This window comes from Salinibacterium sp. SWN167 (assembly GCF_015864665.1).
Classification (GTDB): domain Bacteria; phylum Actinomycetota; class Actinomycetes; order Actinomycetales; family Microbacteriaceae; genus Rhodoglobus.
The window spans coordinates 572,849-681,461 of the sequence record NZ_JADYWU010000002.1; the positions used below are offsets into that span (position 1 = coordinate 572,849).

The following is a 108,613-nucleotide window of genomic DNA, read 5'->3' on the forward strand; positions in this document are numbered from 1 at the left end:
GCGCTCAATCTTCAGCATGACGAGTGCGCCGACGATCAACACGGGCCCGACGAGGCGGGCGATCTGAGTGAGAAATTCGACCCCACTGGCAAGGCCGCTCGCGAACTGTGAGGCAAGCGGAAAACCGATCGATTGCGCTGCCCAATAGAGGTTGGGAATCACGAAGTTGCCCAGAACGAATCCCACGATGAGTAGGCCGAGCCCGGTCCAGAACGCGATCTTGGGGCGAAGTAGTTGATCGATCATCCGTGGCTCCTGTGTTTCGTGGGCGTAACAGTTTCAGGGTAACCCGCCGAGAGTCTGCGGCGAGGGATAAGTGAACAATCCTAATGACGGATGCCGGGGTTAGGTTTAAAGCATGACTTCGTTGCAGGCACGCATCATCTCTGATTTGAACACCCAGCCCACGATTGACCCCGCTGGGCAGATTCGTCGGCGCATCGAATTTCTCAAGGAGTACCTGAAGGCATCACACGCCAAGGGGCTCGTATTGGGGATTAGCGGTGGGCAAGACTCCTCGCTCGCGGGGCGCATCTGCCAGCTCGCGGTTGCTGAATTGCGCGCCGATGGCATCGAGGCGCAGTTTGTGGCCGTCCGGCTGCCGCACGGGGTGCAGCACGACGAAGACGATGCGCAATTGGCGCTCGACTTTATTGAGGCCGACCGCGAAGTCACCTTCAACATCCAGCGTGCCGTTGACGGTATTGCCGCCGAGTTCGCGGACGCCGTGGGCGAGCCCATCACTGACTTCAACAAGGGCAACGTGAAGGCACGCGAGCGCATGGTGGCGCAGTACGCCATCGCCGGGCAACTTGGCTACCTCGTGGTTGGAACCGACCATGCGGCCGAAGCCGTCACAGGCTTCTTCACCAAGTTCGGCGACGGTGGTGCCGACGTGCTGCCGCTCACGGGCCTGACGAAGCGCCAAGGTAAGCAACTGCTCAAGCACCTCGATGCTCCCGAGCGTCTGTACGAAAAGGTGCCGACCGCAGACCTGCTCGACCACACACCAGGCCAAGCTGACGAAGCCAACCTCGGTGTCACCTACGAGCACATCGACGACTACCTCGAGGGGCTCGACGTGCCCGCCGAGGCCGCTGCCGATATCGAGCAGAAGTACCTCAATACTCGCCACAAGCGCACCGTTCCCGTCTCTATGTACGACGAGTGGTGGACTGCCTAGAATAGGTTTCATGGGGAATTCTCACGACACGGATGCGGCGCTCGAAGTCGAGCGGCCATCTGGGGTTCGAGTGGATTCCCTCGCTGTCAGCATCGACGGTGCCGCTCTGCTCGAACCTTTCTCGTTCGATATCCCCGCCGGAACCGCGGTCGCAATAACCGGCGCGAACGGTGCGGGCAAGACAACGCTGCTGCGGGTGCTCGCTGGTCTGGTGCCGCCGACTGCGGGCAGTGCGCACGTTGGTGGGCTGCCAGTGGATGAGCGAAACCCGGCTTTTCGACGAATGGTGGCGGGTCATATCGGCCACACTTCGTTCGCCCGCGATCTCACGCTCGATGAGCAACTGACAATGGTCGGCGTCTCGTGGGGTGCCGAGGTTCCTGGCGCTCGCGAGCGGGCTTCTGCGTTGCTCGATGACTTCGGCCTGACCTACCTGCGAACGCGCTTCGCCCACGAACTGTCGTCGGGCCAAACACAAATGTTCTCCTTAGCGCTCGCAATCGCACGGCCCTTCGAGGTGCTTCTGCTCGATGAACCAGAGCAGCGACTCGATAAGGAACGCCGAAGCCAAGTCACTGGCATCTTGAGAGGTCTCGTCGCTCAGGGCACAACGCTGCTATTCGCTTCTCACAATGCGAAACTGATTGACGCCGTGAGCGACCGCACGGTTGCGTTGACGCGCTCGTAATGGCATCCGATCCCACGCTTCGGCGCTTGAGACAACTGCGTCGTGACCAGCGAGCCCAGAGCAAGAGCGACCTTAGATACACGATTTACGTGGCGCTGATGGTGCTGCTGATCGTTGGTGTGCCCGTGATCCGGATGGCGATTCTCGGCCTCGCGTCGCCCGAGATCGTGGCTTTTGTGGTGAGCGCAGCCGCACCCGCCGTCCTTTCGGCCGTGACGGGGCTGCTGATTGCTGCACTCGTCGTGCTCGGGCGCATTCGCGGCCCAGCACTCGTGGATCCGTTTCGGAGTGCCATCGTCGCGAGCAATCATCTGCCTCGTAGCCAGACGCTGCTTCGACCGTTTCTTGTCTCGACAACTCAACTCGTCGGGGTTCTCGTTGCGCTTGCCCTTGTTCTTTCCGCTGCGCTCGCGGTGGCGGGAGCGGCGTCAGCGCTGTCTGTAGTCGTGTTTGTGGCGGCGACGGTGCTCGTGGGCATTCTGGCCGGGATCGCGTGGCTGGGCGGGCAGAGTCTGCCGCCGCGCTCGTCACAGCGGATTGCTGCCGCGCTTGCAGCAGTCTCGCTCACCGGTGCCGTGATCCCGGGCGGGTTGCTCCTGACACCGTGGGGCTGGGTCGCGCTGCTCTACCCGAGTTCCGGGCTTGCGCCGTGGCTGGCGCTCGCCGGGCTTGCGATCGCGGTTTTGGCGGCTTCATTGGTGGTGCCGAAACTCTTGGACGGCATCCGTGGTTCCGAGCTGAACGCTCAAGCGCAGCGCTGGACGAGTGCCGCTACGTTCACTGCATCCGCTGACTTAGCAGGAGCGTTTGAGCAGTTTCGCGCGTTGCCTACGGTGGGGCGCCAATGGCGAGCGGTGCAAGTCGTACCAACGCCCATTCTGATGCTTGCTCGTGACGTCATCGGCTCTCTTCGCACTCCGGAACGTACGATCCTGGCCGCGTTGTCGCTGACTGTTGCAGGATTTTTGCTCGCCAGCATCAGCGCTGTTCCCGCAACGGTAGCGTGGGCGCCAGCGCTCCTCGGCGGTGTCATCGCGTTCCTCGCGCTTGGAGTCTGGAGCGACGGCTTTCGCCATGCCGCTGACGCTGCTGTGGCACTGCCGCTCTATGGCTTTGGCGTTGCGAAAGAAATCGCATTGCACGCAACGCTGCCGGTGGTGGGCGTGCTCGTGTTCGTGGGCGCCGGAGCGCTCACCGCTCTCGCCGTCGGCGCGTCACCGGTAAGCGTCGTCGTGGCACTGGCGTTCGTGCTGTTCATCGTGACCGTTCGCGTCATGGCTGCCACCAAGGGGCAGATGCCGCTGGAGCTTCTCACCCCGATCCCTACCCCGGGCGGCGACTTTTCTGGCGCCCTCGTCATGATGTGGCAGGCGGATGCACTGCTGCTCACGGGCGTGCTGAGCCTAGCCTTGACGACCAGTTGGCTCAGTACTCCGGTGCTGCTCGCGGTGATCCCCGTGGCAGCGGTAATCGTGCTTGCGATTGCGAGACACAATCTTGCGAATGCTCGCTAAGGCGCTGCGTGCACGCCCGCGATCAGTGCGCTGAGGGTCGCGTCACATCCACCATCCAGGCGTAGTTGAAGGCACGCTCGCGCCAGGCGTCATAGCGGCCGGAGACGCCGCCGTGGCCCGCCGCCATCTCGGTCTTGAGCAGAGCATCCGCCCCCACCTCTCGTAGTCGAGCGACCCATTTGGCGGGCTCGACGTACAGCACGCGAGTGTCGTTGAGCGAGGTCACGGCGAGGATGCGCGGGTAGTGGGCGTCGTGCACGTTCTCGAGCGGCGAGTACGACTTCATGTAGTAGTAGACCTCCTCGTTGTGCAGGGGGTCACCCCACTCGTCCCACTCGATGACCGTCAGCGGCAGTGAGGGGTCGAGAATCGACGTGAGCGGGTCAACAAACGGAACGACCGCGAGGATGCCCGAGAACAGTTGCGGGGCAAGGTTCGCGACGGCGCCCATGAGCAGGCCGCCGGCGCTTCCGCCCTCCGCAACGAGGCGATCGCTTGAGGTGACATCGGTGTCGATGAGGTGATGGGCGCACGCGACAAAGTCGGTGAACGTGTTGCGCTTGTGTAGCTTCTTGCCGCCCTCGTACCAGGTGCGGCCCAGTTCGCCACCGCCGCGCACGTGGGCGACAGCGAACACCATGCCGCGGTCGAGCAGGCTCAGGCGGGCAGCGGTAAAGCCCGGGTCAATGCTGATCTCATAGGAGCCGTAGCCGTAGAGCACCGTCGGCGCCGGGGTGCCGGGTACTACGAGGTCGTTGCGGTACACGAGGGAGATCGGCACGCGAGTGCCGTCGGAGGCAGTCGCCCACTCTCGACGCTGGGTGTAGAGCGCTGGATCAAAGCGGCCGAGCACCGGCTGCTGTTTGCGCACGACCAGCTCGTTGTCATCCACGAGGTAGTCGTACACGATCGTCGGGGTCACGAAACTGCCATAGCTGAGACGGATGCTCGGCTGATTCCATTCGGGGTTGGAGCTGAGGCCCACGGTGAAAAGTTCATCGTCGAATTTCAGCTCGTGGGGAGTGTCTTCGTAGCGTCCGCCATGCTTGGGAACGATCGCAACTGCCACTCGCGTGAGTCCCTCGCGGCGGTACTCGATCGCCACGAAATCCTTGAAGGCATCCACGCCCTCGAGGCGCACGGCTTCGTTGTGGGGGAGGATCACGCGGCGCTCGCCGAGGGGATCCGCCGCCGCAACACTCACGAGCTCGAAGTTGATCGCCTCTTTGTTGTGCACAATCAGCAGACGATCTTGCGTGCCCACCACCACGTGCTCGACGTCGTACTCGACGCCGACTTCGCGCGGCCAGACGACCTCAAAGTCACCGGTCGGGTCGCTCGTATCGAGCAGTCGCGTCTCGCTCGTCAGGCGCGAGCCCGCTTCGATTGCCAAATACTTGCCACTGCGCGACCGACCGACGCCCACCCAGAAACTCTCATCGGGCTCATGAAAGACCTGCACCGCGGATGCCGCGGCCGTGCCCAACTCGTAGCGCCAGACGGTATCGGGCCGCCATGCATCATCCACCGTCGTATAGAAGACGTACTTGCCCGTGGCATCCAACAGCGCGCCGCCCGCGGTGCCCGGAATCTCGTCCGGAAGGTCATCGGCGGAGCTGAAGCGGATGACGGTGTCGGTGTCGGAGGGACTGCTCGCGACTGTGCTCGCGGCAGCGCTCGCCGCAGCGGCGTCACCGAGCTGGCGCACGCGCAACGTGTATCGCTCGTCGCCCTCGATGTCGACGCCGTAAAGCAACAGGGTTCCGTCGTCGCTGAGCGAGAACGAACCGAGGCTGAAGAATTCGTGACCCTCTGCTTCGACGTTGTCGTCGAGAAGGATCTGCTCGCCGCGGAGAGTCGTGGGGACAGTGGGCGCATCTGCGCCAGCGTCACCAGCCACAGGCTCGCCAATCGTTGGGGGAGTCCAGTCGTCGTCACTTGCGATCGGTGCGCGGCAGTGGATCGCGTACTGCTTGCCCTCTTCGGTGCGGCTGAAATACCACCACTGGCCGCGACGAACCGGAACACTCAGATCGGTCTCCTGAGTGCGTGCCTTGATCTCTTCAAAGATCTGCTCCTGCAACACGCTGAGGTGGCTCGTGCGCGCCGCAGTGAAAGCATTCTCAGCATGGAGATGCGCGAGGGTGTCGGGGCTCTCTTTGTCACGCATCCACTCGTAATTGTCGACGTAGTGGTCGCCATGCTGGATGCGTTCGGTAGGAACCTTTGCGGCTTCAGGTGGAGTGAGCATGACTTCAGCGTATGCCCGATTTCTGCGAAGCGGGCATGCCAGAGAAGTGAAACCGGTGGGAAAACTGTTACTCGAGGAACCCGCGCAGCAGAAGCGCAGTGCCGGCCAAGTGCTCGCTCATTGCCTGCGCCGCGGCATCCGGACGCCCAGTGAGGATAGCGATCGCAATCTGCTCGTGTTGAGTATTCGAGTGCGCAATGTTGGGCCCGAGCGAGGGGATGCTGTCGAGCAACTCGTTCACGCGCATCCGCACATCGGCGATGAGCGGAGTGAGAGATGCGGAACCGGCGAGCTCGCCCACCATGAGGTGAAAGCGGGAATCGAGTCGACGATATTCTTCATCGCTCGCAGCGTTGGCGTTGCTGAGACTCTCCCAGAGAAGTTCTCGCTCGGTGGGAGTAAGGGCGCGACCGGCGGCGGCGCGCGCACCACCAACCTCGAGGATTTCCCGCAGCGTGAGCGTGTCTTCGATGAGTTCGGGCGTGAGCTGGCGTGCTGCCCCAACCGGGTCGCCCGAGGCGGTTCCGGGAGTGTGTGTGGGGAGCGTTTCGCTGACAAACGTGCCGCCGTAGCGACCGCGACGAGACACCAGATAGCCAGCGTCACTCAGCGAAGCGATAGCGTCCCGAACCGTATCGCGGCTGACAGAGAGCATCGTGGCAAGCTCTCGTTCGGCAGGCAATCGCTCTCCGGGAGCGACTAAGCCGAGGCGCACCGTCTGGAGGAGTCGCTGAACGGTCTCCTCGAAGGAGTTGCCCCCGCGCACGGGGCGCAGCAGCAGCTCTCCGTGGAGACCGGTCGGCTCATCCATTACAGCGGTGTTGTGTAGGCGGAGCTGATTCCGCCATCGACGATGAACGTCGAAGCGGTAATGAATGACGAGTCATCGCTGGCGAGGAAGGCAACGGCAGCGGCGAGTTCGTCGGCTTCCGCGAAGCGTCCCATGGGGATGTGGACGAGGCGGCGAGCGGCACGTTCAGGATCCTTCGCAAAGAGCTCTTGGAGGAGGGGAGTGCTCGTGGGGCCGGGGCAGAGTGCATTGACTCGAATTCCCTCCCGGGCGAACTGCACACCCAACTCACGGCTCATCGCCAGCACGCCACCCTTCGATGCCGTGTATGAAATCTGGCTGGTCGCCGATCCCATGATAGCGACGAAGGATGCCGTATTAATGATCGAGCCCTTGCCCTGGGCGACCATGTGGCGAAGCGCGGCGCGGCAGCAGAGGTACACCGACTTGAGGTTGACGTCTTGCACTTTCTCCCACGCGGGCAATTCGGTGGTGACGATCGAGTCGTCCTCGGGCGGCGAAATTCCGGCGTTGTTGAAGGCGATGTCGACCGAGCCGTAGGTGCTCGCGGTGGTGTCGAAGAGTTCATTGACCTGCGCTTCATCGGTCACATTTACCTTGATGAAGTGGCCGCCCACGAGCTCAGCGGCAGCGAGCCCGGTTGTCTCATCCATGTCACCGATGATGACGGTCGCACCTTCAGCGGCGAAACGACGTGCGGTAGCAAGACCGATACCGCTCGCTCCGCCGGTGATGACGGCGACCTTGCCAGCGAGGCGCTGTGTGAGGTCAATAGGGGTGATGCTCATTCGGTGCTCCTTGAATAGGAAGGGGTGAATTTGTCAGTCGACAGCGATGAAAACATTTTTGGTTTCGGTGAAGTTCAGTGGAGCATCCGGGCCGAGTTCGCGACCGAGACCGGATTGCTTGAAGCCGCCGAAAGGGGTCGAGTACCGCACGGAGGAGTGCGAATTGACCGACAGGTTGCCGGCCTCGACACCACGAGAAACCCGGATAGCGCGGCTGACATCGCGCGTCCAGATGGAGCCCGAGAGCCCATACTCAGAATCGTTGGCCAACTGCAGCGCATCGGACTCGTCATCGAACGGGAGGACCGTCACTACCGGCCCGAAAATCTCGTCGGTCACGCAACGGTCGCTGCGTGACTCTGGAGTCAGCACTGTAGGCGCGAACCAGAAGCCTGGGCCGTCGGGCGCGCTGCCGCGGAACGCGACGGGCGCATCCGCCGGAACGTAGGACTGCACCGAAGCCAAGTGCTTGGCGGAGACCAGCGGACCCATTTCAGTTGCTTCGTCATGGGGGTCGCCAACGCGCACACCAGCAACGGCAGGCTCTAGAAGTTCCATGAAGCGGTCGTAGGCGCTGCGTTCGACGAGGATGCGGCTGCGGGCGCAGCAATCTTGGCCCGCGTTTTCGAAGACTCCGTAGGGTGCCGCAGCGGCCGCCTTTTCTAGGTCGGCATCCGCGAACACGATGTTGGCACTCTTGCCGCCGAGCTCGAGCGTGACGCGCTTCACTTGGTCAGCGCAGCCGGCCATGATCTGCTTGCCCACGGCGGTCGACCCGGTGAAGACAACTTTGCGCACCGTGGGGTTGGTCACGAAGCGCTCGCCGACGACGGAACCCTTGCCGGGGAGCACCTGGAACAGTCCTTCGGGCAGTCCAGCTTCGAGAGCGAGTTCGCCCAGCCGGATGCTCGTGAGTGGCGTCCACTCGGCGGGCTTCAGCACCACGGCATTGCCCGCAGCGAGGGCCGGAGCGAATCCCCACGCCGCAATCGTCATCGGAAAGTTCCACGGCGTAATCACGCCAACGACGCCGAGCGGCTCGTGAAAGGTGAGGTTGATACCGCCAGCGACGGGAATCTGCTGGCCGAACATCCGCTCGGGGGCCGCAGCGTAATAGTTGAGAACGTCGCGCACATGGCCGGCTTCCCACCGAGCCTGAGAGATCGGATGCCCGGAGTTGCTGACTTCCAGCGAGGCAAGATTCTCGAGGTCGCCGTCTACGGTCTGCGCGAAGCGACGCAACAGGAGCGCCTTGTCGGCGGGGGAGACGCGAGCCCACGCCTTCTGGGCGACGGCGGCGCGGGCGATTGCCGCATCCGTCGCTTCGATATCGAGCAGATCGACAGAGCCGATCTCGGCCTCAGTTGCGGGGTTGATGACGGTATAGGTGCTCACGCGAGAGCCTTTCGGTAGTGGCGGGCCGCTTCAACGAGACCCTCGAACAGTCGGATGTCTTCTGGCGCTGCCTCGGGATGCCATTGCACGGCAACCACGAAGGTTGCGGACGGTAGTTCGACAGCTTCAATAACGTCGTCGCTCGTGCGTGCCGTGACGACGAGCCCGTCGGCGAGGCGATCGATTGCTTGGTGGTGGTAGAGGGGCACTACGAGGGGGTCGGTTTGCCCGCCGAGCACCTGATCGATCTGCGAATCGGCCTCGATGGCGACGGGAAGGTGGCTGAAGTTGCCGCCACCTAATTGATAGTTTCCGTGGCCAACAACCTCAGGAAGGTGCTGGTGCAGGGTGCCACCGAGAGCAACATTGAGCACTTGAGCACCCCGACAAATGCCGAGGAATGGCAGGTCGGCATCGAGTGCTTGGTGCATGAGCTCGTCTTCCCACGCATCACGATCGAGTCGAGGTTCGTCGGTTGTCGGGTGGGGTTCTTGGCCATAGCGTGCTGGGTCGAAGTCTTTGCCCCCGGTGATGATGAGGCCGTCGAGCCCCTGAAGCACCCGGCGGGCAATTTCTGGGCTTACCGGCTGCGGCGGAAGAAGCACCGCGATACCGCCAGCGCGAGTGACAGCCTCGAAGTAGGCCTTCGGCAAAAACGCCGCCGGAACATCCCATACGCCCGTCTGCGCTTGTTCGAGGTAGGTGGTCAGGCCGATAAGGGGCCGATCAGAGTCGCTCAAAGCCGCGCACCTTTTCCCAGTCAGTCACTGCCGAGTCAAAGGCAGCCAATTCGATAGCGGCGTAGTTGAGGTAGTGGTCGACTACTTCATCGCCGAACGCTTCGCGGGCGAAAGTGGATGCCGCGAAGAGTTCCGTAGCTTCCCGCAGTGATGCAGGCACCCGTGGAACATCGCTGGTGTACGCATTGCCTTCGAACGCGTCGTCGAGTTCAAGCTCGTTGTCGATGCCGTAGAGGCCCGCAGCGATGAGGGCACTGACGGCCAAATACTGGTTTACGTCGCCGCCAGGAACGCGATTCTCGACCCGCATTCCGTGTCCCTGGCCTACGACGCGAAGCGCGCAGGTGCGGTTGTCGAGGCCCCAGGCCAGCGCCGTCGGGGCAAAGCTCCCCGGAACGTAACGCTTGTAGGAGTTGATGTTGGGAGCGGAGAAGAGCGTCAGCTCCCGCATCACCGCAAGCTGGCCCGCAATGAAGTGGCGGAACATCTTTGACATGCCGTGTTCGGCATCCTTGTCGGCGAAGACTGCCGTGCCATCGGTGCCGCGAAGGCTGATGTGGATGTGGCAGCTATTACCTTCCTTCTCGTTGTATTTCGCCATGAAGGTGAGGCTCTTGCCGTGAGCATCGGCGATTTCCTTCGCACCATTTTTGTAGATCGAGTGGTTGTCGCACGTATCAAGGGCTGACGCGTAGCGGAAGCCGATCTCTTGCTGGCCAGGATTGCACTCGCCTTTCACTCCTTCGCAGTACATGCCGGCGCCATCCATGCCGTTACGGATGTCGCGAAGCAGCGGTTCCATGCGCGTAGAGGCCAGAACGTTGTAGTCGATGTTGTAGTCGGTGGCGGCTGACAGTTCGCGGTAGCCCTTCTTCCAGGCCTCGCGGTAACTGTCGTCAAAGACGATGAATTCGAGTTCAGTGGCAACGAAAGTGTCGAGCCCGCGCTCGGCGAGACGCTCGAGTTGAGCTTTCAGGATCTGGCGAGGGGATGGCGCGACTGGGGTTTCGTCGTGCCACTTCAGGTCAGCGGTGACGAGCGCGGTGGCCACGAGCCACGGGGCGCGGCGCAGGGTTCCCAAATCGGGCACCATGACCATGTCGCCGTAGCCGCGCGACCAGCTCGACATTGCGTAGCCCTCGACGGTGTTCATGTCGACGTCAACGGCTAAGAGGTAGTTGCAGCACTCCGCTCCGTGAGCGGCGGCATCCTCAAGGAAGAGTCTCGCCGAGAGACGCTTGCCCACCAGCCGCCCCTGCATGTCGGTGAAAGCCACGACAACCGTGTCGATTGCGCCGCTTGCGACGTCGTCGGTCAATTCGTCGAGCGTGAGGTTGCCTGAGCTGGGGGACATTAACTTCTCCTCATTAAGCAAGTCAAATGGTGCGCTTTCCGACCATTAGAACACACCCACGCCGGTGCTGCTCGAAAATCTTCCCCATTGCCGCGGGAAATTTCTGTGGATTATGTCTAGTCAACAACCATTGATAACCGTATAGTCATCGCAAGGATTCTCCCAGCATTGTGTGATCGACCCGTCGGTGCACGCAACCAGACTGCAAAGGAAACAGGATGTCCAAAGACACACTGAACGTCTCCGGGGTGAAATACACGACGGCTGCGGCCGGGTATTTCGAGAAACGCACGCTCAAACGCACGGCGGGAATCTGGGGACTGTGGGGTCTCGCGGTCGCCGCGGTCATCTCTGGCGACTTTTCTGGCTGGAACTTTGGAATCGGCTTCGCGGGCTTTGGCGGGATGCTGATTGCCTTCGCCCTGCTGATCTTCATGTATTACGGCATGATCTTTAGCATCGGAGAAATGGCATCCGCTATGCCGCACACGGGCGGCGCCTACTCGTTCGCTCGCGCAGCAATGGGGCCGTGGGGCGGTTTCGTCACGGGGCTCGCTGAGACGATCGAATATGTGGCTACTACGGCCGTCATCGTATATTTCTCGGCTGGCTATGCCGACTTCATTACGAGCGAGCTGTTGGGCTTCTCGCTGCCGGCGCCAGTGTGGTGGCTGATTCTTTACATCGTTTTCATCGGGCTCAACTCGGCCGGCGCCGCGATTTCATTTAAATTTGCGATCATCGTGGCGATTGTTTCGATCACCATCCTGCTCGTCTTTTCGGTCATGGCAGCATTCTCTGGTCTTTTCAGCTGGGACAACTTGTTCAATATCGAGGCAGACCCTGGGCAATCATCCTTCTTGCCTCATGGCATCGTGCCGATCCTCTTTGCCCTTCCCTATGCCATGTGGTTCTTCTTGGGAATCGAAGAGCTGCCGCTTGCGGCGGAAGAAGCACACAACCCAGTCCGCGACATCCCCAAGGCCGGTTTGATCGCCCGCACGACGCTGATCATCACGGGTCTGTTGGTGCTCTTCCTTAACACGGGAATCGTTGGTGCTGCTGAGATTGCTACGTCGGGCGAGCCACTACTCGATGGATTCCGTGCGATCGTCGGAGACCAAGCAGCGGCGGCCCTCGCACTGTTTGCACTCATCGGGCTATTCGCGTCGTTGCAGGGGATCATGTTTGCTTACGGACGCAACATGTACTCGCTGTCTCGCGCAGGCTATTATCCGAAATTCTTGTCGCTCACTGGTAAGCGCCAGACTCCCGCTGTTGCACTCCTAGTGGGTGCGATTATCGGCTACGTCGCGTTGGTTCTCGTTGACAGCCTCGGCGGCGCCGATGGCGTCGCGGGTGCAATCGTCTTGAACATCGCGGTGTGGGGCGCTGTTATCGCTTACGTACTTCAGATGGTGTCGTTCCTGATTCTGCGCAAGAAATACCCGAACGCAAATCGCCCCTACCGCAGCCCCTGGGGTGTTCCCGGAGCTATTATCGGCGGCGTTCTTTCGTTGGCGATCTTCTTCGGCTTCTTCATCAACGAGCCCGCTCGTCCGGCGATCGGCGCCATCGCTGTGGTCTACATCGTAATGCTTGCGATTTTCGGGCTCTACGGTCGCAAGCGCCTCGTGCTCTCTCCAGAAGAGGAGTACGCGATCTCCGGTGGGCTGCACGGGGATCCTCAAAAGGAAGGGTACGGCGGTGCCGTCGAGGAAGAGCTTCTCGCTACTGACGGTCGGGACGAGCCCCGCAGCTAAGACGAGTTCCGCAACAGATTAGCTCCGAGCTTCCCGTCGCCCTCACCCATCCGGTCGGCGGGAAGCTCAGCTAGTGCGTGTGCGCCGACGGCGGTGAATGCGATCATGGAACCACCCCAATGATCGGAGCCTCGGATGCCACACCCCCTCGTTACCGCGAGCGAACTTGCCGCGCTACTCGACAATGCGGCCACGGGTGGCACGCCGGTGAAGGTTTTGGACGTGCGCTGGAGCCTCGGCGGCCCCGCCGGGCTACCTCTCTATAGCGAGGGTCATATTCCGGGCGCGGTGTATGTCGACCTCGATACCGAGCTTGCCGGCCACGGCGAACCGCAGGAGGGGCGTCATCCGTTGCCTGCTGCCGCGCACTTTCAGAGCGCTGCCCGCCGCTGGGGCCTCGATGCTGGCGACACGGTTGTTGTCTACGACAACTGGAACAGTCTTGCCGCCTGCCGCGCGTGGTGGCTGCTGCGCTACATGGGGGCTGCAGACGTGCGGGTGCTCGACGGTGCGCTCCCGGCGTGGACTGCGGCCGGGCATCCGCTCACTGAAGGAACCGACGACATGACGAACGCCACCCCCGGGTCGATCAGCCTCAGCGCAGGGCACGAACCTGTCCTCAACGCCGATGATGCCGCCTCGCTTCCCGAGAGTGGCGTGCTGCTCGATGCGCGCGCGGGGGAGCGCTACCGCGGCGAGACCGAGCCGATCGATCCGCGCGCCGGCCACATCCCCGGGGCGATCAGCGCACCGACCTCCGGCAATTTGGATGAGGCCGGCCACTTCCTCGATTCTGACGCGCTGCGGGAGCGGTACGTGGCGCTCGGTGTCGATGTTGATCGTGCAGTAGGCGTGTATTGCGGCTCTGGTGTCACGGCGGCTCACGACGCTCTCGCGCTGACTGTCGCAGGCTTCCGTCCGGCACTCTTTCCCGGCTCATGGTCGGCGTGGGCAAACCAGCCAGAGCGTCCCGTCGCCACCGGTGCGACGCCGTAGCTGGGGCATCCGCTCGGAGCATCTCGCTTCACTCCTCTTAAATACGAAGGGCCCCAACATCACCACGGTGTTGGGGCCCTTCGATCAGGGGTGTTACGAAATCACATCTTGCAGCAGTTCTTCGTTGAGGTCCTTGCGAACCATCGACACGACGTAGCCGATCACCAGGGCGATGAAGGGCGACAGTACGAGGAACCAGCCGAAGGCATTGAGGCCGAACGCCGTTGCGGTCGGATCGACTCCCTCAGCGAGCGTGAGGTCACCGGCGAGGAGGCCGAAGCGTGACATCAGCAGGTACTCGGCGAGCACGAGACCGATGAATGCCAAGACCGGCGCGATCATCGTCACGAAGATGTTTTCTGTGCCCTTGTTCTTGAGGAAGAAGCTGATGATCGCGACGCAGACGAGCGCTTCGATCAGCACGATCGCCACCACGGCGAGACCACTGAACCAGAAGAACATGTTGCCGACGGGGTCGAGCTGGAACGCGGCGAACAGCACGATCACCACACCGCTAATGATCGACACGATGATGGATGCGCGACCGGGGGCTCCGCGACCGTTCACGGTTCCCACCGAGCTCGCCAGCACGCCACCGCGGCCAAGCGCGAAGAGGTAGCGGCTTGCGGCGTTCTGGAACGCGAGGAGCCCGGCGAACATGCTCGTGAGTACGAGGATGCTCATCAGCGTCGCAAGCCACGGGCCGACGTATTCGCTCGCGAGCGTGAAGAGTACAGCGGCGGGGTCTTCGAGGCCGCCTGAACGTTCGAGCGTCTGGTCAATAACGTTCGAGGCGCCCATTCCGGTAACGAGGGCGAAAGCGGTGAAGGCAAACAGCACAGTGATGAGGCCGACAGCGAGGTAGGTGGCGCGCGGTACGGCACGCTTCGGGTTGACACTTTCTTCGCCGTAGATAGCGGTTGCTTCGAAGCCGATGAAGGAGGCGAACGCGAAGGCGAACGCGATACCGGCGGAACCGGCAAGACCACCGGCAAGGATGAGATCGGGCGAGAACGATGCACCCCAGTTGAGTCCTTCTGGCCCACCGTCGGCAAGGATTGCAACAGCGGCGATCACAAGGACGATGAGTTCGGCGATCATCAGCACACCGAGCACCTTGGCGCCGATGTCGACGCGCAACAGCGAGAGTGCGGTGACGGCGATCCAGGCGAGGAGAGTCCAGGCCCACCAAGGGAGGAGCCCGACTTGCCCGGCCATGACGCCGCCGAAGAATCCGTAGATGGCGAGCTGGATAGTGAGGTACGCGAGGATCGACACGAACGATGAGGCGATTCCGGCGTGGCGGCCGAGCCCACGACCGACGTAAGCGAAGAAGGCGCCGGTGTTGGTGACGCGTTGGCTCATCGCGGCGTAGCCGACGCTGAACAAGAGAAGCACAATGCCGGCGAAGAGGTAGGCGCCGGGGGCGGCGGCTCCGTTACCCAGAACGATAGCGACGGGAACGGCGCCGGTCATTCCGAGAAGTGGCGCGGCCGCAGCCACGACAAAGAAGACGATTCCGATTACGCCGAGTCGCCCTTTGCGCAGGGTTCGATCGGGGCTTTCCTGGGATTTTTGGTCAAGCGCCATAGTGAAACTCCTCGTTGAGTTCTAAATCAAGTCGTCCGTATCCGAACGAGTTGCGTTCAACAATGGCGAAGACAGGGTGTCTTAGTCAAGCGTTTCGAGAAATTCATTCGGATACGAACCGTTTTGGGCTACACTCTGGCGCATGACCGAACTCAATGGATTCCTTCCTCCACTCACTCCGCAAGGGTCAAGTTCGCTCGTGCCGAAGATGCCCTGGTACTACTCGGGAACGCTACTCACTGTCGAGTACTTGACCGATCCAGCCAACGTACGTGCGATCCTTCCTGACGATATTGACCTCGCTCCCGAGCAACCTGGCGCCGTTGCCATTGTCTGGGCCGACTGGCAGTCCTGCAGCACGGGCGGCCTCGAACTGCTCGACCCCGTGCGCGCCCAGTACCTCGAAGCGTTCATGGTGGTGCGCTGCTCCCACAAAGGCATCGTCTATAGCCGCTGCGTCGCCATCTGGGTCAACAAAGACTTCGCTATCGGCCGTGGTTGGTTCCAGGGCTACCCCAAGAAGCTCGGCAACATTGCCGTTACGCGAGTCTTCAACACGGGAAAGGCCACTCCCAAGCTCGAGAACGGCGGCCAGTTCGGCGCCTCCATCGCGGCCTACGACCACCGCCTCGCTTCGGCCGTCGTGACGTTGCGCGAGCCCGCCGAGAGCAACGGCTTCGTCAACGGTCACAAGATGCTGCACAGCCGCTTCATGCCCTCCATCAGCAAGGATGCGGGAATGTCGCTCGACCAGCTCATCACCATGGGCGGCACCGACGTCGAGATTGGCGAGACCTGGAAGGGCGATGCTGAGCTTCACCTCGAAGATTCGCAGTGGGACGAACTGCACTCGATCCTGCCCGTGCAAGAGATTCTCGGCGGTTACTACCGCGAGATCGGAGTCACGTTCAACGGTGGCGAGCTCGTAGAAGACCGCTCACAGGCGATCTAAGCGCCCGACTGCGGCAGCCGGCATCCGCTCGCTGCTGCAGTCGACACCGCCGCTCACAGCGGCACACAGAAAAGCCCCGCCGATGCGTTCGGCGGGGCTTTTCTGTGTCGTAGACCGTTACTGGCTTAGTAGTCGGCGAAGTACTCGTCGATCTCCCACTGGCTGATATCACGCGTCGTCTTGTCGGCGACAGAATCTTCGTAGCGCATCACTTCATCGCGCTTGAGCACGCTGAAGACATCAATCACAGTGCTGCCCATGGTCTCGCGCATCACCGTGTCGGCGTCGAGAGCGTCGAGGGCGGCGCTGAGGGTCATCGGCAAGATCGGTGCCGACTCGTCTTCGTAGGCCCAACCTGCGACTGCTGCGGGCGCCGTGAGCTTGCGCTTGATGCCATCAAGGCCAGCAGCCAGAGTGGATGCGATGAGCAGATACGGGTTCGCTGCCGGGTCGCCGAGGCGGACTTCCAGTCGCGTGCCCGCGCCGCGCTCAGGCGGTACCCGCAGCATTGCGCTGCGGTTGTCGTGGCCCCAGTTGGCGCGGTAGGGAGCGAGGGTGTCGGGGCCCAGGCGCTTGTAGGCGTTGACCGTGGGGTTCGAGAGCGCTGCGAGTGATCCCGCGTGGGCGAGGATGCCGCCGACCATGTGGTTGGCGACCTCTGAGAGCCCAGAGCCGCCATCCGACATGATGTTGTTGCCGTCGTTGTCAACGACCGAGAAATGCAAGTGGAATCCACTGCCGCCCTCGTCGTCCCAGGGCTTGCCCACGAAGAGAGCGTGCTTGCCAGTGCGGGCGACGATGTCACGCACGGCGGTCTTGAAGAGGAAGGTGCGGTCAGCGGCATCGAGCGCTTCGCTGTGCCAGAGATTGATCTCGTATTGCCCCGGGCTGAACTCGTGGTTGCCGGCGAAGACGCCGATATCCATGCCGTCGAGCATGCGCATGAGGTTCAAGAACTGCCCACCGGGGTCGACGTGCTCGCCGGTCGTGTAGACGCGACCGGTGCGGCTGAGGCTGCGGCTCCAGCCGTTCTCCTCGTCGTAGTTGGCGATGTAGAACTCGAGTTCAGGGCCGACGACGGGAGTGAGGCCGAGCGCGGTGTATTCAGCGATGACGTTCTGCAACACTGAGCGTGGCGCGATCTTGCTGACGCTGTGGTCGGGATTGAACGCGTCACCGATCACGAGGGCAACGCCGGGTTCCCACGGCATCATCGTGAGGGTATTCGGATCGATCTGGGTGAGCAGGTCGGGGAGGCCGGATGACATGATGTTGTTTCCGTCGAGCACCCCGCCGCCGGTGGTGGTCACCCAGACGCCTTCGCAGAACAGGGGAGACTTCGCCCGGTGCAATTGGCTGACAAGGAGATCTTTTGAACGGGTGATTCCCAGCACATCCGGGAAAATCAGGCGCAGAACATCGATCCCTTTTGCCTGCAAGTCCGCTTGAAGTGCTGCTATGTCGAGAGTCATTCTTCCTCCGAAAAATAAATCGTTCGGCACTGAACGATTAGTGAGATACTAAGCCACAGAGCGGTGTGGCTGTCCACTCATCGCGAGAATTTACCGGAAAGGTACACAGATGAGAGCCCTCTTGGTGCAACACGATCACGTCACCGCCAGTGGCCCAGTGGGCGACCGCCTGCGGGAACGCGGCTTTGAAATCGACGAGATCATGGTTGTCACCGAAGAGAATTTCGAGAACCCGAACGTTAATTTTGAATTTCCGGATGTCTCGGGCTACGACCTCGTCGTTCCGATGGGAGCCCCGTGGGGCGCGTGGGATGACGGCTGCATTGGCAACTGGTTGACTCCAGAACTGGAGTGGGTGCGCTCCACCATCGAGGCGGACATCCCGGTGCTGGGCATTTGTTTCGGTGGTCAGTTGATCGCACGTGCTCTCGGCGGCACGGTGGCGCGTGGCGCCCAATCAGAAATAGGTTGGAAAACGATCTACAGCGATGACACCTCGCTGGTCTCCAACGGTCCCTGGTTCCAGTTTCACTATGACCAGTGGACGATGCCCGAAGGCGCCGTTGAAATCGCCCGCAACCCGATCGCACCTCAAGCATTCACCTACGGCCGCAGCTTGGCTGTGCAGTTTCATCCCGAACTCAACTCGGCAATTTTGGAAGGCTGGCTCGATCAGGGCGGCATCAACGAAGTGATCGCGAGCGGGCAGAACCCCGAGATCATGATCGCTCAAACCCGCGACGAAGAGGGCCGTGCTGCCGAACGCACGGCAGCCCTCGTGGATGCTTTCTTGGAGCGGGTAGCCAAACTCGGCTAGCCAGCGCTCGCCGGCTGCATTCGCTTGCCGAACATGGCTAGCGAGCGGGCCTACTGCGCTTTCACGACCGTGAGTAAGATCACGGAGTCTTCGAGCGCATCCACGGCATGAATCTCGGTGGGGATGGGGAGCAGGTCGCCTGGCTTGCCCTCCCACGATTCGTCCGAGGATCGCAAAGCGATATGGCCGACGATCACCTGCAGGGTCGCCTCACCGGGGCTGGAATGCTCGGAGAGGCCCTCGCCGGCGCGCAGTGCCATCAACGTCTGCCTCAGCTTCGCGTCCCGGCCACCGCAGATCGTCAGAGCGCTTCGCCCATTGTCCGACGCGACAGCACTCGCTAGTTCTGTTGCCGCCAACTCGGTCAAAGAAACAGCTGTGTTCATCTCGTCACCCCTTTCGTGCACTGGTCGGCTTCATTGCCGTGGCCTAAAACTACCTCAGGCGCACGTTATCGCAGCGTTTCTAGCGCTGCCATCACCTTGCTGGTCTCCGTGTCGGGGTTCACGAAGGCGAGCCGCAGCACACTTTGGCCGCGCCAGCTCGTGGGAACGCACAGGATGACGCCGTCGTGCGCCGCTTGCTTTGACCACGCCGAATACTGTTCGGCGGTCCACCCTGTGCGCACGAACAGCAGCACCGAGAGCTCTGGCTCGCGCACGAGTTCGAGATAGTCGGTCGCCTCTATGGCGCGGGCGACTTCACGGGCGGTTGTCACGGAGGCTTCGATGGCGTCCCGATACTTGTCGGTGCCGTGGGTGGCGAGGCTGAACCAGAGCGGGAGTCCACGCACGCGTCGTGAAAGGTGCAACGCGAGTTCGCTGGGGTTCCACTCGTCGCGGTCGATGGCATCCAGATAACTGGCGTGCTGGGAGTGCACGGCGCGAGCCAACTCGGGCTCGCGATACACGAGCGCACAGCAGTCATAGGGGGCAAAGAGCCACTTGTGCGGGTCGACGATAAAGCTGTCAGCCCGTTCAACACCGTCGAAGATGTGGCGGATGCTCGGGGCGGCAAGACCCGCACCGCCATAGGCGCCATCGACGTGCATCCAGACCCCGAACTCTTCGCAGACGTCAGCGATGTCGGAGAGGTCGTCAACGAGGCCTTCGTTGGTGGTGCCAGCGGATGCCACAACAGCAAACACGTTCGGTGACTGTTCAAGAACAGCCCGCAGCGCTGCCCCGGTCAGGTGCCCACGATCGTCGATGGGAACATCGACCACGTCAACGTCGAGTGCTTTCGCCGCCGACTGGATCGACGAGTGCGCGTTCGTGCTGCACGCGAGTTGCCAACCCCCAGCCGGGCGACCGCCACGACGAGCCTTGGCAGTTTCGCGCGCGGTCATGAGCGCCGAGAGGTTGCCCGAGGTGCCGCCGGAAACAAAGGTGCCGCCGGCGGTCTCTGGCCAACCGAGCAGCCCGATGATCCACTGCAGGGCCTGGTTCTCGGCGAAGATCGCGCCAGCACCCGACTCCCAGAGGCCACCAAAAATATTGGCAGAACTGGTGACGAGGTCAAACGCGACTGCTGCGCGAGTGGGCGCGGCCGCAATGTAAGCGAGGTTCAACGGGTCATCTTGAGCACGAGTTGCCGGCTCAAGAATCTCGTCAAAAATGCGCAGTGCTTCTGCGCCGCCAATGCCTTCGGGACGGATCGCTTCGCCAACCTCTGCCGCCAACTCGGCCGCGGGCCGAGCGGTGGACAGGGGGTCAGTTTTGCGGACCATTCTTTTGGCGGTCCAGTCGAGAGCGAGTTGTACTACTTCAGTCTCGTCGCCCCATACTGCGTGCGGTCTGCCTTGCGGCCGAACTTCGCTCATGTGACTACCTCGCTCATGTGCCTACTTTGCTAGTTCGACGCTTACCGGGAGTCGTTTGATTCCGTTGATGAAGTTGCTGCGCAGACGATCAGGTTCGCCGAGTTTCGTCATCCCGGAGATCCGGGGCAACAGGTCCTCGAACATAATACGGATCTCTAGGCGTGCCAGAGAGTTTCCGAGGCACATGTGCGGGCCACCGCGACCGAACGCCATGTGTTCGTTGGGGTTGCGGGTGACATCCATCGTGTAGGGATTCTCGAACACTTCGGGGTCGCGGTTGCCAGCAGCGAACCACGTGACGACCTTCTGGCCCTCTTTGATGGCTTGACCGTTGATCTCGGTGTCCTTCGTCGCCGTGCGGCGGAAGTGATACACGGGGCTAGCCATGCGCAGGAACTCTTCGACGGCCCACGGGATGAGCTCGGGCTTTTCTTGCAGTAGCTCCAGCTGGTCGGGGTTATCCATGAGGTAGTTCATGGAGTGCGTGATGGTGTGGCGGGTTGTCTCGTTGCCGGCAACCACGAGCAGCAAGAAGTAGCTGTTGAAGTCGCGCTCGCTGAGTGCTTTGCCATCCATTGGCGTCTGATTGACGAGGCGGGACACAAGGTCAGTGCCATCTTTGCCGCGGCGCTCGTTGGCCAGCGCGTTGCCATATTCGAAGACTTCGAGTGCCGCAGGGGAGCGGAAGGGCAAGAGCCGGTACTGCTCGCTCTCGGCGGAGGTGGCCAAAACATCAGCGTGTTCCGGATCGTCGTTGCCGATCATCCGGTTGCCCCAGTCAATGAGCTTGTAAATGTCGGTGTCAGGCACGTCGAGCATTTTCGCGAGCACACGGATGGGGAAGTCGGCTGCGACCTGGTCGACGAACTCGAATTCCTTGTTCGCGAATGCCGCATCAAGGGTGCTGGCGGTGAGACCGCGGAGGAAGGTCTCGTAGCCGGCGACCGCCCGAGGCGTGAATTCGCCCTGCATGAGACGGCGAAGCGCACGATGACGAACACCATCAGTCTCGAGCATCGACTTGCGGGCCTCAATTTGGTCAGCATCGAGTTCTTCGAGGTTGACGGTTCCGCGTTCGCTGGAGAATGTCTCGGTGTCTCGCAGCACGGAAACGATGTCGTGGTAGCGGGTGAGTGACCAGAAGCCGTGGTTGGGTGCTGGTTCTTCCGACCAGTGCACGGGTGCGTCTGCTCGAAGCTTGTCGAACACGTTCCAGGGTGTGCCGTTCTCGAACAGATCTAGGTCTGCCAGGGTGACGTTCGCCATTGAAGTCAACTCAATCCTCCGTGGGTTGTTTGGATACAAACAATATGCCACATCGGTGCGTTTCTGTGAGGGATGTCCCTAAAAACTTTCTGAACGCCGGGGGTTAGATAGAGTAACCGCAGCTAAACGCGAGCAAGGGGACCCTTCGTGGCCGGACCACACACACTCACTGAAACCGAACGTCAAGTACAGGCGAGAGTCGGCGGCCTACCGCTGGACTACTCCGCAATGGCCGTAGCATCGAACCTCTTTCGCGCCGCCAATGCCGTGCGCAATCACTTTGAGCGCACAGTGCTTTCTGAGCACAACCTGTCGTGGACGGCCTTTGTTGTGCTGTGGGTCACCTGGATTTGGGAACCAATCGAGACGCGCCAGATCGCGCTCGAGGGCGGCTTCTCTAAAGCCACTCTCACGGGGGTGCTCACCACCTTGGAGGGTCGCGGTTGGCTCGTTCGGGAGCGGAGCGCCACCGATGGTCGTCTCGTCGTGGTGAATCTCACCGACCGTGGTCGCGAGCTCATGGTTGAGCTCTTTCCTGCCTTCAACCTCCAAGAGCAGGCCGTCACTGGCCCCGTCGATCCCAGCAAGCGCGAAGAGCTGGCCGAGATGCTGCGCGTGATCACCGCGGGCGTGGAGCCCAAAAACTAGCCAACCCAGATTTTTTGGTGGCCGGTTCCCTCTAACGCTTGTTTGGGCTCGCATCACTCGCTAAGGTAAGTCATTAGCATCCGAATGACTTAACGGCGAGCGATTCGAGACGGGAACACTATGACCAACGTTCAAGTAGCAGGAGTGACCGTCGATACGCGGCACTTCATCAACGGAGAGCGCGTCGCTTCAGACGACACCTTCACCAACGTGTCACCGATCGATGCCAGTGCACTCGGTGAAATCTCTCGCGGAGGTCAACGCGAAGTTGACTTGGCCGTCGCCGCCGCCCGCGCAGCATTCCCCGGCTGGGCTGCCACCAGTCCCCAGGATCGTGCAGCAATCATGCACAAGATCGCCGACCTCGTGGAGGAGCGCGTCAGTGACCTCGCCAACGTCGAAACGATGGACAACGGTGCGCTCCTGCGCAGTCACCTGCGCGGTGTCATGCCGCGAGTGGCCCACAACTTTAGGTTCTTCGCTGACTACCTTGTGAACGACCTCGGACATCCGGACTTCGAAACCCGCGGCCACAACAACCACGTCTCGTGGGATCCCTCGGGAGTTGCTGCGCTTATCACGCCGTGGAACGCACCCCTCATGCTCGCCACCTGGAAGATCGCTCCGGCGCTCGCCGCGGGCGACACCGTTGTGTTGAAACCGGCCGAGTGGACGCCGCTCACTGCATCACTTCTCGCGGATATCACCGTTGAAGCTGGCCTTCCCGCCGGAGTCTTCAACGTGGTGCAGGGCTACGGAAAAGAAGCGGGTGCCTCGCTCGTGGAGCACCCCGACCTCAGCCGCATCTCGTTCACCGGTTCAGTGCCGACCGCAAAGTCCATCGCTCGCGCCGCAGCCGACAACCTCACCCCGTGCAGCTTTGAGCTCGGTGGCAAGAGCCCGTGCATTGTTATGGAAGACGCCGACCTCGAACTCGCCGCAACACTCGCCGTTGAGCAGTACGACAACGCCGGTCAGGTCTGTCTCTCGGGTACACGCATCCTCGTTCACGAAAATATTGCGGATGCCTTCGCCGCAGCATTCCAAGCGAAGGTCGAGACCCTGCGTCAGGGTGACCCTCGCGACCTCGAGACCGACATTGGGCCGCAGGTTCACCGCGTGCACTTCGAGCGGATCAAGGGATTCGTCGATCGCGCCAAGGAGGGCGGAGCAGACATCCTCTTCGGCGGTGGGCCAAACGCTGAACTCGGCGGCCTCTACTTCACGCCAACGCTCGTCAAGAACCCTGCGCTTGGAAGCGAAATTGTCACTCAGGAGGTCTTCGGGCCGGTGCTGACAATGCAAACCTTCACGACCGACGAAGAACTCGTCGCGATGGCCAACGGAACCGAATTCGGTCTCGCCGCCATCCTCGTCGCAGGTAACCGCGAGCACGCCGACGTGATCGCCAAGCAGCTTGTTGCCGGCACGATCTGGGTCAACTGCTTCTTCGTGCGCGACTTGCGCGCACCGTTCGGTGGCTCCAAGAAGTCAGGTGTTGGCCGTGAGGGCGGCACCTGGTCGTTCGATTTCTACGCAGATGTTAAGAACACGGTGTTCGCACCTAACGGATGGAAGGAATAGTCATGGGAGAAGTAGTTGGCGCTGGGCTGATTGCCCACGTACCTACGATCATGTTGCCCAAAGAGATCCGCATGGAACTCAATGAGGGCAAAGATTCAACGCTCGTGGAAGGTCTCGAACGGCTCCGCAAGGATTACTTCGAGAATGACGATTACGACACTGTTGTCGTGCTCGACAGCCACTGGGCGACCACGGTTGAATTCGTCGTTACGGCGCACGAGCGCCGCCACGGCAAGTTCACGTCAGAGGAGCTTCCTCGTGGAATGAGCGGTGTGCCGTACGACTTTATCGGCGACCCCGAGCTCGCGAAGCTCATGGGGGAGCAGGCCGAAAAGAACGGCACCTGGATCACCCCGATCGACGACGAGTACTTGCCAATCATGTACGCCACGATCAACCTGTGGGAATACCTCGGCAAGGGCTTGCCCGACAAGAAGTGGGTCAGCGTTTCCATCTGTCAGACCGCGACTGACGAAGACTTCTTGCGCGCGGGGCGTGCGATTGGTGAAGCGATTGCCAAGAGCGACCGCCGCGTCATTCTGCTCGCCTCCGGTGCACTTTCGCACACCTTCTATAAGCTGCGCGATCTACGCAAGCACGAGATGGCCGATCCGGCCCACATTTTCTCGGATGCTGCCCGCGAGGCAGACTACGAACGTCTCGACTGGTTCAAGGCTGGCGACCACGCTCAGGTGTTGGAAACCATGCCCGCGTTCCAGAAGGTTCGCCCCGAGGCCATGTTTGGTCACTGGCTCATGACGGCGGGTGCCATCGGCGAAGAAGCCTGCACCGCCCCCGGCGTGATGTACAGCGAGTATGAAAATTCGATCGGCACCGGTCAGGTGCACGTCTGGTTCCCGAAGCCCGAAGGCGGCTTCCCGGCAGCAAAGGATGTGGTCCTTTCTCGTGACTGAGTTCCGCAGAGTACTTCTTGATGGCTACCCGACGCAGGTAACGCGCCACGGCGATGTTCTCGTCGCCGGCGATGGCCGCGAGGTTGGTGTCGACGAGGCAATTCACTTGCCGCCGACCGAGCCGAGCAAGATCATTGCCGTGCACTTGAACTACGCCAGCCGCACCGAAGAGTTCATGACCAAGCTGCCCGCAGCTCCGACGTACTTTCAGAAGCCGGTCACCGCGCTCAACACTCACAAGGGTGATGTCGTGCGTCCCGAGGGCTGCAAGTGGTTGAACTTCGAAGGCGAAATCGTCATCGTGATCGGCCGCACCTGCCGCAACGTGTCGCCCGACCAGGCCAGCGACTACATCGCCGGCTACTCGATCGGTAACGACTACGGTCTGCACGATTTCCGCGATACGGATGCCGGTTCGATGCTTCGTGTGAAGGGCAGCGACACGCTCGCTCCCGTTGGCCCCGGTCTCGTTACCGACTGGGATTTCCGCGGCAAGCAGTTGCGCACCATTGTGAACGGTGAGGTCAAGCAAGACGACAGCACCGACAACATGGAGTGGGACATGAACTACCTCGTGGCCGATATCGCTCGCACAATTACGTTGAGCCCCGGAGACATGCTGTTCTCGGGAACCCCCGCGTTCTCGCGTCCGGTTCAGCCTGGCGACGTTGTTGAGGTTGAAGTTGAAGGCCTGGGCAAGCTGACGAACCGTATCGTTACGGGCCCGACTGCCATCCGCACCGACGTGGGGGCACAACCCACCGAGAGCGAAGAGGTAATGTCGACAGCAATGGGTGGCGACTGGGAGTTCCGCGNTCGAAGTCGACATGAACCAGTGCCAGCATTATGGCCAGTGCGTGTTTGAGGCTCCCGACAACTTCAAGCTCAACGATGATGACAAGCTCGAGTATGTGGCTGAAGCGCCCGACTCGGAGCGCGACAACATTGAAGCCGCTGTTGATGTGTGCCCGATGCAGGCCATTCGAATCGTCGAATAGTGCCTGAGGCTAACCCCGCCGCACCGGTCGTTATTGTCGGTGCGGCGATGGGTGGGCTGCGCGCGGCGGAGTCCCTCCGTCGTTCGGGCTACACCGGTGCTATCCGCGTGGTTGGCGAAGAACTTCACGCTCCCTATAACCGTCCGCCTCTCTCCAAAGAGGTGTTGGCTACTGATGTGACTCACGAGGCTGTCGCGTTTCCGTCGCGCGCTGAAATGGGCGACGTTGAGTGGATGCTCGGAGTGCGCGCCACCGCGGTCGATCTTGATGCTCACACGCTGACGACGGATGACGGCAACGTGCAGGAGTGGCGTGCTCTGGTTATCGCGACGGGTCTTCGCGCTCGCCGCTTGGATTTTGCCCCGATCGCTGGGCGTCACGTTGTTCGTTCGCTGGATGACGCGATGGCTCTGCGTGCGGAACTCACACCGGGTGCCCGAGTCGTCGTTGTCGGCTCGGGTTTCTTGGGTTGCGAACTGAGCGCCACCGCTCGCAAGCTGGGCTGCGCGGTCACGATTGTCACGCCGAGTGCTGAGCCCATGATGCGTCCTTTGGGTGACCTCGTCGCGAAGGAAATGCGTCGCCGTCTCACCGATGAGGGCGTAGAGATTTTCTCCGGTGTGACTGTCGCGGCGATCAACGGCGAGACTTCGGTCGAGTCTGTTGAGCTGAGCGATGGCCGCGTTATTGAGGCCGATGTCGTGATCGAGTCTGTCGGTTCGCACTGCAACATCGAGTGGCTTGAGGGAACGAACCTCGACGTCTCGGATGGGGTGCTCGCCGACAACGCGATGCGCGCTGTCACCACCGATGGAATCGCTCTTGATGACGTCTATGTGGTGGGCGATATCGCTCGCTTCCCGAACCCCATGTTCGACGACGTCGCGCGTCGCATCGAGCACTGGAACATCCCGACCGACACCGGCAAGCGTGCGGGTGCCGTTCTCGCGGCGCACCTTGCCGATGATGGTTCATTCGCCGATGTGGTGGCTAAGCCTTTCGCTCCGATGCCGTCGTTCTGGTCGAACCAGTTCGAGATCAAGCTGCAGGCCTACGGTCTGTTGGGCTTGGTGTCGGATGACGACATCCGCGTGCTTGAGGGAGACCTCACCGAGCAGGCTGCCGTGGGCTACTACCGCGACGATCGTCTCGTCGGCGTACTCGGAATCGGCATGAAGGCCGCGCTGCTGCCGTATCGCAAGCAGATCGCGGAGGGCGGCGCGTAGTCGTTTTCATACCATCGCCTCTGGGCGCTGGGGGAGTGGGGTCGTAGGCTGGGGTTATGACTTCCGCTTCGACGATTGCTGTTGCCCAGTTCGTTCCTGGCCATGATCGCGATGAGAACATCGCGCAGATCACGGAACTCGCTGAGCGTGCCGTCGAGCGCGGTGCGAGCTTTGTGATTTTTCCGGAGTACTCGTCGTATTTCACCGCCACGATGGGCGAAGACTGGGTCACCGCCGCAGAGCCGCTCGATGGCCCTTTCGTGCAAGCCTTGACGTCGCTCGCCCAGCGGTTGCGCATTCATGTCGCTGCGGGCATGTTGCAGTCGAGCGATGAAGATAACCGTTTCTGGAACACCCTGGTCGCGATCGCTCCCACCGGCGCCATCGTCGCGACCTATAGCAAGCAGCACCTCTACGACGCGTTCGGTCAGCGTGAATCAGACTGGGTCATCCCCGGGTCGATTGCCGCGCCGCAGACGTTCGCTTGGGAGGGCTTCACCGTTGGTTTGCAGACTTGCTACGACATCCGTTTTCCGGAGGTCTCGCGCCGTTTGGTGGATGCCGGAGCGAACCTCATCGTTGTGCCCGCCGAGTGGGTGCGCGGACCGCTCAAGGAATACCACTGGCGCACGCTGCTCACGGCGCGGGCCATCGAGAACACGGTCTTTGTCGCCGCTGCCGATCATGCCCCGCCGATTGGTGTCGGCAACAGCATGGTCGTCGACCCCATGGGCGTCGAGCTTGTGACGATCGGTGAGCGCACGGATGTCGCTGTCGCCCACATCGAACTGGCTCGCCTCGACGAGGTGCGGGCTATCAACCCCGCGCTGTCGTTGCGCCGCTATGGCGTGCACCCGCTCGAGGGCTAGTGCCGCAGCTTCATTCCTGAGAGCTGAGCTGCAGCCCGGTCAAGCACATCCGTTTGCTTGCAGTAAGCGAAGCGGATCAGAGTGTTGTAGTCGCCGTGGTTGGCGGGATGCACGAACGCGGTGACGGGGATTCCGACGACTCCGGCGAGTTCAGGCAGCTGGCGGCAGAACTCGGCAGCGTCGGTGACTCCGAGGGGTGCGGCATCCGCAATGATGAAGTAGCCGGCTTGGGGCGTGCTGACGTCGAAGCCTGCGTTGCGGAGACCAGCGCCGAGAGTGTCGCGTTTGCGGGCGAGGCCGCTGGCGAGCTCGTCGAAGTAGCTATCGGGGAGTCCAAGGCCTGCGGCGATGCCGTGCTGCAGCGGAGCACCGTTGACGTAGGTGAGGTATTGCTTCACCGCCATGATCGCTTGCAGGATCGGCTGGGGTGCGGTGATCCACCCGATTTTCCAGCCGGTGGTGTTGAACGTTTTGCCGCCGCTGGAGATGCTGATGGTGCGGTCGAACGCACCCGGCAGGCTTGCGACGGGGATGTGTTCGTGACCGAAGGTGATGTGTTCGTACACTTCGTCGGTCACGATGAGTGCGTCGTACTTGTGGGCGAGCTCCACGATCAGTTCGAGGGTTTCGCGGTCGAGCACAGCACCGGTGGGGTTGTGTGGGCTGTTCAGGATGATGAGGCGAGTGCGTCCGCTGAAGGCGGCGCGGATGTCGTCGTGGTTGGGCTGAAAGTCGGGGGAGCGCAGCGGCACCGTCACGTGGGTGGCGCGCGCGTAGTTGATCATGGCGCCGTAGGCGTCGTAGAACGGTTCGAGAGTGATGACCTCGTCGCCCTCGTTGGTGAGGGCAAGGATCGTGGCGGCTAGCGCCTCGGTGGCGCCCGCTGTCGCAAGAACTTCAGTGTCAGGGTCCAGTTCAATTCCGTAGAAACGTTCCTGGTGTTCGGCGATCGCGTTGCGCAGCACCGGAAAGCCGTTCCCTGGTGGGTACTGGTTGGCGCCGTCGCTGATTGCTTTGCGGGCGGCATCCAACACTTCGGCCGGGCCGTCTTCGTCTGGAAAACCTTGACCCAGGTTGATGGCGCCGCTGGTGACGGCGAGGGCCGACATTTCGGCAAAAATTGTTTGGCTCAACTGCCCGTCGGCGCCGAGCAGCATGGCGCCATTGGCGGCGCGTTCCCAAGATCCGGTGACTGTCATTGTTCCGCAAGCCTAACCACTTGCGGGGGCTGTTTCTGCTTTTGGCTGTGGAAAGTCGAGTGCCCCGATCGTGGCGGATGCCTAGCGTCGATATATGCGGCTACCGAACCTCGTACGTGCGTCGGTTGGCGTGCTCCTCTTAGTACTGCTGAGTGGATGCACGCCCTCCGATGCCATCACCTCGCCCGACCCCACCGCGACCTTCGTTGCCCCCTACGCGACCGACGAGGAGGCGCTCGCCGCGGCCGAAGCTGCCTATGCGGATTACGTGAGTGTCATCAACACGCATCTCAACGACAGCATTGTCGATGAAGATCTCCTGGCCACGGTAGCGACCGGGGCCGAACTCGCGAGTCTGATTGAGTCGCATACTCGACTTGCGGATGCAGGAACACGAAGCGTAGGGGAAGTGACGTTCGACCAGACCAAACTCCAGCGCTACTCAACTGATGGATCGCTTCGCGAGATCCTTGTTGTGTACGTGTGCGAAGACTTGTCAGATGTTTATCTGGTGAATGAGGACGGTTCGCGCGTGACCGACGAAGCGTTTTCAACTGAACTTGCGCAGGTCACTTTCGACTACTCCGTCGCTTTGGGAGCGCTGCTCGTCTCGGATCGAGACCCGTGGGGCGATAGTTGCTGACCAAATTTGCGTTGCTTCCAGCAGCGTTCCTGCTCGTTGCTGGTGCACTGGCTGGCCCATGGCAAACGTCCGCCCCCGATTGCACGCTTGCTGGAAAGCTCTCGGGTGGCTGTCCACAGGCAGAAGTCGGTGAGAGCACGGTCGAGCTCGGGGCAACGCGAGAGGAACCTGCTTCGGGAGGCTCCGAGGGCGGAACGGGTGACGCCGAGGGGACGTATTACGAGGGCGCAGTCGAACCCATCGTGAACCTTCGCTGCGGCGAAGGGGTGCCGCTAGGTTGCAAAGTCATCGGCAATCCTCCGCCGAAAGCCACGGATGCCACCGGGCCGCTCAGCATCACCGACATCGCTGCTTTTCGCCCACAACCACCCACCGCAGGCATGCAACCCAACCAGTGGATGATCGTCGGCCTCGACACCAACTTCTACGCCAACACATCCGCCCACACTGTTGACGGCACTCTCTTTGGCGACACCGCGCAAGTGCGCTTCACCCCCATCGCCTACGGCTGGGACTACGGCGACGGCACCACCGCCAGCCTCGGCACTCCCGGCAAGACGTGGGCCAAAAACAAGATCGCAGAATTCGATCCAACCCCCACCAGTCATGTGTTCGAAGAATCAGGCAACTACACGATCACGCTCGCCGTCACCTACGCGGCCGAATACCGCGTTGCTGGCAGCAGCTGGCAAAACGTCGTCGGCACCCTCACCATCGTCGCACCGCCCCTGACGGCAACTGCGGGGCACGCCACCACAGTCCTCGTCGACCAAGATTGCATCGCCAATCCCACTGGCATCGGCTGCTAACCCTCTCGAGCACCAACCCAACGCAGAACAAAAACGCCACGAAACCGGCCTACCAACTCGGCGGCTAGGCCAACTCATTTCAACCGCGCAGCCCACCCACAGCAGACCTAAATAGAATGCACAGGTTAGCGATGGAAGCTTGCATCGCTGAAAGGAGCACACCATGACTCAGGTCCCCGAAGAACCCACCCCCGATGTAACACCCGAAGATGTAACACCCGAACAAAACAGCACCCCAGCCAGCACCCCCGAGACAGCACCTCAGGGTGAAGCGTCTCCCGTCGCAGCTAACACTGCGGAAACGGCCGCAGCAGCGAACACCGCGGAAACTCCCGCCGGCGTCGACAGCACGCCCGCCCAGACTTCCTCCGCCGAAGCCGCACCCAGTGCCGCCCCGGTGGAAACCCCGCCCGTTGCAGGCACCGCGATCGCCGCAAACGCTGCGGCTCCAAGCGCACCTGCTGAGCCCGCCACATCATCGGCGCCCACAGTGCCCACCATGCAGGCGGATGCAGCCGCAGCCGCAGCCGCAGCCCCAGCCGCAGCGGTAGCGGCAGACGCCCACTCCGGCGCAAGCTTCGGCCCCGCAGCAGTTCCAGCGGCAGCAGCCGCGGAATCCGCCGCACCCAAAAAGAAGCCCCGCATGACTCTCGGCCTCGTCGCCGGATTCGCCATCGTCGCGCTCCTCGGCGGTGCATCCGGTGCAGGCGTCACGCTGTGGGCTTTGGGAAATCAAGCCACGTCAGCCGTCAGCGGCACCGCGAGCCCCGCATCCATCACCGTCAACGACCCCGGTAATGCAACGCTCGTCACCTCGGTGGTTGCCAAGTCAGCGCCGGCGATCGTCACGATCAACGTAACCGGCCAGAACGCTGGCGGAAGCGGATCCGGCGTGATCATCAGCGAAGACGGCAACGTCATCACCAACGCTCACGTTGTGACCCTTGACGGCGAAGTTGCTGACCCCACCGTAACGGTCACCACAAGCGACGGACGCCTCCTTTCGGCAACGGTCGTCGGCTTCGACGCCATCTCTGACATCGCGGTTATTCACATCGATGATGTCAGCGACATGCCTTTCATCACGATCGCCGACTCGAGTGAACTCAACGTTGGCGACAGCACCGTAGCGATCGGTGCACCGCTCGGACTCTCCGGCACCGTCACCAGCGGAATCGTGAGCGCGCTCAACCGCAGCATCACGATTGCCTCCTCGGCGCTGCCCGAAGACCCTGAAACGAGCCCTGAAGCCCCCGGCGACAGCGGCGACCAAGACCTCTGGAACTTCGACCTCTACGGCGAAAACGGTCAAGGCAACGGCCAAAGCTCTGCCACTCAAGCCAGCGTTGCTCTCGCCGTCATCCAAACTGACGCCGCTATCAACCCCGGCAACTCCGGTGGTGCACTGTTGAACTCCGATGGAGAACTCATCGGCATCAACGTGGCCATCGCATCCTCCGGCGGTAACGAAGGCAGCATCGGTGTTGGCTTCGCGATCCCGTCCAACACGGCTAGCCGCGTCGCTAACGAGATCCTCGAAACCGGAACGGCAACGCACGGCCTCCTCGGAGCATCCGTCGCTGACGTCACCGACGACCCCGCCCAGAGCGACGCTGAAGTAGTCGGCGCGAGCATCGTCGGCATCTCTGACGGTGGAGCAGCAGCGGATGCCGGACTCCAGGTCGGCGACATCGTCACCGGCTTCGACGGACTGCCCATCACCAATAAGACCGACCTCACCGCCCAGGTGCGAGCATACGCGGCCGGTGAAAGCGTTCCCTTGACCTACGTCCGTGACGGTAAGGGATACTCCGTCGACGTCACTCTCGGTGCTCTCCAGTAACACCGAACAACCACGTATGCGGCGTGCACAGGCTTTCAAGCCTGCGTGCGCCGCATACGTGTATAACCACCGCAATTCGCGCCCTTCGCGATAAGCTCTATCGACAACTCGGCCCGACGTATTGGAACCCATGGCAAAGAAGGCTCAAGCCCTCACTGGTGTGTCGTACGTGATGCCCGTGCTCAACGAAGTTGAACATATCGAGGCTGCCGTCGACAGCCTCACCGCGCAAGATTACGAGGGACCCTTCGAGATCGTGCTCGCGCTTGGGCCGAGCGTGGACGGTACCAATGCTGTCATCGACGAAATGGCGCGGGTTGATCCGCGCATCCGTCACATCACCAACGAACTTGGTTCTACTCCGGGCGGGCTCAACGCCGCCATCCGCGCCTCGACCTATCCGATTGTGGTTCGGGTCGATGCGCACTCTGTGTTGCCCACCAACTACACCCGGGTCGCGGTCGATACCCTTGAGCGCACCGGTGCCGACAACGTTGGCGGCATCATGAAAGCTCAAGGCCGCACGCCTTTCGAACGGGCCGTCGCTCACGCCTACGGTTCACCTGAAGGCCTCGGCGGCACCCAACACCACACGGGCGGCAAAGAAGGCCCCGCGGATACCGCCTACCTTGGCGTTTTCCAGCGTGAACGCCTCGTCGAGGTCGGCCTCTTCGATGAAGACATCAAGCGTGGCCAGGACTGGGAGCTGAACCGTCGTCTGCGCGCGACTGGCGGAACAGTCTGGTTCACTCCTGAACTCGAAGTTGTCTACCGGCCGCGGTCGAACCTGCGCACGCTCATCCGTCAGTTCGTGGCCACCGGTATCTGGCGCGGTGAGCTCGCTCGCCGTTTCGGCACGGCAAACTCGCTGCGATACTTCGTGCCACCGTTGGCGGTGCTCGGCACCGTCGTCGGCCTTATCCTCGGAATCGTTGCGAGCATTACGGGCACCGGTTGGTTGGCCGTCGCGTACGCTGCGCCAGCCGTCTATGTGCTGTTCGTTATCGCCGCAGCTGCTGTTGCTGGGGCGAAAGACGGGTTAAGATCAGGTCTTTGGTATCTGATCGTGCTTCCCTGTATCCACTTTGGCTGGGGCAGCGGCTTCATTCTCGGATTCCTGAAACTCACCAAGAACATCACTGCGCATACGGGAAGGTAAGACCGTGTCTCCTCACACATCACCGCAGCCCGCTACGCGCCCCGAAAGCATCGCCCAATTGCGCGAAGTGACGCAACCCCCAGAGGTGCGCCTGCGAGCAAACGCGGAACACTGGACTGCATCGCTCTACCTGCGCGATATTTCCCCGTACCTCACGTGGATGCTCCTCAAAACGTCTATCAGCGCCAACGGCGTCACCGGGCTCATGATCCTCACCGGTTGGCTCACGGCCGCCGCGTTGCTCATCCCCGGCATGACGGGTGCTGCTCTCGCCCTCATCCTGGGGCAACTACAGATGCTCGTTGACTGCAGCGATGGTGAAGTTGCTCGCTGGCGCAATACACGTTCGCCAGCAGGGGTGTTCCTCGACAAGGTTGGGCACTACAGCACAGAAGCGCTCATTCCGATTGCCTTGGGCCTTCGCGCCGCCGGCTGGCCCCTCGATTTTCCGGCCGATTTCGCGTGGACCACTGCCGGTTTCGCCCTTGCCCTCATCATTGTGCTCAACAAGGCGCTCAACGACATGGTGCACGTTGCCCGAGCCAATGCCGGCCTCGACAAGCTCAGCGACCGCAAGGGTGAGGCGGTGCCGAGCCATAGCGTCGTGGCGAAACTTCGTCGCCTTGCTCGCTTCGTTCCGTTCCACCGCTTGTACCACTCGGTTGAGCTCACAATGATCGCGTTCGCAACGGCCATCATTGCGCTCTTCGTACCTGCATTGGCCGCAGAGCGCACCGTGCTGCTCATTCTGCTGCCGCTCGCACTTCTCGCGCTCGGCGGTCATTTTGTGGCCATCATGGCGTCCAAACGCGTTCGCTCATGACTCACCGCATCGGCGTCGTTTCTCTAACTCAAGGAAAGCGCCCCGACGACCTCGCGCGCGGCCTTGCCTCGCTGCAGGCGCAGAAGGGCGTTGAACTCGACATCATCGTGGTGGGCAACGGCTGGAACCCAACGGGGCTTCCGGATGCCGTACGCGGCCTTCACCTCGACGCCAACCTGGGCATTCCCGCGGGCCGCAATCGCGGTGTCGAGCACGTGCAGGGTGACTGGATTTTCTTCCTCGACGACGATGCAAGCATCCCGTCACCGACGTTCCTCAGCGACGCTGTCGAGATCATGCAGGCTGACCCGAGCATTGGGTTGCTGCAGCCGCGCGTAGAGGATGCTGAGGGCAAAGAGAACCCGCGACGCTGGATTCCGCGCATTCGCAAGGGTGACCCGCGGCATCCGAGTGATGTGTTTTCCGTCTGGGAGGGCGCCGTGTTGATGCCGCGTCCACTCTTCGACGAGATCGGTGGGTGGGGCGATCCCTACTTCTATGCCCACGAAGGCATAGAGCTCGCCTGGCGAGTGTGGGGTGCCGGCAAACGCGCTTGGTACGCCGGAAACTTGGTGGCGAATCATCCGGCAATCGATCCGGCGCGCCACAGCTACTACTACCGCCTCAATGCCCGCAACCGGGTCTGGTTGGCCAAGCGCAACCTGCCGGTGCTGTTGGTGCCAATCTATGTTGCCAGCTGGACCGCAATTCAGGTCCTGCGTGCAGCGAAGAACCCGGTGGGCATGCGTGCCTGGTGGGGTGGCTGGTTTGCTGGTTGGCGAGAGAACCCCGGCGGCCGCCGAAGCATAAGCTGGGCGACCGTGGCGCGGATGGCGCGTGCCGGACGCCCTCCAGTGATCTAACCCAACCCGCTCGCGTTAACGCACGAACGGCGTCCTGCTTTCGCAGAACGCCGTTCGTCGGTGTGGATTTAGTACTTGGTACGAGGCTTGCGCGTCGGACGGTCTTCGTAGCGGTTGCCACTGTCGCGCGATGTGTTGTCGCGACCGGCGTCGTTCCGGGGTGCAGAATCGCGGTTGTTGTAGCCGCGTGATTCCTCACGTTCGCGGTTGGCGCGAGCGCCACCCTCGAATGAGCGATCGCGGCTGGGGTACTTGCCGTCTCCGCCTCGCGCGCCGCCGCCGTTTGCCTTGCGGTCGGGAGCGATCTCGATCAGCTTGCCGCTGATGCGGGTGTCGCGCAGTCGTTCCAACACATCTTTCGACATGTCGGCGGGCAACTCGACGAGCGAGAAGTCCGGACGAATCTGAATGTGACCGAAGTCGTCGCGGCTGAGACCACCCTCGTTGGCGAGAGCGCCAACGATCTGGCGGGGCTCAACGCGCTGACGCTTGCCGACCTCAATGCGGTAGGCAGCCATCGGCTTGGTCGAACGGGGGCGACGCTCGGGGCGGTCGCCACGATCTCCGCCGCGTTCTCCGCCACGCTCGGGGCGATCGGTGCGTGCCTTGCGGTCATCACGTTCGATGAAGCGCTGGGCGCGTTCCTCTTCTGCCGACAGCAACAGGGGAGTCTCGCCCTGGGCTACAACGGCAAGAGCGGCTGCAACATCCGCTTCAGGAATATCGTGGTGTTCAACGTAGTGAGCGATGATGTCGCGGAAGGCTGAAATGCGCGGCTGCTGGTTAAGCGCTTCAGTGATGGCGTCGTCAAAGCGTGTGAGTCGCGTGGAGTTGACGTCTTCAACCGAAGGAAGCTGCATCTGAGTGAGCGGCTGGCGCGTGGCCTTCTCGATGGCGGTCAGCAGTCGACGCTCGCGAGGAGTGACGAAGCTGATAGCCGAACCGCTGCGACCGGCGCGGCCCGTGCGACCAATGCGGTGCACGTACGACTCGGTGTCGACGGGGATGTCGAAGTTCACGACGTGGCTGATGCGGTCAACGTCGAGTCCACGAGCTGCAACGTCGGTGGCTACGAGGATGTCGAGCTTGCCGGACTTGAGTTGGTTGACGGTGCGCTCGCGCTGAGCCTGAGCCACGTCACCGCTGATGGCGGCGGCCGAGTAACCACGGGCGCGCAGCTTCTCAGCCAAGTTTTCGGTTTCGCTCTTGGTGCGAACGAAGACGATCATTCCCTCGAAGTTTTCGACCTCGAGGATGCGGGTGAGCGCATCGACCTTTTGCGGGTACGAGACGACGAGGTATCGCTGGCTCGTGTTTGCCGAGGTGGTGGTCTGCGACTTGACCGTAATTTCTTCGGCGTTGTTCAGGTACTTCTTGGAGATGCGGCGGATCTGTGCCGGCATCGTCGCGGAGAAGAGTGCAACCTGCTTGTCGTCAGGGGTATCGGCGAGGATCGTCTCGACGTCTTCGGCGAAGCCCATCTTGAGCATTTCGTCGGCCTCATCGAGAACCAAGTACTTGAGCTCGGAGAGGTCGAGGGTGCCCTTGGCGAGGTGGTCCATGATGCGGCCGGGGGTACCGACTACAACGTGAACGCCGCGGCGCAGGGCCGACAGCTGAACGCCGTAGGCCTGCCCGCCGTAAACGGGGAGCACGTGCACGCCACGCATGTGGGTGGCGTACTTCTCGAACGCCTCACACACCTGCAACGCGAGCTCGCGGGTGGGGGAGAGCACGAGCGCTTGTGGCTTGCTCTGGGATACATCGAGGCGCGAGAGAATCGGCAGCGCGAAGGCTGCGGTCTTTCCCGTGCCGGTCTGGGCCAGGCCGACTACGTCGCGCCCTTCCAGAAGAGTAGGAATAGTGGCTGCTTGGATAGCCGAAGGCGTCTCGTAGCCAATGTCACGAACCGCTTTCAATACCGCATCGCTGAGAGCGAGGTCGGAGAAAGTGATCGCGGTCTCGGTGGTATCAGACGGTGCGGTTGAATCAGAATCGGTCATTCTATCAATCGTACCTCTATAATCCCCAAAATCCTGCGGTTCTCAGCGGTCTCGCCGGGTAGGAGCCTCCGAGGGGAGGGCAGGTACTATCGAAACAGCGGTCCAACCACCTGCCGTTGGATCAGCATCGGCTCGATAACGGTGCGGCAGGTGAGGCGTTGTATCGACCCTCCGATGATTTGATTGTGACCATGGCGCTACTGAAAGACTTCATAACAGCACGCAAGGTGGCGCGCTCAATGTTGCGCTCTCGCCGTAATCGGCGTCGTGTGGCGAACCTCATGGACGAGCATCCGCTGCCCGTTCCTGGTTCAGTGAGCATCGCGGTCTACTTCGCTGATACCAAGGTCAATCTTTACCAAATGCGGCAGTGGTATGCCCCGCTAGCCGAGCTCTCGAAGAGTTTTCCGGTAGCGATCATTTCGCGGTCACCGAGTTCAGTGCTGGCGTTGTGGGATGAAGCGCCGGTTCCCACCGCGTATTTGCGTCGAGTTTCTGAGCTTGAGCAGTTTGTGGCCGAGCAACCGTTGAAGATCATCTTCTACGTCAACCAGAACGCCAAAAACTTCCAGATGTTCCGCTACGGCCACATGTGGCACGTTTTCATCAACCACGGTGAGAGCGACAAGATGTACATGACGACAAACCAGTTCAAAGCCTACGATTTCAGCCTTGTGGCTGGAGATGCCGCACTCGATCGTTTGAGCTACAAGCTCTGGGATTTCGACGTCACCAAGAAGGCAATCCCGATTGGGCGCCCCCAGGCCGACCATTTCGCCGGAGAGCTGCCCTACACGCCAGACGACCGCACCGTCGTGCTCTACGCCCCGACGTGGGAGGGCGATCGCGACGCTGCCGCTTACGGTTCCGTAGCTAGTCATGGAGTTGCCTTGACGAACGCAGTTCTCGCGAGCGACAAGCACCGCCTGATTTATCGCCCGCACCCCCGTAGTGGTGTTGTAGACCCTGAATACAAGCGCGCCAATATCGCGATCATCGCTGCGATTGCCGAGGCTAACGAGACTGACCCATCGGTGCAGCACATTTACGATGACGGCAAAGAAATGGGGTGGCAGCTGGTTGCAGCGGATGTCGCCATCACTGACGTCTCGGCGATGGTCTATGACCGGCTCGCCACCGGCAAACCGCTCATCGTCACGCGTCCGCTCTCCGAGCAGGCTGACATCGATGAGGGCGGCTACCTCGGAGCATGCGAGTGGTTACTCGCCGACCAGTCCGGTGACATCCTCTCGATCGCCGAGCGCGTGCAGTTCGACACTGAGGCGAAGGAACGCCTCGGCTATTGGGCTGAGCGTCACTTCGGTGACACCACTCCTGGTGCCGCGACTGCCCGCTTCCACGAGGCCGTTGAGTCGCTGGTGGCGCTGTGGCACCGGCACGCCCAGTTGCACATTGGCGATCGACCGTCGAGCGAAGCAGATCCTTTTGAGGATGACGACGACGACGAGTCTCCGTCCGTTGAATAGCTGATCTAGGGCTGGTCGTCGCTCTCGAGCTCAACCCATCCTTGGCGTTTGCGTCGCTGTGGCAGTTGCGGCAACTTGGGTAGCGTCGGTAGCTTCTTACGTTCGCCGCGCACCTTCGGCGTCTTGGCTGCCTTAGGGAGCGCAATCACGGGCTCAAGCCACGACGGCAGCGTTGCCGGTGCCGGCCCAAAGCCTTGGCGCGCTGAGCGAATAATCTGGCGGCCCAGAATGTTGTTCCCGCCACCGCCGATCACCGCTCCAATGCCGAAGGGCATGAGGCGACCCACGATGTTGGTTCCTTGGGCGGCTGCATACCGTTTGAGGAAGGTGTGCTTGATTCGGTCCGCTATCGGTCCCATGAGCGTGGTCGGCAGGCCTTTGGCAAGGGTTTCGCCCCAATAGGCGGAGCGTGCAACGCCGGTGCCGCTGGCTTGAGCGGCCAGTTGTTTCACGAGGTCGCTGCCGGCGGTGCCGAGCACCATTGTCATGACGAGCGCGCGTGCGCGGTCGGGGTCATCGACGACGATGCCGTGCACTTCAGTGACCGATTGAGCAAAGAGCGCGCTGGCCTCAAGAAACCCGGCGGTCTCAACACTCGAGAGCGCGAGCGAGGTTCCGGTGCCGACGGCGGGGATGGCGGCACTCGCCCCGACGAGGGCGCCACCGGTGGTGACGGCGGCTAGGTAGCGGCGCTCCAGAACGGCAATAATCTCATCCGGAGTCGCGTGTAGTTTGCTGCGACGGATGCTGCGGATGTGGGCCAATACGACGGGACGCTGCACGGTGAGCACCCGGTCGATTCCGCGCACCACCATGGGGTGGGAGGTGCTCACTTCGCTCTTAGCCATACTTTTAACCGTACCTGAGGAACTCTGGCGGCACCCCGGGAGCTGGGCAGCCGTTGAGCAACCGTGACGTTGACGCCTAGTTGGCTAATGAGGAGCCGTAGTCCTCGTTGTAGCGCGCGAGCACATCGTCGATGGGGCCGTCGAGCACGAGCTCACCTTTGTCGAGGTAGAGGCCTCGCGTGCAGAAGTGGCGAAGGTCACGCTCGTTGTGGGAGACGAAGAAGAGCGTGCGGCCACCCTTCAAGAGTTCCTCGATGCGGCGGTAACACTTCTCGCGAAAGGCCTTGTCGCCAACGGCGAGAACTTCGTCCACCAAAATGATGGGTTCCTCGAGGCGTGAGATCACGGCGAAGGCAATGCGCACGCGCATCCCGCTCGAAAGATGCTTGTAGGGAGTATCGACAAAACGTTCGATTTCGGCGAACTCGATGATCTCCTCGAAGCGTTCGTTGATCTCGCGCTTGGTCATGCCGTGCAGGCCCGCCGTGAGGTACACGTTCTCGCGAACGCTCAAGTCGTCCACGAATCCACCTGTGATCTCGATGAGCGGGGCGACGCCTTCTCCAACATGCACGGTGCCTTCGTCAGCCAGCATTACCTCGGCCACGAGTTTGAGCAGCGTGGACTTGCCTTGACCGTTGCGGCCAACAACACCGATGGCCTCACCGGCGGTGACGTCGAAACTGACGTTACGAAGAGCCCAAAACTCGTCGGCGCGGGCACGACGCTTGCGCCCAGCAAAGAGGTCTTTGAAGCTGCGGCGTGAGCGCCGGTTGAGACGAAAGCGGATGCCGGCGTCGTCAACCCGAATTACGTGGTTGTCGCTCATTAGATCTCCTTCAGTACGGCACGCTCGGTGCGCGTGAAGACAAGGATTCCGACCGCAACAAGGATCAGGCTCATGAGCGTTCCGATGATGACGGCGTACCAGTCGAGTTGCTCAGGGAAGAACGCTGCCCGATAGAGCGAAAAGATTCCCGCAAGCGGGTTGAAGGCGGCGAGGCCATCGAGGCCCAGCTTTTCCAAATCGGGGATGCCGTAAATGATGGGGGAGGCATAGAACAGAAAGCGCAGCGCGAGCTTGGTTGCTCGCTCAAGGTCGCGGAAGAACACCACCAGTGGCGCAACGATCAGGCCAATGCCGATCGTGAGCACCGCCTGAAGTAGCACGCCAAGCGCGAAGTACACTGCTTCCCAGTGCAGCACTGCGCCGGTCGCGATAGCGAAGAATGCGAGTACTGGAAGGCTCGCTATGAACTCAATCCCCTTGGAGAGCACGAGCCGGGCAACCCAGATAGTGCGAGGGATTTTGGTGGATCGGATGAGTTTTGCCTCACGCAGGTACGCACGCGTGGCATCCGAGACGGCGCCGTTGAACCACATCCAGGGCAAGAGCGCACAGAGGAGGAACACGATGTAGGGCTGCTCGCCCACAGCCTTGTCAAAGACTTGGGTGAAAACGAACCAGTAAATGCCCGCCATGACCAGAGGGTCGAGAACGGACCACACATAGCCGAGGGCCGAGGTGGAATACCGCACGCGAAGGTCGCGCATTGTGAGCAACCAGAGAGTACGGCGATATCGGGTGAGAGGAGACCATGTAGGTCGCTCCAGTGCTGTGTTCGCCACGCCCCAATAGTAAACGGGCAATTCGACAATCAGCCGCACTCATTCGCAGCAGCGTGAGCGATTCTTCACTTTAAGCAGCAATGCCCGCCTCGCACTGAGTGCGAAGCGGGCAAATCTGGGGGGCTCAATCGAGCCACCTGTCTAGTTAGACGAAGAGGTTGGCACGCTCGAGGTCTTCAGCGAAGTCCACCTCGATGGCGTACAGGTCAGAAATGTCGACAGGTTCGATGAGCAAGCGATCCTCTTCGATAGCAAGCTCAATGCCGCGCTCGAAGTAGTCCTGGTCGCCAACCTTCTTGAGGTGACGTACCAGCGTTGCTTTGGCGTCGCGCGAAATGTAGTTGATGCCAACGGCCTCGCCCAGTCCGCCCTTGACGGTCTTGGAGAGTTCCTTGATGTAGCCCTCAGCGTCGGTCGTGTACTTGACTTCTTCGTCAGAGACCTTCGCGGTGTTGACGCTAACGAACGACTGGTCGCGAGCAACCATGGCGGCGGCACGCTCAAGAGCGGTCGGGTCGAAGACAACGTCGCCGTTCATCCAGAGAACTCCACCAGGAGCGGATGCCTGCAGCGCACGCATGAGGCTCTTCGAAGTGTTGGTCTGGTCGTACTGCTCGTTGTAGACGAACGATGCCTCAGGGAATGCTTCGATGATGTGCTCAAGCTTGTAGCCAACAACGATCGTGACCTTGGCGTTGTTGCCGAAAGCGTGACGAATGTTGTCGAACTGCTGCTGCATGATGGTGCGGCCATCGCTGAGCTCAGTAAGCGGCTTCGGCAACGAGCGGCCCAAACGGCTGCCCATTCCGGCAGCTAAAATTACGACCTGTGTAGTCATGGTGGTCTCCTCAGTAGTTCTGGGGCTCGGGTTCAAGGTTCATGATTTACCTACTGTTAACCCGAGATTGGAAAAAACGACACACCGTTGTGCGATAGTCAGGCTAACTGTGTCGGCCGAGAACTCCATAGATTTTGGAGGGTTGTTGCCTATTTGTGATGCAGGCTCATTCTCTGCGCATCTGATTGGTAGGTTTGGACAGTGGAAAACGCCCAAACACCCGACGAGGGCACGAAGTCTGTTGAAACGCCGGTAACGAAGCCCGCGAGCAGCACCCGGAAGCCGGCAACGGCCCGTGGTTCTCAAGCAAAATCGTCTACCGCCAAGCCAGCAACTCCTGCTACTCGTAAACCTGCCGCCAAGAAGCCCGCTGCTCGCAAGACGCCTGCCCGCACTACAAGTGCTGCCACAAACGTTGATGCGTCTACCGGTCAGTCGCCGGTCGCACCGAAACCGTCGCCGACGACCGTAAAGAGTGCCGCAGGCAAGTCGACTTCCGATAAGCCGACACCGGCCGCACCGAAACGTGCTGCTGCGAAGCCGAGTGCCGCGAAGACCACTGCGTCGAAAACCAGTGCTGCGAAGTCGAGTGCCGCTAAGGCTCCCGCGACGAAGAGCCAAGCGACTCGAAGCTCGACGGCGCCGAAGCCGACCGCGCCAAAACCCACCGCACCCAAGCCAACTGCGCCGATGCCCGCTGCGTCGGAGACGATTGCGCCCGAGACGACTGCGCCCGACTCTGATGCTGTCGAAGTGGTCAACGTCGAGGCGCTCGTTGACGATCTTGTGATCGCCGAGACCGTCGAAGCCACGCCCGAGGCGGAAAAAGCTGTCGATGCCGTGTCGACCGATGAATCCGATACTGCTGAGGCTGCAGTCGCTGGTATTGGCGCTGTTGAGGCTGTTGCGGACGCCGCTATCGACGGCGACGCTGCTGAGAATGACGCCGCTGCGGGCGCTGCTGTAATCGGAGCCGATGCTGTAATCGACACCGCTGATGCTGATGCTGATGCTGATGCTGATGCTGATGCAGATGCGGATGCGGACGCCGAACCTGCCGCAGCAGTTTCTGCAGAGAAGCCGGATGCCGTACTTGCCGGGCTCGCACGCCTGCGTGCCCTTGCCTCACAGTTCGCTGCGCCCGCGGCAGAAGCAGCAGAGAAAAAGGCTCTGGCAGAGAAGGCTGCTGCCGAAAAGGCTGCGGCTGAGAAAGCCGAAGAAGACGAACGCGAAGCGGAACGTGCAGAGGTTGAGCGTGCTGAGTCTGAGCGCCTAGAAGCCGAGCGCGCGGAAGCCGAAAAGGCTGAAGCCGAAAACGCGGAAGCCGAGAAGGCTGAAGCGGGGCGTCTGGAAGCGGAGCAGATCGCTGCTGACAAGGCGGAAGTCGAGGAAGCCGAAGCGGTCACGACCGCGCTTGACGAGACTGACGCTGCGGCGAGCGACGCTGAGACGGACGACGCTGAGACGGACGACGCTGAGACGGACGACGCTGAGACGGACGACGCTGAGGACGCTGAAGCAGGGAAGTCCGTTGAGGCTGATGTCGAGCCTGAGGCCCAAATCACGGACGCGAATCGCGCTGACGCTGACGCTGAGCAAGCCAAAGCCAAAGCCGAAGCCGAAGCCAAAGCCGAAGACGAAGACGAAGCCGAAGTCGACGCTGACTCCGACACCGATGAGACGGCAACCACGAGCGCCACGGGCGCCAACGCAGAACCTGAGTCCGAAACCGCGGTGGCGGCACCGATGGCTCCCGCGCCGGAACGCGCGGCAGCCGCCGAGGCGGAACCCACCGACGAAAGCACAACAGAGTCTGAGCTAGAACCTGTGGCTGCGAGCGACGCCCTGGTTGCGGTCGACGCCACTGTGGGTCACGGGCTCGAGGCGACATCCACGGACGTCGTTTTGGAAGTCAGCGGATTGTCGAAGGGCTTCGGTGACACCGTCGCTGTCGATGACATTCGCTTGAGCGTGCGCGCGGGAGTGTTCTACGGAATTGTTGGCCCCAACGGCGCCGGTAAAACCACAACGCTCTCTATGATCACCGGACTGCTGCGCCCCGACTCGGGAAGCGCCACCGTCAACGGAGTCGACGTCTGGGCATCACCAGAAGTCGCCAAACGCTCCATCGGTGTACTGCCCGACCGCTTGCGCATCTTCGACCGCCTCACGGGGTCGCAACTGCTCTACTACTCGGGAGTGCTGCGCGGACTCGACGCCACCGAAGTGCGCAAGCGTTCCGCTGACCTCGCCACAGCCTTCGGCCTTGATGACGTCATGGGCCGCCTCGTAAGCGACTACTCGTCCGGGATGCTCAAGAAAGTCGCTCTCGCCGCAGCAATGATTCACTCGCCGCGCCTGCTCGTGCTCGACGAACCCTTCGAATCGGTTGACCCTGTTTCGGCGGCAACGGTCACCCGCATCCTCAAGCAGTACGTCGATGCCGGCGGCACCGTACTGCTCTCCAGCCACCGCATGGAACTCGTTCAACGCGTTTGCAGCCATGTTGCCGTCATCGTCGAAGGACGACTGCTCGCCGACGGCACCATCGACGAAGTGCGCAATGGAATGTCGCTCGAAGACCGCTTCGTGCAGTTGACCGGCAAGAATTCCAGTGGGGGAGGGCTCGAGTGGTTGAGCAGTTTCTCCGACTGAGACTAACCATCCTGGCGAACGCGTTTCGCCGAGGACCGCTCGTAGCATCCGCAATGGGGTTGGTGCTGATCTACAGCGCCGTCCTGTTCGTAATGGCCATCCTCGCCGTTGCCGACCTGCGCAACACCACCCCCGAAGTTGCGGGCGCCACACTCGTCGTGTTCGGCTCCGCAGCGCTGCTCGGCTTTCTCGTGATGCCCCTCGGGTGGAATGCGGATGACGCACTCGACCCGCGCAGATTCTCCTACCTGCCCGTCACTCGCATCCGCCTCGCGCTGCTGCTGTTGCTCGCCGGAGCCGCAAGCATCCCCACGGTGATGCTTGCCGGGCTCGCCGTCGCTCAAGTAATCGCGTGGTCGGCGCATCCAGCATCCGCCCTTATCGCTGTGCTCTCCGGAATCATCGTTCTCGTCACGGCCATCGTCGGAGCCCGCCTAGCCAGCCTCATCGCGGCCCGCTACTTGAGCACCAGACGCTTGCGCGAAGGGTTCGGCATCGTCGCGATCGCGCTCGTGGTTGCCTCGCTGCCGATCGCCGTCATGCTCGCTCTCGCCGACTACCAATCCCAAGTCCTGCCGGCCATCCGCCGCGTTGCCGCAGTAATGGAATGGACACCCCTCGGTGTTGCCTTCAGCGCGCCGGCTTCCGCAGCAGCGGGAGACAGCAGCGACGTTCTGGGCAAGCTCGCCATTGCGGTCGGCTTTTTGATCGTTCTCGCTGCCTGCTGGTACTTCCTGCTGGGCTACGTTCTCTCTCGCCCTGAGCGCAGTGCCGTCGCAACATATCGTTCGGGCCTCGGCTGGTTCCGTCTCATGCCCTCGACCCCATTGGGCGCCATCGCGGCACGAAGCCTCAGCTACTGGGCTCGGGATGCACGCTACTTCGTTGCACTCGCCGCCATCCCCATCATTCCTATCGGCATGGTTGCCGCTCTTCTCGTCGGCGGCATCGGAGCCGACGTGATCGCGTGGATTCCCGTGCCCGTCATGTGCCTCTTCCTCGGCTGGAGTGCCCACAACGACGTCGCTCACGACAACACCGCACTCTGGACCCACGTCTCGGCCCACACGCGTGGCTCCGACGACCGCTGGGGGCGCATCGTTCCCAACCTGCTCGTGGGCATCCCGCTCGCCGTCGTCGGCAGTATCCTCACGGTACTTATCGTTGGTAATGGTGAAGCACTACCCGGCCTCATCGGGCTCAGCCTCTGCCTACTCTTTGCGGGTCTTGGCGTTTCCAGCGTCAGCTCAGCCGCCTTCCCTTATGCGGCGCCACTTCCAGGGCACGGTGCGTTCATCCAACCTCAAGCGCTCGTCTCGAACGCCGCCACGGTGCAATCGTTCACGTTCGCATTCACGGTGCTATTCGGCCTGCCGGTCTTGGGAGTCGTATTCTTCAACCCCTTCACCGATCTGCAACCACAGTGGGCAGCCTTCATCGTCGGCTTGGCCGTCGGTCTTGTCGTGCTCGTCATCGGCGTCTACTGGGGCGGACGAATCATGGTGCGCCGCGGCCCCGAACTGCTCGCACTCTCCTCACAGAACTGATCCAGCACATCCCAAGCCACCTTTGCGGAAGCAAAGACACCGGCTTGCAGCGACGGAAGTAGAATCGACTCATGGCTGACACCGATATCACTGGCGGCGGAACCGACACTCTCGACCGCGAACTCGAAGAACTGCTCAACCAAGAGCAGGTCGAAGAGGGCGACCACGAGCGCTTCTCTCACTACGCACCCAAAAACAAGATCATGGAATCGGCGCTCTCGGGCAAGCCGATTCGTGCGCTGTGTGGAAAGCTCTGGACTCCGGGTCGCGACCCCGAAAAGTTCCCCATCTGCCCAACCTGCAAAGAGGTCTACGAAAAGATGAAGGGCTAACGCTCCCGCTTTTCTTCGCGATCGAGCGCCAATTGCTCAGCGCTCAGCGCTCAGATCTCAGGACTAACCGATCGCCGGCGGCCGCAATTAGCGGTAAATCGTGGGAACTACAGGTTCGCCGCGCGACAAGCGGAACGCGGTCTGCGGCAACTCCGCCATCGCCGTTTCACAGTGATCGCGCGCGGCAAGCGTGCCGCCATCGCCGATCCACTGCTGATCGGCTGTGCCGCCCGTCATGAGCGCAACGTTGAGATCTCGGCCCTCAACATCCGGTCGGCCTTCAGACTCTTGATAAATCAGTTCCATGGCTGCGACGCCATTGTCGAGCGCGCGCACCGCCGCCTTGTGGCCGCCAATGGTGGCTTTCGCCGCCGACTTCTTGGCGACAGAAATCCACTCGCCCGCATCGTTCTGATGGGCTACCAACTTGTACACCATCCCTGCGGCGGGGAAACCTGAACCGGTGACCACGGAGGTGCCGACACCGAATGAATCGACCGGGGCGGCACGCAGCGCAGCAATCGCGTGCTCGTCGAGGTCGTTGGTGACCGTGATGCGGGTTTTCGTTGCCCCGAGTGAATCCAACTGGGCTCGAACGGCCGCGACCTGAATCGCAAGGTCACCAGAGTCGATGCGCACAGCGCCCAACCCGGTGCCGGCGACCTTCACGGCCAGCTCGACCGCATTCTCGACATCGTAGGTGTCAACAAGCAGCGTGGTCGAGGGGCCAAGCGCGTCAACCTGTGCCTGGAATGCTTCTTCTTCAGAATCGTGCAGCAGCGTGAACGAGTGCGCTGCGGTTCCCATCGTGGGCACACCCCAGCTTCGGCCCGCTTCCAGATTGCTCGTGGCGCTGAATCCCGCAATGTAGGCGGCGCGAGCGGATGCCACGGCAGAGCGTTCGCCGGTGCGGCGTGATCCCATCTCCGCAATGGGTCGCCCGTCGGCGGCAGACACCATGCGCGCAGCAGCGGACGCGACAGCGGAGTCGTAATTCAACACGCTCAGCGCGAGTGTCTCCAGCAGCACAGCTTCGGCGAAGGAGCCCTCAACGGTGAGCACGGGGGAGCCGGGGAAGTACGCGTCGCCCTCGCGGTACCCACTGATACCGCCAGTGAAGCGATAGTTGGCGAGCCAGTCGATGGTCGTGGGGCTCACGATGGCATTGCGCGCTAGGAACCCGAGCTCGTCGTCGCCAAAGCGGAATTCTTCGATGAGTTCGAGCAGGCGTCCGGTTCCCGCAACAACGCCATAGCGGCGGCTGTCGGGAAGGCGGCGGGCAAACACTTCGAACACGCACTGGCGTTCGTGGCGGCCACTGCCGATCGCGGCGTCGAGCATCGTCAGCTCGTATTGGTCTGTTAGCAGAGCGGTACTCACCCGACCAGCGTACGCGACAGACCATCACCGTTGTCGGGGAGGGTTCGAGCATCCACCACTACGATTGAAGACGTGACTGATGCACCTATTGGCGTTTTCGACTCCGGAGTCGGTGGCCTCACCGTAGCCCGAGCGATTATCGACCAGTTGCCGCACGAATCGATTCTGTATGTGGGCGACACTCTGCACTCGCCCTATGGCCCGAAGCCGATTGCCGATGTGCGCCGCTATTCCCTCGAAATCATGGATCGCCTCGTCGACGATGGCGTGAAGTTGCTCGTGATCGCCTGCAACACGGCCTCGGCTGCGATGCTGCGGGATGCCCGTGAGCGCTACACCGAGGCGCGCGGCATCGAAGTGGTCGAAGTGATCCAGCCTGCCACGAGGGCGGCAGTGCGTCAGACCCGCAATGGTCGCGTCGGAGTGATTGGCACCGAGGGCACCATCAAGTCGCGTGCTTACGAAGATGCGTTCGCTGCGGCATCCGGCATCGAATTGTTCACGCAGTCCTGCCCCCGTTTTGTGGAGTTCGTGGAAGCCGGCATCACAACCGGGCCCGAAGTTCTTGCTGTCGCCGAAGAATATTTGGCGCCGCTGAAGGCCGCCGAAATCGACACGCTCGTGCTCGGCTGCACCCACTACCCGCACATTTCTGCCGCGATTCAGTACGTGATGGGGCGGGATGTCACGCTCGTCTCGAGTGCAGAAGAAACTGCCTACGACGTCTACAACACTCTGGTTGCGCATAATCTGCTGCGCGATTCCACGGAACCCGCGCGCCACGCCTTCGAGGCGACCGGCCCAGACAAGCAGGGCTTCACTAGTCTGGCTTCCCGCTTCATGGGGCCGAACATCGTGCGCGTCGAGACCTTCGAAACCGGCGCGATTAACTTGCCGCAGCTCCCGTAGCGAGCGCCCCCTCACGAACACCAGATTTCACCGATAGACCGATAGACCGATAGACCGATAGAGAGTAGAGACATGACCCGTCACGATGGCCGCGAAAACAACGAACTGCGCGAAGTAACAATTGAGCGCGGATGGAGCGACCAGGCTGAGGGTTCGGCGCTTATTTCCTTCGGTAAGACCAAGGTGCTGTGCACGGCATCCTTCACCAATGGTGTTCCGCGCTGGATGGCGGGCAAGGGCAAAGGCTGGGTTACTGCCGAGTACTCGATGCTTCCGCGCAGCACGAACAGCCGTATGGACCGCGAAGCAGTCAAGGGCAAGGTCGGCGGACGAACCCACGAAATCTCGCGCCTGATTGGTCGCAGCCTGCGCGCTGTTGTCGACATGAAGGCCCTCGGCGAAAACACGATCGTGATCGACTGTGACGTGCTTCAGGCCGATGGCGGAACCCGCACGGCAGCGATCACTGGTGCCTACATTGCGCTTGCTGACGCCATCGAGTGGGGCCGTGAGAAGAAGTTCATCGGAAAGAACTCGAAGGCACTCTTCGATTCGCTCGCTGCCGTGAGCGTCGGAATCATCGATGGCGAGCCCATGCTCGACCTCGCCTATGTTGAAGACGTGCGCGCCGAGACCGACATGAACGTCGTTGTTACCGGTCGCGGATTGTTCGTTGAGGTTCAGGGCACCGCCGAAGGCGCACCCTTCGACCGCCGCGAACTTGACTCGCTGCTCGACCTTGCTCTCGCGGGTGGCACAGAGCTCACGGCGATCCAAGCCGCAACCCTCGGCCGCACCACCGCCACCACCCACACCGGCGCGTAGCAATGCGGATCGTTCTCGCCACCCACAACGCCCACAAAGTTGCTGAGCTGCGGCGCATCTTGGGGCCAGCACTCGACGGCCTCGAACTCGTCGCCTACGACGGGCCCGAACCGGTTGAAGACGGCGACACGTTCCAGGCCAACGCGCTGATCAAAGCGCGGGCCGCCGCTGCCCACACTGGGCTGCCGGCGTTGGCCGACGATTCCGGAGTCTGTGTTGACGCGCTGGGTGGTGCCCCCGGCATCCACTCGGCTCGGTATGCGGGAACGCGCAACGACGTCGACAACCTTGAACTGCTGTTGGCAAACATGGTCGGCAGGGATGACCGCGCCGCCCAGTTTGCCTGTGCGGCAGCGTTTGTGGTTCCCACCGGTGTTGCTGGCACAGCCGTCGCTGCTGGTGCCTCCGAAGCCGAATCTCATGAGTTCGTGGAGCTTGCACTCTGGCCGGGCACCGTGGCAACCGAGCGGAGCGGAACTGAGGGCTTCGGCTACGACCCGATTTTCTGTCCGGATGGGCAGCCGGGAACATCCGCAGACCTTACTTCTGACCAGAAGGATGCGCTCAGTCACCGCGCCCAAGCATTCGCCGCGATCATGCCAATCGTTCGCCGTCAACTGCTGGGCGACTAGTAGCAGCCTGCCGATCAGCGGCGAGTATTTGCACCGCGGTCTCGGTGTGGAGCGCAACAACGTAGGGTTGAGGCGTGTCTGAACATGATGATCCCCACGCAGTAGATCTTGAACTCCCCATCGCAGCCCGCATTACGGCCGCGAGCGAACGCCATGGCGAAGCCGTCATTGTCGAACGTGCCGTCTCTCTCATTGAGGGCAACAACGAGGGCAAAGAGTTCCTGCTGATTGTTGGCGGTGAGCATGCTCAGGGCATCCTCGACGGCGCTCCGGTGCTCTACTGGCCTGAGCTGTGGGGAACGCGCGCGCTACTGCACGCCTGGAATGACAGTGCTGCGGATGCCGTACGCGCTGCTCTCAGTAACCAAGCGTGGCGGGTGCGTGAGATGGCAACGCGTGTTGTTGCTACTCGACGACTCGACGCTCGCGAGCAGCTTCTGGCGCTCCTGACAGACGACACTGCCCGCGTTCGCGCGTCGGCAGCTCGCGCCCTCGGAACGGTCGGTTCGCTCGATGTCGTCGAGGCGATCTCCGAGCTCGTGAAAGACGAAGACATTGAGGTCCGCCGCGCTGCTCAGCAGGCCGTGACCGCCATCCGCAAGCGTTCGCCTCAGGAATAGCGACTGCTGGCCTAGTCGTCGAAGTCTTGGTTGAAGTCTTTGGGGTGCAGGGCTAGCTTTTCTGCTTCGGCATCGTCGAGAGCCTCGGCGCGGCCCGTTTCGCGCGCCTTTTTCGCTTTGTAGGACGAGCGGAAGTAGTGGTACGCCGTCGGTAGCACCGTGAGGGTCACAGCGGCGAGCAGGATCAGGTCGATGTACTCGACGATGAAATCGCTGAGCCACGGAATGTAGCCGAGCAAGTAGCCGCCGAAGGTGAGCCCGGAGCCCCAGATGAGAGCGCCGATCGCGTTGTAGAGCGAGTACTTGCGGTAGTCCATGTGGCCAACGCCCGCCGCGACCGGTGCGAAGGTGCGCACGATCGGCACGAAGCGCGCCATGATGACGGCGAGGCCGCCGAAGCGGGTGAAGAAAGCGTTGGTGCGTTTGACGTTTTCGACGCTAAAGAGACCTGTTTCTTTTCGTTCAAAGATCTTGGGGCCCACTTTGTGCCCAATGAGATAACCGACCTCACCGCCGAGGAAGGCGGCAAGGCTCACCGCCAAACAGACCCACCAGATGTCGTATTCGATGACGCCGGCAAAGGTGAGAACACCGGTGATGAGAAGCAGCGTGTCGCCAGGAAGAAAGAATCCAACGAGCAGCCCGGTCTCGGCGAAGACAATGAATGCCACGCCCAGCAGCGCGAATGCCCCAAACCCGGTAATCAGGTTTTGGGGATCGAGCCAAGGGATGATGGCGGTGCCTACCAAGGGGTTTTCTCCAGAATCGTCGGCTAGGTGCGCGTAGTCGGCGACGTTAGCGATGTACGTCACAGAGTAACGCGTGCTGGAGAGGGTTCGCTGTGGGGGATACCCCCGCTTCTGCGGAAACCCGCGAGCTGCTGCTATCCTTAAGAAAGCAACTATCGAAGGGTCGCCATGAGTCTCGAACACAGCACCGATCACGATCATCTCCACGTGGGCAATGTTTTTTCGGCCACGTGTCCGTGCCGTGATTTGTTGGATGTCGTCGCCAGCAAGTGGTCAGCCCTCGTGATCGGGGCCCTGTTAGGCGGACGGATGCGCTTTGGCGAGCTTCAGCGACACCTCGACGGAATTTCGCCGAAGGTGCTCACGAGCACGCTGCGCAAACTCGAAGATTACGGAATCGTTGAGCGCGAAGTGTTCGCGGAGGTTCCTCTTCGCGTGGAATACACCCTGACCCCACTCGGCCAGGATGCAGGAGTGCCGCTCGAAGCCTTGCGGGTCTGGGCCGAGTCACAACTCGAGCACGCCCAGCGCACTGAGGCAGCACGCGCACTCGTCTAGACACTTACCTCGGGGTAACTTGCCTCCCTTGCGGGTCACCACTATGAGCGGTTTAGCGTGGTGGCACACGCCAGCGATCACGCAAAGGACCCCATGAACACGTCCGCTTTCTCCCCCTTCAGCATCGGCTCAGTAGCCCCAGCCGTCATCACTCGCACCGGCGGACCGATTGAGAGCGAGGGAAGCCTGGTCGACTCAGAGCTGACCGTTGACGCACCAACCGGCCACGACATCCTCGTGGAAGTTGCTGCAGTTTCGGTCAACCCCGTTGATGTCAAAGTGCGGGCTGGCGGAGAAGTAGCCGATCGTGTGCTCGGATGGGATGCCTCCGGTGTTGTTTCCGCTGTCGGACCCGACGTGACACTGTTCCAGCCGGGCGATGAGGTTTGGTACGCGGGAGACATCACTCGCCCCGGAACCTATTCGCGGATGCACCTGGTCGATGAGCGCATCGTCGGCCGCAAGCCGTCGAGCCTGAGCCACGCTGAAGCGGCAGCAATGCCACTGACGACCATCACCGCCTACGAGGCGCTCTTTCACAAGCTCAAGCTCACGCGCGCCAGCACGGGCACTTTGCTCGTTCTGGGAGCCGCTGGGGGAGTGGGGTCGATCCTCATTCAACTCGCCAAGGAATTGACCGGCGTGCGCGTAATCGCAACAGCATCGCGCGACGAAACCCGGGCATGGGTGACCGAGATGGGGGCGGATGCCGTCGTCGACCACCGCGGCGACCTCGCAGCGAACGTTGCTGCGGTTGCCCCCGAGGGCGTGGACTGGGTGTTCACCTCGCAGACCGGCACGAACCTGCCCGCGATCGTCGAGCTCATCAAGCCGTTCGGCGAGATCGTCGCCATCGATGACGAGGCTGGTCTCGACTTGCTCTCGCTCAAGGGCAAGGCCCTCAGCTGGCACTGGGAACTCATGTTCACCCGCTCCGCTCAGCACACCGCCGACATGGTGCTGCAGCACGAGTTGCTCACTGAGGTTGCAGCTCTGATGGATGCCGGACGCATCCGCACTACGCTCACGCGCACCTTCAGCCCGCTCAACGCGGAACAGCTGCGGGCCGCCCATGCGCTCGTCGAGACCGGCGGAGCCATCGGCAAGACGGTAGTCGCTGTTTGAGTGAGCACTACACGGAGTGCTCTATTTGGTGCGGAAGGCGGGACTTGAACCCGCACGCTCGAAAGCACAGGAACCTAAATCCTGCGTGTATACCAATTTCACCACTCCCGCTGGCCGGATAATCTTATCGCGACTCGGACGACTGTGTTTGCGCCTATGGGATTGCTTCAACTTTGCTGTGCACGGCCCCGTCGGCCCCGCCATCCTCGTGTTAATGGAGGTGGAGGGTGTAATTTATGAAGTGTCTTCCCTATGGAGACGACGTCCGCGATTGCGCCTTCCAAGAGCCCTGTGAGCCACAGCTAGCGCATCGCACGAAGCAAGGAGAGCGACATTACCGTTCACGAGCTCCAATCGAGCCTGTTCACCCTCGACTCGGCCACTGCCGAAGCGATCCGTACCGCTGCCGAGCGCATTACTGCGCACCCTAATGAGAACCCGGATGACTTCGGTCGCCAGGCTCTCGCTGCAGCGTTCAGTTTGCCTGAAGAGGTCCGTGCGGCTGTTTTGAATTTTGCTGAAGTCGGTTCTGAAGCCGGCATCATGGTTGTGCGTGGTCTGTACGTCGACGAAGACCTCACGGACACCCCGCTCGACAACAAGAGCGGCCTGGGCGCCGGCACCATCTTCGCTAAGGAAATGGGCATGCTTGCTCACCTCCTCGGCAGCATGGTTGCCTACGAGGCTGAGGGCAATGGTCACCTTATCCAAGACATGGTCCCCAACCCGAAGCTTGCTGTAACTCAGCAGTCGCAGGGCTCGAAGGTGGAGCTCGAAGCTCACACCGAGCAGTGCTTCTCTGACTTCAAGCCTGACTACGTGATCCTCGGTGCCCTTCGCGGTGACGAGAACGCGAAGACGTATGCGTTCTCGGGTCGCAAGCTTGTTGCGCAGATGACTCCTGAAGAGGTTGCCAAGCTGCGCCAGCCACTGTGGGCAACCACGATCGACGAGTCGTTCCAGCCATACATTCCTCGCCCGGATGCCGTTCGTGGCCCGTTCCCAATCATCACCGGTCCAGAGGACGACCCGTACATCCTCGTTGACCAAGACCTCATGCACGGCATCACCGCTGAAGCTCAGCGTCTGCTCGGCAAGGTCGTCGAGACCTACATTGAGCACCGCGACGCTCACGTGCTGCAGCCGGGCGACCTGTTGATGCTCGACAACCTGCGCGCCATGCACGGTCGTTCGATGTACGCCCCGCGCTTCGATGGCAAAGACCGCTTCATTGCGCGTGGCTTCGTCGTGCGCGACCGCCGCAAGCTCTGGCCACAGCTGCTCGAAGACCGCCGCACCCTCGCTGCGGTTCACAGCTAAGACGCTCAGCGAAAGCTAGCTAGTTCGTAACGACGCGGGTCGTCTGCTCCGGCAGGCGGCCCGCGTTTGTGCGTTTCGGGGTGATGGCGAGGAAGAGCGCGGCGACGATGCAGAGTTGGCCGAAGATGCCCAGAAGCATGCCGGGGCTTGACGCATCCCCACCTCCGATCGCAAAGGTGTCGGCCAGCCCCATTCCCATGGAGAAGCCAGCGAACCACTGGAAGAAGATCGCGGCGCTCAGGAGCGCGAGGCTCGCAGCGAGCATCCCGCGCAGAGTAACAATGTTGGCAAATATTCGTGACGTCGTGATGGCGGTGAACACCACTGCCGCGAGGGGCCAGAAGATGGCCCAAATCCACGAAAAGACGTCGGCTTGGAGTTCCCCCGCGGCATCCATGGCTGCATAAATTTCATCAAGTGAGAGTTCCGGAACTTTCGCGAGCGGGTTCCACACGTAAATATTTACGATGCCGATAGCAACGATGGTAATCATCGCCACAACCGTAGCTACGCCGATCAACAGTCGGGTTCGGAAGTCCAGCGTGGTGTTTCCGAGCACCTCATGAGTGGTTGTCTCGTCGACGTGGGCTGCTGTTTCGTGCGGTGGCTCAGCGGGCTGGGCAGTGGCGGCTCGCGCACGAATAGAAAACCACGTCATGACGATCCCGAAGATGAGCAGCGCGATCGCGAATGCGCCGACCGCTGCACCGATCACGGTAACCGCGACCGGGAAATCGAGCACGGCGGGAGCCCCGAGGCCGTAAAAGCCCCAGAGAAGCTGATTAGCGCCCAGAAGTCCAGCGCTGAGATAGGCGGCGGCAGCCCACCGCGCGAAACGTGACGAGGGCGACGAAAACGAAGTCATGCCGACACTCTAAGCCAGCGGCATCCGAAATCAAGGATTATTCAGCCGAGGGGTGAGCCGGGCAATATGCCCACCCTCTCGGCTGAAGTTCTTAGCGCTTGTGGCGTCCGCGGAGGCGGGCGAAGAGGCCCTGAGGTGCCGGTTTTGGTGCCGGAGTGTCAGTTTCGTCTTCGCTGGCACCGGGCAGGATGCGCAGGATGTTCATGAGGCTCAGCGCTGCCAGGAGCGAGTGTGCCTCATGGGGCAGAGTTTCAGCAATTGCTGAAAGTTCTTTAGCCGAGAGCGGTGCGTGGCTCAGGATTGAGGTCATGCGCAGCTGGTCGGCATCGTGCGGAAGATTCGTGATGTTCGGCCAGCGACGCAGGCGGTAGCGCGCGCCATCGGTGAGCCACGGCGCGGGGGTGTGAGCGTAGCCGGTGGTGCCGATCATCCACAACAGCGGGTTGAGGTCGAAACCGGCACCCGTTGGCATGATCACTTCTTCACGAATGTGACTACGCACGTTGATGCTCACGGGATGTGTCGGGAAGTCGGTGATTTCAGCTTTCCACCAGTAGGCGCGCTCGTTCACATCGATCACGAGCATCGGGAAGCTGGATGAGGTGATTGACAAAACAGTCGGCTGCGCGCTGCTGGACGCAATCTTGATTGCTTCCGCAACCTGCGCCCACTCAGAAGCGAGAATTGACTGGTCGAAGTCATCTTCGGCTGTTTCTCCGACGAACCCGACGGTGGGGTCGCCGGCGATTGCGGAGTCAACTGCTTGCTCGGGCAGTGGCGCCTCAAGCTGACGGAGCGTGCTGGCCAACGTCGGCTCAGGTGTCGTTTCGCGCGTGATCGGCGTCGTTGCGGTGGCGGGCTGAACGGAATCTTCGCGCTCGTCGTCGGTGGGGTCGGCAAAGTCGACATCGACCAGCTGGTGCACCAGCGGTGCGCGTGCTCCAGAGATCTGGTCAGTCCACGTGTGGTTGTCCCACCAGCGCAGCTGGGGGAGGCCAAGCGGGTCGGGGTACCAGCCGGCGGGGATGTTGGTTGTGTATGTAGTCATCTTCACGCCTCCTGCGTGAATTGGTGTGCGGTGCCGAGGGTGCATCGCGGTCGTGCTTGGGGTAAAAATCCTCGAGTCAGAATGTGATCTGCGGGTTAGACGAGTGATCGCATTCTGTTCGTAGTTCCTGGTCCTACTGCGGGTGTTTCGGGTAGTGCTTGCTCAGGTACTGCGTGTGCGGGTTGTGCGAGTAGTTCGGGTTCTGCAGGTAGTTCGGGGCCTTCGGGTTTTCGGTTTGTTCTTAGTTCGCCATCAATAAGGTGTTGAGCCTTCGCGCGGTTCGGCGCGCGGCGGTCAACGATATGCCGATGGTTTCTTTGTCGGTGAAGAGGGCTGCGAGTACCAGCGGGTGGTCGTCGACTCGCACTTGCACGACGTGGCCATGAGCGGCCGCGACGATCACAAACTCGTTATCTCCGAGTTGCAATTCTCTAGCGACAGCATCGGCGAGGGCCTGAGTGGAACTGGCCATGCTCGCGAATCGATCGCTGTCAAATTCTTTACCGGCTACCGAAACAACGCTGAATCCGTCTTCTGTTAGAAGGGATGCGTAGCGAAGTGACGGTGCTAGATCACGAAGTCCGCCTAAGGCAAGTTCGCCTCGGACGATGTACTTGGAGTCGAGGTGGGGAGCGAGAGTCATCGTGCCCTCCGTCCACCGGAACCGACGCCGACACCGATACTGTCGGCGACGGCTTGCTTGAGCTCGATGTTGGCGATGAGCGTCATGAGGAGCGTCATCATCTCTTCCTGAGAGCGAGCATCCACGGTTAGTACCGGGATCATCACGTCAGGCATTTCATCGGCAAGAGCGTTGGCGTATTCCTCGATCAGCGCGCGGGGCACGAGGTCGGCCCGCGTGAGACCGATCACAATTCCGCCGCGCTCGTAGAGGGCGAAGAATTCTTTGACGTATTCGATCGCGGTCTCGACAGGGTTGTCGGCATCCGCATTCACCAGCAGCAGTACGCCCTCGGCGCGTTCGGCGAGAATCGTCCACATGAAGTCGAATCGACGTTGACCGGGAACGCCATACAAGCGAACTTTCTCGGCCTCGTTGATGCCGATTTCGCCGTAGTCGAGAGCCACCGTGGTGGTGGGCTTGTCGGCAACGGTTCGGTCGCTATTTGCGGCCTCCGTGCTGACGACATCGATCTCGCTGAGGGCGCGAATAGCGGAGGTCTTGCCGGCGCCCATTGGCCCGGCAAACAGGATTACGTGCTCTGCCATCTGATCCCTCCCCCAGGAGTTCGTTCTGCGGTTCTTTCTCACTGAAGCATGCAAGCCCCCGAAGCGGGGTAGTAGACCCCCGTTTGGGTGTCGTTAACAATTGCCCCCATAAATGCTGACCAGAACGTTCTGTCTGTCCCCTCAAGACGTGCCGTGTTTTCTGGGAAGTCAGACAATTATCTAGACCAATTCGGTACTGGTCTCGACGGCCCCGGGGGTCAGCGAGAGGGGATGGAGGCGGGTGCGCGAGCGGGAATTTGTGCCCCGACAATTGCCGCAAGAGCCAGCCCAAACCCGAGCAATTGGAGTGCGCTAAAACGTTCGCCAAGGAGAAGCGCGCCGAGCGCAGCCGCTGTGAGGGGGGAGAGCAAACCGAGCACAGCGAGTGATGAAATCGGCACGATTCGAACTCCCCGAAACCAGAGCGTGTATGCGACGATGCCGCCGGCGATTCCTAGCCACGCATAGCCAGCGACAGCGGGCCCGCTGAGCGTCGCCGGAATGCCCTCTGCCAGCAATGTGATGGGGAGGAGAAAGAGCCCGCCAGCGGTGAGAAGCCAGCCGGCATAGCTGAGCGCCGACACCTCGGGCGGTTTTCCCCAGTGCTTCGAGAGAAGCACTCCGAGCGCCATGGATGCCGTGCCGCCGAGTCCGGCGATGAGGCCGAGGGTGTCGAGTTGGGCGCTCGCCCGCAACACAACGAGGGCAACGCCGAGCGCGCCAATGATGCCCCAGATCACGAGTCGCCAGGGAGCGCTTTGGCGAAAGACGGCGACGATGAGCACGGCGACGATGAGGGGTTGCGCGGCACCCAGGGTGGCGGCGACTCCGCCGGGGAGGCGGTAAGCGGCGATGAACAGTAGGGGGAAGAAGGCGCCGATATTGAGAACGCCGAGCACGAGGGATTTCCACCACCAGGCGCCGCGGGGCAGCTGGCGGGCGATGGCGATGGCGATCAGGCCGGCAGGCAGAGCGCGCACGAGGGAGGCGAAGAGGGGGTGCCCGGTCGGCAGCAGCTCGGTGGTGACGATGTAGGTCGTGCCCCACGCGATGGGGGCAATGGCGGTGATGAGGGTGTCGCGCAGCCGCATGCGAACTCCTTAGCGTTGAATAGTTGAACATTAAAGAATCTAGCCGGGTTATGCTGGATTCGTCAAACAATTCAACGTTGAGAGATCCTGAGGCACCATGACAGACAGCGTCGATCGCATCCTCGCCCAATGGGCCGCGGTGCGCCCCGACCTCAACGTCTCGGCCATGGGCGTGCTCGGGCGACTGTCCCGCCTCACGCGACTCCTCGAGCGCGCGCAAAGCGATGTCTTCGAGACGCACGGTCTGCAACCAGGGGAGTTCGACATCCTTGCGACCCTGCTGCGAACGGATGCCGGACCACGCGGCCTCACCGCGGGTGCGCTTTCGGCCAGCGCCATGGTCACCTCGGGAGCGATCACCAATCGGCTTGATCGACTCGTCGCCAAAGGGCTCATCTCGCGCGATATCGATCCCGACAACCGTCGCACCATCCGCGTTGCGCTCACCGAGCAAGGAACGCGCACCATCGAAGCAGCGCTCGCCGACCACCTTGAGAACGAAGAACGCCTATTGGAATCGCTCAGCGCAAGGGAGCGATCCCAGTTTGAAAGCCTGTTACGTGGGCTGCTGACCGTGCACGAAGGCGAGCCGAATCATACCGCGTAGCGGGCGTACTGCTCCCGAATAACCGGGTGGAAGTCGGATGTCGGCTCCGCCACAGTAGCGATAGCCCAATCGGGGCGTGTGCCGTCGAGCACCCACGCCGCTTGGGCTGCGGCACCCAGCGCGACATACTCTGCGGGCTCGGGAACCACGACCGGTACCGCAAACACCTGGGACGCGATGGTCGACACGGCAGGGTTCTGGGCGGCGCCACCGATGAGGAGGATGCGCTCGGCGGAAACTCCTTGGCGGCCGAGAGCGTCGAGGCCATCCGCGAGCCCACACAGTAGTCCCTCGATGGCGGCGCGCGCGAGTGACGGCCGGGTCGTGGAGGCCAGTGTCATTCCGAAGAGGGTTGCGGTGGCATCCGGAAGGTTGGGGGTTCGTTCGCCTTCGAAGTAGGGCTGCAGCACGAGTCCGCTAGCGCCGGGGGCCGCTTCGAGCGCGAGAATGCCGAGCTCATCGTGGGTGACGCCCAGCAGCGTGGCGGTGCTGTCGAGCACGCGGGCGGCATTCATGGTGGCGACGAGGGGCAGGAAGATGCCGCTCGCATCGGCGAAGCCCGCCACGGTGCCGGTGGCGTCAGGAACCTGAATTTCGGTAACAGCGAAGACGGTCCCGCTGGTGCCGATCGAGACGACGACATCGCCGGCTCGGGCGCCGAGGCCCAGCGCAGCTCCGGCGTTATCACCAGCGCCGCACGCCACCGAGATCGCCGCGCTCGCCGTCACCGAGGCGGCAAGGGTAGAGACAGCAACCGTTCCCGCAGATTCGCCGGGCGCGACAATGCGGGGGAGTGTGATCGCCGAGGCATCACGACCCAGCGCCGCACTCAGAACGTCGAGGTCGTACTCATTGGTCACCGAGTTGAAGTAGCCGGTGCCGCTCGCGTCCGAGCGGTCGGTGGTCAGCTCGCTCAGCGCAGGATTCTCGGGGCCGAAGCCGCGCAAACGCCACGTCAGCCAATCGTGCGGCAAGCACACGGCGGCAACCAGCGCAGCGTTCTCGGGCTCAACGTCGCGCAGCCAGCGCAGCTTCGTTGAGGTGAACGAGGCGACCGGCTTCGAGCCAGTGCGCTCCGCGAGGTCAGGAAACTCTGCGCTGAGGGCGTCGGCCGCGGCCGCAGAGCGGGTGTCATTCCACAGCAGGGCTGGGCGAATGACCCGGCCGGCGGCATCCAACACGACCATGCCGTGTTGTTGGCCGCCGACCGAGATCGCGGAGACGTCATCCAATCCGCCTGCCTCGGTGATGGCCTCGTTGAGGGCCACCCACCAGGCGTTCGGATCAACCTCGGTGCCGGTCGGATGGGAGGCGCGGCCGGTGCGCACGAGCGCACCGGTTGCGGCATCCACAATCACGATCTTGCAGGACTGGGTTGAGGAGTCGATTCCCGCGACGAGGGTCATTTAGCGGGCGCCCATGAGGTGCTCGCCAGCAAGCTGCTGGAGGCGAACGAAGCCGAAGCCCTTGCCGTTGAAGTAGGCCTCGTGATCGAAGTCTTCGTAGGAGGCACGGTCAGCCAGCAGGTCGTCATAGCTTTCATTCTCGCCGAGAGTGTTCTCAGAGAGTTCGAGGACGCGCGCTTCGACGAGAGCTTCTTGCACCTCAGGGTCGGCGCGGAAGGCAGCAGCGCGCTCCTTGAGCAGCAGGTAGTTGCGCATGTTGGCGGCAGCAGAAACCCACACGCCGTTTTCGTCTTCGGTGCGGCTGGGCTTGTAGTCGAAGTGACGCGGGCCCGTGTAGGTCTGGCCTCCATCGGGGCCACCGTTTTCCAGCAGGTCGACGAGCGAGAACGCATTGTGCAGGTCACCGTGACCGAAGACGAGGTCTTGGTCGTACTTGATTCCACGCTGGCCGTTGAGGTCAATGTGGAACAGCTTGTCCTGGTACAGCGCCTGGGCAATGCCCGAGGTGAAGTTGAGCCCGGCCATCTGTTCGTGACCTGTCTCGGGGTTTACACCGAACAGCTCGGGGCGTTCGAGGGTCTCGATAAATGCCATGGCGTGACCGACGGTTGGCAGCAAGATGTCACCACGGGGCTCGTTGGGCTTGGGCTCAATAGCGAAGCGGATGTCGTAGCCCTTTTCGGTGACATAGTCACCAAACAGGTTGAGCGATTCGCGGTAGCGCTCGAGTGCTGCGCGCACATTTTTGGCGGAGTCGTACTCGGCACCTTCACGGCCGCCCCACATGACGAAGGTCTTGGCGCCAAGCTCTACGCCGAGTTCGAGCTGACGCATTGCTTTGCGCATGGCGAAGCGACGAACGCTGCGGTCGTTCGACGTGAATCCACCGTCCTTGAAGACGGGGGCGCTGAAGAGGTTGGTGGTGACCATCGGCACGATGAGGCCGGTGTCGCTGAGTACTTGCTTCAGGCGGTCGATCTGTTTCTGGCGTTCGGCATCCGTCGATCCGAAGGCGAAGAGGTCGTCGTCGTGGAACGTGATGCCGTAGGCGCCAAGCTCGGCGAGCTTTTCAACGCCGTGAACGATGTCGAGGGGGGCGCGGGTTGCTCCGCCGAACGGGTCAACTCCCTCCCAGCCGATTGTCCACAGGCCGAAGGAAAATTTGTCGGCGGGGGTGGGTTGTAAAGACATTGTGGTTCTCCGTTGGCAGCAGTGGCAATAAGTAATTGAGAACAACATACTCTGGCAACTGACACACGTCAATCTCGAACCGTGGGTCAAATTCCTTATATTTATTGACTTTCAGTATCGATTTGGCGAAAGTTTTCGAAAGTTGTTGCATTCAACGTATAAAGCAATATAAGTTCGCTCTATCAACAAAACGGGGCGCTTACCGCTGCCCCTCGCGATACAACGAAGTAGCGCTCCACGGCGCTGGTAATCCGGCCCGTGCTCTTCGTCTCTCTCGTGAGGACCGCAGCCAAGCCCCGGCCGGTCATACCCCCGTGCGGCTGGCTTTTGCCCGGCAATCACATTTGAAAGGGACAACACGATGTCAATGAAGAAGATAATCGCGGTCGCAGCAGCGACTGTGATGACTATCGGACTCGCCGCCTGCAGCAGCGACGCAGCAGGAACTGGCGGCGGCAGTGAAGGCAGTGTCGGAATCTCGATGCCCACCCGCAGCCTAGAACGCTGGATCAACGACGGCGAAGGCCTCAAGGCTCAGCTCGAAGATGCCGGCTACTCAGCAGACTTGCAGTACGCAGACGACAAGGCCGACACCCAGATCAGTCAAATCCAGAACCAGATTGCATCCGGCGTCGACGTTCTGGTTATCGCAGCAATCGACGGAGAGCTTCTTGCACCGGTGCTCGCCGACGCGAAGGCTCAAGACATCGCGGTTATTTCTTACGACCGTCTGATCAACGGCACTCCCGACGTCGACTACTACGCCACGTTCGACAACTACAAGGTTGGTCAGCTTCAGGGTGAGTTCATCGAAGAACAACTCGGACTTGCCGATGGTGCCGGCCCGTTCAACCTCGAGCCGTTCGCCGGCAGCCCCGACGATAACAACGCCAAGTTCTTCTTCTCCGGCGCCTGGGATGTCCTTCTTCCTTATGTAGAGAATGGCCAGTTGGTTGTTCCCTCGGGTAAGGCTCCGGCGAGCAACGATGACTGGGCAAGCATCGGAATCCTCGGCTGGAAGTCTGACTCGGCTCAGTCCGAACTCGACAACCGCCTCGGATCGTTCTACACCGGTGGCGAGAAGATCGACGTCGTTCTTTCTCCCAACGACAGCCTTGCGCAGGGTATTGCCGCTTCGCTTCGCAGCGCTGGTTACACCGCCGGAACCGACTGGCCTCTCTTGACCGGTCAGGATGCCGACAAGGCGAGCGTCGTCAACATCCTCGCTGGCGAACAGTCGATGACGGTCTGGAAGGACACCCGCGAGCTGGGCAACGTCGTCTTCGGCTTCATTGAGGCGATCATGGCCGGTGAAGAGCCCGAGATCAACGACACCGAGACGTACGACAACGGTGAAAAGGTTGTCCCCGCGTTCCTCATTGCGCCCGAGGTTGTTGTGAAAGATGACGTGCAGTCGAAGCTCATCGACTCCGGCTTCATCCAGGCCTCAGACGTAGGTCTCTAGCCCCGGCTAGATCCCAGTAATACGATTCGACTTCGGGGGACGGCACAGTAGCCGCCCCCCGAAAGTCACTGCGAGCGGAGCACACTCATGACTGCCATCCTCAGCATGAACCAGATCACCAAAGACTTTAGCGGCGGCGTTCGCGCCCTCGACGGCGTAAGCCTCGAGGTGGAACGCGGCCACGTCCACGCTATTTGCGGCGAAAACGGCGCCGGCAAATCGACCCTCATGAAGGTGCTGAGCGGGGTCTATCCCGTCGGCAGCTATGGCGGCAGCATTAACTTCGAAAATCACGAGACTGCCTACAAGTCGATAAACGACTCTGAGGCCGATGGCATCGTGATTATTCACCAGGAGCTCGCGTTGAGCCCCTACCTCTCTATTGCCGAGAACATCTTCCTCGGAAACGAGATCGCCACGCGCGGTGTCGTCGACTGGCCCAAGACCAATCGCGAGGCCACCATGTTGCTCGCGCGCGTCGGCCTCGACGAACTGCCCAGCACTCCCGTGCTCGAACTCGGTGTCGGCAAGCAACAGCTTGTAGAGATCGCCAAGGCTCTCTCTAAGCAAGTGAAGTTGTTGATTCTGGATGAGCCAACCGCGGCCCTCAACGATGAAGACTCGGCACACTTGCTCGACCTCATCAATAGCCTTCGCGGCCAGGGCATCACGTGCATCATCATCTCGCACAAGCTCAAAGAGATTCGCCGGATTGCGGATACCGTCACCATCATCCGCGATGGCCAGACCATCGAGACCTTCGAGATGAAGGAAGCGGATGCCACTGAAGCACGCATCATCCGCGCGATGGTCGGTCGCGACCTCGACAGCATGTTCCCGCCGCACACGCCAGACATTGGCGATGAGCTGTTCCGGGTAGAGAACTGGACAGTGCATCATCCGGTCGACACCACGCGCAAGGTCGTCGATGATGCCTCGTTCTCAGTGCGGGCGGGCGAGATTGTCGGTTTCGCCGGACTCATGGGTGCTGGCCGCACCGAGCTCGCGATGAGCATCTTCGGTCGCTCCTATGGCAGTCACATCAGCGGCACGGCCTTCAAAGAGGGCAAGGAAATTTCGGTCAAGAGCGTGAGCGAGGCGATCGGCCACGGCATCGCCTACGCCACCGAAGACCGTAAACACTTCGGCCTCAACCTGATCGGCAGCATCGCGGTCAATATCTCAGCGGCAGCGCTCTCGAAGCTCTCGCGCTTCGGCATCGTTGACCGCTTTGCGGAGAACAAGGTCGCCGAGGACTACCGCGGCCAAATGAACATCAAAACTCCGAACGTGTCGGTGCTCGCCGGCAACCTCTCGGGAGGCAACCAGCAAAAGGTCGTCTTGAGCAAATGGATGTTCTCCGGCCCCGACATCCTGATTCTCGACGAACCCACCCGCGGCATCGATGTCGGTGCCAAATACGAAATCTACGGAATCATCAACGACCTCGCCCGCCAGGGCAAAGCGGTCGTCGTGATTTCCTCAGAACTACCGGAGCTTCTCGGACTCTGCGACCGCATTTATGCGATCTCCGAAGGCACCATCACCGGCGAGATTGATCGCGCCGACGCTACCCAAGAACGACTCATGCACTTGATGACCGCGGGAAAGGACTAACCCGATGAGCACCACCACCCCCACTCGTAAACCGCCCAAGATGCGGGTCGACCTGCGTCAGTACGGCATCCTCGCCGCGCTCGCAGTCATCGTCATCCTGTTCCAAGTCTTGACGGATGGCCGGCTCCTGCTGCCCGGAAACCTCAACAACCTCATCCAGCAGAACGCCTACGTGCTGATTCTCGCCGTGGGCATGGTCATCGTGATTATTGCGGGACACATCGACCTCTCGGTCGGTTCCGTCGTGGCGATGGTCGGTGCCGTTGCTGCGATCTCAATGAGCCAGTGGGGGATGCCCTGGTGGGCCGCCGTCATCATCTCGCTTTTGCTCGGCGCAGCGGTCGGAGCGTGGCAGGGGTTCTGGGTTGCCTTCGTGGGTATCCCGGCCTTCATCGTCACGCTCGCGGGCATGCTGTTGTTCCGCGGTCTTACGCTCGTGTTCCTCACGGGCGGCACGATCAACGCGCTTCCCGGTGAGTTCAACGCGATCGGCGGCGGGTGGCTGCCCGAGTTGTTCGGCACGATTGGTGAAGGTCGCGGCAGTCGCGACATCCTCACAATTGTCTTGGGTGTTCTGGCGGTAGCAATGCTGATCACTCAGCAGGTGCGCAGCCGCGCCAAGCAACGCAGTCTTGAACTTCCCGTGGAGCGCAGCGTTTCGTTCTGGATCAAGAACGGTGTCGCTGCGGTAGTCATTCTCGCTCTGACGTTCCAGCTTTCTGCGTACCGCGGAACCCCGATCATCCTGATCATTCTGGCCGTGCTGATTCTGCTGTTCACGTTCGTGTTGAACCAGACCGTCTTCGGCCGCCACGTGTACGCGATCGGTGGCAACCTTTTCGCCGCACAGATGAGTGGGGTGAAGACCTCGTGGATCAACTTCTTCGTCTTCGTGAACATGGGTGTGCTCGCAGGCCTCGCCGGTGTCGTCACGACGGCGCGCGCTGGTGGTGCCGTGGCATCCGCCGGTCAGAGCTTTGAACTCGATGCCATTGCTGCCGTCTTCATCGGTGGCGCGGCTGTCACCGGTGGTGTCGGCACGGTGATCGGTGCTGTGATCGGTGCGCTCATCATGGGCGTGCTCAACATGGGCCTGTCGATCCTCTCGGTGGATGCTGCCTGGCAGCAAACCATCAAGGGGCTCGTGCTGCTTCTTGCCGTGGCGTTCGACGTCATGAGCAAGCGGCGCGCCGGACGTCGCTAGTCTTAGCATCACCGTTTTATTGCCAATCGAGTGGAACCGCCCGTGAACCAGAACACCCCGCCATCGTCGCCGCTGCCGTCGTCGCTGACGTCGCCGACTGGCGCAGGCAGCACGGGTGGTCGCGGCGATCGCACTCGGCGGCACAATCTGTCGCGCGTGCTGACCCTGCTTCACCGTGGGGCTCAGCGCCGCTCGCAGCTGACCGCACAGACGGGCCTTAACCGCTCAACGATCGCGGCGCTCGTAGCCGAGCTCACCGAACTGGGTTTGGCCTACGAAAGTGAGCCTGATCCCACTCGGCAAGTAGGTCGCCCGTCACCGATGGTGAACGCGGATGCTCGCACCGTTGCCATTGCGGTCAACCCCGAGATCGACGCCATCACCGTCGGGGTCGTGGGGCTCGACGGTTCGCTCTTGAAGCGCATCCGCTATGAAACAGAGACGCCCCCGACAGTTTCCGAGTTCGTGAAGATCTCGAGCCTGATCATCGAGAGCGTGCGCGGCGAGTACGAATCGACGGGCCGCATCGTCGGTATCGGCATTGCCGCGCCCGGTCTCGTGCGCGTCGAAGACGGCCTCGTGCGCTGGGCGCCTCACCTCCATTGGCGAGATGAACCAATCACGGAGCTGCTCGCCGAGGCGACCGGCTACCCCGTCTCTACCTCCAATGACGCGAGCGTGGGCGCGCTCGGCGAGCACATCTACGGTGCTGGGCGCGACATCGATGACCTCATTTATCTCAACGGTGGTGCCAGTGGTATCGGTGGCGGCATCATCGCAGGCGGGCGGCCGCTGACCGGACGTGCCGGCTATGCGGGAGAGTTCGGCCACGTTCGCGTGGAAAACGGTGCGGCAGAGAAGGGTACGCGTGAAGAGGGCAGCCTCGAGACCGAAGTGAATCGTGCTGACCTGCTGCAGGCGCTCGGCCTCACCAACGTTGATTCCGAAACTCTGGATGCTGCACTGCGCGAATCCACGGATCCTGCGGTGAGCGAGCTGGTACATCGACAGTTGCTCTCCCTCGGCACCTCGCTGCGCAACGCAGTGAATGTGTTGAATCCTGAAGTGATTGTGCTGGGTGGTTTTTTGGCATCCATCTTCGCGTTCGATCCCGAATTCTTGATCGAGCGGGTGCGCAGCCAGTCTCTCGAAGCCTCCTTCGAGGGCGTGCAGATCGTGCCCGCTCAGCTCGGTGCAGACCTGCTCATGATCGGGGCGGCTGAGCTCGCTTTTGCGGCGTTGTTGGAAGACCCAGCGGCGCTCTAGCCGCACGGTTGATTGACCGGCTAACTGCCTGTCGCCGTAACCTCGGGATAGTTTCGGCCAAACCGAAGCTCCCGGTCTTAGGGTTGTGAGATGAACTCCGATTACCGCGATTCTGGTCTCGTATTTCCGCCGAACTTCATCGTTGGTTCTGCGACGGCGGCCTATCAAATTGAGGGAGCGGCTCGCGATGGCGGCCGCACCGAATCCATCTGGGACACTTTCAGTCACACCCCGGGCAAGACCTGGAACGGCGACACCGGTGACGTTGCCGACGACCACTACTACCGGCTCGAATCCGACCTCGATCTCATGGCCGAGCTGGGTCTCGACGCCTACCGCTTCTCCATCTCGTGGCCGCGATTTCAGCCGGGTGGGCAGGGTCCGATCAACCCCGAGGGAGTGTCGTTCTACTCGCGTCTGGTCGACGGGCTGCTGAGCCGCGGCATCCGCCCCATCGCCACTCTGTATCACTGGGATTTGCCGCAAGAACTCGAGGACGAGGGCGGTTGGCCTGAGCGCGATACCGCTCTGTGGTTCGCCGAATACGCCGAGCTCGCGGCCACGGCCCTGGGCGATCGCGTGCACACGTGGACGACCCTCAACGAGCCGTGGTGTTCGGCATACTTGGGCTATGGCTCGGCATCTCATGCGCCCGGTCGCGCTCGGGATGTTGATGCACTCGCCGCCGTTCACCACCTCAATTTGGCTCACGGAATGGCCGTGCCGCGCATCCGTGCCGCTGCCACGAATTCGCCCGAGGTGTCGGCGACGCTGAACTTCCACGTGATTCGGGGCGAGGATGCCGAAGCCAAGCGTCGCATCGATGCGCTCGCCAACCGCGCGTTCACGAGTCCGATGCTGCTCGGTCGCTACGACGATGACTTCATCGCCGACACGAGCGAGGTCACCGACTGGTCATTCGTTCACGCGGGCGATCTGGCGACCATCCACCAGCCCATCGATTTCTTGGGCGTCAACTATTACTCCACCGTCACGGTGAAGATGTGGGATGGCGTGAGCGAGCGCGTGATGAACGACGGTCACAAAGACATGGGCGGCTCCGCGTGGCCGGGCAGCCGCACTGTCGAGTTCTTGCCGCAAGACGGCCCGTACACGGCCATGAACTGGAACATCGCGCCCGATGGCCTCGAAGAACTGCTGGTCGATTTGGGCGAGCGATTCCCCGCTCTGCCATTGATGATCACCGAGAACGGTGCCGCGTTCGACGACGAGGCCACGGATGGTCGCGTGCATGATGCGGACCGGGTCGACTATCTCAACCGGCACTTCACGGCCGCGCACCGTGCGATGCAGCGCGGGGTGAACCTGCAGGGGTACCTCGTGTGGTCGTTGCTCGACAACTTCGAGTGGGGCTACGGCTATTCGAAGCGCTTCGGCATCGTGCGGGTCGACTACGACACTCAAGAACGCATCGTGAAAGACAGCGGGCTATGGGTTTCTGAGGTTGCCAAGAACAAGGTGACGCCGCCGCTGAGCTAGACGTCGCTCGCTGCCTCGTTCGCGACCATCGTGCGGCGAATGTGCGAGCGAGCGTGTTCGATCGCGGGCTCGAGTTCGGCGAACAGGTGGTTGGGGTGCCGCAGCGAGCGGATAACTCCGAGGCGTTTCAACACATCCAGATGTTCGGGGCGGATGCCCTTGATGATTACGGTCACGCCGCGTCGTTCGAGCGCGGTGATGAGCTCGGTGAGGGTGTGGGCGCCGGTGGCATCGATGAGGTGCAGTTGCGACAGCCGCACGATCACGACTTCGAGACCTTCGTGTTCGTTGATGCGGTCGATGAGGCGCTCGGCTGCTCCGAAGAAGAGTGAGCCATCGATGCGGAAGAGCGCGATGCGTTCGTCGCCGGGTTCGGGGGAGCCGGGGAGTTCTTCGCGGTGAACGCCGCTGGCTTTGCTCATCGTGCGCAGGGCGAAGAAGGCGGCGGCAGCGATGCCGATCCCTACGGCGATGATGAGGTCGAAGCTCACCGTGATGATGCCGGTGATGACGAACACGGCAGCTTCAGATTTGCCGGTGTGCAGCATCGTCTTGATCAGGGTGGGGGACATCATGCGGGCGGCGGTGGCCATGAGAACGCCCGAGAGCGCTGCCAGCGGGATGACCGCGACGACCTGTGCTGCGAGGTACACGACGGTGAGCAGTGCGAGAGCATGTACGACCGCCGAGACGCGGGTGCGACCGCCCGACCGCACGTTTACCGCGGTGCGGGCGATGGCGCCGGTGGCCGGCATCCCGCCAAAGAAGCTGGAAGCGACGGATGCCAACCCCTGGCCGACAAGTTCGCGGTCGGCGTTGTAGGGGCCGGTGTCTGCCATGCCGGCGGCGACGCGGGCAGAAAGCAGGGATTCGATCGCGGCGAGGGCGGCGACGGCGAAGGCCGGACCGATGAGTGTGGTCAGGTCGAAGTCGAATGACGGCACGGTCGGTGAGGGCAAGGATGCGGGAAGCTCGCCGATGGTGGCCAGTGGGAGATCCAGTGCTTGGGCAACGATGGTGACAACCGCGATCGCGATGAAGGATGCCGGAAGGCGCCCGCTGATGCGCGACAGTAACAACATGATGGCAATCACGGCGGCAACAACGGCAAGGGGGAGTAGCGCGGCGGGCCACTGGGCGGCAGTGACGAAGGCGATGGCGGCGAGCACGGCGTTGGTGGGGTGTTCGGTGCCTTCGGTGCCGAGCGCCGAGGGCACTTGCTGCAGGAAGATGATGATGCCGATGCCGACGGTGAAGCCTTCGATCACGGGCCACGGAATGTAACTGACGGTGCGGCCGAGGCGTAGCACGCCGGCGACGACCACGATGATGCCTGCGAGCAGGGTGACGATGGCGACGGCTTCAACACCGTGGCTGACGACGATGGGGGCGAGCACCACGACCATGGCGCCGGTGGGGCCCGAAACCTGCACGTTCGAGCCACCGAAGACGGCAGCGACGATGCCGGCGACGATCGCGGTGATGAGTCCCGCTTCAGCGCCCACTCCTGAGCTCACGCCAAAAGCGAGGGCGAGGGGGAGGGCGACGATTCCGACGGTGATTCCCGCGATCAGATCGCCCCGCCAGCTGGTGCGCAGTAGGCGGTAGTCTTTCGCGCTCGGCAGGAGCTCTTTCCAGGAACGTTTCATCGGGCATCCGGAATCGTGGGTAGTCCGGCAACGAGATCGCGTTGGCTGTCGGTGTCGGCAAGGATTTCGCCGAGCAGCACGCGCGCGACACGGAGGAGTTCAGAAATTTGGGGGTGAGCGAGGCGGTAGTAGACGACGCTGGCGCGACGTTCGGAGACGACGAGCCCGTAGCGGCGCAGCACGGCGAGGTGTTGCGAGAGGTGGGAGGCTTCGAGGCCGGTCGCGGTCAGCATCTCTGCGACAGAGGCTTCGTCGGCGGCCGACAAGATTTCGAGCACCCGGATGCGGTATGGATGCGCGAGCCCTTTGAAGAGGTTCGCCTTGATTTCGTAGAGCGGCCTGCGCTCATCGAGAACGGCCATTCATGTGCTCCTGATCGGTGCGGTTGCAGCGATGCACATTTGCCCGCTTGCTGAATTGATGGAATCATCATATCAGCTGGCGACTAGGGACCGTTTAAGCTCCGCATGCTCGAGCGGGTGAGTCACGGCGCGGTCGGGCGTCCGCTGCCACTTCATCCAATGGTGACCGAGTGTTCCTGCAGAAGCCTCGTGATAAGAGTGGTCCGTCGAGAGCCGGCTGCAATCATCATGATCGGCGCGCAATCAGGCGCCAACTATTGTCGATGCTATGGCAGGCTTCCATCGCGCCCTCCCCGCAAAATCTTGAGGCTAAAGCGATGGCCTGACTCGCTCCAGAGGGAACAACACTACCGAGCTGCGATGAGAGCCCGGGTCTATGATCGGGCTATGGAGCGCCGATGCGGAACCGGAATTGTATTGGGGGCCTTGAGGTGTTCACGCCCTTGGCCCAGGTGCTCACACCCGTGGCCTCGCGACTCTGCGAAGGGGAATGCTCCGTTGGGCGACGGCAAAGTGCTATCGCGCGATGCCGCGCTTTAGCAGTGTGAGGAGGAGGAATGATGGATCCATGGGCTAAAGACCGATTCTGGAAGGACCAGTTGCTTACTCGGGACGAGAAAGCGACGTATTACGGACTTCAGGGGAAAGGCAAAGGCCCGCTGCCCAAGAGAATTCAATACCGGGCGGAACTGCCTGCCTATATTCTCGCGGTGGCTTGCTTCGGATTGACCGTTGGCGGGGGCTTCCTGATACAAGTGACACCCCTCGCGGATAGGCGCCCGATCGTTTTTCTCGTGATGGCGGTTTGTCTTTTGGGCGCGGTGGGTGTTCTGGTGGTCGCTGTGCGACGAAACGCAATCGCCCGGGAAAAATACAAGGAGACATGCTTTTCTGAGGCGGAGAACTACTTGGCTAGCAGAGGGTATCGTTCTCGCCTCGGCGAGGCAGAGCGATTGTCCGCAGAGAGCAGCGATGATGTCGCCGAGCCAGCACGGCGATGGGGGAAAAGCCGCAAGGAGCGCCATGGATGGAACCCCCGTGATCATCGCTATCGCTGATAGGCCGACTGGGGTGTAACGTCAACTCTCAATAGGCTTGGAGCATCAGCGTTCTCTGTTCAGCGCCTTGGAACTCGACGGGGCTTGGTATCGATTCGTAAGATTGAGCAACCGTGCGCGTTTAAACGAGCTAGGGGCACTGATGGTGCAGTCCTCGGTAGACTCTCTGGGTGCCATTATTGACGAAGATCCATAAGGTAGCCTTCAAGACTTTTGAAGACCAAGTAGTGACTTATCAGACGATCGACCCAAGCTGGCGCCGCGGGCCGCTAAAGCTCTTGACGAACACTAGGGGTGGTGACACCGACAAGAACTTGACTCTTGAATTCAAGGTCAAAGGCTATGCCACTCGAAAAGCTTACACCGCGCGGCGTACTCGCGACGGCAAGGGGACTTGGCTTCTGTCCGACGCATCGGTGGAGTCCCAAAAGCTTGCTCCACTTGAGTTGCGGAGGAATGTGGATACTTCAGACCTCAAGGCTTGGCGAGCTCCGAAGAGAATAGACGGCCAGCTCTGGCTATTTCAAGGGTGGGCCTACTTCGCTGACGACCCAAATGGTCTCGTGGCCGAAGACGTGCGGGCTCTCATCAACGTCGAGGCGAACAAGCGGCGGCTTTTACTTGAGAAAGCGCATGCGCTTCAGGCTGTAAGCGACAACTATGACCGGCCTAAGCGCCGGGAGTCGATCTCACAGGTAGTGCGGGTCGAGGTGTGGCAGCGTGATGGTGGACACTGCGTCGAGTGCAACAGCCAAGCCAAGTTGGAGTTCGACCACATCATCCCTGTTGCGATGGGCGGTGGCAATACATCACGAAATCTCCAGCTGCTGTGCGAGACATGCAATCGTCGCAAGGGTGCGTCATTGGGCTAACTGCCTACTTGGGCTCTGAGAGATCGTTCGTCGAACTCGGCGATCGAGCGGACGCAGAGGGATAGCCATCGCCGACCGAACTGACATGACTCTAACCAGCGCCCAGCCCTAAGGGTTTTCACGACATAGATAGCCGCCAGCTCGTTAGAGGGGCGTCCGAAAGCCCTTGTCGCTGGGTAGGAGCGCCGGCCAAAAACGTTTCGTCGGGCATCTTGAATCGCATGCAGGCTGTGCACGACCTCGACCTCGCTCTCACAGCCGGCGTCGGTGGGGATTTTGCTCAGGAGCACGCCAGCGATGCGCAGCAGTTCAGCGATCTGGGGGAGTGCGAGGCGGTGGTAGACGACGCTGGCACGGCGGTCAGAAACAACGAGGCCTTAGCGTCGTAGCGCTGAGATGTGCTGCGAAAGGTGGGAAGCTTGGAGCCCGGTCTCGGCAACCACGTCGGCCACGGGTGCCTCGGCGGCGGCTGACAGCATCTCGAGCGCCCGGATGCGGTACGGATGCGCGAGTCCTATGGAGAGGTTCGCTTTGCTCTCGTAGAGCGGCCTGCGTTCATCGAGAACGACCATTGCTGTGCTCCTAATCGGTGTGGCTGCAGCGGCACACATTGGCTCGCTTGCTGAATTGATAGAATCATCACATTGAGAGCTTCGTGCGCCTATTAGCCCCGTCGAAGTTGCTCGGGGCGTTTAGGGCATAAATCGGAATCGTGCCCGCTCCCAATTGGGTAATTTGTTCGCGGTCAGGGGCACCGGGGGATGAGATACGCGGCCATTGACTTATGCCGATGAAAGATGTGGTTGCCGTCAGTGGTTCGTTTAGTCGATTGCAGGGTTCCTGCGGCTGGTGGTAGGTTCGCCCAATATTCGTACGAACAGAAAGTGAAACTTGTGAAACCTCGCTCGTTTTTTGCTGATCGTGTACTGCCACACCCAGGATTCTGGTCGCGTTCACGGGACGCAATCTGGATCAACGCCATCACTGGGGTTATGGTCACGATCGCGATTTCGGGAGCTGTGTTTACCCTCGAACAAGCCCGCGAAAATGAACGAGCGGAGCACGCCGAAGTTCTTAGCAACATCCAATTCGTGCGTGATGTTGTAATTTCGGGCTCGCCCGAAAAACCGTTCGGCGGCCTCAACCTGCGTGGAGCTCCGCTCGAGGGACTCGATCTGCAAGCAGCTGTGTTCAACGCGGCTGACCTATCGAACGCCGAACTGGAATATGTGAACTTGACCGGGGTTTATTTGTACAAGACATCGCTGGAAGGGGCTCACCTGCAAGGTGCTCTTCTGACCGGCGCGAACCTCTCATTTACGAACTTCAGTGGCGCTGACTTGTCTGCGGCTGATCTTTCAGATGTCAGCCAAAACGGCTTTGGGATGAGCGGCCAAGGCTTGTGGAACGACACCAACCTTAGTTACACCACATTCACAAACGATTTGGGCACCGAAGAAGACCCGATTTCCGCAGACTTGACCGGGGCATTCTGGTACCGGATGGCAGATGGTTCAGGTGCACCAAGCGGGTTAGATGCTGCGACACTCGCGACTCTCGAAGTCCGGCCTCATCCCTCGATTCCTTGAAGCTGCGGCGTTGCCTTAGCAGCTTGGGCATCAGGGTTAGTGGGGCACCGAGTTCCGTCGGGTGAGGACGCACGGACCGGAGACAGGAGTTTTCTTCAGCAATCGTGTTCATTGCAAAGCGAAAAGCGTACTAAATTATCGCGCTGCGAACCCCGCGCTCGCATACAACGCCATCACGTCCGGCCGCGTCGATTCAGGGACAGCTAGTACAAGCAATTGCCGCGCCCTCGTAAGTCCGACGTATCCGAGGCGAAGGTCACTGTCGATTTTGGCGATTGGGTCCGCGAGTGCAGAGGCCCAGCTTCGTGCTTGTTCGCGGTAACTGTTGCCGACCTCCGCCACCAGCATAACGGCGTCAATAGACATTCCTTTGGCTCCATGAATAGTGTCGACAAGGACCCCATCTTGGTCTTCTGCTTCAACCGACGATGCTTCGAACTCGCTCCAACTGGGTGGGGCCAGCAGCTGCTCGCCGGTCAGGCTCGTACCTGGCACCAGTAGCGCACTGGCTGCCTCATCAACTGCAGATACTGCTTTAGTTGCCCACTCAAGAAGAGTTCCTTCAAAGGGGGCGAATCCGGAGAGTAATCTTGCGGCGGAATTTCGGAGCTTGCTTTTGTCAAGCTCGAGTTGAGTCGGAGGTTTGTCGAAGGCACGCCGCAATAGCAACGACTCAAGCTCGCGGTAATGTTCTTGAGTCAAATTTGCTGCGGTAGCGGCGGAAATTAGTGGCGCAAAGTTTCGCGGGATTTGGGGGCGGCTCGCGCCTCGAATTTTTTCGCCAGTGATCCTTGAGTGCACCAAAACAGATTTCGAACTCGCGTCGAGCCCGAAATCGTCAACAAACTTTTGCAGCAATTCAGGCAGCAGCGATACATCTTCTGTCCTGTATCTAATCAGAATGGGCGCTATGCCGAGATCCTTGTACGGCCCCGCTGCGATGTCAGGTTTGACTGCTCCTCGCACTTTCGCAGTCACGTTGCAGATTGCTTGAGACGAACGAAAGTTTTCCTTCAGTTGTCTCCGTTTAAGCTTGCAATGCTTCGCCAGCGCATCGCATTTGTCTGGGCTTGCCCCAGTGAACTCATAGATTGATTGGTCATAATCACCAACTAAGACGAGGGACTTGAGTCCGGCGTCATGCAGCTCGCGCAAACAAGCCAGAGTCGACGCATTAGTGTCTTGTGCCTCGTCCACGATAATTTCGTCGAACCGGCTCGCTAGTGCCGCCGCGATTTCTTTATGATCTTGCAGTATCCAAAGGGCGATCTCGATCGTGTCGTCGTGGTTAATAAAGCCCAACTCTGCGGCTCGTACCCTTGCGTCTCTGGCTTTCGTTTCGTCACTAGGGCGCCGCGTACCCTTCCCGACGTAACGCAACGTCCTGTCCGCGTTGTACTTAAAGTCATCGGACTTGAGCTTCTCCGGAAATAGCTTTTGAACGATTTCGTTATCGACCGTTAGCGGCCGATCTGCTCCTGTAACGAGGTGTCCGAATGGTCGAACTAGGTATCTAAAAAGGAACGAATGTAGGGTGCCGACAAACTGCTGGTCATCAAGCGCAATGCCGTAGCCGTGCACTGTGGCGCTCGCTATTTCCCGCGCGCCTACATTTGTGTATGAGAGCAGCGCCAGCCGCTTTCCCTTTCTCACCTTAGCGGCAACTCGAGCGGCAACGGATGTTGTTTTTCCCGCCCCAGGGCATGCCGAAAGAAATATATTCTTGCCGCCTAGAACAGCCCGCTTCTGCGATTTCGAAAGGCCATGAAACTCTGCTTTCGTTTCGGGAGAAGGTTTAGTCATTCGAGGTCACCAGCAAAATTAATCGCATCCATTACGTAGGCGGGCACCACGATTTGTGCTTCTGACTCCTCAATTGAGTCGGCTAATGCTTGCGCGAACGGGCCCTTCACTTTCGACACAGCGTCTAGAAGACCATCAGCGAATTCTGATGCGTCGGCAAATTTTGCCGCTCTGAGTCGGTCCGCCACGCGCGGTCTGATGGCCTCGAGAGCGTCAATTAGAACTGACGGCTTTTCGAAGTTGACATAGGCGAGATCCCATTCGAAGGTTCTAGTGGCCAAGACAACTCTGATATTCCCGCCATCGCGCCCCTTGAGCTTCGTCGCCGTTGCAGAGGGCAGGGCAAACTGATCGCTGCCATTTTCATCGAGTTCACTCGGAGTGGGGTCTGAATCTGACACCACGGCGCACCTGAGAGGAATGCCGCCGTTCTCGAATACGGAAATAAAGGGGTCGAAAGCCAAGCCATCCACTGAGACAACTGTGATGCCAGTTTCGGCGAGGGAAATTCCTCTCGTTAGTGCTAAAGCCGGGAAAAGAATCAATTCGGCAATGCCCTCTACAAGGATCACTGAATCCGAGAACAACATCGTCGATTTGGTGAGATCCAAAAAACGACGCAGATGATTGGAGCTGCGCGCACTTAGTGGGGCATTGGCCAAGAAATGCGCTGTAGTGCTGGCTGGATGCGCCGCTCTGCGAAGAACTGTCAAGCGCTTGACCTCAGCCGCTGAGGCGAATTGAGGAGAGTGGGTTGTCGCAATAACTTGAGTAGTTGCGTCAGTTAATGATTGCAAATATTTCAACAGCAGACTCTGCAGTTGCGGGTGCAAATGAGATTCAGGCTCCTCAACTAGGAGCACATTGAGCGGGATCGCAGAGTCAGTCTCTAGCAGTGCCAGCAACACCGACACATAGAGCAAATTGTTGTAGCCAAGGCCATTTTCGGACAGTCTGGATGTTGACGGGCTGCTGCCGGCTAGAGACTGAAGACTGGCGATGATCCGCTCGAATCGAGCCTCGGTGAACTGTAATTCCGATGTGTGGGCATATGGGCCTGCCCCGGTCATTCCAGACAATCTTGCTTGGATTGACGTGGCCGTTGTAATGATTGCGTCTACTGCGGCTAAATCAATGTTAGCTGCCGTCATAATGTCCACGAGTTTTTTTCGATCGGCGTGCCCGATCGGCGCGTGGGCTGAAACGAGGTTAGCCAGTTTATTGCTCGGCCCAGGGCGCAAGTCAGCGCTTGCATCTCGCAGAGCAGGCATATAGATGAATCGGATCGAGTCGCGTGCGATTGACTCGACGTCGTTCAGGCCAAGGTCCCCTCCAGACCATCGTGTTAGAGGTCTGCCGTCTTGATTCATCCGAGATCTAAGGGTTAGTCGCCCATACCCAGAGCCGAGCGACGGTGCCAAGATAGAGATGAGTCGTCCCTGATGTTTCGCCGGTATATCGGCGAAAACTGCGCTTATCTCCAGGTCTTCGATCGGGTTTCCGTTTTTAACTCTCGTGAAATCCGAGGCGCTAATCCAGCGATTGCCTAGGCCCTCCGCAAACGGCTGAAGGAGTGAGCGTATCGCATCAATTATTGATGTCTTGCCCGAGTTGTTCGCTCCCGCCACCAGAGCCAGAGTCGGCGCAAACTCGATCGTGGTGTCAATGCCACGGAATCCAGCAATTGTCAGTGTCTCAATTCGCATGCGTCCCCTTCGCTCTCGATCACAGCTAAGGCTGAGCCTAGCTGAAAGGATGTGAATCATACTCAATGCGGCGGGATTGCAGGGTGTTCGCGCGGCGGCCGAGCCGTAGTTGCTTGCTTAGTGAGGTAGCTACGTGTTGTTGGAGCATATGTTTCGTAAGCCTTCTTCTTGGCCGTTCGGTGGCAGACTTGTGGCAAAGCTCATGGCTCATGCGTCGTTGCTCGGCGCTACTCTGAACGACTCTTCCGGTCGATCGATTAGCTCAATAGTTCTTGGCCACCGCGTCACGCGTCAGCTTCTGAGTTTCCTACTGCGGCGATTCGGGCGACAGGCGAGCCCCTCACGCCTAGTGTCGAAAGCTGCGCCATTCAAAGCTCTATGCTGAACGGATGAGTGAATTAGACGAGCACCTCGCTCGAATGAGTGATATTTCCTCCCGAGCAAACAGTTTCAAGGTCAACGAAGCATCTGACCCGAAGGCATTTTCCAAGACAGTCGTTGAAGACTTGGGAATGCTCGCCGACGCAATTGGCGCGCTTATCAAGCGATCCCAAGTATGAACGCGGGAGCTAGTGCCCTCCAGTACTAGGAATTCATTGCTGAGCGCCTACCGAGGGAGCAGCCTATGATCGATGCTTTATCTCGACGACGTCATAGGGCGAATAGGCTAGCGCTTTCCTGCTGAAAAGAGCTTGGCATCCTTCGCTTGGTGCAGCTTCAAAATCCCTGCCGTCACAACCCGCGCAGAGCTTCCAGCTCCTTTGCTGAGCTTTATCGTAATCCTGCCCCTCAAACGCTGGAAGCCAGATTGGTGACAAGCCCACCTCTGATTTGGAACACAGAGCCAAGAGCACAATAGGCCTTGCGCGAGAACGTACACAGTAAGTGTTGTGTGTTTTCAGCTCGAGCGCGGTGCTTGCAGCCGACCGGTGTGCGAGTCTCCGCCCGAACTCTCGCTGCCTGTAGGAGACTTGAGTTCATGGATGAAGAATGGGCGCGAGGCGAGTTGCGCGCGTTCATCGATCTCACTCGTATTGGTTGGCCCAAGTCTGAGGGTATCATCGGGGATTTCCGTGAGCACGTGGGCCCCGAGGACCTGATAGTGGCGCAAGCTGCCGTGGTTGAGCAAATTCTCGGTCGCGTGCTGCCTCTCTGGCGCACTGACGTTCCAGCGGCAACAAGTCGGTTTCGCTGGAAGCAACACTGGGAGGCTGCCACTAGGGCGCTGTCCCAGCTTGAACGTGCCGAGGAGCTCCGCCAGAAGCTCGGGGACAATTCGCCAACGCTCAGCGCCTCAGCGCTGCATTCTTGGGCGTGGAGTGGCGCGCGGTCGCTTTGGCAGAGTGGTCACTACCGTGAAGCCGTCCAAGCTGCTGCTGTGAAGGTCAACGCCGAAACCCAGAACAAACTTGGCCGCCGGGATATCGCCGAGGCTGCCCTCTTCCAACTCGCCTTGAGCAACGACCAACCCTCGGCTAACACCCCGCGCCTACGCCCCGCCGGCGACGACGGCGGCAAGACATCCCTCAGCGTTCGCCGAGGAATAGTCGCGCTCGCCGAGGGCGCTTACGGAGCGCTCCGAAATCCGATCGGGCACGACGAGGGTGAGCTTAGCGAACAAAATGCGCTTGAGCAGCTCGCCGTGTTCAGCGTGCTCGCCCGCGCCATCGATTCAGCAAGCATTGAAAGAGCACGACAGTAAGGCGCATATAAGCGAGCCGGCGCAAAAACCATAGATGAATCGCGCCCATACTGCAGTAATAGTGAAGGTAGCTGACGGAACTTGGCGCGAAATCATGAGCGAGAGCCTCTCGCCTGCCGATCCGCCCGCCACTTCGCTGAGTGAGGTCGTCTCAGCGACTGGCGATGTGTCTATCTTTTTGCCGCAGAAACTGCTCGCGGTCCAGCGCGGGCAGCTCGCCCAGTCGCCAATCGAAGCGGAAGGCGCCTCAACATCGCGGGCTAGCCGAACTGCCGGTGGGTGAGTGGCTGTAGTGGCTCCACTAGCGTTGGGCCTCGGCATTGTCGGCGTCATCGTGGCTGTCGTCTATATGCGCGAGTAGCTAGTCGGTGAGCTCAAGCACCATTCTCGTCGCCTCGACCGAGTTGAGGTGAACGGATTAGCAGATGCTTTGACACTTGCGAGATGCGGGACCGCAGGTTTTCCAGCCACTCCACCACCTCCTCCACGTGAATCTCCCGGCCGAGGGAGTGAAGTACACGGCTTGTGTGGTCATAATTCATGTACCTCCAAGTGCCTTCGGGTGCGGTCGCGCCGTTTCCCCAAGCGACCATCGCGCCATCCGGGTCTGCGAGGTAAAGTTCTTCAAGCCTTTCGTCAACGTGCGTCAGATCGTTCCGTATAGTGTCGAGATCTGCGGGCTCGATGTTGGGCAGTCCCACAAGGTGACGCATGTCTTGGTCTCGGTGAGGGAACTCGCGGGAGACTGCCGACCTACGCCGGGATGAAGGCCAGAAAAAATCCCCAGCCACTGCCGCGGAGAACAGAAATGAAGAGGCCGTTTCAACAGAGTAGTCTCCGTCAAGGATCCGTCGCCCGGCTGTTATAGCCGCTTGCACGTGAGGCGTGAGCTGGGTGAACATTAGCCAGAGCAGCTGGCCTGGAGTCGAAATTCCGGGCCAATGAATGACCCACGAGTCGTAGGAGTCCGGCGACGGGTGCTGATCACTCATTTACATGTCCAAAGCATAGGCTGAATATTCATCCGGATGAAATATTTCTCGTGTATCTCACGTTAGCTCGTGTTCCGCATCTTGCTCGTCTCTACCGCGGCTGCGATTTTCGCTGCCACCCTTGTGTCGCAGGCGGGGGCTAGCGCCGAGCGATCTGCAGCGCCGCCGCCACAGCCCGCGCCTGCTCGAGCGCCGTGGCGACGGGTGCCACGACATCCCGCTGCACGACCTCGTCGACCGCGGTGAGAAGGCGGCGGCGGGTGCGGCGCCGGCGACCGCCCGCAGCGATAGCGCTGAGCGCCGCCGACAATAAGCCCAGCACGATGCCGACGAGTACCGCCGCAATCAGCAGCAGCGTCGGTATCGCCCATCCGGTAAGTGGACCTTCCTCCACAGCGGGGAGCGGGAACGCCGGCAGTCCAAACGTCGGCAGCAGCGCGGTACCCACCAACCAAAGCGCTCCGCCCAGACCGGCGATCGTCGCGATCCACTGCACGATGCCCACGAGCACCCACCACCACGAACCTTTCGCGGGCAAAGGAGTGCGGGCAATAGCAAGATCGAGAGTGGCCGGCAGAGCGTCGAGGGCGTGCTCCGCAGTGGTGCGCGCGGCGGCTCGCCACGGGGCAGAAACTCCCGCCCCAGCGTCGTCGGTGAACGTACGAACGGCCATTGACATCCGGGCCTGCGCGCCAGCGCTCAAGAGCGGCATGCTCGTCCGGTGAACATCGGGGTCATCGCCACGACGCTTTGGGCCAAGACCCAAGCGAGTGAGCGGGTCAGCGCGCAAGCGACCTATCCACGACACGAGCGGCCACCCGGTGGCCTGCCCGGAACGCTTGCGATATGAACGAGCAACAGCGGATGCCACGATGTCGACGCCCGCAGCCGTCCCGACCTCATCGCGCAGCCGGGCGGCGCTCTTCGGGTTGACCTTCTGCGGCGAACCCGGATCGTCGATGCGGGCGGCAAGGGTCTGCACGTCAGCGCTGAGCCGCGCATCCCGCACCGCCTTCGACGCCGCAAGATCACCGATCGCCTTACGCAAAGCGTCGATACCCTCGCCCGTGCGGGCACTCACCGGCAGCACTCGGGCGCGGGGAATGCCATCACGTTCAACGATCGCCTGGAGCGACGTCACCACGGCGGCACGATCATCCGCACTCAACAGATCGACCTGATTGAGCACGACCAGAGTCACAGCGGCGTGCTTGGCGTGCGGCGCGATGAACTGCGCGTGCAACACATCGTCGGCATACTTTTGCGGGTCCACGACCCAGATCAGAGCATCCACTTGACCAGCGAGTCGTTCGGCGACAGCACGATTGCTGGCTTCCACGGAATCGACATCGGGCAGATCAACGAGCACGAGTTTGCTCGCACGAGCGTCGAAAGGCGTCGACCGGTCGACCCGTTCGCGAACCTCAAGCCAGTCGAGCAGTTCGCTCGCGCCGGCCGCCTCCCACGTCACCGCAAGAGCTTCGGAAGTGGTGGGGCGGCGCACGTGCGCGACCGCCACCTCGTCACCCACGAGGGCATTCACGAGACTCGACTTGCCTGACCCGGTAGCGCCGAAGACGCCAACGACCGTGTGCTCGGGGGAGCGAGAGCGGCGCGCCTCGGTCTGCGCGAGCAGCGCGCGAGCATCGCCGAGTACGTCGGCGGGAATACGTCCGGCGCCCGCCTCAGCGACGGTGCGCAGCGCGACAATTCGCTCGTCGAGGCTGGGCTTGGCGGCGCTCACGAGGTGCCCTTCGCAGCACGCGCAACGTCATCGAGCAGCGCCTGCGATTCGCGCCGCAGCGAATCGGGAGTTGCACCGAACCGAAGCGGCTCCAACGCGACACTCAAGCGCGCGACTTCCGCGTCGAACAGAACGCGAACGCGCGCGTGCAGATCCTCGCGGGCTTCGCTCGCCAACTGACGCACGGCATCCTCACCAAAGATCGTCTCAAGCAGCTTCTGGCCGAGCACCGCTGACCCACCCGCAATCGCAATCTCGCCACCGGTGAGCCCACCGGTCGAAGCGAACACGACCACCATGAGGGCCACCGTCACGACGTTCAAACCGAGCGACAGAATGCGAGCCCGGATGCGCTTATCGCCCGCATTGTCGTGAATGAGCTGCATTAGCGCGCCCTGCCATTCGCGAATCATCGCGGTCGTGGCGTGAGGCAGTTCGGGGCTTTCGCTGCCCAGTTCCGGATGCCGTTCAGCGATGGTCTTGCCGGCCACGCTGCGTTCCAGCCCGGCCCACGCTGCCGCGGCAGCGCGCCCCGCCTGATCAACGATCACGGTCTGCAGTCCCGTTTCGATCTGGGTTTCGACTTCAACCACGGGGTTGGGTTTGCCCGTGATCCACGCTGTCGCGCGGTCGCGTGCCGCGGAGAACCACGAGTCAACTTTTCTGAAGAAGTCGGAGGTGCCGACGAAGTCTTGCCAGCGGGCCAGCACTTCGCCGCGCATCAGGGCGCCGTTCTGCGTGGCGGCGTCCACCGCGTCGAGCGCGGCGTCGTACTGCGCAGCGGCGGCGACGTGCGCGGCGTCGAGCCAGTCGAGTTGCTGCTGCCGAGCATCCGCAATCACCACCACTTGGCGGTCGAGCTCGCTAATGGCGCCGCTGAGCGTGCGGGCGGCGATGCGGGAACGTTCGGCGCGGTCGCCCGCGATGGAGCTCAGCCATTCGCGCGGACGTTCGACGGCGCTGGCGGGCAGCATGCCCAGGTCGTCAAGACGCTGTTCGTCGATGGAGAAAACGGGAGCGTCGCTAAGGCCGCGCTCCGCCAGCATCGACTGAAGGTCGGGAAGGATCTCGTCGAGAGCGCCGGGTGGCACCCGGTTGAGCACGATGCCGACGGTAATGGAGCGGGCGGCTGCGCTTTCGAGGAGGCGCCACGGCACGGCATCCGCATAGCGATTCGCGGTCGTGACGAACAGCCACAGGTCGGCGGCGGCAAGCAGTTGGGTGGCAAGCGCCCGGTTTTCGTCGGCGACCGAGTCAATATCTGGGGCATCAATGATCGCGAGCGAACGAGGAACGCTCTCGTGCTCGAGAAGCATGAGTTCACCGATGCGTGATTCTTCAGGCGTATCGCCGGCGCTTGACGCGGGCGTTCCGGGGGCGCTGATGCGGCCTCGCACGCGGGCAAGTCCGGGAAGAATGCGGTCGCTCGCGAACCATCCCGCATCGACGGGAGCGTGCACCAGAATCGGCTGCCGGGTCGTGGGGCGGATGACGCCGGCCCGAGTCGTCGCAACGCCCAGAAGCGCGTTCACGATTGTCGACTTGCCCGAGCCAGTGGAACCACCCACGACCGCTAGCAGGGGCGCATCGAGGTCTGCTAACCGAGGGCGGATGTAGTCGTCGATCTGTCGCACTGCGGCTGCGGCAGCCTCGCGCTGCGTTACGACGCCATCAAGATCAAGGGTCAGCCCGGCATCCGCCAGTGAGGCCCGCAGGCGCTCAAGCGAGAGGATCGCGGGCGCACTGTTATCGGTCACCGCTTAAGCATGCCGGGTGCGCGGCCAGTTCGCTAACTTTTGTTGTACACAGCGGCGGCGTTCTCAGACTCCGTGGCGTGCCGGTGTCGCGCGGAGGTGCCCACCGTTGGGGCCACCGCGCCATCGTTATCCTTGGCGGGCGCTGGTGCGTCGACGGAGCGCGATGAGAGCGAGGCCGGACAACAGCAGCAACGCCGTGGCGCCCAGGGCAGGTGTCGGATCGATTCCGGTGGCCGCGAGTTCTGCAGTTGCGGTAACCGTGGTGGCCGCTACTACGGCGGCCCAGGTCGCGACAAGCGTGATGGGAGCGGTGACGGGAGAGCCGAAGTTGTAGCTGGTGCCGTTGACGGTCCAGCCGGAGAAGGTGTATCCGTCGCGGGTGGGCGCGGTGGGGGCGGTGACAGTGTCGCCAGCGACGATCGCTGCAGCGGGGGCGCTGATGCCGCCGGCCGCATCGAAGCTGACGAGGTAATTGAACCCGATGGCGATGCTTCCGCCTTCACCGACTAAGGAAGTTGCAGCCGAGTAGCCGACCCCGGTCGGAGTGACCGTGTTGGTTATCAGGGATGCTCTAGGGCCTCCGCCATCGAGTGAGGCACCAGTATTCGGGGTGCCGTGAATATCCAGGGTGCCCGGGTTCCCGTCGTCGCCGCCGCCGATGCCAGCGGCGTTGCTTCCTCCGGTTGCGGTCGTGGTGCCGCCGGTGATGGTGGTCGTTTCGGCGCCAGAGCTAAACGGGCCGCCCCCGATGCCAGCACCGCGCTCGCCGCCGTTTGCGGCGACGGTGCCTCCGTTGATCATGGTGATGCCGCCACCGGCGCCATCGCCTCCGCCGATACCGGCGCCGGCGGAGCCGCCGTTTGCGGCGACGCTGCCTCCGTTGATCGTGGTGATGCCGCCGTTAGCGAATTCGCCTCCGCCGATGCCGGCGCTGCCATAGCCGCCGTTTGCGGTGGTGGTGCCGCCGTTGGTGGTGGTGGTGCCGCCGCTGCCGTAGTAGCCTCCGCCGATGCCGGCGCTGCCATAGCCGCCGGTTGCGGTTGTGGTGCCGCCGTTGATGGTGGTGGTGCCGCCGCTGCCGTAGAGGCCTCCGCCGATGCCGGCTCCGAAGTAGCCGCCGGTTGCGGTGATGGTGCCTCCGTTGATGGTGGTGGTGCCGCCGCTGCCCAAGGAGACACCACCGATGCCTGCTCCGGATAAGCCGCCGGTTGCGGTGATGGTGCCGGCGTTAATGATGATGGTTCCGGCATCGCTGGCATCGACGAGGGCGCAGGCTGCGGCACGGCCTCCGATCCCGGAAGCGCTGTCTCCGCCGGTCACGTTGAGGGTGCCTCCGCCGGTGGCATTGATGATGAGTGTGGAGGTGCTCGGCACGCCGATTGCGGCCAGAGGGCCACTTGGGCTGGTGATGTTGAGCGTGTACCCATTCAGGTCGAGGGTGATTGCCTCACCATCGTCGATCGCAAGCGAGTCTCCGCCGTCAGAGTCGATATCGGCGTCGAGCACGACGGTGTCGCCGTCGACTGCGAACGCAGTCTTGAGTGCACTCCAGCTGTCTACGGTGACGCTCGCAGCGGTCGCGGGCACCGCGACGGCGAGAGCCAAGGGGATGGCCAGCGCGGTTGCGAGCGCAGCGGTTTTCAGAAATGGGCGTGCGAGCATGAGTGATCTCCGGGTGATCGTTCGGAACATCGTTCATCCCGCAATGGTTATCTAGAAGCTAGCAGGTCGATGCTCACCTCTGGGCACTCGAGTGACCCCACTTATGGTGTGTGGTTTCGCGTCGCCGCAGGGTGGTAATTAGGAACCGAGCATGCCGGGGCGGCGCCACTCCGCCAAACCCTCTCACTGTGCGTGCCGCTGTCGAGCGTCTCCGGAACAGCAGGAGTCCCGGAGACGCCCTTCGAGAGCGCTAGTCTGCGGTGCCGACTGTTAGCCGCAGCTACCCGTTTTTACCCAACTCGTTGCGGAGACCTGCGAGAGACTCGTGATCGTCGCGTCGCCCTGACCGAGGTAGCTCAGCGATCCCTTCGCGTAGTAAGGGTTGTACGGGTTGAACCCGTACGCGAACGCGCGCCCTGCGGCGGCATGCTGCGCGTTGGTGGCAGTGAAGCAGGTCACAGGATCTGGCGTTGGCGTCGGCGTTGGTGTCGGGGTGGAAGTGGCCGTCGGCGTCGGCGTGGGCGTCGGAGTCGGGTCAGGTCCGGGAGTGCCGGTCCGGTCAACACGACGATTGTTGTCGAAGAAGAACCCGGTCACATACGCCGGGTAGTCAACGCTGTTCGCATTGATATACGTTCCTCCGGTTCCCGCTCCTGCTGGCCAGTTGTGGCCGAGGTTCGAGTTCTGAATTACCGATACCCGCGGCCCCGTGGCATCCGAGTAAAGAGTGCCCGAGCCGGCAGTGTTGTTGCCGGCCAAGCCGCTCAAGCTAAACGTTGACGTGCTGGATGCCCCGTAAATGCCCGCCATGATTTGGCCGTTGAGGGTGTTGTATCCCGTCGACACGGTGCTGTCGTTGCTGCCATAAATGACCGAGGTGAGCTGGGTCGAGAACGCCGCAGAGTTAGCGCTGCCGAAGCTGGTGCAGGTGTTCGTTCCCTGCGATTTCGACACCGCGACACTCGAAATCTGGCCAGAAGTGGTGCCCACCGTGGGGCCGGCATTGATGCCCATTCCCGCAAAGATGTCGGGGGCGAGGCATCCCATCACCATGGTTTCTCCACCGCCAGATGACAACCCGGAGATATAAACCTGATCGGCGTCGATACCCAGACTGGCGCGCGCGGTTAGGGTCGTGGCGAGGTTCAGCAGGTTGTCGTCGTGCCGGGCCGGATTGCTGCGGGAGTGATTGGAGTCGTAGTAATCCCAGCATCCGAAGACGACGCCACCGTTCGGGGCATCGGGGAGCGCGACGACCATTCCATAGTCTTCGGCAGCCGCTACCCAGTTGGCGTTCGCTTGAAAGTCGCTAGCCTTCTGGGCGCAGCCGTGAAGGCTGATCATGAGCGCACGCCCGGCAGGGAGTTCGGCGGCAGTGGATGGTGTGTAGATGCGAGTGCTCATCCCTGCAACCGTTTCGGTAGCCCAGGTTCCCGGAACGGCGGCCGAACCGCCGGGATCCGACGAGTTGCTGCACCCGGGCAGCATCTCGAAACCGGGCGGGCACGTGATCGCGTGGGCCGCGAGGGGCGCTCCTGCCAACGTGGCGCTGACCAGGGCGAGAGAGGCGAGTACTGCCGGGATGGTGAGCCGGCGTTTAACAGTGGACATTCGGAATACCTCCGCACGTCGCAATCCGGTCTTCGCTCCGAGCGTCATTGCGCGGATGTCCCGAACGGACTGCGCGCCGCGAGAATATCGCGACGCTAACGGCTGCCACGGTGACGTGTCAGTCCGTCTAGATCAACCTACTCTGAAACCTGAATCATGTCTCATGTTTTCCACAGGTACTGCGATGACGCTGGGGGCGGCTCCTAGAATCGTCGTGGCCTGCGCCGCCGCAGTCCTCCCCGACGAGAAGGATGTTTGTGTTCCCCACCGCATTCCCGGCCCCGATCATTCCTGCCGCCGACTCCGTACCCGCTCTGCGCTGGGGCATCATGGCTCCCGGTGGAATCGCCGCGACCTTCGCCGCCGCGGTGCAGTCGCACACCGAACAGAAACTTGTGGCTGTGGCATCCCGCAGCCTCGACCGTGCCCAAGACTTTGCGAAGACCTGGGGCATCGAGAAAGCGTACGGCGACTATGCCGAGCTACTGGCTAACCCCGACGTCGACGTGATCTCTGGCTGCCACGTTCGGGTTGCTGAGTTGTCAAACGGCTAGCCGCAGTTCGCCGTCTTGGCCCAACTCGTTGCGGAGACCTGCGAGAGACTCGTGATCGTCGCGTCGCCCTGACCGAGGTAGCTCAGTGATCCCTTCGCGTAGTAAGAGTTGTAGGGGGTAAACCCATACGCGAACGCGCGCCCGGCGGCGGCGTGGGCGTCGGAGATCGTTACCGCTGAGGAGCGTTGCCGCGGCGATGGAATGCAACGAGAGCGATTCCCATCAGCAGCAGTAGCGCTGCGGCGCCCAAACTGGGCATTAGGTCGATGCCGGTCGCTGCGAGCTCTCCGGTGACCGCGGCCACTTCGGTCCAGGTTGCGGTGAGTGTGATTGGTTCGGTCACGGGGGTGGTGAAGTTGTAGGTGGTGCCGTTGGAGGTCCAGCCGGTGAAGGTGTAGCCGTCGCGGGTGGGGTCTGTCGGTGCGGTGATCGTGCTGCTGTCTGTGATGGTCTCGGCGGCGGTGCTGGTGCCGCCGTCGGCGTCGAAAGTGACGAGGTGGGTGACGGCGGCCACTTCGGCCCAGGTTGCAGTAAGCGTGATTGGTTCGGTCACGGGGGTGGTGAAGTTGTAGGTGGTGCCGTTGGAGGTCCAGCCGGTGAAGGTGTAGCCGTCGCGGGTGGGGTCTGTCGGTGCGGCGATGGTGGTGCCGTCTGTGATGGTCTCGGCGGCGGTGCTGGTGCCGCCGTCGGCGTCGAAAGTGACGAGGTGGGTGACGGCGGCCACTTCGGCCCAGGTTGCGGTGAGTGTGATTGGTTTGGTCACGGGGGTGGTGAAGTTGTAGGTGGTGCCGTTGGCGGTCCATCCGCTGAAGGTGTAGCCGTCGCGGGTGGGGTCTGTCGGTGCGGTGATCGTGCTGCCGTCGGGGATTGCCTCAGCGGGGGTGCTGGTGCCGCCGTCGGCGTCGAAGGTGACGAGGTAATTGAACCCAATGATGATGTTTCCGCCGTTGCCGATGAGGGAAGTGGCCGCAGAGTAGCCGACACCGGCCGGCGTTACCGTGTTGACGATCGGGGACGCTGATGAGCCGCCACCGTCGAGTGCGGCACCAGCATTCGGGGTGCCCCGAACGTCTAGAGTGCCCGGCGCGCCAGCGTCGTAGCCGCCGCCAATTCCGGCTCCGCCGTCTTGCCCGCCGGTCGCGGTGATGGAGCCGCCCGTAATGGTGGTGGTGCCGCCGGTTCCGTTGTTGCCGCCGCCGATGCCTGCGCCGCCTGCGCTGCCGGTTGCGGTGGTGGTGCCGCTTTTGATGGTGGTGGTGCCGCCGGTTCCGTTGTTGCCGCCGCCGATGCCTGCGCCGCCGGCGCCGCCGGTTGCGAGGATTGTGCCGCTGTTAACGATGACGGAGCCGCCATCGTTGCCATCGTTGCCGCCGATGCCTGCACCGTGCAGACCTCCGGTTACGGTGAGCGTTCCGCCGCCGGAGGAAACGATGGTGAGCGTGGAGGTGCTAGGAACCTCAATCGCCGCCAGAGAGTCAGGGACGTTACTGTTGATGGTGAGGTCAAACCCGTTGAGGTCAAGCGTGATCGATTCGCCAGGTTTGACCGTTATTGACCTGCCTGCCGGAGCAACGACATCGGCAACGAGGAGCACAGTGCCGCCATCGGACGCGTAAGCGAACGCATCTGGCATGCCGCCCCAAGCGTAGACGGCGTACGTTGCGGCGTTCGCTGGCAGTGCGCCGGCGAAAGTCAAGGCAAGCGCAACGGCGACAGCGGTAATGCTGGGCAAGATTTTGGGGCGAGGAATCACGATAGTTCTCCGGTTGGTCGGGTGGCGGAGCTGCAGGAGGGGTAATCCCAAGTACAAAGGGCTGACGCTAGCAGAAGCAGTCGTAGCACCGGGCCGTTCGGGCGGAGATCGCCCTTTTGGGCGCCCACTTCGGAGGTTAGCTGCGCACGTGGGCTTGCGCCGTCAGCCCTTCCCTCGAGCAGCGGGGAGCGCTCCCGACGACTCAGAACTCTGCGGCGGCTCGCCCCTGTTCGAGTCCTAGACTGGTCGGGGCCTGCGCCGCCGCAGTCCTCCCCGACGAGAAGGATGCTTGTGTTCCCCACCACGTTCCCGGCCCCGATCATTCCTACCGCCGACTCCGTACCCGCTCTGCGTTGGGGCATCATGGCTCCCGGTGGAATCGCCGCGACGTTCGCAGAAGCCGTGCAAGCGCACACTGAGCAAAAGCTCGTTGCCGCGGCATCCCGCAGTCTCGACCGCGCGCAAGACTTTGCGAACACGTGGGGGATCGAGAAAGCCTACGGCGACTACGCCGAGTTGCTGGCCGACCCTGACGTCGACGTGATCTATATCGCGGCGCAACAGCACGTGCACCGCGATCTCGCACTGCAGTCGATCGCCGCCGGCAAGCACATCCTGGTCGAGAAGCCGTTCGCCATGACCGGGGCCGAGGCTCGCGAGATAGTCGCAGCCGCCCGCGCCGCCGGGGTGTTCGCGATGGAAGCGATGTGGACTCGCTACCTTCCCCAAACCTCGATTATCAGTCAGCTCATTGCCGACGGCACCTTCGGCGAGATCCAGCTCGTCACCGCCGACCACGGCCAGTTCATCCCTGAGGGCCACCGGGTGCGCTCACTCGAGAGCGGGGGAGGAGCGCTGCTCGACCTCGGCATTTATCCCATTGCTTTCGCATCGCAGATTTTGGGGGCGCCCACCGCCATCCATAACGTCGGTTCTCTCATCGAAAGCGGCGTGGATGCTCAATCCCTCCTTACGCTCAGCTATGCGGGCGCGGCTCAGGCCCAGCTCAACACCACGTTGCTCGCGCGCACCCCCATCACGGCATCCGTCGCGGGCACTGAGGCACTGTTGGAGACCGGCAATGGCTTCTTCACGCCCACCTCGTTGACGCTCTCAAAGCCCGGTTTCGATGGCGAGTCCATTCATTGGAAAGACGAGACGGGCATCGTCGGCCACCAGGGCCTCAGCTATCAGGCCACGGCGCTCGCCGGGTTTGTGGCGCAGGGGCTCACCGAGTCGCCGGTGCACACGCTCGACGAAACCGTCGCCATCCTCGACACGATCGATTCGGCTCGCTGGCAACTCGGATACCGCTTCGGCTCCGAACGGTAAAGCGATGGGCGCGGCCGACGCTGCGCCCGCTAACCATGTATCGCAGACTGCGAATACGCTACTAGAACTCGATGTCTACGCTTGTAGCCCGTCGAGCAGTGACCCCACGCGATCGGAGATCTCATGACCGCAGAATCGACCATCCCCGCAGAGCCCGAGGTTCCGGACCGTCCGACCGCCACACGCATGCTCGCACCGTGGGTATTCTGGCCGGCCGCTGGCCTCATTATCTCGATCACCGCGTTCTCGATCATCGCACCAGACCTCGCGAACGCAGTATTCAACACCCTGCAGTCGAGCGTCATTAACTCGTTCAGCTGGTACTACGTGCTGATCGCAGCATTCTTTGTTGCCTTCGCGCTCTACCTAGGATTCAGCCGCTACGGCGACATCAAACTGGGAAAGGATGACGACGAACCCGAGTTCTCCATGATCGCGTGGATCTCCTTCCTCTTCGCCGCGGGCATGGGAATCGGTCTTGTCTTCTACGGCGTCGCCGAGCCCCTCAGCCATTTCGCAAACCCGCGCCCTGGAGTGTCGGGCACGGAGATCCAACTCGCCCAACAAGCCATGAGTCAAACCTTCCTGCACTGGGGTGTGCACGCCTGGGCTATCTACGTGGTGGTCGGCCTCGCGCTCGCGTACGCCATTCATCGTCGCGGTCGCCCCATCTCGATCCGTTGGACTCTTGAACCGCTGCTCGGCAAGCGCGTTCGCGGTGGCTGGGGCAACCTCATCGACGTCATCGCGCTCGTCGGCACGGTATTCGGTGTGGCGACCTCGCTCGGCCTCGGTGTTCTTCAGATTTCTGCCGGTCTCGAAAAGACGGGAATCGCCGAGTCGAATCTCACGACGCAGATCGCCGTCATCGTGGTGATTGTCGCGTTCACGATTCTGTCGCTGGTGTCGGGTATCGGCCGAGGCATGAAATGGCTCTCGACCACGAACCTCCTGCTGGCGGCTGTTCTGCTCGTGTTCTTGCTCATCGTCGGGCCGACAGCATTCCTGTTCCGCGAGTTCGTGCAGTCGATGGGCAACTACCTTCAGGGCTTCATCGGGCTCAGTTTCAATGTCAGCGCCTACGAGGGTCAGGCTGGCGAACAGTGGCAGGCCGGCTGGACCACCTTCTACTGGGGTTGGTGGATGTCGTGGGCTCCGTTCGTCGGCGTTTTCATTGCGCGTGTCTCCAAGGGCCGCACTGTGCGCGAGTTCGTGGGCGGCGTCATGCTCGTTCCCACCGTGCTCACGTTCCTCTGGTTCAGTGTTCTTGGCGGCAACGCGATCTACCGTGAGCTCTACGGTCAGGGCGGGCTCGTTGCTGCCGACGGATCGGTGGATGCCGATTCCGCTCTCTTCGATCTGCTTGCCGGTCTCCCGGCAGGCACCGCTCTCACGTTCGGAGCCATCCTGCTGATCGGAATCTTCTTCGTCACCTCAGCCGATTCCGGTGCCCTCGTGATGTCGATGATCGCCACCGGTGGCTCCGCTGAACCGCTCAAGCGCATCCGCGTGTTCTTTGCTCTGCTCGCATCGTTCTTGGCGATCGCTTTGCTGGTAACCGGTGGGCTGCAAACGCTGCAAACGGCCGCAATCCTGTCAGCGCTCCCGTTCAGCGTGGTGATGCTGATGATCTGTGCGGCGACAGTGACAGCATTCAGTCGCGAACGGCGGGCATATGAGCGTGCACAGCGTGCTCAATTCGTTGATCACATCGGAACGTTCTACGGCCTCGAGGTCGAAGAGCCGCTGTTGCGCGATACGGTTCACCCGCTTCGTGCTGCCCTCGATCGCCTCCGCAAGAAGGCCGCGCAGTCGGGCGGCGGAATCTCGCAGGTCACCGAAGATGCCATTCTTTCCGACACCGGTTTGCCATCGCCAGACAACATTGCTCAGGCCGATGCGATCGTCGAAGACGAGGTGGAGACCCTGCAGGCGTTCCAAGCCGAGGCGCAGGCCAAGCGCAAGAAGAATAAGTCGACAGAGTAGGTGGCAGCAGGCGGCCGAGGATTGTTCGCGCCGCTTGCAGCCCCGTTGTGGAAAATCTTTACGCACATTTGTGTTTCGCTCAATGATTACAGAGTGAAATCATCTCAATTGCTACTGAAGAGCGGGCTTTCCCGAGGCACCCGAGCGCTCACATCAGAGCGAGGAGACGTACCGGGCTGGGTGCTGATTACTCTCATGACCGCAGGTCTTGTGGTCATTATTTGGGGTCTTGCGGGTCCAGCACTCAGCTCGGTTTTTGAACAGGCTATTGATCGCGTCACCGGCTTCTAATGCGTGCGCGCTGGCGCGAACGCGGCAGGCGGCTGGGTGCTGACGAATCGGGGTCCGCCGTGGTGGAGTTCGTTCTCGTTTCGGCTCTGTTGACGGTGTTGACGCTCAGCGTCATCCAGCTGGCTCTTGCGTTGCATATCCGCAATACGGTGTTGGATGCCGCGGCTGAGGGCGCGCGCTACGCCTCCCTTGCCGACACCTCGTTGGGCGATGGCGTCACTCGCACTCGTGACCTCATCTCCACGGCGCTGTCGCCCGGCTATGCGTCGGATGTGAGCGCAAGCACCACGTCCCACCTCGGGCAACCCGCCGTGCTCATCACCGTGCGGGCACCGCTGCCGCTCTTTGGCCTTATCGGTATTAGCGATGGCTTGGAGGTGTCGGCCCATGCGGCAATCGAGCAGGTTCGCTGATGAACGGGGTTCGTCATCCCTGGAGTTCATTACGGTCGGCATGGTGATGCTCATTCCGCTCGTGTATCTGGTGCTCACGATGTCCGCGATTCAGTCCGGAGCTCTTGCTGCTGAGGGGGCTGCCCGCCAGGCGGCGCGCGTGTTCGTTCAGGCTGAGACTCTCAGTGAGGCGAACGCAGCGGCATCGCGCGCGGTCGAGTTCGCCCTCGACAATCACAACGTGGATGCCGCAAGCGCGGCGGTCACGATCTCGTGCGCACCCGATCCCAGCGATTGTCTGTCCCGCCACAGCTTCGTCACCGTGCAGGTGGCTATTGCCGTGCCGCTCCCGCTGGCGCCGCCGGTGCTGAGCGGCTCATTTCCTCTAGAGGTGCCGCTCGATGCGGCCGCAACGCAGCAGGTTTCTCAGTTCGCGGGGTCGCGCTAGTGAGCCGGCGCGATGGGTTGCGTGACGACGATGGTTCTGCACTCCTGCTCACCATCTTCTATGGCTTCCTCTCACTCGTGCTCATTTTCTTGGTGGTCGCGGCAACCTCGCTCTATCTGGAACGTAAGCGACTCTTCACACTCGCGGATGGCGCTGCTCTCGTCGGAGCAGAATCCTACGATCTCGACGATGTGCTGCGAACGCCCCAGGGGTTTCGCCCGCAATTGACGCCCGCCAAGGTCGCGGTCGCGGTGGGGGAATATGTCGCTGCCGCCCCGACCTCAGAGTTCGACGGGCTCACCATCGAGCACGCGACGAGCATCGACAGCTCCAGCGCGACGGTCTCGCTGTCTGCTTATTGGCGACCGCCGTTCGTCTCGCTCTTGGTCCCGGAGGGCCTGCGTATTGAAGTGACGGCGAACGCGCGTTCGGTCTTTTCCTAGCGTCCTCTGGAGGCCCGACACGAGCACACTGAAAACCTCCAGCCAGCGATCACATTCCATCCAGCGAACAGGGAGTTTCAATCCGTAGCGTGGGTGATGCGCTTCTCGCAGGCGCATCACCGAAGCAAAGGAGTTAGCCATGAAACGAATCGCTATCGTCGGAGGCCACGGCAAGATTGCCCTGAGTCTGGCCGAGCTTCTCACCTCTCGCGGCCACCACGTGCACTCGTTGGTCCGCAAGCCTGAGCAGGAGGCTGACATCAGCGCCACGGGCGCCATGCCCGTCATTGCAGACATTGAGGCGCTGAGTGCCGAAGAGCTTTCTGAAATTTTTACAGGGCACGATGTCGTCGTGTTCTCGGCGGGTGCTGGTGGGGGAAGCCCCGAACGCACCTATTCGGTTGACCGTGATGCGGCCATCCGCACCATGGATGCTGCTGCCCACGCGGGCGTCAAGCGCTACGTCATGGTCTCGTACAAGGGTGCCGGTTTCGATCACGGTGTTCCCGAAGACAACGCTTTCTTCGCGTATGCAGAAGCGAAGGCTGCTGCCGATGAACACCTCCGCACTGGCCCCCTCGAATACACCATCGTCGGCCCTGGATCACTCTCGAGCGAAGCCGCATCGGGCATGATCGGCGTCGGCGATGACGCCACCGACGAGCACACGAGTCGCGACAATGTGGCCCGGGTTCTCGCTGAGGTGATTGATGCCGACAACACCATCGGTCACACCATCGAGTTCACTGATGGGTCGACCCCGATTCCGGATGTTATCGCCGCTATTGCTTAGCGTGCGGGATAAATAGAGATCCCACTCCCAGCGCAATCAACGCCACCCCACCGGTTGCGCTGAGGGTGGTGATTCTCTGTGGTGAGCGCGCGAACCAGTCGCGCGCGAAACCGGCAGCGATCGCCCACGACGTATCCGTCACTACCGCGATCGCCATAAACAGCAGGCCCAAAAGGAGCAATTGCAGTTGCACATTGCCAGCTCCGAAGCTCACGAACTGCGGCAAAACGGCAACGAAAAACACGGTCGCTTTGGGATTCGTAATGCCGACAACGAAACCTTGGCCGAAGATGCGCCAGCGTGACTGTGGGCGGGGAGCTGCGTCATCCGCTGTCGTGTGAGCGTTGCGGTGACGGATCGCTTGAACGCCGAGGTAAATCAGGTAGGCGGCGCCGAGATACTTCACGACGGTGAACGCAATAACGGATTGCGCGATGATCGTGCCGACGCCAAAGGCCACGGCGAAGACAAGCACAACTCCTCCCGTGGCATTACCTAGAGAGCTGATGATGCCGCCAAGCTTTCCCAGCGAAAGCGAACGGCCTATCAAGAAGAGCACACTGGGTCCGGGAATGAGGATGATCGGCAGAGCGATGAGCACGAAGGCAATCAGGTTGCTGTTCGGGATCATTTCGCCAGTCTAGGGCTCCGGGCTCGCCGGAGAAGACCGGCCGGCCAGGGCTACCTCGTGGTGCCTAGCGCTGTGGTTTGGTGATGTACCGCGGCACGTACCGCACCATGATTCCAGCGCCGATGAGGCCCAGTATTCCTACGGCCCCCGCAGCAAAGGAGATGGAGGCCACGGCCGTTATCCCTGCGATGAGCAGGGGAGAGGATGCCTGGCCGACGCCTCCGGTGAAGCGCCAGGCTCCGAGGAACGGGGCAGGGTTGTCTTGCGGAGCAAGGTCGGCGCCGAGGGTCATCAGGATGCCGCTGCCCAAACCGTTGGCGAGTGACAGGAACATGGCGGCGAAGATGAACCAACCAACGTTCTGCGCTGAGTCGTGGGTGAACGAGAGTACGAGGTGGCCGATGCCGAGACCAACGAGAGAGGGCACGGCGGTCCACAAGCGTCCGAAGCGGTCCATGATCTGGCCGCCCGTGTAGAAGAGGGCGAAGTCCACCGCCCCGGCGATGCCGATGATAATGGCGGTGTTGGTGTCGGCGAGCCCAATGCTCACGGCCCACAGCGGCAAGATTACTTGGCGACTCGCACGCATTGCTCCGATGACGGCGGCACCGAGGCCGAGGCGCGAGAGCAGCGCACGATTGCGGTGCACAGTAGCGAAAAGCCCGTGTGATTCTTGCTCTACTAGGGCTTCGCCGTCACGCAGCGTGCGGTTGTTGATGCGAGTGGTGTGCACCGCACCGAACGTTGTCGCGGGATCGGGAAGGAGAACGAGCACCGCGGCGGCGGCAAGTGCTGCCACAACATGAATCCAAAAGGCAGCAGTCACGGTGCCGGTGAGGTGAATGACTCCGGCAGAGATGAACGGTCCAATGAATATGCCGAGCCGGAAGGTTCCCCCGAGTGTAGAGAGCGCACGGGCCCGATAGGCGACGGGAACGAAGCTTGTGAGAAAAGCATGTCGCGCGAGCGCGAACACGGCAGCAGCCAGTCCGAGCAGCAGCACACCGAATCCGAGTGCGACGGGGTTGGGGGCGAGAATCGCGATCACGACTCCGATGATGGAGAGTGCACTCGCGCCGATCATGGCCGGGCGTTCGCCCACACGGGAGATGAGCCATCCGCTCGGAATATTGCCGAACAGCTCGCCGAGGGTCAGCACGGCTGCGACGAGGCCAGCAATTGCCAGAGTCGCCCCGAGGCTGTCGGCAGCGATCGGAATCAGCGGGATGATCGCGCCTTCACCGATCGAAAAAAGTAGTGTCGGCAAGAGAACGGGAAGCCCGATCGAGCGCCAGCTAAAGGGTTCTCCTGTTGTGCTCATCGCCGTCCATAATATGTCGTGCGGGCCAGAGGGTGCGCGCGAACGGGCACGAGGCCAACAGGTGTCGCGTGGGGTTCGCGGGTAGTCTGGTTGGTGACATGGATGAACTGGACTTTTCTGACGACATCGCGGCGCTGCGCTCCACCTTTGCGGACATTCGCCAGGTAGTCGACACCGACCGGCTCACGTCGGAGATCGCACGATTGAGCGAGGCGGCTGGTGCCCCCGATCTGTGGGATGACACCGACAAGGCGCAGAAGGTCACGAGTGACCTCAGCCACCGTCAGGCTGAGCTGGCCAAGATCAATTCCATTTCGAGTCGCCTTGACGATCTCGAGATCATGGTCGAGTTGGCGAACGAAGAGAGTGACGATCAGGCAGCGGCGGATGCTCGCGCCGAGCTCAGGGGCATCACGAAGACTTTGGGCGACCTTGAGGTGCAAACCCTTCTCAACGGTGAGTTTGATCAGCGACCCGCTGTCATCACCATTCGCGCGGGAGCAGGTGGCGTCGACGCCGCCGATTTCGCCGAAATGCTGTTGCGCATGTACCTGCGGTACGCCGAGCAGCACTCCTATCCCACGCGCGTGCTCGACACGAGCTATGCCGAAGAGGCCGGCATCAAGTCAGCGACCTTCGAGGTCGACGCTCCGTTTGCCTTCGGAACGCTCAGTGTTGAGGCTGGCACGCACCGTCTCGTTCGCATGAGCCCGTTCAACTCAGCTGGCAAGCGCCAGACGAGTTTTGCCGCGGTCGAAGTTGTACCTCTTATTGAGACGACGGATGTTGTCGAAGTTCCCGAGAACGACATCCGTGTCGATGTCTTCCGTTCGTCCGGTCCCGGCGGCCAGTCGGTCAACACGACCGACTCCGCGGTGCGCATCACTCACTTGCCCACGGGAATTGTGGTGAGTTGTCAGAACGAGAAGAGCCAGATTCAGAACCGCGCTGCCGCCATGCGCGTGTTGCAGTCGCGGCTGTTGCTACTTCAGCGTGAGCAGGAAGCGGCCACCAAGAAGGAAATCGCGGGTGTCATTACCGCGAGCTGGGGCGACCAGATGCGCAGCTACGTTTTGGCGCCGTATCAAATGGTGAAAGACCTCCGCACGGAGTTTGAGGTTAACAATCCTTCGAATGTGTTCGATGGTGACCTTGACGGTTTCATCTCGGCGGGAATCAAATGGCGCAAGCGCGCCATCGAATAACCACGACCGCTCGGTCTAGCTAGGGCTCCACTGATCAGTCGTTCGCTGCCGGTGTGCCCTGAACTGGGCCACCCTGTGAGTACGTGCCTGCGGTGCGTCGCTGCCGAGTTCTCAGGTGCGGCTCTTTAGGCTGGCTCCAAATGATTCGTTTTGATTCTGTTTCGAAGTCGTATCCGGGCACGACACGACCGGCGCTGAACTCTGTTGACCTTGAGATCCTCAAGGGCGAGTTCGTGTTTTTGGTTGGCGCATCCGGCTCGGGCAAGTCGAGCTTTTTGCGGCTGATCCTCAAAGAGGAGAACCCCACGAAGGGTTCCATCCACGTGCTCGGTCAGCACCTGAATACGCTGTCGAGCCGCAAGGTGCCCTATTTCCGTCGCAACCTTGGCGTGGTGTTCCAAGACTTCCGTCTGCTGCCCAACAAGACGGTCTTCGACAATGTGGCGTTCACGCTGCAGGTCATCGGCAAGAGCCGGGGCTTCATCCAAGAGGCTGTTCCGGATGCTCTCAAGATGGTCGGCCTCGCTGGCAAGTCGAATCGTTTTCCTCATGAACTTTCGGGTGGTGAGCAGCAGCGTGTGGCCATCGCTCGCGCTGTGGTAAACAAGCCCGCCATCATGCTCGCGGATGAGCCGACCGGAAACCTTGACCCGGCGACCGCTGCGGGAATCATGACGCTCCTCGAGCGCATCAATCTCGGTGGCACGACCGTGCTGATGGCTACCCACGATGCTGGCATCGTGGACCAAATGAAGCGCCGAGTGATCGAGCTTATCGGCGGTCAGATCGTGCGCGACGAGCTTCAGGGTGGATACCAAACGCAGACGGTTCCCACTCAGGGGCGTATTCCGCATCCTGCTGCAAGCAAGCCTGCATCTGCCGCTTCGACCGCGACCCAGTCTCCAGCACGCCCGATGGCTTCGCCGTCATCGCAGGGTGAGGGGCTCGACGCATGAGGCTCGGACTGATCTTAGGAGAGGTCGGCAGCGGACTGCGCCGCAACCTCTCGATGGTGGTCTCCGTCGTTCTGGTGACCTTTATCTCGCTCACGTTCGTGGGCGCATCCATTCTTCTGCAGATGCAAATCGGGCAGATGAAGGGCTACTGGTACGACCGCGCGCAAGTGGCGGTCTACATGTGCACCGAGATCGATACGACCGGCAATTGCACCCTGGCTGAGGCGACGGAAGATCAGATCGCGGCAGTGAAGCAACAGCTCGATTCGCCGACTCTCGCGCCGTACATCAACGAGGTCGAGTTCGAGACGCATGAGCAGGCGTACGAGAATTTCAAAGAGCAGTTTGCCGACACCACCTTTGAAGGCATCATCACGCCGGAGTCTCTCAACGAGAGTTTTCGGGTGAACCTCGTCGATCCGGAGCAGTCCGATGTTCTCATCGAGAGCCTGTCGGGGCTTGCGGGAGTCGAAAGTGTTGAAGATCAACGAGCCTATTTGGAGCCGATCTTCGCGATCCTGAACGCTGCCAGCTACACCGCAATTGGTGTCGCCGGGCTGATGCTGGTTGCTGCGGTGCTGCTGATTGCCACGACCATCCGGCTGAGCGCGTTCTCTCGACGGCGAGAGCTCGGCATTATGAGACTCGTGGGGGCGTCGAACAGATTCATCCAGACGCCCTTCATCCTCGAGGGTGTTTTCGCCTCGTTGATCGGATCAATCCTCGCGGGCGGTGCGATTGTCGCGATCGTGCAGTTCTTCGTGCGCGGTTATCTCGCGACGACACTTCCCGTCAATACCAGCCTGCTCGGCATGGAAGAGGCACTGCTCGTCGTGCCCATTCTCATCGTCTCCGGTGCTGCGCTAGCTGCGGTATCCGCCGGTGTCGCGATTAGTCGTTACCTCAAGGTGTAGTCGCCAGACCACTCTCGCGCTAAACTGGTCTGCTGCACTGTCGGCATCCGCCGTAGCATTGCAGCATCCAATTTATTGAAGAGAGAAGTGAACCATGCCCAAGGAAGGTGACCGAAAGGTTGTTGCCAGCAACCGTAAGGCGCGCCACGACTACAGCATTGAAGACACCTTTGAGGCTGGTCTTGTGCTGTCGGGTACTGAGGTCAAGTCTCTGCGGTTAGGGCGAGCCAGCCTGATCGATGGCTACGGCTACATCGACGATCATGCTGAGGCCTGGTTGGATGCCGTGCATATTCCTGAGTTCTTTCAGGGTTCGTGGAACAATCATCCTCCGCGTCGCAAGCGCAAAATGTTGCTCCACAAAGAGCAGATCCTGAAGATTCACAACAAGATCAAGCAGGGCGGCTACACGCTCGTTCCCTTGTCGATCTACTTCTTGGATGGCCGCGCCAAAGTCGAGCTCGCTGTTGCCAAGGGCAAGCGCGAGTATGACAAGCGTCAGACGCTGCGTGAGCGCCAAGATAAGCGCGAGTCAGATCGGGCAATTTCGGCCCGCAAGAACATGGGGGAGTAGCAGAACTTCGTTTCCGCGCTCGTCTCTGTGCTCGTTTTCGCGCTCGTTAGCGTGCGCTGAAGCGCGCCTCGACGCGTGCCGAGATCGCGATCTTCTCGGGGTTGAGCGTCAGCTGGGCGCCATCCGAGGGCGCACCTGACATCCGCATCGCTGCGGCGCTGGCAAAGGGATCGTGATCGCCTGCGGGGCCGACGTGGTCGAGCATCCCTGGATCGGCGATGGCGAGAGCGGTTACCTCGGTGAGCCCCACACTCGCTGCGTACTCGTGTGCCTTGGTGAGGGCATCCGTAACGGCGAGGCGTCGGGTATGTGCGTGTGCGGCACGAGTGGATTCTTCGGTGAGTTCCCACTCCACGTATTTCACTGCAGTGTTGTCGACCGCACTGACGTACTCGATGAAGAGGGCCAGAGCGTCGAAGTCCTTGAATCGTGCGACGTAGTCGATCGCGGCGGAGTGCACGAGCGGCAGCTGTTGGCCGGCGTTATTCCACGGCCGTTGGGAGGTGACGCGCACGGTGTCAGACGACCACCGGGTAATTGCACCATCGTTCGAGGCGAGCTTGGCGAGGAGGGCATGCACCCGACTCGACGACTGCAGTGCAGCATCGAAGACCTCGCTCCGGTCGGGACCATCTATGGATACCGCCAGATGCACGATGCCGCGTTCGGCAGGGTGCCACGACTCATGCTCGCCTCGAACAGTGATGACGAGGGACATTGTTAGATGGCGCCGAGTTCTTCGAGCTTGGCCTTCAGCTCCTTGTCGCTGGGCTCCACTTGGAAGGTTCCGTCCGTGAAGTGCACGACAGGGATGTTGAGGCGGCCGCTGATGGCGTGGGCGCGATCTGCTGCTGTGGGGTCCTTCTCCACATCGACTTTTTCCCAGTCAATGTTCAACGAGTTGAGGAGAGCTTCGGAACGTACGCAGTCGCGGCACCAGTCCGCGCCAAACATGGTGATTTTGGTGGGTAAGGCTTGAGTTGTATCGGTCATGAACCAAATCTACTTCGCCATCACTGGATGAGGGCGTTGCGTTCGCTGGCAGCGTTCAGTGCGCGGCTGCAGGGCTGGCTACTGCGCCGAATCCGACCTACACTAGAGGGCTACCTGTTCATTGGGTGGCAATTGATAACTCCACAGCGCGACAACGACCCACACAGGGGGATGATCGGTTTCGACATTGCCTGCAAAACTGTGAGAAGCGGGTCGAGAATGCAGCCTTATCTCGTTAACGATGACTGCAAACTATAAGTGCCAATTCAAAGCGCACTGACTTCGCCCTCGCTGCCTAAGCGAGCGCACTAAAGAAGTCCGTCAGACCGGGAATGCTCTCTACTCGGATTCTGGCGCAATTTAGAGAGATTGCTGCGTAGTTACGCCTGAGGGCTACGTGGGACTTGCACTCTGGCTGGGCTTGTTGATCTAGGTGCTTGTGGCAAAGATCAGAGCCGAGTAGAACGCCTGCACAAGATACACCCGTAGAAGGCACAGAATTACAGCAGTGGACGGGGGTTCAATTCCCCCCATCTCCACCACCGGTCGTTGTCGCGTTGAGTTCTCTGAAACATCAGGGAGCGCAGGTGGAGAGACGGAGACAAGCGAGCTGCATCGTCAGCTGGCTTGTCTCCGTTTTTTGTTGTGCCGTGGCTGTCGAGGCGCGTGAGAGATCGCGTTCCCTAGTGGTCTCAATCTCCTTGCCGCAAATACCCTAGGGGGTATAGTCTGCGGTTATACGCAGCTACACAGGAGAAAGTTTGAGGCGCGGATGGCACGGGTAGTCGTTATGGGAGCTGGAGTTGCTGGGCACACGGCGGCGCTTCATCTAAAGCGGAAACTTGGCAAACAACACGACGTCGTCGTCGTGAGTCCAAACTCCCAATGGAACTGGATTCCGTCAAATATCTGGGTCGGCGTTGATCGCATGGCGGCGAGCAAGGTCGTCTTTCCTCTGGCTCCCATTTATCGCAAGAAGAAGATTGAGTTCCATCAAGCCAAAGCGACCACGATCTTGCCGGATGGTGATGCTCACGATCCTCGGTCACAAATAGAGGTGGAGTACACCTCTCCAGCGGCTTCCGGCAGCACCGCTCGAATTCCCTATGACTACCTGATCAACGCGACAGGTCCGGCTTTGAACTTCGCCGCGACGCCGGGGCTAGGCCCCGACACCGGTCACACCGTCTCAGTGTGCACCCCGAGCCATGCGGTTCACGCGGCCCAGGAGTTGAAGGCGATCACCGCTCGACTCAAGAACGGCGAAAAGCTGACTCTCGTGGTCGGCACGGGGCACGGCACCTGCACGTGCGAGGGCGCTGCTTTTGAATACGTGCTCAATGTTGAACATGAGCTACGCCGGCACGGTGTCCGTGACAATGCCGACATCGTATTCTTCACCAATGAGATGGAGCTTGGAGACTTCGGCGTCGGTGGCATGATCATCAAGGACAAGGGTTCGTTCATCAGCGGGGGAGCACTCGCAGGCACTCTCTTCGCCGAACGCGGCATCCGAACTGTGCTTGGTGCAGCAGCGACCGCGATTACCGCCGACACCATCGAATATGTTCAGGTCGACGGTGCTCCGCAAAGCCTTCACTTTGATTTCTCGATGCTGTTGCCGCCGTTCCGCGGCGTGCCGTTCGAAGTGCGAGATCGTGACGGCCGAGACATCACTGCCACGGTTTTCGCCCCGAGCGGGTTCATGAAAGTCGATGCTGATTACGCGCCGAAGGCGTACGAGGATTGGCAGGCGTCAGACTGGCCGAAGACCTACCAATCACCGGCATACCCAAACATGTTTGCGGCCGGTATCGCGTTCGCTCCGCCGCACGCCATCTCGGAGCCGCATCAGACGCCCGATGGCGTCATGATTGCGCCGGCTCCACCACGCACGGGCCAGCCCTCAGGGGCGATCGCCAAAGCGGTGGCGTTCTCTATCGTGGACATGATTCAGAGCGGCGCTAAGACGCCGACGCATACCGCACCGATGAACCATCTTGCAGCAGCGTGTGTCGCGTCAGCGGGCACCGGCGCATTCGAGGGATCCGCGGTAGCCATGGTGATGTCGCCCATCATCCCGGACTTCACGCAGTACCCCGAAACCGGTCGCAACATCACAGAAACCACTGCAGAAATTGGTCTTGGTGGGCACTGGGCGAAACGAATATTGCACACCGCCTTCATGTACAAAATGCATGGATACCCATTCTGGTGGGTAGTCCCCGAGTGAGTCGGCAACGAAGGATCACACTATGAAAAGCACCATTGTCGTCAATCACGAACCGTGGGTGGCGAGCGAGCGAGAGAAACGCGCCCGCCACAACGTGGTGATTCAAATCTGGCGTTTCGTGCGCATGTCTTTCGTGATGTTTTTACTGGGGCATCGCAAACACGACGCCTAGCGTTACGCCTCCGGGGGAGCGGGAGTGTTCCGCTCGGCTCCCGGTGACGGAGTCACCGTGAAGGTGACAGGCTCGGTGAATTCGCGCGCGGCGAAAGCTTCCTTCACGGCAGCCTCTACTTCAGCGATGCGGTCGTTGGGAACAAGAGCGATTGCCGCTCCGCCGAATCCTCCACCCGTCATCCGTGCGCCGATCGCACCGTGTTCGCGAGCAGTCTCGACCGCAAGATCGAGTTCGGGAATGGATATTTCGAAGTCGTCGCGCATCGAGACGTGCGATGCATCAAGCAGCGCACCAATGGCGAGCGGGCCTTCGGTAGTAAGAGTGCGAACGGTGTCGAGCACCCGCTGATTTTCGGTAACAACGTGACGGACTCGGCGGAACGTCACGTCGTCAAGAATTTCTTGAGCGCGCTCAAGATCAGCGACGCTTACATCGCGCAACGACGAAGCGCCTAGCGCCGCTGCTCCGGCTTCGCAGGATGCGCGGCGTTCGGAATAGCCGCCGGTCGCGTGAGAGTGCGAGACGCGAGTGTCCATCACGAGAATGCTCAATTCCGCTGGAGCGAGTCCGAGCGGCACAACTTCGACCTCGAGGGAGCGACAGTCGAGGAACACGGCGGAGTCTGTGGCGCCCAAGAGAGACGCAGACTGGTCCATGATTCCGGTGGGAGCACCGACGACCTCGTTCTCGGCGAGTTGTCCTACCTTGGCGAGTTGCTCGCGCGGAAATCCGAGCTCCCAGAGATCGTTGAGGGCCAAAGCGACGGAACTCTCGATCGCAGCCGACGACGAAAGGCCGGCACCGACGGGCACGGTCGAATCAATGAGGATGTCGACTCCGGGCACACTGTTCAGGTCTGTGCCGTGTTGGCCGAGAGCCCAGGCGACGCCGAGCGGATACGCACTCCAGCCGACGATTTCTCCGGCAGAACGCGCCGCGTCGAGTCCGGAAAGCGGAAGCTCCACCGCGGTATCGTCGAAGGTGCTGGTGACGCGGATCACACCGTCGGTGCGCAGTCCAACGGCAGCACGGGTGCGGCGATCGATGGCGAACGGCAGCACGAAGCCTTCGTTGTAGTCGGTGTGTTCGCCGATGAGGTTGACGCGGCCGGGTGCCGACCACACGCCTTCGGGGTCGTGGCCGGTTAGTTCGCTGAAACGCTGGCCAAGTTGCTGCACTGTGTCGCTCATGCTCGTTCGATTGCCTTTCGGATGTTTTCGGCTGCGGCCTCTGGCGTGACGTCAGCGATCCAGGCGCCCATCGCCGATTCAGATCCGGCGAGGTACTTCAGTTTGTCTGCCGCGCGTCGAGGCGACGTCAGTTGGAGGTGCAGGCGGAAGGTGTCGCGTGCACGGTTCACGGGGGCTTGGTGCCATGCCGCGATGTAGGGCGTCGGGGTGTCGTAGAGGGCGTCGATTCCCCGAAGCAGCTTCAGGTACATCGTGGCGAGTTCGTCGCGTTCTTCTGGGGAGGTCGCGGCGAAGTCGGCAATCTGGCGGTGCGGCAGCATGTGTACCTCGATGGGCCAGCGCGCGGCGAACGGCACGAAGGCAGTCCAGTTCTCTCCGCTCAGCACAACGCGGTCGCCGGCGCGTTCGAAGTCGAGGATGCGCTGAAACATGTCGGGGCTCGTGCGATCGATCGCATCCAAAGTCCGCTGTGTTTTGGGGGTGATGTAGGGGTAGGAGTAGATCTGGCCGTGCGGGTGAAGCAGCGTGACGCCGATTGCTTCTCCGCGGTTTTCGAACGGAAAGACCTGCTGCACGCCCTCGAGTGCCGAGAGCGCCTCGGTCCGATCCGCCCACGCTTCGATCACGGTGCGTGCGCGGCTGGGGGTTTGAGTGCCGAACGATCCTTCGTGGTCGGGGCTGAAGCACACCACCTCGCAGCGGCCAATGGAACTGCGGGTGCGGCCGAGTCCGAGTTCGGCAAGGTCATCGAGCCCGGTCGGGCTGTTTTCGCTTCCCGCGAGGGCTGGCCCGAATGACGGTGAACGGTTCTCGAAAACAGCCACGTCATAGAGTGCGGGAACTTCCGACGGGTTCTGGGGAGTCTGCGGTGCCAGCGGGTCTTGATCGGCAGGCGGGAGGAAGACTCGGTTCTGGCGTGCGGCGGCGACGGAGACCCATTCCCCCGTCAGGATGTCCTGGCGCATGGTTGCGGTCGCTGGTCGGGGGTCGAGCACCCGGTTGTCGACTGATCGCTCTTCGCCAAGCGTGGTGTCAGCATCATCGAAGTAGATGAGTTCACGGCCATCGGCGAGGGTGGTGGCGCGTTTGGTGATCTTCGAGGTCATACTGCACTTCCCTCGGGGGCGCTGGTATTTTCGGCACGAAGGCGGGCGTCCCAAGCGCTTTGAACCATTTCTTCTGCGGTGTGCCGCATTTTCCAGTCGAGATCGCGGGCGGCGAGATCACCGTTGGCGACAATGCGGGGCGGATCGCCGGCTCGCCGTGGCGCGATTTCTGGGGTGAAGTCGATGCCGGTGACGGTAGCGATAGCGGTCATGATTTCTGCGACCGATAGTCCGTTTCCACTGCCGAGGTTATAGGCAGGCTCGATTGCTTCGTGAGCTTCCAAGCGGCGGGCCGCAGCCACGTGCGCGGCGGCGATGTCGGCGACGTGCACGTAGTCGCGCACGTTGGTGCCATCGGGGGTGGGGTAGTCGGTGCCGTTGATCCGCGGTGTTTTTCCGGCGACGAGCGCTTCGAAGACGAGGGGGAAAAGATTGTGGGGGCTGGTGTCGTAGACAATAGGGTCGCCGGAGCCGACGACGTTGAAGTAGCGCAGCGACGTGTGGCGCAGGCCCGTGGCGACGGCTTCGTCGCGCAGCAACCATTCGCCGATCAGTTTCGATTCGCCGTAGGGGGAGAGGGGATCCTTCGCTGTGTATTCGGTCACTAGCTCGACATCAGGTGTTCCGTACACTGCGGCACTCGAGGAGAAGACGATTTGATCGATCGCTGATTCCTGCATTGCTTCGAGCAAGGCGAGCGTGCCGGTGACGTTCTGCGCGTATGTGTGGAGTGGCCGCTGCACGGAGACGCCGGCGTACTTGTAGCCAGCAACGTGGATGACGCCGGTCACGCCGTGGGTCGCCATCGTTTCTTTGAGCGCGTTCTTGTCCCGGATGTCAGCCTGCACGAACGCGGCACCTTCCGGAACGAAGCGCGTGAATCCGCTGGAAAGGTCATCAACGATGACTGTTTCCATTCCGGAGTTCAGTAGTGCGCGAGCTACGTGAGCGCCGATATAGCCAGCGCCGCCGGTTACCATCCAAGTCATTGCAGTCCCTTGCGTCGAAGCAGCGGTGGTGCCGCGAACGCAGCTCTACACCCTGTGATTGTCTAATAATATGATTATTAGTGTGTGGCGTCTAGTCGCCACGGTATCCGCAGAAAGTGGCTTAGTCATGAACGGATGAGCCGCAGTTCGCGGATGTTCGGGTTGAAGTCCATCTCGCGAACGGTACCGTCATACATGAAGCGATTCCTGGCATAAAAGGCCCGTGCGCGAGGGTTTTGTTCAAGCACCCAGACGCTGGCGGCCGCGCCTCCCAGCGCGGCATCGATTAACGCTTGGCCTGCGCCCGTACCGTGGGCGCTCATAAGCACATAGATCATGGCAAGTTCCTCAGAAGGCAGATCGTGCTCGTCGCGATTGTGGTGGGCGTGAGCGAGACCGACAATGCGGGAGCCCACCTCGGCCACCACGGTTGTGGTGCTGGTGTCCGTAAGGAGCTCATTCCACATTGCTTCTCGTCGTTGCCGTGCCTCGTCACTCCATGCTTGCTCAGGAAAGAATCCGGCGTACGTCTCTTTCCAGCACTGCGTATGCACAGCAGCGAGCTCTTCAGCGTCGTCGAGCCGCGCGGCTCGTGTGGTGAAACTAGGCACGAATCTATCTTCGCGTATTCCCCTGCGTCGGGTGTGCGGCTGTGGCATCTGTGAAGAGATACGGATGCCGTGAATAGCCGCGCACATTGTGCGGTCGGTGACGCCGACGAGTGGTGCGCATCCCCATGTTGTGGCGTGTGCCGAGACGCGACGCGCCCGGGATGCACGCGGTGTTGGCGAGGGGGGCAGAATGCACGTAATGTTTCCTCTTGTCACCCCAAAGGTGCGGAAGTCCCGGGCAGTTCTGCTGCTAGGTTTCCGGCCTCAAGTGGGGGCCACCATTCTCCTG

The 108,613-nt window shown here is 61.4% G+C and carries 103 protein-coding genes, 1 tRNA gene and 1 other RNA gene (1 of these 105 only partly in view); 58 read left to right on the forward strand and 47 right to left on the reverse strand.

Annotation, left to right across the window (positions count from 1 at the left end; all coding sequences use genetic code 11):
- On the reverse strand, positions 1 to 246 hold the 5' portion of the coding sequence (locus I6E60_RS12600; RefSeq protein WP_197125465.1) for a hypothetical protein. 21 nt of this gene lie to the left of the window's left edge; only the first 246 of its 267 coding nucleotides appear in the window; its start codon is at positions 244 to 246; the stop codon falls past the left edge of the window.
- Positions 247 to 358: 112 nt separating this feature from the next.
- Here I6E60_RS12600 and nadE point away from each other — a divergent pair, with 112 nt between their 5' ends.
- From nadE to I6E60_RS12615, 3 genes are read left to right on the forward strand one after another with little or no spacing between them, the layout of a single operon-like run.
- A complete protein-coding gene (gene nadE / locus I6E60_RS12605) occupies positions 359 to 1,183 on the forward strand; it encodes an ammonia-dependent NAD(+) synthetase (RefSeq protein ID WP_197180654.1) in 825 nt (274 codons plus the stop codon).
- A gap of 10 nt (positions 1,184 to 1,193) precedes the next feature.
- Positions 1,194 to 1,871: an ABC transporter ATP-binding protein gene (locus tag I6E60_RS12610; RefSeq protein ID WP_197180656.1), complete on the forward strand. Its 678-nt coding sequence runs from the start codon at positions 1,194 to 1,196 to the stop codon at positions 1,869 to 1,871.
- Positions 1,871 to 3,385, forward strand: a complete 1,515-nt coding sequence (locus tag I6E60_RS12615) for a hypothetical protein (RefSeq protein ID WP_197180657.1) — start codon at positions 1,871 to 1,873, stop codon at positions 3,383 to 3,385. Before I6E60_RS12610 ends, I6E60_RS12615 begins: the two co-directional genes overlap by 1 nt.
- 22 nt (positions 3,386 to 3,407) lie before the next feature.
- Here the strand turns inward: I6E60_RS12615 and I6E60_RS12620 are convergent, their stop codons facing one another.
- From I6E60_RS12620 to I6E60_RS12645, 6 genes are all read right to left on the reverse strand, one after another.
- Positions 3,408 to 5,636 carry a S9 family peptidase gene (locus I6E60_RS12620; protein WP_197180659.1) on the reverse strand — a complete coding sequence of 743 codons (2,229 nt, stop codon included), beginning with the start codon at positions 5,634 to 5,636 and terminating at the stop codon, positions 3,408 to 3,410.
- Positions 5,637 to 5,703: 67 nt separating this feature from the next.
- Positions 5,704 to 6,447, reverse strand: a complete 744-nt coding sequence (locus I6E60_RS12625; RefSeq protein ID WP_197180660.1) for a FadR/GntR family transcriptional regulator — start codon at positions 6,445 to 6,447, stop codon at positions 5,704 to 5,706.
- On the reverse strand, positions 6,447 to 7,235 hold the full coding sequence (locus I6E60_RS12630) for a 3-oxoacyl-ACP reductase (RefSeq protein ID WP_197125454.1): 789 nt from the start codon (positions 7,233 to 7,235) through the stop codon (positions 6,447 to 6,449). The genes I6E60_RS12625 and I6E60_RS12630 overlap by 1 nt, the downstream gene beginning before the upstream one ends.
- Before the next feature lie 33 nt (positions 7,236 to 7,268).
- Complete coding sequence (locus I6E60_RS12635) at positions 7,269 to 8,630, reverse strand: aldehyde dehydrogenase (RefSeq protein ID WP_197125452.1); 1,362 nt, start codon at positions 8,628 to 8,630, stop codon at positions 7,269 to 7,271.
- A complete protein-coding gene (locus tag I6E60_RS12640) occupies positions 8,627 to 9,370 on the reverse strand; it encodes a gamma-glutamyl-gamma-aminobutyrate hydrolase family protein (RefSeq protein ID WP_197180662.1) in 744 nt (247 codons plus the stop codon). Before I6E60_RS12640 ends, I6E60_RS12635 begins: the two co-directional genes overlap by 4 nt.
- A complete protein-coding gene (locus I6E60_RS12645) occupies positions 9,357 to 10,724 on the reverse strand; it encodes a glutamine synthetase family protein (RefSeq protein ID WP_197180663.1) in 1,368 nt (455 codons plus the stop codon). Before I6E60_RS12645 ends, I6E60_RS12640 begins: the two co-directional genes overlap by 14 nt.
- 218 nt (positions 10,725 to 10,942) lie before the next feature.
- On the opposite strand from I6E60_RS12645, the gene I6E60_RS12650 reads away from it, so the two are divergent.
- Together I6E60_RS12650 and I6E60_RS12655 are read left to right on the forward strand one after the other, a co-directional pair.
- Positions 10,943 to 12,487 carry an amino acid permease gene (locus I6E60_RS12650; RefSeq protein ID WP_197180665.1) on the forward strand — a complete coding sequence of 515 codons (1,545 nt, stop codon included), beginning with the start codon at positions 10,943 to 10,945 and terminating at the stop codon, positions 12,485 to 12,487.
- A gap of 135 nt (positions 12,488 to 12,622) precedes the next feature.
- A complete protein-coding gene (locus I6E60_RS12655) occupies positions 12,623 to 13,483 on the forward strand; it encodes a sulfurtransferase (RefSeq protein WP_197125439.1) in 861 nt (286 codons plus the stop codon).
- Between the two features lie 93 nt (positions 13,484 to 13,576).
- On the opposite strand, the gene I6E60_RS12660 is transcribed toward I6E60_RS12655, so the two are convergent.
- Positions 13,577 to 15,073, reverse strand: a complete 1,497-nt coding sequence (locus I6E60_RS12660; RefSeq protein ID WP_197180667.1) for an APC family permease — start codon at positions 15,071 to 15,073, stop codon at positions 13,577 to 13,579.
- A 142-nt stretch (positions 15,074 to 15,215) separates the two neighbouring features.
- Between I6E60_RS12660 and I6E60_RS12665 the strand changes: the two genes are divergently transcribed.
- Entirely contained in the window at positions 15,216 to 16,025 is an 810-nt protein-coding gene (locus tag I6E60_RS12665) for an acetoacetate decarboxylase family protein (RefSeq protein WP_010206236.1), read from the forward strand.
- A gap of 125 nt (positions 16,026 to 16,150) precedes the next feature.
- Here the strand turns inward: I6E60_RS12665 and I6E60_RS12670 are convergent, their stop codons facing one another.
- The gene (locus I6E60_RS12670; RefSeq protein WP_197125434.1) at positions 16,151 to 17,497 is read right to left on the reverse strand and encodes a glutamine synthetase family protein; all 1,347 of its coding nucleotides are present in this window, start codon (positions 17,495 to 17,497) and stop codon (positions 16,151 to 16,153) included.
- A 109-nt stretch (positions 17,498 to 17,606) separates the two neighbouring features.
- Here I6E60_RS12670 and I6E60_RS12675 point away from each other — a divergent pair, with 109 nt between their 5' ends.
- A complete protein-coding gene (locus tag I6E60_RS12675; RefSeq protein ID WP_197180669.1) occupies positions 17,607 to 18,314 on the forward strand; it encodes a type 1 glutamine amidotransferase in 708 nt (235 codons plus the stop codon).
- A gap of 50 nt (positions 18,315 to 18,364) precedes the next feature.
- Here I6E60_RS12675 and I6E60_RS12680 read toward each other — a convergent pair whose 3' ends face one another.
- The 3 genes from I6E60_RS12680 to I6E60_RS12690 form a co-directional block, all read right to left on the reverse strand.
- A complete protein-coding gene (locus I6E60_RS12680; RefSeq protein ID WP_197125430.1) occupies positions 18,365 to 18,700 on the reverse strand; it encodes a cupin domain-containing protein in 336 nt (111 codons plus the stop codon).
- Positions 18,701 to 18,765: 65 nt separating this feature from the next.
- Positions 18,766 to 20,136: an aminotransferase class V-fold PLP-dependent enzyme gene (locus tag I6E60_RS12685; protein WP_231601534.1), complete on the reverse strand. Its 1,371-nt coding sequence runs from the start codon at positions 20,134 to 20,136 to the stop codon at positions 18,766 to 18,768.
- 21 nt (positions 20,137 to 20,157) lie between these two features.
- The gene (locus I6E60_RS12690) at positions 20,158 to 21,402 is read right to left on the reverse strand and encodes a cytochrome P450 (protein ID WP_197125428.1); all 1,245 of its coding nucleotides are present in this window, start codon (positions 21,400 to 21,402) and stop codon (positions 20,158 to 20,160) included.
- 147 nt (positions 21,403 to 21,549) lie between these two features.
- Between I6E60_RS12690 and I6E60_RS12695 the strand changes: the two genes are divergently transcribed.
- The 7 genes from I6E60_RS12695 to I6E60_RS12725 all read left to right on the forward strand — a co-directional run bounded on the left by I6E60_RS12695 (position 21,550) and on the right by I6E60_RS12725 (position 27,641).
- Positions 21,550 to 22,050: a MarR family winged helix-turn-helix transcriptional regulator gene (locus I6E60_RS12695; RefSeq protein ID WP_197180671.1), complete on the forward strand. Its 501-nt coding sequence runs from the start codon at positions 21,550 to 21,552 to the stop codon at positions 22,048 to 22,050.
- Positions 22,051 to 22,170: 120 nt separating this feature from the next.
- Positions 22,171 to 23,634 (forward strand): aldehyde dehydrogenase, encoded by a 1,464-nt coding sequence (locus tag I6E60_RS12700; RefSeq protein WP_197125424.1) that lies wholly within the window; start codon positions 22,171 to 22,173, stop codon positions 23,632 to 23,634.
- A gap of 2 nt (positions 23,635 to 23,636) precedes the next feature.
- Positions 23,637 to 24,548, forward strand: coding sequence for a catechol 1,2-dioxygenase (locus tag I6E60_RS12705; protein WP_100389797.1), 912 nt, complete (start codon positions 23,637 to 23,639; stop codon positions 24,546 to 24,548).
- A complete protein-coding gene (locus I6E60_RS12710) occupies positions 24,541 to 25,413 on the forward strand; it encodes a fumarylacetoacetate hydrolase family protein (protein WP_197180673.1) in 873 nt (290 codons plus the stop codon). The genes I6E60_RS12705 and I6E60_RS12710 overlap by 8 nt, the downstream gene beginning before the upstream one ends.
- Positions 25,406 to 25,546 (forward strand): ferredoxin, encoded by a 141-nt coding sequence (locus I6E60_RS12715; protein ID WP_307841846.1) that lies wholly within the window; start codon positions 25,406 to 25,408, stop codon positions 25,544 to 25,546. The genes I6E60_RS12710 and I6E60_RS12715 overlap by 8 nt, the downstream gene beginning before the upstream one ends.
- Entirely contained in the window at positions 25,546 to 26,772 is a 1,227-nt protein-coding gene (locus I6E60_RS12720) for an NAD(P)/FAD-dependent oxidoreductase (protein ID WP_197180677.1), read from the forward strand. The genes I6E60_RS12715 and I6E60_RS12720 overlap by 1 nt, the downstream gene beginning before the upstream one ends.
- 56 nt (positions 26,773 to 26,828) lie before the next feature.
- Positions 26,829 to 27,641, forward strand: coding sequence for a carbon-nitrogen hydrolase family protein (locus I6E60_RS12725; RefSeq protein WP_197180679.1), 813 nt, complete (start codon positions 26,829 to 26,831; stop codon positions 27,639 to 27,641).
- On the opposite strand, the gene I6E60_RS12730 is transcribed toward I6E60_RS12725, so the two are convergent.
- Positions 27,638 to 28,840 (reverse strand): aminotransferase class I/II-fold pyridoxal phosphate-dependent enzyme, encoded by a 1,203-nt coding sequence (locus I6E60_RS12730; protein ID WP_197180681.1) that lies wholly within the window; start codon positions 28,838 to 28,840, stop codon positions 27,638 to 27,640. The two genes, I6E60_RS12725 and I6E60_RS12730, sit on opposite strands and share 4 nt — an antisense overlap.
- A 94-nt stretch (positions 28,841 to 28,934) precedes the next feature.
- On the opposite strand from I6E60_RS12730, the gene I6E60_RS12735 reads away from it, so the two are divergent.
- From I6E60_RS12735 to I6E60_RS12760, 6 genes are all read left to right on the forward strand, one after another.
- A complete protein-coding gene (locus tag I6E60_RS12735) occupies positions 28,935 to 29,483 on the forward strand; it encodes a hypothetical protein (protein WP_197180683.1) in 549 nt (182 codons plus the stop codon).
- Positions 29,477 to 30,292, forward strand: a complete 816-nt coding sequence (locus I6E60_RS14450; protein ID WP_231601536.1) for a PKD domain-containing protein — start codon at positions 29,477 to 29,479, stop codon at positions 30,290 to 30,292. Before I6E60_RS12735 ends, I6E60_RS14450 begins: the two co-directional genes overlap by 7 nt.
- 163 nt (positions 30,293 to 30,455) lie before the next feature.
- Complete coding sequence (locus I6E60_RS12745) at positions 30,456 to 32,135, forward strand: S1C family serine protease (protein ID WP_197180684.1); 1,680 nt, start codon at positions 30,456 to 30,458, stop codon at positions 32,133 to 32,135.
- A 130-nt stretch (positions 32,136 to 32,265) separates the two neighbouring features.
- Positions 32,266 to 33,294, forward strand: a complete 1,029-nt coding sequence (locus I6E60_RS12750; protein WP_197180686.1) for a glycosyltransferase family 2 protein — start codon at positions 32,266 to 32,268, stop codon at positions 33,292 to 33,294.
- Between the two features lie 4 nt (positions 33,295 to 33,298).
- Positions 33,299 to 34,117 carry a CDP-alcohol phosphatidyltransferase family protein gene (locus I6E60_RS12755; protein ID WP_197125412.1) on the forward strand — a complete coding sequence of 273 codons (819 nt, stop codon included), beginning with the start codon at positions 33,299 to 33,301 and terminating at the stop codon, positions 34,115 to 34,117.
- Entirely contained in the window at positions 34,114 to 34,980 is an 867-nt protein-coding gene (locus I6E60_RS12760) for a glycosyltransferase family 2 protein (protein WP_197180688.1), read from the forward strand. Before I6E60_RS12755 ends, I6E60_RS12760 begins: the two co-directional genes overlap by 4 nt.
- A gap of 68 nt (positions 34,981 to 35,048) precedes the next feature.
- Here I6E60_RS12760 and I6E60_RS12765 read toward each other — a convergent pair whose 3' ends face one another.
- Positions 35,049 to 36,983, reverse strand: coding sequence for a DEAD/DEAH box helicase (locus I6E60_RS12765; protein WP_197125408.1), 1,935 nt, complete (start codon positions 36,981 to 36,983; stop codon positions 35,049 to 35,051).
- Positions 36,984 to 37,174: 191 nt separating this feature from the next.
- On the opposite strand from I6E60_RS12765, the gene I6E60_RS12770 reads away from it, so the two are divergent.
- Positions 37,175 to 38,470 (forward strand): CDP-glycerol glycerophosphotransferase family protein, encoded by a 1,296-nt coding sequence (locus tag I6E60_RS12770; RefSeq protein WP_197180690.1) that lies wholly within the window; start codon positions 37,175 to 37,177, stop codon positions 38,468 to 38,470.
- A 5-nt stretch (positions 38,471 to 38,475) separates the two neighbouring features.
- Here I6E60_RS12770 and I6E60_RS12775 read toward each other — a convergent pair whose 3' ends face one another.
- The 5 genes from I6E60_RS12775 to I6E60_RS12795 form a co-directional block, all read right to left on the reverse strand.
- Positions 38,476 to 39,318 (reverse strand): hypothetical protein, encoded by an 843-nt coding sequence (locus I6E60_RS12775; protein ID WP_231601537.1) that lies wholly within the window; start codon positions 39,316 to 39,318, stop codon positions 38,476 to 38,478.
- A 76-nt stretch (positions 39,319 to 39,394) separates the two neighbouring features.
- Positions 39,395 to 40,147, reverse strand: coding sequence for an ABC transporter ATP-binding protein (locus I6E60_RS12780; RefSeq protein WP_197180692.1), 753 nt, complete (start codon positions 40,145 to 40,147; stop codon positions 39,395 to 39,397).
- The gene (locus I6E60_RS12785; protein WP_255529217.1) at positions 40,147 to 40,932 is read right to left on the reverse strand and encodes an ABC transporter permease; all 786 of its coding nucleotides are present in this window, start codon (positions 40,930 to 40,932) and stop codon (positions 40,147 to 40,149) included. Before I6E60_RS12785 ends, I6E60_RS12780 begins: the two co-directional genes overlap by 1 nt.
- Before the next feature lie 160 nt (positions 40,933 to 41,092).
- A complete protein-coding gene (locus tag I6E60_RS12790) occupies positions 41,093 to 41,785 on the reverse strand; it encodes an NTP transferase domain-containing protein (RefSeq protein WP_197107291.1) in 693 nt (230 codons plus the stop codon).
- A gap of 431 nt (positions 41,786 to 42,216) precedes the next feature.
- Entirely contained in the window at positions 42,217 to 42,546 is a 330-nt protein-coding gene (locus I6E60_RS12795; protein WP_197180814.1) for a hypothetical protein, read from the reverse strand.
- On the opposite strand from I6E60_RS12795, the gene I6E60_RS14700 reads away from it, so the two are divergent.
- From I6E60_RS14700 to I6E60_RS12810, 3 genes are all read left to right on the forward strand, one after another.
- A complete protein-coding gene (locus I6E60_RS14700; RefSeq protein WP_307841848.1) occupies positions 42,539 to 44,440 on the forward strand; it encodes an ABC transporter ATP-binding protein in 1,902 nt (633 codons plus the stop codon). The two genes, I6E60_RS12795 and I6E60_RS14700, sit on opposite strands and share 8 nt — an antisense overlap.
- A 53-nt stretch (positions 44,441 to 44,493) precedes the next feature.
- On the forward strand, positions 44,494 to 45,987 hold the full coding sequence (locus tag I6E60_RS12805) for a hypothetical protein (protein ID WP_197180696.1): 1,494 nt from the start codon (positions 44,494 to 44,496) through the stop codon (positions 45,985 to 45,987).
- Between the two features lie 71 nt (positions 45,988 to 46,058).
- Entirely contained in the window at positions 46,059 to 46,319 is a 261-nt protein-coding gene (locus I6E60_RS12810) for a DUF3039 domain-containing protein (RefSeq protein ID WP_197125402.1), read from the forward strand.
- Positions 46,320 to 46,406: 87 nt separating this feature from the next.
- Here the strand turns inward: I6E60_RS12810 and I6E60_RS12815 are convergent, their stop codons facing one another.
- Positions 46,407 to 47,699, reverse strand: a complete 1,293-nt coding sequence (locus I6E60_RS12815; RefSeq protein ID WP_307841849.1) for a nicotinate phosphoribosyltransferase — start codon at positions 47,697 to 47,699, stop codon at positions 46,407 to 46,409.
- Positions 47,700 to 47,771: 72 nt separating this feature from the next.
- Here I6E60_RS12815 and murI point away from each other — a divergent pair, with 72 nt between their 5' ends.
- From murI to I6E60_RS14705, 4 genes are all read left to right on the forward strand, one after another.
- Positions 47,772 to 48,608, forward strand: coding sequence for a glutamate racemase (gene murI / locus I6E60_RS12820; protein WP_197180698.1), 837 nt, complete (start codon positions 47,772 to 47,774; stop codon positions 48,606 to 48,608).
- A 72-nt stretch (positions 48,609 to 48,680) separates the two neighbouring features.
- On the forward strand, positions 48,681 to 49,433 hold the full coding sequence (gene rph / locus I6E60_RS12825) for a ribonuclease PH (protein ID WP_197125400.1): 753 nt from the start codon (positions 48,681 to 48,683) through the stop codon (positions 49,431 to 49,433).
- 2 nt (positions 49,434 to 49,435) lie between these two features.
- Positions 49,436 to 50,065 (forward strand): RdgB/HAM1 family non-canonical purine NTP pyrophosphatase, encoded by a 630-nt coding sequence (gene rdgB, locus I6E60_RS12830; RefSeq protein ID WP_197180701.1) that lies wholly within the window; start codon positions 49,436 to 49,438, stop codon positions 50,063 to 50,065.
- 74 nt (positions 50,066 to 50,139) lie between these two features.
- On the forward strand, positions 50,140 to 50,685 hold the full coding sequence (locus I6E60_RS14705) for a HEAT repeat domain-containing protein (protein WP_197125397.1): 546 nt from the start codon (positions 50,140 to 50,142) through the stop codon (positions 50,683 to 50,685).
- 11 nt (positions 50,686 to 50,696) lie between these two features.
- On the opposite strand, the gene I6E60_RS12840 is transcribed toward I6E60_RS14705, so the two are convergent.
- Positions 50,697 to 51,434 (reverse strand): DedA family protein, encoded by a 738-nt coding sequence (locus I6E60_RS12840; RefSeq protein ID WP_197126341.1) that lies wholly within the window; start codon positions 51,432 to 51,434, stop codon positions 50,697 to 50,699.
- A 168-nt stretch (positions 51,435 to 51,602) separates the two neighbouring features.
- On the opposite strand from I6E60_RS12840, the gene I6E60_RS12845 reads away from it, so the two are divergent.
- Both I6E60_RS12845 and I6E60_RS12850 read left to right on the forward strand, forming a co-directional pair.
- On the forward strand, positions 51,603 to 51,992 hold the full coding sequence (locus I6E60_RS12845; RefSeq protein WP_197125395.1) for a helix-turn-helix domain-containing protein: 390 nt from the start codon (positions 51,603 to 51,605) through the stop codon (positions 51,990 to 51,992).
- A gap of 93 nt (positions 51,993 to 52,085) precedes the next feature.
- Positions 52,086 to 53,117 (forward strand): zinc-binding alcohol dehydrogenase family protein, encoded by a 1,032-nt coding sequence (locus tag I6E60_RS12850; protein WP_197180703.1) that lies wholly within the window; start codon positions 52,086 to 52,088, stop codon positions 53,115 to 53,117.
- Positions 53,118 to 53,143: 26 nt separating this feature from the next.
- On the opposite strand, the gene I6E60_RS12855 is transcribed toward I6E60_RS12850, so the two are convergent.
- A tRNA-Leu gene (locus I6E60_RS12855) sits at positions 53,144 to 53,228 on the reverse strand.
- 396 nt (positions 53,229 to 53,624) lie between these two features.
- Between I6E60_RS12855 and I6E60_RS12860 the strand changes: the two genes are divergently transcribed.
- Positions 53,625 to 54,437: a TauD/TfdA family dioxygenase gene (locus I6E60_RS12860; protein ID WP_231601540.1), complete on the forward strand. Its 813-nt coding sequence runs from the start codon at positions 53,625 to 53,627 to the stop codon at positions 54,435 to 54,437.
- Between the two features lie 19 nt (positions 54,438 to 54,456).
- On the opposite strand, the gene I6E60_RS12865 is transcribed toward I6E60_RS12860, so the two are convergent.
- From I6E60_RS12865 to I6E60_RS12885, 5 genes are all read right to left on the reverse strand, one after another.
- Positions 54,457 to 55,302, reverse strand: coding sequence for a hypothetical protein (locus tag I6E60_RS12865; protein WP_197180705.1), 846 nt, complete (start codon positions 55,300 to 55,302; stop codon positions 54,457 to 54,459).
- A 91-nt stretch (positions 55,303 to 55,393) separates the two neighbouring features.
- Positions 55,394 to 56,350 (reverse strand): DUF2510 domain-containing protein, encoded by a 957-nt coding sequence (locus tag I6E60_RS12870; protein ID WP_197180707.1) that lies wholly within the window; start codon positions 56,348 to 56,350, stop codon positions 55,394 to 55,396.
- Positions 56,351 to 56,591: 241 nt separating this feature from the next.
- The gene (locus tag I6E60_RS12875; RefSeq protein WP_197125384.1) at positions 56,592 to 56,993 is read right to left on the reverse strand and encodes a roadblock/LC7 domain-containing protein; all 402 of its coding nucleotides are present in this window, start codon (positions 56,991 to 56,993) and stop codon (positions 56,592 to 56,594) included.
- Complete coding sequence (locus I6E60_RS12880) at positions 56,990 to 57,580, reverse strand: ATP/GTP-binding protein (RefSeq protein WP_197125324.1); 591 nt, start codon at positions 57,578 to 57,580, stop codon at positions 56,990 to 56,992. The genes I6E60_RS12875 and I6E60_RS12880 overlap by 4 nt, the downstream gene beginning before the upstream one ends.
- Positions 57,581 to 57,798: 218 nt before the next feature.
- Entirely contained in the window at positions 57,799 to 58,671 is an 873-nt protein-coding gene (locus I6E60_RS12885; protein ID WP_197180709.1) for an EamA family transporter, read from the reverse strand.
- Positions 58,672 to 58,768: 97 nt separating this feature from the next.
- Here I6E60_RS12885 and I6E60_RS12890 point away from each other — a divergent pair, with 97 nt between their 5' ends.
- Entirely contained in the window at positions 58,769 to 59,278 is a 510-nt protein-coding gene (locus I6E60_RS12890; protein ID WP_197180711.1) for a MarR family winged helix-turn-helix transcriptional regulator, read from the forward strand.
- On the opposite strand, the gene xylB is transcribed toward I6E60_RS12890, so the two are convergent.
- Both xylB and xylA read right to left on the reverse strand, forming a co-directional pair.
- The gene (xylB, locus tag I6E60_RS12895; protein ID WP_197180713.1) at positions 59,266 to 60,684 is read right to left on the reverse strand and encodes a xylulokinase; all 1,419 of its coding nucleotides are present in this window, start codon (positions 60,682 to 60,684) and stop codon (positions 59,266 to 59,268) included. The genes I6E60_RS12890 and xylB overlap by 13 nt on opposite strands.
- Positions 60,685 to 61,875, reverse strand: a complete 1,191-nt coding sequence (xylA, locus tag I6E60_RS12900) for a xylose isomerase (RefSeq protein WP_129073398.1) — start codon at positions 61,873 to 61,875, stop codon at positions 60,685 to 60,687.
- A gap of 361 nt (positions 61,876 to 62,236) precedes the next feature.
- On the opposite strand from xylA, the gene chvE reads away from it, so the two are divergent.
- The 5 genes from chvE to I6E60_RS12925 all read left to right on the forward strand — a co-directional run bounded on the left by chvE (position 62,237) and on the right by I6E60_RS12925 (position 68,927).
- On the forward strand, positions 62,237 to 63,340 hold the full coding sequence (chvE, locus tag I6E60_RS12905) for a multiple monosaccharide ABC transporter substrate-binding protein (RefSeq protein ID WP_304610983.1): 1,104 nt from the start codon (positions 62,237 to 62,239) through the stop codon (positions 63,338 to 63,340).
- Positions 63,341 to 63,427: 87 nt separating this feature from the next.
- On the forward strand, positions 63,428 to 64,957 hold the full coding sequence (mmsA, locus tag I6E60_RS12910; RefSeq protein WP_197125317.1) for a multiple monosaccharide ABC transporter ATP-binding protein: 1,530 nt from the start codon (positions 63,428 to 63,430) through the stop codon (positions 64,955 to 64,957).
- Positions 64,958 to 64,961: 4 nt separating this feature from the next.
- Entirely contained in the window at positions 64,962 to 66,161 is a 1,200-nt protein-coding gene (mmsB, locus tag I6E60_RS12915; protein WP_197180715.1) for a multiple monosaccharide ABC transporter permease, read from the forward strand.
- A 42-nt stretch (positions 66,162 to 66,203) separates the two neighbouring features.
- Positions 66,204 to 67,427, forward strand: coding sequence for an ROK family protein (locus I6E60_RS12920; protein WP_307841850.1), 1,224 nt, complete (start codon positions 66,204 to 66,206; stop codon positions 67,425 to 67,427).
- Between the two features lie 90 nt (positions 67,428 to 67,517).
- A complete protein-coding gene (locus I6E60_RS12925) occupies positions 67,518 to 68,927 on the forward strand; it encodes a GH1 family beta-glucosidase (protein ID WP_197180717.1) in 1,410 nt (469 codons plus the stop codon).
- Here the strand turns inward: I6E60_RS12925 and I6E60_RS12930 are convergent.
- Together I6E60_RS12930 and I6E60_RS12935 are read right to left on the reverse strand one after the other, a co-directional pair.
- Positions 68,924 to 70,576, reverse strand: a complete 1,653-nt coding sequence (locus I6E60_RS12930) for a SulP family inorganic anion transporter (protein WP_197180719.1) — start codon at positions 70,574 to 70,576, stop codon at positions 68,924 to 68,926. The genes I6E60_RS12925 and I6E60_RS12930 overlap by 4 nt on opposite strands.
- Positions 70,573 to 70,938: a metalloregulator ArsR/SmtB family transcription factor gene (locus I6E60_RS12935; protein WP_197180721.1), complete on the reverse strand. Its 366-nt coding sequence runs from the start codon at positions 70,936 to 70,938 to the stop codon at positions 70,573 to 70,575. The genes I6E60_RS12930 and I6E60_RS12935 overlap by 4 nt, the downstream gene beginning before the upstream one ends.
- Positions 70,939 to 71,495: 557 nt before the next feature.
- Between I6E60_RS12935 and I6E60_RS12940 the strand changes: the two genes are divergently transcribed.
- From I6E60_RS12940 to I6E60_RS12950, 3 genes are all read left to right on the forward strand, one after another.
- The gene (locus tag I6E60_RS12940; RefSeq protein ID WP_197180723.1) at positions 71,496 to 71,996 is read left to right on the forward strand and encodes a hypothetical protein; all 501 of its coding nucleotides are present in this window, start codon (positions 71,496 to 71,498) and stop codon (positions 71,994 to 71,996) included.
- A gap of 170 nt (positions 71,997 to 72,166) precedes the next feature.
- The gene (locus tag I6E60_RS12945; RefSeq protein ID WP_197180725.1) at positions 72,167 to 72,868 is read left to right on the forward strand and encodes an HNH endonuclease; all 702 of its coding nucleotides are present in this window, start codon (positions 72,167 to 72,169) and stop codon (positions 72,866 to 72,868) included.
- A gap of 212 nt (positions 72,869 to 73,080) precedes the next feature.
- Complete coding sequence (locus I6E60_RS12950; protein WP_231601541.1) at positions 73,081 to 73,257, forward strand: hypothetical protein; 177 nt, start codon at positions 73,081 to 73,083, stop codon at positions 73,255 to 73,257.
- Here the strand turns inward: I6E60_RS12950 and I6E60_RS12955 are convergent.
- The gene (locus tag I6E60_RS12955; protein WP_197180729.1) at positions 73,246 to 73,440 is read right to left on the reverse strand and encodes an ArsR family transcriptional regulator; all 195 of its coding nucleotides are present in this window, start codon (positions 73,438 to 73,440) and stop codon (positions 73,246 to 73,248) included. The two genes, I6E60_RS12950 and I6E60_RS12955, sit on opposite strands and share 12 nt — an antisense overlap.
- A gap of 240 nt (positions 73,441 to 73,680) precedes the next feature.
- Between I6E60_RS12955 and I6E60_RS12960 the strand changes: the two genes are divergently transcribed.
- On the forward strand, positions 73,681 to 74,457 hold the full coding sequence (locus I6E60_RS12960; RefSeq protein WP_197180731.1) for a pentapeptide repeat-containing protein: 777 nt from the start codon (positions 73,681 to 73,683) through the stop codon (positions 74,455 to 74,457).
- Between the two features lie 135 nt (positions 74,458 to 74,592).
- On the opposite strand, the gene I6E60_RS12965 is transcribed toward I6E60_RS12960, so the two are convergent.
- Both I6E60_RS12965 and I6E60_RS12970 read right to left on the reverse strand, forming a co-directional pair.
- Positions 74,593 to 76,260 (reverse strand): UvrD-helicase domain-containing protein, encoded by a 1,668-nt coding sequence (locus I6E60_RS12965; protein ID WP_197180733.1) that lies wholly within the window; start codon positions 76,258 to 76,260, stop codon positions 74,593 to 74,595.
- Positions 76,257 to 77,966: an ATP-dependent endonuclease gene (locus tag I6E60_RS12970; protein ID WP_197180735.1), complete on the reverse strand. Its 1,710-nt coding sequence runs from the start codon at positions 77,964 to 77,966 to the stop codon at positions 76,257 to 76,259. The genes I6E60_RS12965 and I6E60_RS12970 overlap by 4 nt, the downstream gene beginning before the upstream one ends.
- A 389-nt stretch (positions 77,967 to 78,355) precedes the next feature.
- Here I6E60_RS12970 and I6E60_RS12975 point away from each other — a divergent pair, with 389 nt between their 5' ends.
- Positions 78,356 to 78,526: a hypothetical protein gene (locus I6E60_RS12975; RefSeq protein WP_197180737.1), complete on the forward strand. Its 171-nt coding sequence runs from the start codon at positions 78,356 to 78,358 to the stop codon at positions 78,524 to 78,526.
- A 419-nt stretch (positions 78,527 to 78,945) separates the two neighbouring features.
- Positions 78,946 to 79,668 (forward strand): TIGR02391 family protein, encoded by a 723-nt coding sequence (locus tag I6E60_RS12980; protein ID WP_197180739.1) that lies wholly within the window; start codon positions 78,946 to 78,948, stop codon positions 79,666 to 79,668.
- A 1,131-nt stretch (positions 79,669 to 80,799) separates the two neighbouring features.
- Here I6E60_RS12980 and I6E60_RS12985 read toward each other — a convergent pair.
- From I6E60_RS12985 to I6E60_RS13000, 4 genes are all read right to left on the reverse strand, one after another.
- Positions 80,800 to 82,404: a GTPase gene (locus I6E60_RS12985; protein ID WP_197180741.1), complete on the reverse strand. Its 1,605-nt coding sequence runs from the start codon at positions 82,402 to 82,404 to the stop codon at positions 80,800 to 80,802.
- Complete coding sequence (locus tag I6E60_RS12990) at positions 82,401 to 84,161, reverse strand: dynamin family protein (protein WP_197180742.1); 1,761 nt, start codon at positions 84,159 to 84,161, stop codon at positions 82,401 to 82,403. Before I6E60_RS12990 ends, I6E60_RS12985 begins: the two co-directional genes overlap by 4 nt.
- A gap of 126 nt (positions 84,162 to 84,287) precedes the next feature.
- Positions 84,288 to 85,823 (reverse strand): InlB B-repeat-containing protein, encoded by a 1,536-nt coding sequence (locus I6E60_RS14580; RefSeq protein ID WP_197180744.1) that lies wholly within the window; start codon positions 85,821 to 85,823, stop codon positions 84,288 to 84,290.
- A gap of 270 nt (positions 85,824 to 86,093) precedes the next feature.
- Entirely contained in the window at positions 86,094 to 87,434 is a 1,341-nt protein-coding gene (locus I6E60_RS13000) for a PHB depolymerase family esterase (RefSeq protein ID WP_231601542.1), read from the reverse strand.
- Positions 87,435 to 87,691: 257 nt separating this feature from the next.
- Here I6E60_RS13000 and I6E60_RS13005 point away from each other — a divergent pair, with 257 nt between their 5' ends.
- On the forward strand, positions 87,692 to 87,988 hold the full coding sequence (locus tag I6E60_RS13005; RefSeq protein ID WP_307784449.1) for a Gfo/Idh/MocA family oxidoreductase: 297 nt from the start codon (positions 87,692 to 87,694) through the stop codon (positions 87,986 to 87,988).
- 169 nt (positions 87,989 to 88,157) lie between these two features.
- Here the strand turns inward: I6E60_RS13005 and I6E60_RS13010 are convergent, their stop codons facing one another.
- Positions 88,158 to 89,741 carry an InlB B-repeat-containing protein gene (locus I6E60_RS13010; RefSeq protein WP_197180747.1) on the reverse strand — a complete coding sequence of 528 codons (1,584 nt, stop codon included), beginning with the start codon at positions 89,739 to 89,741 and terminating at the stop codon, positions 88,158 to 88,160.
- A gap of 285 nt (positions 89,742 to 90,026) precedes the next feature.
- On the opposite strand from I6E60_RS13010, the gene I6E60_RS13015 reads away from it, so the two are divergent.
- The 7 genes from I6E60_RS13015 to I6E60_RS13040 all read left to right on the forward strand — a co-directional run bounded on the left by I6E60_RS13015 (position 90,027) and on the right by I6E60_RS13040 (position 95,426).
- A complete protein-coding gene (locus I6E60_RS13015; protein ID WP_197180749.1) occupies positions 90,027 to 91,073 on the forward strand; it encodes a Gfo/Idh/MocA family protein in 1,047 nt (348 codons plus the stop codon).
- A gap of 123 nt (positions 91,074 to 91,196) precedes the next feature.
- Entirely contained in the window at positions 91,197 to 93,059 is a 1,863-nt protein-coding gene (locus tag I6E60_RS13020; RefSeq protein WP_197180751.1) for a BCCT family transporter, read from the forward strand.
- 108 nt (positions 93,060 to 93,167) lie between these two features.
- Positions 93,168 to 93,350 (forward strand): hypothetical protein, encoded by a 183-nt coding sequence (locus I6E60_RS14480; protein ID WP_231600929.1) that lies wholly within the window; start codon positions 93,168 to 93,170, stop codon positions 93,348 to 93,350.
- Entirely contained in the window at positions 93,350 to 93,763 is a 414-nt protein-coding gene (locus I6E60_RS13025; protein WP_197125128.1) for a TadE/TadG family type IV pilus assembly protein, read from the forward strand. The genes I6E60_RS14480 and I6E60_RS13025 overlap by 1 nt, the downstream gene beginning before the upstream one ends.
- Complete coding sequence (locus I6E60_RS13030) at positions 93,738 to 94,190, forward strand: hypothetical protein (RefSeq protein ID WP_197180753.1); 453 nt, start codon at positions 93,738 to 93,740, stop codon at positions 94,188 to 94,190. Before I6E60_RS13025 ends, I6E60_RS13030 begins: the two co-directional genes overlap by 26 nt.
- On the forward strand, positions 94,190 to 94,633 hold the full coding sequence (locus tag I6E60_RS13035) for a Tad domain-containing protein (RefSeq protein WP_197125123.1): 444 nt from the start codon (positions 94,190 to 94,192) through the stop codon (positions 94,631 to 94,633). Before I6E60_RS13030 ends, I6E60_RS13035 begins: the two co-directional genes overlap by 1 nt.
- Positions 94,634 to 94,772: 139 nt before the next feature.
- Positions 94,773 to 95,426 carry an SDR family oxidoreductase gene (locus I6E60_RS13040; protein ID WP_197125121.1) on the forward strand — a complete coding sequence of 218 codons (654 nt, stop codon included), beginning with the start codon at positions 94,773 to 94,775 and terminating at the stop codon, positions 95,424 to 95,426.
- Here I6E60_RS13040 and I6E60_RS13045 read toward each other — a convergent pair.
- Both I6E60_RS13045 and I6E60_RS13050 read right to left on the reverse strand, forming a co-directional pair.
- Positions 95,416 to 96,057: a LysE family translocator gene (locus I6E60_RS13045; protein ID WP_197180755.1), complete on the reverse strand. Its 642-nt coding sequence runs from the start codon at positions 96,055 to 96,057 to the stop codon at positions 95,416 to 95,418. The genes I6E60_RS13040 and I6E60_RS13045 overlap by 11 nt on opposite strands.
- A 64-nt stretch (positions 96,058 to 96,121) precedes the next feature.
- Positions 96,122 to 97,378, reverse strand: a complete 1,257-nt coding sequence (locus tag I6E60_RS13050) for an MFS transporter (RefSeq protein ID WP_197125117.1) — start codon at positions 97,376 to 97,378, stop codon at positions 96,122 to 96,124.
- A 98-nt stretch (positions 97,379 to 97,476) separates the two neighbouring features.
- On the opposite strand from I6E60_RS13050, the gene prfB reads away from it, so the two are divergent.
- The 4 genes from prfB (at position 97,477) to smpB (ending at position 101,027) form a co-directional block, all read left to right on the forward strand.
- Positions 97,477 to 98,583 (forward strand): peptide chain release factor 2, encoded by a 1,107-nt coding sequence (gene prfB / locus I6E60_RS13055; protein WP_197125115.1) that lies wholly within the window; start codon positions 97,477 to 97,479, stop codon positions 98,581 to 98,583.
- Between the two features lie 140 nt (positions 98,584 to 98,723).
- Entirely contained in the window at positions 98,724 to 99,539 is an 816-nt protein-coding gene (ftsE, locus tag I6E60_RS13060; protein WP_197125113.1) for a cell division ATP-binding protein FtsE, read from the forward strand.
- Positions 99,536 to 100,453 (forward strand): permease-like cell division protein FtsX, encoded by a 918-nt coding sequence (gene ftsX / locus I6E60_RS13065; protein WP_197180757.1) that lies wholly within the window; start codon positions 99,536 to 99,538, stop codon positions 100,451 to 100,453. Before ftsE ends, ftsX begins: the two co-directional genes overlap by 4 nt.
- A gap of 94 nt (positions 100,454 to 100,547) precedes the next feature.
- Positions 100,548 to 101,027: an SsrA-binding protein SmpB gene (smpB, locus tag I6E60_RS13070; protein ID WP_009771737.1), complete on the forward strand. Its 480-nt coding sequence runs from the start codon at positions 100,548 to 100,550 to the stop codon at positions 101,025 to 101,027.
- A gap of 46 nt (positions 101,028 to 101,073) precedes the next feature.
- Here the strand turns inward: smpB and I6E60_RS13075 are convergent, their stop codons facing one another.
- Both I6E60_RS13075 and I6E60_RS13080 read right to left on the reverse strand, forming a co-directional pair.
- Positions 101,074 to 101,745 (reverse strand): SIMPL domain-containing protein, encoded by a 672-nt coding sequence (locus tag I6E60_RS13075; protein WP_197125111.1) that lies wholly within the window; start codon positions 101,743 to 101,745, stop codon positions 101,074 to 101,076.
- Between the two features lie 2 nt (positions 101,746 to 101,747).
- Positions 101,748 to 102,020: a glutaredoxin domain-containing protein gene (locus I6E60_RS13080; protein WP_197180759.1), complete on the reverse strand. Its 273-nt coding sequence runs from the start codon at positions 102,018 to 102,020 to the stop codon at positions 101,748 to 101,750.
- 167 nt (positions 102,021 to 102,187) lie between these two features.
- On the opposite strand from I6E60_RS13080, the gene ssrA reads away from it, so the two are divergent.
- From ssrA to I6E60_RS13095, 3 genes are all read left to right on the forward strand, one after another.
- Positions 102,188 to 102,562, forward strand: a transfer-messenger RNA (tmRNA) gene (ssrA, locus tag I6E60_RS13085).
- 248 nt (positions 102,563 to 102,810) lie between these two features.
- The gene (locus tag I6E60_RS13090) at positions 102,811 to 104,253 is read left to right on the forward strand and encodes an NAD(P)/FAD-dependent oxidoreductase (RefSeq protein WP_231601651.1); all 1,443 of its coding nucleotides are present in this window, start codon (positions 102,811 to 102,813) and stop codon (positions 104,251 to 104,253) included.
- Positions 104,254 to 104,275: 22 nt separating this feature from the next.
- Positions 104,276 to 104,425, forward strand: coding sequence for a hypothetical protein (locus tag I6E60_RS13095; protein WP_197125109.1), 150 nt, complete (start codon positions 104,276 to 104,278; stop codon positions 104,423 to 104,425).
- 2 nt (positions 104,426 to 104,427) lie between these two features.
- Here I6E60_RS13095 and galK read toward each other — a convergent pair whose 3' ends face one another.
- The 4 genes from galK to I6E60_RS14585 all read right to left on the reverse strand — a co-directional run bounded on the left by galK (position 104,428) and on the right by I6E60_RS14585 (position 108,324).
- Positions 104,428 to 105,618, reverse strand: coding sequence for a galactokinase (gene galK / locus I6E60_RS13100; protein ID WP_197125108.1), 1,191 nt, complete (start codon positions 105,616 to 105,618; stop codon positions 104,428 to 104,430).
- Positions 105,615 to 106,724: a galactose-1-phosphate uridylyltransferase gene (gene galT, locus I6E60_RS13105; protein ID WP_197125107.1), complete on the reverse strand. Its 1,110-nt coding sequence runs from the start codon at positions 106,722 to 106,724 to the stop codon at positions 105,615 to 105,617. The genes galK and galT overlap by 4 nt, the downstream gene beginning before the upstream one ends.
- Positions 106,721 to 107,713: a UDP-glucose 4-epimerase GalE gene (gene galE / locus I6E60_RS13110; RefSeq protein ID WP_197180763.1), complete on the reverse strand. Its 993-nt coding sequence runs from the start codon at positions 107,711 to 107,713 to the stop codon at positions 106,721 to 106,723. The genes galT and galE overlap by 4 nt, the downstream gene beginning before the upstream one ends.
- 125 nt (positions 107,714 to 107,838) lie before the next feature.
- Positions 107,839 to 108,324, reverse strand: a complete 486-nt coding sequence (locus I6E60_RS14585) for a GNAT family N-acetyltransferase (protein WP_197125105.1) — start codon at positions 108,322 to 108,324, stop codon at positions 107,839 to 107,841.
- Between the last annotated feature and the right edge of the window lie 289 nt (positions 108,325 to 108,613).

Bases quoted from the DNA above. Each gene is read 5' to 3' on its own strand.
- I6E60_RS12940 (WP_197180723.1), top strand. From the start codon at position 71,496: ATGATGGATCCATGGGCTAAAGACCGATTCTGGAAGGACCAGTTGCTT.
- I6E60_RS13015 (WP_197180749.1), top strand. From the start codon at position 90,027: ATGCTTGTGTTCCCCACCACGTTCCCGGCCCCGATCATTCCTACCGCC.
- I6E60_RS12745 (WP_197180684.1), top strand. From the start codon at position 30,456: ATGACTCAGGTCCCCGAAGAACCCACCCCCGATGTAACACCCGAAGAT.
- I6E60_RS12790 (WP_197107291.1), bottom strand. From the start codon at position 41,785: ATGACTACACAGGTCGTAATTTTAGCTGCCGGAATGGGCAGCCGTTTG.
- galE (WP_197180763.1), bottom strand. From the start codon at position 107,713: ATGACTTGGATGGTAACCGGCGGCGCTGGCTATATCGGCGCTCACGTA.
- I6E60_RS13090 (WP_231601651.1), top strand. From the start codon at position 102,811: ATGGGAGCTGGAGTTGCTGGGCACACGGCGGCGCTTCATCTAAAGCGG.
- I6E60_RS12890 (WP_197180711.1), top strand. From the start codon at position 58,769: ATGACAGACAGCGTCGATCGCATCCTCGCCCAATGGGCCGCGGTGCGC.
- I6E60_RS12975 (WP_197180737.1), top strand. From the start codon at position 78,356: ATGAGTGAATTAGACGAGCACCTCGCTCGAATGAGTGATATTTCCTCC.
- I6E60_RS12760 (WP_197180688.1), top strand. From the start codon at position 34,114: ATGACTCACCGCATCGGCGTCGTTTCTCTAACTCAAGGAAAGCGCCCC.
- I6E60_RS12735 (WP_197180683.1), top strand. From the start codon at position 28,935: ATGCGGCTACCGAACCTCGTACGTGCGTCGGTTGGCGTGCTCCTCTTA.
- smpB (WP_009771737.1), top strand. From the start codon at position 100,548: ATGCCCAAGGAAGGTGACCGAAAGGTTGTTGCCAGCAACCGTAAGGCG.
- I6E60_RS12850 (WP_197180703.1), top strand. From the start codon at position 52,086: ATGAACACGTCCGCTTTCTCCCCCTTCAGCATCGGCTCAGTAGCCCCA.
- I6E60_RS12610 (WP_197180656.1), top strand. From the start codon at position 1,194: ATGGGGAATTCTCACGACACGGATGCGGCGCTCGAAGTCGAGCGGCCA.
- I6E60_RS12935 (WP_197180721.1), bottom strand. From the start codon at position 70,938: ATGGCCGTTCTCGATGAGCGCAGGCCGCTCTACGAAATCAAGGCGAAC.
- I6E60_RS12620 (WP_197180659.1), bottom strand. From the start codon at position 5,636: ATGCTCACTCCACCTGAAGCCGCAAAGGTTCCTACCGAACGCATCCAG.
- I6E60_RS12770 (WP_197180690.1), top strand. From the start codon at position 37,175: ATGGCGCTACTGAAAGACTTCATAACAGCACGCAAGGTGGCGCGCTCA.
- I6E60_RS12675 (WP_197180669.1), top strand. From the start codon at position 17,607: ATGAGAGCCCTCTTGGTGCAACACGATCACGTCACCGCCAGTGGCCCA.
- I6E60_RS12690 (WP_197125428.1), bottom strand. From the start codon at position 21,402: ATGGCGAACGTCACCCTGGCAGACCTAGATCTGTTCGAGAACGGCACA.
- I6E60_RS12980 (WP_197180739.1), top strand. From the start codon at position 78,946: ATGGATGAAGAATGGGCGCGAGGCGAGTTGCGCGCGTTCATCGATCTC.
- xylA (WP_129073398.1), bottom strand. From the start codon at position 61,875: ATGTCTTTACAACCCACCCCCGCCGACAAATTTTCCTTCGGCCTGTGG.
- galK (WP_197125108.1), bottom strand. From the start codon at position 105,618: ATGAGCGACACAGTGCAGCAACTTGGCCAGCGTTTCAGCGAACTAACC.
- I6E60_RS12870 (WP_197180707.1), bottom strand. From the start codon at position 56,350: ATGACTACATACACAACCAACATCCCCGCCGGCTGGTACCCCGACCCG.
- I6E60_RS13040 (WP_197125121.1), top strand. From the start codon at position 94,773: ATGAAACGAATCGCTATCGTCGGAGGCCACGGCAAGATTGCCCTGAGT.
- I6E60_RS13000 (WP_231601542.1), bottom strand. From the start codon at position 87,434: ATGTCCACTGTTAAACGCCGGCTCACCATCCCGGCAGTACTCGCCTCT.
- I6E60_RS12845 (WP_197125395.1), top strand. From the start codon at position 51,603: ATGAGTCTCGAACACAGCACCGATCACGATCATCTCCACGTGGGCAAT.
- I6E60_RS13050 (WP_197125117.1), bottom strand. From the start codon at position 97,378: ATGAGCACAACAGGAGAACCCTTTAGCTGGCGCTCGATCGGGCTTCCC.
- I6E60_RS13080 (WP_197180759.1), bottom strand. From the start codon at position 102,020: ATGACCGATACAACTCAAGCCTTACCCACCAAAATCACCATGTTTGGC.
- ftsX (WP_197180757.1), top strand. From the start codon at position 99,536: ATGAGGCTCGGACTGATCTTAGGAGAGGTCGGCAGCGGACTGCGCCGC.
- I6E60_RS12765 (WP_197125408.1), bottom strand. From the start codon at position 36,983: ATGACCGATTCTGATTCAACCGCACCGTCTGATACCACCGAGACCGCG.
- I6E60_RS12705 (WP_100389797.1), top strand. From the start codon at position 23,637: ATGGGAGAAGTAGTTGGCGCTGGGCTGATTGCCCACGTACCTACGATC.
- I6E60_RS12700 (WP_197125424.1), top strand. From the start codon at position 22,171: ATGACCAACGTTCAAGTAGCAGGAGTGACCGTCGATACGCGGCACTTC.
- I6E60_RS12660 (WP_197180667.1), bottom strand. From the start codon at position 15,073: ATGGCGCTTGACCAAAAATCCCAGGAAAGCCCCGATCGAACCCTGCGC.
- ftsE (WP_197125113.1), top strand. From the start codon at position 98,724: ATGATTCGTTTTGATTCTGTTTCGAAGTCGTATCCGGGCACGACACGA.
- I6E60_RS13095 (WP_197125109.1), top strand. From the start codon at position 104,276: ATGAAAAGCACCATTGTCGTCAATCACGAACCGTGGGTGGCGAGCGAG.
- I6E60_RS12725 (WP_197180679.1), top strand. From the start codon at position 26,829: ATGACTTCCGCTTCGACGATTGCTGTTGCCCAGTTCGTTCCTGGCCAT.
- I6E60_RS12625 (WP_197180660.1), bottom strand. From the start codon at position 6,447: ATGGATGAGCCGACCGGTCTCCACGGAGAGCTGCTGCTGCGCCCCGTG.
- rdgB (WP_197180701.1), top strand. From the start codon at position 49,436: ATGCGGATCGTTCTCGCCACCCACAACGCCCACAAAGTTGCTGAGCTG.
- I6E60_RS12970 (WP_197180735.1), bottom strand. From the start codon at position 77,966: ATGCGAATTGAGACACTGACAATTGCTGGATTCCGTGGCATTGACACC.
- I6E60_RS12645 (WP_197180663.1), bottom strand. From the start codon at position 10,724: ATGTCCCCCAGCTCAGGCAACCTCACGCTCGACGAATTGACCGACGAC.
- I6E60_RS12685 (WP_231601534.1), bottom strand. From the start codon at position 20,136: ATGAGCGAAGTTCGGCCGCAAGGCAGACCGCACGCAGTATGGGGCGAC.
- rph (WP_197125400.1), top strand. From the start codon at position 48,681: ATGACCCGTCACGATGGCCGCGAAAACAACGAACTGCGCGAAGTAACA.
- prfB (WP_197125115.1), top strand. From the start codon at position 97,477: ATGGATGAACTGGACTTTTCTGACGACATCGCGGCGCTGCGCTCCACC.
- I6E60_RS12630 (WP_197125454.1), bottom strand. From the start codon at position 7,235: ATGAGCATCACCCCTATTGACCTCACACAGCGCCTCGCTGGCAAGGTC.
- mmsB (WP_197180715.1), top strand. From the start codon at position 64,962: ATGAGCACCACCACCCCCACTCGTAAACCGCCCAAGATGCGGGTCGAC.
- I6E60_RS12670 (WP_197125434.1), bottom strand. From the start codon at position 17,497: ATGACTCTCGACATAGCAGCACTTCAAGCGGACTTGCAGGCAAAAGGG.
- I6E60_RS13045 (WP_197180755.1), bottom strand. From the start codon at position 96,057: ATGATCCCGAACAGCAACCTGATTGCCTTCGTGCTCATCGCTCTGCCG.
- I6E60_RS12880 (WP_197125324.1), bottom strand. From the start codon at position 57,580: ATGGCAGAGCACGTAATCCTGTTTGCCGGGCCAATGGGCGCCGGCAAG.
- chvE (WP_304610983.1), top strand. From the start codon at position 62,237: ATGTCAATGAAGAAGATAATCGCGGTCGCAGCAGCGACTGTGATGACT.
- I6E60_RS14580 (WP_197180744.1), bottom strand. From the start codon at position 85,823: ATGCTCGCACGCCCATTTCTGAAAACCGCTGCGCTCGCAACCGCGCTG.
- I6E60_RS12665 (WP_010206236.1), top strand. From the start codon at position 15,216: ATGACCGAACTCAATGGATTCCTTCCTCCACTCACTCCGCAAGGGTCA.
- nadE (WP_197180654.1), top strand. From the start codon at position 359: ATGACTTCGTTGCAGGCACGCATCATCTCTGATTTGAACACCCAGCCC.
- I6E60_RS12955 (WP_197180729.1), bottom strand. From the start codon at position 73,440: ATGGTCGTTCTCGATGAACGCAGGCCGCTCTACGAGAGCAAAGCGAAC.
- galT (WP_197125107.1), bottom strand. From the start codon at position 106,724: ATGACCTCGAAGATCACCAAACGCGCCACCACCCTCGCCGATGGCCGT.
- I6E60_RS12865 (WP_197180705.1), bottom strand. From the start codon at position 55,302: ATGACTTCGTTTTCGTCGCCCTCGTCACGTTTCGCGCGGTGGGCTGCC.
- mmsA (WP_197125317.1), top strand. From the start codon at position 63,428: ATGACTGCCATCCTCAGCATGAACCAGATCACCAAAGACTTTAGCGGC.
- I6E60_RS13075 (WP_197125111.1), bottom strand. From the start codon at position 101,745: ATGTCCCTCGTCATCACTGTTCGAGGCGAGCATGAGTCGTGGCACCCT.
- I6E60_RS12750 (WP_197180686.1), top strand. From the start codon at position 32,266: ATGGCAAAGAAGGCTCAAGCCCTCACTGGTGTGTCGTACGTGATGCCC.
- I6E60_RS12965 (WP_197180733.1), bottom strand. From the start codon at position 76,260: ATGACTAAACCTTCTCCCGAAACGAAAGCAGAGTTTCATGGCCTTTCG.
- I6E60_RS12775 (WP_231601537.1), bottom strand. From the start codon at position 39,318: ATGGCTAAGAGCGAAGTGAGCACCTCCCACCCCATGGTGGTGCGCGGA.
- I6E60_RS12805 (WP_197180696.1), top strand. From the start codon at position 44,494: ATGGGGTTGGTGCTGATCTACAGCGCCGTCCTGTTCGTAATGGCCATC.
- I6E60_RS13025 (WP_197125128.1), top strand. From the start codon at position 93,350: ATGCGTGCGCGCTGGCGCGAACGCGGCAGGCGGCTGGGTGCTGACGAA.
- I6E60_RS12615 (WP_197180657.1), top strand. From the start codon at position 1,871: ATGGCATCCGATCCCACGCTTCGGCGCTTGAGACAACTGCGTCGTGAC.
- I6E60_RS12810 (WP_197125402.1), top strand. From the start codon at position 46,059: ATGGCTGACACCGATATCACTGGCGGCGGAACCGACACTCTCGACCGC.
- I6E60_RS12730 (WP_197180681.1), bottom strand. From the start codon at position 28,840: ATGACAGTCACCGGATCTTGGGAACGCGCCGCCAATGGCGCCATGCTG.
- I6E60_RS12650 (WP_197180665.1), top strand. From the start codon at position 10,943: ATGTCCAAAGACACACTGAACGTCTCCGGGGTGAAATACACGACGGCT.
- I6E60_RS12875 (WP_197125384.1), bottom strand. From the start codon at position 56,993: ATGACTCTCGCTCCCCACCTCGACTCCAAGTACATCGTCCGAGGCGAA.
- I6E60_RS12655 (WP_197125439.1), top strand. From the start codon at position 12,623: ATGCCACACCCCCTCGTTACCGCGAGCGAACTTGCCGCGCTACTCGAC.
- I6E60_RS12925 (WP_197180717.1), top strand. From the start codon at position 67,518: ATGAACTCCGATTACCGCGATTCTGGTCTCGTATTTCCGCCGAACTTC.
- I6E60_RS12680 (WP_197125430.1), bottom strand. From the start codon at position 18,700: ATGAACACAGCTGTTTCTTTGACCGAGTTGGCGGCAACAGAACTAGCG.
- I6E60_RS12780 (WP_197180692.1), bottom strand. From the start codon at position 40,147: ATGAGCGACAACCACGTAATTCGGGTTGACGACGCCGGCATCCGCTTT.
- I6E60_RS13030 (WP_197180753.1), top strand. From the start codon at position 93,738: ATGCGGCAATCGAGCAGGTTCGCTGATGAACGGGGTTCGTCATCCCTG.
- I6E60_RS12885 (WP_197180709.1), bottom strand. From the start codon at position 58,671: ATGCGGCTGCGCGACACCCTCATCACCGCCATTGCCCCCATCGCGTGG.
- xylB (WP_197180713.1), bottom strand. From the start codon at position 60,684: ATGACCCTCGTCGCGGGAATCGACTCCTCAACCCAGTCCTGCAAGATC.
- I6E60_RS13020 (WP_197180751.1), top strand. From the start codon at position 91,197: ATGACCGCAGAATCGACCATCCCCGCAGAGCCCGAGGTTCCGGACCGT.
- I6E60_RS12930 (WP_197180719.1), bottom strand. From the start codon at position 70,576: ATGAAACGTTCCTGGAAAGAGCTCCTGCCGAGCGCGAAAGACTACCGC.